The 114,224-nt window shown below is 61.5% G+C and carries 105 protein-coding genes and 3 pseudogenes (2 of these 108 running past the window's edge); 55 read left to right on the forward strand and 53 right to left on the reverse strand.

Annotation, left to right across the window (positions count from 1 at the left end):
* The 3 genes from NKI19_RS01035 to NKI19_RS01045 all read left to right on the forward strand — a co-directional run.
* Nucleotides 1-307, forward strand: partial view of a DeoR/GlpR family DNA-binding transcription regulator gene (locus NKI19_RS01035; RefSeq protein ID WP_352565166.1) — the end only. 455 nt of this gene lie to the left of the window's left edge; only the last 307 of its 762 coding nucleotides appear in the window; its start codon lies off the left edge, out of view; its stop codon occupies nt 305-307.
* A gap of 267 nt (nt 308-574) precedes the next feature.
* Nucleotides 575-1,723, forward strand: a complete 1,149-nt coding sequence (locus NKI19_RS01040; protein WP_352488897.1) for a Gfo/Idh/MocA family protein — start codon at nt 575-577, stop codon at nt 1,721-1,723.
* Between the two features lie 13 nt (nt 1,724-1,736).
* A complete protein-coding gene (locus tag NKI19_RS01045; protein ID WP_473599440.1) occupies nt 1,737-2,726 on the forward strand; it encodes an alpha/beta hydrolase in 990 nt (329 codons plus the stop codon).
* Here the strand turns inward: NKI19_RS01045 and NKI19_RS01050 are convergent.
* Nucleotides 2,714-3,736 (reverse strand): LacI family DNA-binding transcriptional regulator, encoded by a 1,023-nt coding sequence (locus NKI19_RS01050; protein WP_352488899.1) that lies wholly within the window; start codon nt 3,734-3,736, stop codon nt 2,714-2,716. The two genes, NKI19_RS01045 and NKI19_RS01050, sit on opposite strands and share 13 nt — an antisense overlap.
* 263 nt (nt 3,737-3,999) lie before the next feature.
* On the opposite strand from NKI19_RS01050, the gene NKI19_RS01055 reads away from it, so the two are divergent.
* Entirely contained in the window at nt 4,000-4,950 is a 951-nt protein-coding gene (locus NKI19_RS01055) for a sugar kinase (RefSeq protein WP_352488900.1), read from the forward strand.
* Complete coding sequence (locus NKI19_RS01060; RefSeq protein ID WP_352488901.1) at nt 4,947-6,233, forward strand: D-tagatose-bisphosphate aldolase, class II, non-catalytic subunit; 1,287 nt, start codon at nt 4,947-4,949, stop codon at nt 6,231-6,233. Before NKI19_RS01055 ends, NKI19_RS01060 begins: the two co-directional genes overlap by 4 nt.
* Nucleotides 6,234-6,738: 505 nt before the next feature.
* Here the strand turns inward: NKI19_RS01060 and NKI19_RS01065 are convergent.
* Genes NKI19_RS01065 through NKI19_RS01080 form a run of 4 tightly spaced genes read right to left on the reverse strand, consistent with a single transcriptional unit; the run spans nt 6,739 to nt 8,989 of the window.
* Nucleotides 6,739-6,912 carry a hypothetical protein gene (locus tag NKI19_RS01065; RefSeq protein ID WP_352488902.1) on the reverse strand — a complete coding sequence of 58 codons (174 nt, stop codon included), beginning with the start codon at nt 6,910-6,912 and terminating at the stop codon, nt 6,739-6,741.
* A 32-nt stretch (nt 6,913-6,944) separates the two neighbouring features.
* A complete protein-coding gene (locus NKI19_RS01070) occupies nt 6,945-8,072 on the reverse strand; it encodes a WD40 repeat domain-containing protein (RefSeq protein WP_352564970.1) in 1,128 nt (375 codons plus the stop codon).
* Between the two features lie 14 nt (nt 8,073-8,086).
* Nucleotides 8,087-8,398: a hypothetical protein gene (locus NKI19_RS01075; RefSeq protein WP_352488904.1), complete on the reverse strand. Its 312-nt coding sequence runs from the start codon at nt 8,396-8,398 to the stop codon at nt 8,087-8,089.
* A 12-nt stretch (nt 8,399-8,410) separates the two neighbouring features.
* A complete protein-coding gene (locus NKI19_RS01080; protein ID WP_352488905.1) occupies nt 8,411-8,989 on the reverse strand; it encodes a hypothetical protein in 579 nt (192 codons plus the stop codon).
* Nucleotides 8,990-9,453: 464 nt separating this feature from the next.
* Here NKI19_RS01080 and NKI19_RS01085 point away from each other — a divergent pair, with 464 nt between their 5' ends.
* From NKI19_RS01085 to NKI19_RS01125, 9 genes are all read left to right on the forward strand, one after another.
* Nucleotides 9,454-11,127, forward strand: a complete 1,674-nt coding sequence (locus NKI19_RS01085; protein WP_473558750.1) for an aromatic/alkene/methane monooxygenase hydroxylase/oxygenase subunit alpha — start codon at nt 9,454-9,456, stop codon at nt 11,125-11,127.
* 52 nt (nt 11,128-11,179) lie between these two features.
* On the forward strand, nt 11,180-12,241 hold the full coding sequence (locus NKI19_RS01090) for an NADH:ubiquinone reductase (Na(+)-transporting) subunit F (protein ID WP_352488907.1): 1,062 nt from the start codon (nt 11,180-11,182) through the stop codon (nt 12,239-12,241).
* Between the two features lie 50 nt (nt 12,242-12,291).
* The gene (locus NKI19_RS01095; protein WP_352488908.1) at nt 12,292-13,350 is read left to right on the forward strand and encodes an aromatic/alkene monooxygenase hydroxylase subunit beta; all 1,059 of its coding nucleotides are present in this window, start codon (nt 12,292-12,294) and stop codon (nt 13,348-13,350) included.
* Nucleotides 13,351-13,367: 17 nt separating this feature from the next.
* The gene (locus NKI19_RS01100) at nt 13,368-13,739 is read left to right on the forward strand and encodes an MmoB/DmpM family protein (protein WP_236388125.1); all 372 of its coding nucleotides are present in this window, start codon (nt 13,368-13,370) and stop codon (nt 13,737-13,739) included.
* A gap of 73 nt (nt 13,740-13,812) precedes the next feature.
* Entirely contained in the window at nt 13,813-14,835 is a 1,023-nt protein-coding gene (locus NKI19_RS01105) for an amidohydrolase family protein (protein WP_352488909.1), read from the forward strand.
* A 5-nt stretch (nt 14,836-14,840) separates the two neighbouring features.
* Nucleotides 14,841-15,635, forward strand: coding sequence for an iron-sulfur cluster assembly protein (locus tag NKI19_RS01110; protein ID WP_352488910.1), 795 nt, complete (start codon nt 14,841-14,843; stop codon nt 15,633-15,635).
* A 76-nt stretch (nt 15,636-15,711) separates the two neighbouring features.
* Nucleotides 15,712-17,343, forward strand: coding sequence for a molecular chaperone GroEL (locus tag NKI19_RS01115; RefSeq protein WP_352488911.1), 1,632 nt, complete (start codon nt 15,712-15,714; stop codon nt 17,341-17,343).
* A gap of 36 nt (nt 17,344-17,379) precedes the next feature.
* Nucleotides 17,380-18,423 carry an NAD(P)-dependent alcohol dehydrogenase gene (locus tag NKI19_RS01120; RefSeq protein WP_023760304.1) on the forward strand — a complete coding sequence of 348 codons (1,044 nt, stop codon included), beginning with the start codon at nt 17,380-17,382 and terminating at the stop codon, nt 18,421-18,423.
* Between the two features lie 96 nt (nt 18,424-18,519).
* Nucleotides 18,520-19,104, forward strand: coding sequence for a DUF1097 domain-containing protein (locus tag NKI19_RS01125; protein ID WP_352488913.1), 585 nt, complete (start codon nt 18,520-18,522; stop codon nt 19,102-19,104).
* Between the two features lie 102 nt (nt 19,105-19,206).
* On the opposite strand, the gene NKI19_RS01130 is transcribed toward NKI19_RS01125, so the two are convergent.
* The 3 genes from NKI19_RS01130 to NKI19_RS01140 form a co-directional block, all read right to left on the reverse strand.
* Nucleotides 19,207-21,219, reverse strand: a complete 2,013-nt coding sequence (locus tag NKI19_RS01130) for a sigma-54-dependent Fis family transcriptional regulator (RefSeq protein WP_352564972.1) — start codon at nt 21,217-21,219, stop codon at nt 19,207-19,209.
* Between the two features lie 161 nt (nt 21,220-21,380).
* Nucleotides 21,381-21,854, reverse strand: a complete 474-nt coding sequence (locus tag NKI19_RS01135) for a hypothetical protein (RefSeq protein ID WP_352488915.1) — start codon at nt 21,852-21,854, stop codon at nt 21,381-21,383.
* 180 nt (nt 21,855-22,034) lie between these two features.
* On the reverse strand, nt 22,035-22,340 hold the full coding sequence (locus NKI19_RS01140; RefSeq protein WP_352488916.1) for a ribbon-helix-helix domain-containing protein: 306 nt from the start codon (nt 22,338-22,340) through the stop codon (nt 22,035-22,037).
* 220 nt (nt 22,341-22,560) lie between these two features.
* Here NKI19_RS01140 and NKI19_RS01145 point away from each other — a divergent pair, with 220 nt between their 5' ends.
* From NKI19_RS01145 to NKI19_RS01155, 3 genes and pseudogenes are all read left to right on the forward strand, one after another.
* Nucleotides 22,561-22,956 (forward strand): VOC family protein, encoded by a 396-nt coding sequence (locus NKI19_RS01145; RefSeq protein ID WP_352488917.1) that lies wholly within the window; start codon nt 22,561-22,563, stop codon nt 22,954-22,956.
* A 184-nt stretch (nt 22,957-23,140) separates the two neighbouring features.
* A pseudogene (locus NKI19_RS01150) lies at nt 23,141-23,386 on the forward strand (recombinase family protein); the annotation flags it as partial.
* Nucleotides 23,292-23,849 (forward strand): recombinase zinc ribbon domain-containing protein, encoded by a 558-nt coding sequence (locus NKI19_RS01155; RefSeq protein WP_352488919.1) that lies wholly within the window; start codon nt 23,292-23,294, stop codon nt 23,847-23,849. The pseudogene NKI19_RS01150 and the gene NKI19_RS01155, both read left to right, overlap by 95 nt.
* 518 nt (nt 23,850-24,367) lie before the next feature.
* Here NKI19_RS01155 and NKI19_RS01160 read toward each other — a convergent pair.
* A pseudogene (locus tag NKI19_RS01160) lies at nt 24,368-24,469 on the reverse strand (carbohydrate ABC transporter permease); the annotation flags it as partial.
* On the opposite strand from NKI19_RS01160, the gene NKI19_RS01165 reads away from it, so the two are divergent.
* Entirely contained in the window at nt 24,465-24,740 is a 276-nt protein-coding gene (locus tag NKI19_RS01165) for a substrate-binding domain-containing protein (protein WP_352564974.1), read from the forward strand. The pseudogene NKI19_RS01160 and the gene NKI19_RS01165 overlap by 5 nt on opposite strands.
* Before the next feature lie 123 nt (nt 24,741-24,863).
* Here NKI19_RS01165 and NKI19_RS01170 read toward each other — a convergent pair whose 3' ends face one another.
* The 6 genes from NKI19_RS01170 to NKI19_RS01195 form a co-directional block, all read right to left on the reverse strand.
* Nucleotides 24,864-27,005 carry a beta-galactosidase gene (locus NKI19_RS01170; RefSeq protein WP_352564976.1) on the reverse strand — a complete coding sequence of 714 codons (2,142 nt, stop codon included), beginning with the start codon at nt 27,003-27,005 and terminating at the stop codon, nt 24,864-24,866.
* 24 nt (nt 27,006-27,029) lie between these two features.
* Complete coding sequence (locus tag NKI19_RS01175; protein ID WP_352564978.1) at nt 27,030-27,932, reverse strand: carbohydrate ABC transporter permease; 903 nt, start codon at nt 27,930-27,932, stop codon at nt 27,030-27,032.
* Entirely contained in the window at nt 27,932-28,852 is a 921-nt protein-coding gene (locus NKI19_RS01180) for a carbohydrate ABC transporter permease (protein WP_352564980.1), read from the reverse strand. Before NKI19_RS01180 ends, NKI19_RS01175 begins: the two co-directional genes overlap by 1 nt.
* Nucleotides 28,853-28,928: 76 nt before the next feature.
* Nucleotides 28,929-30,206 carry an ABC transporter substrate-binding protein gene (locus NKI19_RS01185; RefSeq protein ID WP_352564982.1) on the reverse strand — a complete coding sequence of 426 codons (1,278 nt, stop codon included), beginning with the start codon at nt 30,204-30,206 and terminating at the stop codon, nt 28,929-28,931.
* Between the two features lie 143 nt (nt 30,207-30,349).
* Nucleotides 30,350-31,534, reverse strand: a complete 1,185-nt coding sequence (locus NKI19_RS01190) for an ROK family transcriptional regulator (RefSeq protein WP_352564984.1) — start codon at nt 31,532-31,534, stop codon at nt 30,350-30,352.
* A gap of 582 nt (nt 31,535-32,116) precedes the next feature.
* Entirely contained in the window at nt 32,117-33,055 is a 939-nt protein-coding gene (locus NKI19_RS01195) for a LysR family transcriptional regulator (RefSeq protein WP_352564986.1), read from the reverse strand.
* 109 nt (nt 33,056-33,164) lie between these two features.
* Between NKI19_RS01195 and hglS the strand changes: the two genes are divergently transcribed.
* From hglS to NKI19_RS01215, 4 genes are read left to right on the forward strand one after another with little or no spacing between them, the layout of a single operon-like run.
* A complete protein-coding gene (hglS, locus tag NKI19_RS01200) occupies nt 33,165-34,565 on the forward strand; it encodes a 2-oxoadipate dioxygenase/decarboxylase HglS (RefSeq protein ID WP_352564987.1) in 1,401 nt (466 codons plus the stop codon).
* An 8-nt stretch (nt 34,566-34,573) separates the two neighbouring features.
* Nucleotides 34,574-35,995: an FAD-binding oxidoreductase gene (locus tag NKI19_RS01205; RefSeq protein WP_352564989.1), complete on the forward strand. Its 1,422-nt coding sequence runs from the start codon at nt 34,574-34,576 to the stop codon at nt 35,993-35,995.
* Nucleotides 35,996-36,016: 21 nt separating this feature from the next.
* Nucleotides 36,017-37,549, forward strand: a complete 1,533-nt coding sequence (amaB, locus tag NKI19_RS01210; RefSeq protein ID WP_352564991.1) for an L-piperidine-6-carboxylate dehydrogenase — start codon at nt 36,017-36,019, stop codon at nt 37,547-37,549.
* Nucleotides 37,550-37,557: 8 nt separating this feature from the next.
* Nucleotides 37,558-38,832, forward strand: a complete 1,275-nt coding sequence (locus NKI19_RS01215) for a pyridoxal phosphate-dependent aminotransferase (protein WP_352564993.1) — start codon at nt 37,558-37,560, stop codon at nt 38,830-38,832.
* A gap of 212 nt (nt 38,833-39,044) precedes the next feature.
* Here the strand turns inward: NKI19_RS01215 and dapB are convergent, their stop codons facing one another.
* Both dapB and NKI19_RS01225 read right to left on the reverse strand, forming a co-directional pair.
* Nucleotides 39,045-39,848 (reverse strand): 4-hydroxy-tetrahydrodipicolinate reductase, encoded by an 804-nt coding sequence (gene dapB, locus NKI19_RS01220; RefSeq protein WP_352564995.1) that lies wholly within the window; start codon nt 39,846-39,848, stop codon nt 39,045-39,047.
* Between the two features lie 27 nt (nt 39,849-39,875).
* A complete protein-coding gene (locus NKI19_RS01225; RefSeq protein ID WP_352564997.1) occupies nt 39,876-40,760 on the reverse strand; it encodes an aspartate/glutamate racemase family protein in 885 nt (294 codons plus the stop codon).
* Between the two features lie 111 nt (nt 40,761-40,871).
* Between NKI19_RS01225 and NKI19_RS01230 the strand changes: the two genes are divergently transcribed.
* Genes NKI19_RS01230 through NKI19_RS01245 form a run of 4 tightly spaced genes read left to right on the forward strand, consistent with a single transcriptional unit; the run spans nt 40,872 to nt 45,176 of the window.
* On the forward strand, nt 40,872-41,966 hold the full coding sequence (locus NKI19_RS01230) for an ABC transporter ATP-binding protein (RefSeq protein ID WP_352564999.1): 1,095 nt from the start codon (nt 40,872-40,874) through the stop codon (nt 41,964-41,966).
* Nucleotides 41,967-42,005: 39 nt separating this feature from the next.
* Nucleotides 42,006-43,088 (forward strand): ABC transporter substrate-binding protein, encoded by a 1,083-nt coding sequence (locus NKI19_RS01235; protein WP_352565000.1) that lies wholly within the window; start codon nt 42,006-42,008, stop codon nt 43,086-43,088.
* 40 nt (nt 43,089-43,128) lie between these two features.
* The gene (locus NKI19_RS01240) at nt 43,129-44,316 is read left to right on the forward strand and encodes an ABC transporter permease (RefSeq protein ID WP_352565001.1); all 1,188 of its coding nucleotides are present in this window, start codon (nt 43,129-43,131) and stop codon (nt 44,314-44,316) included.
* A gap of 8 nt (nt 44,317-44,324) precedes the next feature.
* On the forward strand, nt 44,325-45,176 hold the full coding sequence (locus tag NKI19_RS01245; RefSeq protein WP_352565002.1) for an ABC transporter permease: 852 nt from the start codon (nt 44,325-44,327) through the stop codon (nt 45,174-45,176).
* 68 nt (nt 45,177-45,244) lie between these two features.
* On the opposite strand, the gene NKI19_RS01250 is transcribed toward NKI19_RS01245, so the two are convergent.
* From NKI19_RS01250 to NKI19_RS01270, 5 genes are all read right to left on the reverse strand, one after another.
* Entirely contained in the window at nt 45,245-45,844 is a 600-nt protein-coding gene (locus NKI19_RS01250) for a helix-turn-helix domain-containing protein (RefSeq protein WP_352565003.1), read from the reverse strand.
* Nucleotides 45,845-46,045: 201 nt separating this feature from the next.
* Nucleotides 46,046-47,005 carry a quinone oxidoreductase family protein gene (locus NKI19_RS01255; protein WP_352565005.1) on the reverse strand — a complete coding sequence of 320 codons (960 nt, stop codon included), beginning with the start codon at nt 47,003-47,005 and terminating at the stop codon, nt 46,046-46,048.
* 75 nt (nt 47,006-47,080) lie between these two features.
* Nucleotides 47,081-48,823, reverse strand: coding sequence for a thiamine pyrophosphate-binding protein (locus NKI19_RS01260; protein ID WP_352565007.1), 1,743 nt, complete (start codon nt 48,821-48,823; stop codon nt 47,081-47,083).
* A gap of 84 nt (nt 48,824-48,907) precedes the next feature.
* Nucleotides 48,908-49,645 (reverse strand): aspartate/glutamate racemase family protein, encoded by a 738-nt coding sequence (locus NKI19_RS01265; RefSeq protein WP_352565008.1) that lies wholly within the window; start codon nt 49,643-49,645, stop codon nt 48,908-48,910.
* 24 nt (nt 49,646-49,669) lie between these two features.
* The gene (locus tag NKI19_RS01270) at nt 49,670-51,394 is read right to left on the reverse strand and encodes a GMC family oxidoreductase (RefSeq protein WP_352565010.1); all 1,725 of its coding nucleotides are present in this window, start codon (nt 51,392-51,394) and stop codon (nt 49,670-49,672) included.
* Between the two features lie 418 nt (nt 51,395-51,812).
* On the opposite strand from NKI19_RS01270, the gene NKI19_RS01275 reads away from it, so the two are divergent.
* A complete protein-coding gene (locus tag NKI19_RS01275) occupies nt 51,813-52,721 on the forward strand; it encodes a LysR family transcriptional regulator (protein ID WP_352565012.1) in 909 nt (302 codons plus the stop codon).
* A 60-nt stretch (nt 52,722-52,781) separates the two neighbouring features.
* On the opposite strand, the gene NKI19_RS01280 is transcribed toward NKI19_RS01275, so the two are convergent.
* The 12 genes from NKI19_RS01280 to NKI19_RS01335 all read right to left on the reverse strand — a co-directional run bounded on the left by NKI19_RS01280 (nt 52,782) and on the right by NKI19_RS01335 (nt 62,813).
* Nucleotides 52,782-53,516 (reverse strand): SDR family oxidoreductase, encoded by a 735-nt coding sequence (locus tag NKI19_RS01280; protein WP_352565014.1) that lies wholly within the window; start codon nt 53,514-53,516, stop codon nt 52,782-52,784.
* Nucleotides 53,509-54,942, reverse strand: coding sequence for an NAD-dependent succinate-semialdehyde dehydrogenase (locus tag NKI19_RS01285; protein WP_352565015.1), 1,434 nt, complete (start codon nt 54,940-54,942; stop codon nt 53,509-53,511). Before NKI19_RS01285 ends, NKI19_RS01280 begins: the two co-directional genes overlap by 8 nt.
* A gap of 87 nt (nt 54,943-55,029) precedes the next feature.
* Nucleotides 55,030-55,692 (reverse strand): amino acid ABC transporter permease, encoded by a 663-nt coding sequence (locus tag NKI19_RS01290; RefSeq protein ID WP_352565017.1) that lies wholly within the window; start codon nt 55,690-55,692, stop codon nt 55,030-55,032.
* Nucleotides 55,689-56,363: an amino acid ABC transporter permease gene (locus NKI19_RS01295; RefSeq protein WP_352565019.1), complete on the reverse strand. Its 675-nt coding sequence runs from the start codon at nt 56,361-56,363 to the stop codon at nt 55,689-55,691. The genes NKI19_RS01290 and NKI19_RS01295 overlap by 4 nt, the downstream gene beginning before the upstream one ends.
* Nucleotides 56,364-56,429: 66 nt before the next feature.
* Nucleotides 56,430-57,329 carry a transporter substrate-binding domain-containing protein gene (locus tag NKI19_RS01300; protein ID WP_352565020.1) on the reverse strand — a complete coding sequence of 300 codons (900 nt, stop codon included), beginning with the start codon at nt 57,327-57,329 and terminating at the stop codon, nt 56,430-56,432.
* Between the two features lie 395 nt (nt 57,330-57,724).
* Entirely contained in the window at nt 57,725-58,381 is a 657-nt protein-coding gene (locus NKI19_RS01305; RefSeq protein ID WP_352565022.1) for an SDR family oxidoreductase, read from the reverse strand.
* On the reverse strand, nt 58,368-59,141 hold the full coding sequence (locus tag NKI19_RS01310; protein WP_352565024.1) for an aspartate/glutamate racemase family protein: 774 nt from the start codon (nt 59,139-59,141) through the stop codon (nt 58,368-58,370). The genes NKI19_RS01305 and NKI19_RS01310 overlap by 14 nt, the downstream gene beginning before the upstream one ends.
* Nucleotides 59,142-59,171: 30 nt before the next feature.
* A complete protein-coding gene (locus NKI19_RS01315; protein WP_352565025.1) occupies nt 59,172-59,732 on the reverse strand; it encodes an aldehyde dehydrogenase family protein in 561 nt (186 codons plus the stop codon).
* On the reverse strand, nt 59,669-59,947 hold the full coding sequence (locus NKI19_RS01320; RefSeq protein WP_352565170.1) for an aldehyde dehydrogenase family protein: 279 nt from the start codon (nt 59,945-59,947) through the stop codon (nt 59,669-59,671). Before NKI19_RS01320 ends, NKI19_RS01315 begins: the two co-directional genes overlap by 64 nt.
* A gap of 130 nt (nt 59,948-60,077) precedes the next feature.
* Nucleotides 60,078-61,391 (reverse strand): FAD-dependent oxidoreductase, encoded by a 1,314-nt coding sequence (locus NKI19_RS01325; protein WP_352565027.1) that lies wholly within the window; start codon nt 61,389-61,391, stop codon nt 60,078-60,080.
* Nucleotides 61,384-61,653 carry a 2Fe-2S iron-sulfur cluster-binding protein gene (locus NKI19_RS01330; RefSeq protein WP_352565029.1) on the reverse strand — a complete coding sequence of 90 codons (270 nt, stop codon included), beginning with the start codon at nt 61,651-61,653 and terminating at the stop codon, nt 61,384-61,386. Before NKI19_RS01330 ends, NKI19_RS01325 begins: the two co-directional genes overlap by 8 nt.
* On the reverse strand, nt 61,650-62,813 hold the full coding sequence (locus NKI19_RS01335; RefSeq protein ID WP_352845666.1) for an NAD(P)/FAD-dependent oxidoreductase: 1,164 nt from the start codon (nt 62,811-62,813) through the stop codon (nt 61,650-61,652). Before NKI19_RS01335 ends, NKI19_RS01330 begins: the two co-directional genes overlap by 4 nt.
* A 258-nt stretch (nt 62,814-63,071) precedes the next feature.
* Between NKI19_RS01335 and NKI19_RS01340 the strand changes: the two genes are divergently transcribed.
* The 9 genes and pseudogenes from NKI19_RS01340 (at nt 63,072) to NKI19_RS32800 (ending at nt 73,151) form a co-directional block, all read left to right on the forward strand.
* On the forward strand, nt 63,072-63,842 hold the full coding sequence (locus tag NKI19_RS01340) for an aspartate/glutamate racemase family protein (protein ID WP_352565033.1): 771 nt from the start codon (nt 63,072-63,074) through the stop codon (nt 63,840-63,842).
* A 343-nt stretch (nt 63,843-64,185) separates the two neighbouring features.
* Complete coding sequence (locus tag NKI19_RS01345; RefSeq protein WP_352565035.1) at nt 64,186-65,625, forward strand: NAD(P)-binding domain-containing protein; 1,440 nt, start codon at nt 64,186-64,188, stop codon at nt 65,623-65,625.
* A 22-nt stretch (nt 65,626-65,647) separates the two neighbouring features.
* Nucleotides 65,648-66,823 (forward strand): acyl-CoA dehydrogenase family protein, encoded by a 1,176-nt coding sequence (locus tag NKI19_RS01350; protein ID WP_352565037.1) that lies wholly within the window; start codon nt 65,648-65,650, stop codon nt 66,821-66,823.
* 13 nt (nt 66,824-66,836) lie between these two features.
* The gene (locus NKI19_RS01355) at nt 66,837-68,192 is read left to right on the forward strand and encodes an LLM class flavin-dependent oxidoreductase (protein WP_352565039.1); all 1,356 of its coding nucleotides are present in this window, start codon (nt 66,837-66,839) and stop codon (nt 68,190-68,192) included.
* 7 nt (nt 68,193-68,199) lie between these two features.
* Nucleotides 68,200-68,541 carry a DUF3088 domain-containing protein gene (locus NKI19_RS01360; RefSeq protein ID WP_352565041.1) on the forward strand — a complete coding sequence of 114 codons (342 nt, stop codon included), beginning with the start codon at nt 68,200-68,202 and terminating at the stop codon, nt 68,539-68,541.
* A gap of 4 nt (nt 68,542-68,545) precedes the next feature.
* On the forward strand, nt 68,546-69,727 hold the full coding sequence (locus NKI19_RS01365; protein ID WP_352565043.1) for an acyl-CoA dehydrogenase family protein: 1,182 nt from the start codon (nt 68,546-68,548) through the stop codon (nt 69,725-69,727).
* Nucleotides 69,724-71,079 (forward strand): LLM class flavin-dependent oxidoreductase, encoded by a 1,356-nt coding sequence (locus tag NKI19_RS01370; RefSeq protein WP_352565044.1) that lies wholly within the window; start codon nt 69,724-69,726, stop codon nt 71,077-71,079. The genes NKI19_RS01365 and NKI19_RS01370 overlap by 4 nt, the downstream gene beginning before the upstream one ends.
* A gap of 74 nt (nt 71,080-71,153) precedes the next feature.
* On the forward strand, nt 71,154-72,230 hold the full coding sequence (locus tag NKI19_RS01375) for an LLM class flavin-dependent oxidoreductase (protein ID WP_352565045.1): 1,077 nt from the start codon (nt 71,154-71,156) through the stop codon (nt 72,228-72,230).
* A gap of 62 nt (nt 72,231-72,292) precedes the next feature.
* Nucleotides 72,293-73,151 (forward strand): annotated as a pseudogene (locus tag NKI19_RS32800) (NADPH-dependent oxidoreductase).
* 34 nt (nt 73,152-73,185) lie between these two features.
* On the opposite strand, the gene gcvA reads toward NKI19_RS32800, so the two are convergent.
* Nucleotides 73,186-74,196: a transcriptional regulator GcvA gene (gcvA, locus tag NKI19_RS01390; RefSeq protein WP_352565048.1), complete on the reverse strand. Its 1,011-nt coding sequence runs from the start codon at nt 74,194-74,196 to the stop codon at nt 73,186-73,188.
* A 349-nt stretch (nt 74,197-74,545) separates the two neighbouring features.
* On the opposite strand from gcvA, the gene NKI19_RS01395 reads away from it, so the two are divergent.
* Nucleotides 74,546-76,141 carry an ABC transporter substrate-binding protein gene (locus NKI19_RS01395; protein ID WP_352565050.1) on the forward strand — a complete coding sequence of 532 codons (1,596 nt, stop codon included), beginning with the start codon at nt 74,546-74,548 and terminating at the stop codon, nt 76,139-76,141.
* 95 nt (nt 76,142-76,236) lie between these two features.
* On the forward strand, nt 76,237-77,832 hold the full coding sequence (locus tag NKI19_RS01400; RefSeq protein ID WP_352565051.1) for an ABC transporter substrate-binding protein: 1,596 nt from the start codon (nt 76,237-76,239) through the stop codon (nt 77,830-77,832).
* 80 nt (nt 77,833-77,912) lie between these two features.
* Here NKI19_RS01400 and NKI19_RS01405 read toward each other — a convergent pair whose 3' ends face one another.
* Complete coding sequence (locus tag NKI19_RS01405) at nt 77,913-79,367, reverse strand: FAD/NAD(P)-binding protein (RefSeq protein WP_352565053.1); 1,455 nt, start codon at nt 79,365-79,367, stop codon at nt 77,913-77,915.
* A 175-nt stretch (nt 79,368-79,542) separates the two neighbouring features.
* Here NKI19_RS01405 and NKI19_RS01410 point away from each other — a divergent pair, with 175 nt between their 5' ends.
* Both NKI19_RS01410 and NKI19_RS01415 read left to right on the forward strand, forming a co-directional pair.
* Nucleotides 79,543-80,904: an LLM class flavin-dependent oxidoreductase gene (locus NKI19_RS01410; protein ID WP_352565054.1), complete on the forward strand. Its 1,362-nt coding sequence runs from the start codon at nt 79,543-79,545 to the stop codon at nt 80,902-80,904.
* Entirely contained in the window at nt 80,901-81,992 is a 1,092-nt protein-coding gene (locus NKI19_RS01415; RefSeq protein ID WP_352565056.1) for a rhodanese-like domain-containing protein, read from the forward strand. The genes NKI19_RS01410 and NKI19_RS01415 overlap by 4 nt, the downstream gene beginning before the upstream one ends.
* Nucleotides 81,993-82,026: 34 nt before the next feature.
* On the opposite strand, the gene NKI19_RS01420 is transcribed toward NKI19_RS01415, so the two are convergent.
* From NKI19_RS01420 to NKI19_RS01445, 6 genes are all read right to left on the reverse strand, one after another.
* The gene (locus NKI19_RS01420; RefSeq protein WP_352565058.1) at nt 82,027-82,701 is read right to left on the reverse strand and encodes an FAD-dependent oxidoreductase; all 675 of its coding nucleotides are present in this window, start codon (nt 82,699-82,701) and stop codon (nt 82,027-82,029) included.
* The gene (locus tag NKI19_RS01425) at nt 82,698-83,285 is read right to left on the reverse strand and encodes an FAD-dependent oxidoreductase (protein WP_352565060.1); all 588 of its coding nucleotides are present in this window, start codon (nt 83,283-83,285) and stop codon (nt 82,698-82,700) included. Before NKI19_RS01425 ends, NKI19_RS01420 begins: the two co-directional genes overlap by 4 nt.
* A 5-nt stretch (nt 83,286-83,290) precedes the next feature.
* Entirely contained in the window at nt 83,291-84,511 is a 1,221-nt protein-coding gene (locus NKI19_RS01430; RefSeq protein WP_352565062.1) for an acyl-CoA dehydrogenase family protein, read from the reverse strand.
* Nucleotides 84,512-84,526: 15 nt separating this feature from the next.
* Nucleotides 84,527-85,564 (reverse strand): ABC transporter substrate-binding protein, encoded by a 1,038-nt coding sequence (locus NKI19_RS01435; protein ID WP_352565064.1) that lies wholly within the window; start codon nt 85,562-85,564, stop codon nt 84,527-84,529.
* Nucleotides 85,565-85,572: 8 nt separating this feature from the next.
* Nucleotides 85,573-86,757 (reverse strand): LLM class flavin-dependent oxidoreductase, encoded by a 1,185-nt coding sequence (locus tag NKI19_RS01440; RefSeq protein WP_352565066.1) that lies wholly within the window; start codon nt 86,755-86,757, stop codon nt 85,573-85,575.
* 64 nt (nt 86,758-86,821) lie between these two features.
* Nucleotides 86,822-88,432, reverse strand: coding sequence for an ABC transporter substrate-binding protein (locus NKI19_RS01445; protein WP_352565172.1), 1,611 nt, complete (start codon nt 88,430-88,432; stop codon nt 86,822-86,824).
* Between the two features lie 312 nt (nt 88,433-88,744).
* On the opposite strand from NKI19_RS01445, the gene NKI19_RS01450 reads away from it, so the two are divergent.
* The 6 genes from NKI19_RS01450 to msuE all read left to right on the forward strand — a co-directional run bounded on the left by NKI19_RS01450 (nt 88,745) and on the right by msuE (nt 94,405).
* Nucleotides 88,745-89,731 (forward strand): ABC transporter permease, encoded by a 987-nt coding sequence (locus NKI19_RS01450; RefSeq protein WP_352565068.1) that lies wholly within the window; start codon nt 88,745-88,747, stop codon nt 89,729-89,731.
* On the forward strand, nt 89,731-90,729 hold the full coding sequence (locus NKI19_RS01455) for an ABC transporter permease (RefSeq protein WP_352565069.1): 999 nt from the start codon (nt 89,731-89,733) through the stop codon (nt 90,727-90,729). Before NKI19_RS01450 ends, NKI19_RS01455 begins: the two co-directional genes overlap by 1 nt.
* 2 nt (nt 90,730-90,731) lie before the next feature.
* Complete coding sequence (locus NKI19_RS01460; protein WP_352565071.1) at nt 90,732-91,730, forward strand: ABC transporter ATP-binding protein; 999 nt, start codon at nt 90,732-90,734, stop codon at nt 91,728-91,730.
* Entirely contained in the window at nt 91,708-92,655 is a 948-nt protein-coding gene (locus NKI19_RS01465) for an ABC transporter ATP-binding protein (protein WP_352565072.1), read from the forward strand. Before NKI19_RS01460 ends, NKI19_RS01465 begins: the two co-directional genes overlap by 23 nt.
* Before the next feature lie 19 nt (nt 92,656-92,674).
* Nucleotides 92,675-93,730 carry an aldo/keto reductase gene (locus NKI19_RS01470; RefSeq protein ID WP_352565074.1) on the forward strand — a complete coding sequence of 352 codons (1,056 nt, stop codon included), beginning with the start codon at nt 92,675-92,677 and terminating at the stop codon, nt 93,728-93,730.
* An 84-nt stretch (nt 93,731-93,814) separates the two neighbouring features.
* Nucleotides 93,815-94,405, forward strand: coding sequence for an FMN reductase (msuE, locus tag NKI19_RS01475; RefSeq protein WP_352565076.1), 591 nt, complete (start codon nt 93,815-93,817; stop codon nt 94,403-94,405).
* A gap of 165 nt (nt 94,406-94,570) precedes the next feature.
* Here the strand turns inward: msuE and NKI19_RS01480 are convergent, their stop codons facing one another.
* Nucleotides 94,571-94,861, reverse strand: coding sequence for a DNA-binding protein (locus NKI19_RS01480; RefSeq protein ID WP_352565078.1), 291 nt, complete (start codon nt 94,859-94,861; stop codon nt 94,571-94,573).
* Between the two features lie 232 nt (nt 94,862-95,093).
* Nucleotides 95,094-95,750, reverse strand: a complete 657-nt coding sequence (locus tag NKI19_RS01485; RefSeq protein WP_352565079.1) for a TetR/AcrR family transcriptional regulator — start codon at nt 95,748-95,750, stop codon at nt 95,094-95,096.
* Nucleotides 95,751-95,835: 85 nt separating this feature from the next.
* On the opposite strand from NKI19_RS01485, the gene NKI19_RS01490 reads away from it, so the two are divergent.
* A complete protein-coding gene (locus NKI19_RS01490; protein WP_352565081.1) occupies nt 95,836-96,201 on the forward strand; it encodes a VOC family protein in 366 nt (121 codons plus the stop codon).
* Nucleotides 96,202-96,215: 14 nt separating this feature from the next.
* Nucleotides 96,216-96,707, forward strand: a complete 492-nt coding sequence (locus NKI19_RS32805; protein ID WP_502899222.1) for a GFA family protein — start codon at nt 96,216-96,218, stop codon at nt 96,705-96,707.
* A 72-nt stretch (nt 96,708-96,779) separates the two neighbouring features.
* Here NKI19_RS32805 and NKI19_RS01495 read toward each other — a convergent pair whose 3' ends face one another.
* From NKI19_RS01495 to NKI19_RS01510, 4 genes are read right to left on the reverse strand one after another with little or no spacing between them, the layout of a single operon-like run.
* Nucleotides 96,780-97,517 (reverse strand): SGNH/GDSL hydrolase family protein, encoded by a 738-nt coding sequence (locus tag NKI19_RS01495; RefSeq protein ID WP_352565082.1) that lies wholly within the window; start codon nt 97,515-97,517, stop codon nt 96,780-96,782.
* A gap of 36 nt (nt 97,518-97,553) precedes the next feature.
* Entirely contained in the window at nt 97,554-98,483 is a 930-nt protein-coding gene (locus NKI19_RS01500; protein WP_352565084.1) for a sigma-70 family RNA polymerase sigma factor, read from the reverse strand.
* Nucleotides 98,484-98,508: 25 nt separating this feature from the next.
* Entirely contained in the window at nt 98,509-99,030 is a 522-nt protein-coding gene (locus tag NKI19_RS01505; protein WP_352565086.1) for a dihydrofolate reductase family protein, read from the reverse strand.
* Nucleotides 99,031-99,044: 14 nt separating this feature from the next.
* A complete protein-coding gene (locus tag NKI19_RS01510) occupies nt 99,045-99,977 on the reverse strand; it encodes an alpha/beta hydrolase (RefSeq protein ID WP_352565088.1) in 933 nt (310 codons plus the stop codon).
* 294 nt (nt 99,978-100,271) lie between these two features.
* Between NKI19_RS01510 and NKI19_RS01515 the strand changes: the two genes are divergently transcribed.
* The gene (locus NKI19_RS01515; RefSeq protein ID WP_352565089.1) at nt 100,272-100,895 is read left to right on the forward strand and encodes an NAD(P)H-dependent oxidoreductase; all 624 of its coding nucleotides are present in this window, start codon (nt 100,272-100,274) and stop codon (nt 100,893-100,895) included.
* 310 nt (nt 100,896-101,205) lie between these two features.
* Nucleotides 101,206-101,838, forward strand: coding sequence for a glutathione S-transferase family protein (locus NKI19_RS01520; RefSeq protein WP_352565091.1), 633 nt, complete (start codon nt 101,206-101,208; stop codon nt 101,836-101,838).
* A gap of 617 nt (nt 101,839-102,455) precedes the next feature.
* Here NKI19_RS01520 and NKI19_RS01525 read toward each other — a convergent pair.
* The gene (locus NKI19_RS01525) at nt 102,456-103,250 is read right to left on the reverse strand and encodes a pyrroline-5-carboxylate reductase family protein (protein WP_352565093.1); all 795 of its coding nucleotides are present in this window, start codon (nt 103,248-103,250) and stop codon (nt 102,456-102,458) included.
* 15 nt (nt 103,251-103,265) lie between these two features.
* Complete coding sequence (locus NKI19_RS01530; protein WP_352565094.1) at nt 103,266-103,895, reverse strand: TetR/AcrR family transcriptional regulator; 630 nt, start codon at nt 103,893-103,895, stop codon at nt 103,266-103,268.
* 148 nt (nt 103,896-104,043) lie between these two features.
* On the opposite strand from NKI19_RS01530, the gene NKI19_RS01535 reads away from it, so the two are divergent.
* Both NKI19_RS01535 and NKI19_RS01540 read left to right on the forward strand, forming a co-directional pair.
* Nucleotides 104,044-106,080 carry an oxidoreductase gene (locus tag NKI19_RS01535; RefSeq protein ID WP_352565095.1) on the forward strand — a complete coding sequence of 679 codons (2,037 nt, stop codon included), beginning with the start codon at nt 104,044-104,046 and terminating at the stop codon, nt 106,078-106,080.
* 34 nt (nt 106,081-106,114) lie between these two features.
* Complete coding sequence (locus NKI19_RS01540; RefSeq protein WP_352565174.1) at nt 106,115-106,717, forward strand: dimethylsulfoniopropionate lyase; 603 nt, start codon at nt 106,115-106,117, stop codon at nt 106,715-106,717.
* 272 nt (nt 106,718-106,989) lie between these two features.
* Here NKI19_RS01540 and NKI19_RS01545 read toward each other — a convergent pair whose 3' ends face one another.
* Both NKI19_RS01545 and NKI19_RS01550 read right to left on the reverse strand, forming a co-directional pair.
* A complete protein-coding gene (locus tag NKI19_RS01545) occupies nt 106,990-108,051 on the reverse strand; it encodes an FAD-binding oxidoreductase (protein WP_352565097.1) in 1,062 nt (353 codons plus the stop codon).
* Nucleotides 108,052-108,055: 4 nt separating this feature from the next.
* Nucleotides 108,056-109,294, reverse strand: coding sequence for an aromatic ring-hydroxylating oxygenase subunit alpha (locus tag NKI19_RS01550; protein WP_352565099.1), 1,239 nt, complete (start codon nt 109,292-109,294; stop codon nt 108,056-108,058).
* A 157-nt stretch (nt 109,295-109,451) separates the two neighbouring features.
* Between NKI19_RS01550 and NKI19_RS01555 the strand changes: the two genes are divergently transcribed.
* The gene (locus NKI19_RS01555; protein WP_352565101.1) at nt 109,452-110,330 is read left to right on the forward strand and encodes a LysR family transcriptional regulator; all 879 of its coding nucleotides are present in this window, start codon (nt 109,452-109,454) and stop codon (nt 110,328-110,330) included.
* Nucleotides 110,331-110,500: 170 nt separating this feature from the next.
* Here the strand turns inward: NKI19_RS01555 and NKI19_RS01560 are convergent, their stop codons facing one another.
* Nucleotides 110,501-111,460, reverse strand: coding sequence for a LysR substrate-binding domain-containing protein (locus NKI19_RS01560; RefSeq protein WP_352565103.1), 960 nt, complete (start codon nt 111,458-111,460; stop codon nt 110,501-110,503).
* A 359-nt stretch (nt 111,461-111,819) separates the two neighbouring features.
* Here NKI19_RS01560 and NKI19_RS01565 point away from each other — a divergent pair, with 359 nt between their 5' ends.
* Together NKI19_RS01565 and NKI19_RS01570 are read left to right on the forward strand one after the other, a co-directional pair.
* Nucleotides 111,820-113,370: a trimethylamine methyltransferase family protein gene (locus tag NKI19_RS01565; RefSeq protein WP_352565105.1), complete on the forward strand. Its 1,551-nt coding sequence runs from the start codon at nt 111,820-111,822 to the stop codon at nt 113,368-113,370.
* Nucleotides 113,371-113,378: 8 nt separating this feature from the next.
* Nucleotides 113,379-114,224, forward strand: the 5' portion of a protein-coding gene (locus tag NKI19_RS01570; protein WP_352565107.1) for a mandelate racemase/muconate lactonizing enzyme family protein. 261 nt of this gene lie beyond the right edge of the window; only the first 846 of its 1,107 coding nucleotides appear in the window; it begins with the start codon at nt 113,379-113,381; the stop codon falls past the right edge of the window.

Consider the following 114,224-nt stretch of genomic DNA (forward strand, 5'->3'; position numbering starts at 1 on the left):
ACTGATCACCGATGCCGATACGGCTCTCGGCGGCTTGGTAGCGCATCAGGTCTTTGTTGGAGCGCATGCGATAGACTCGTCACTGGATGTGGTCGACGTGAACGAAGACATGGCGCGAACGAAGCGAAACCTCGTTCGCATGGCGCGGCGCGTTGTCCTCCTTGCCGATTCGAGCAAATGGGGCGTCAGCGGGACCTCCAAGGCATTTTCGCTGTCGGCCGTCGATGTGGTGATCACCGACGATGGCCTGCCCGGTCCAATACGCAGCCAGCTTGATAGGACCAGGGTCAAGGTGATCTATGCCTGAACCCGTCTCGGTCCCTGGCCGCGACGGAAAGATCCAGTGCGCGCATGAGCCACGGGATTCGCATCGGCCGTTGGCCGGTTTTCATGTCAGTCATGTTCTCCTCCTCAAGGCTGGCGGCCTCCAATGCTGCGCCAGCGTTTTCACATGCTCTATAAGAATTTTACGCGCGTCAAGATTTAAAATGTTGTATAGCGGCTTTCGACTATGAACCGTTGCTGACGCAAGGGTGCAGCCAGGCCATGACCGCGTTGGGAGGTACGATCTGAAATGCACGGAAAATCAAAGACAAAGCTCGGCATCGGCGTCATCGGATGCGGCAACATCTCGATGACCTATTTGCGCAATGCGGCTCTGTTCGGCGGGGTAGAGCTCAGCGCCTGCTCCGACATTTCGGCCGATATGGCTGCGCTGCGCGCCAGGGAGTATGGCATCCGCGCACTCGGCGTCGACGCGCTGCTGGCCGACCAGGACATCGACCTTGTTCTCAATTTGACGATACCGGCGGCGCATTTCGACATTTCGCTTTCGGCGCTTTCGGCGGGAAAGCACGTCTTTACCGAAAAGCCTCTGGCGACGTCGGCCGCCGACGGCCGCCGGCTGGTCGAAGAGGCGAGGGCGCGCGGGTTGCAGCTCGGCTCGGCTCCCGACACCTTCCTCGGCGCTGCCGGACGGCAGGCGCGCCGGCTGATGGACGAGGGTGCGATCGGCCGGGCTGTGACCGGCACCGCCTTCATGATGGGGCGCGGCATGGAGCACTGGCATCCCAATCCGCAATTCTACTATCAGCCCGGCGGCGGCCCGGTCTTCGACATGGGCCCTTACTACCTGACGATGCTGGTCAACCTGCTCGGCCCGGTCGAGCGCGTCATGGCGATGGCGACGCGCGGCCAGGAGGAGCGGCTGATATCAGCCGAAGGTCCTTACAAGAACACCAGCTTCAAGGTCGGCACGGCGACCAACATCCTGTCGCTGCTGGAGTTCCGCTCCGGCGCCACCGTCACCTTCGGCGCCTCCTGGGACGTGTTCAAGCACTCCAACCATCCGATCGAACTGCACGGCACCGAAGGCTCGCTGCGATTGCCCGATCCCGACACATTCGGCGGCACAGTCTCGCTCTCGGCGCGCGGCGACGACTGGGCCGATTTCGCCAGCGAGGCCGAACTCTACGGTGTGCGCAACTGGCCCTATGCCGCACCCGACCGCGCCAACTACCGCATGCTAGGCGTCGCCGATCTTGCGCGGGCGCTGGCCGATGGGCGCAAGCCCCGCGCCTCCGGCGATCTGGCGCTGCATGTTCTGGAGATCATGGAGGCGATCCTCGCTTCGGGCGAAAGCCGCGGCTCAATTGCCGTCAATGGGACCGTCGACCAGCCGCCGCTGCTCGAAGAGGACGAGGCGGCAGGTCTGCTTGCCTGACGGAGAGAGATCCATGATGACATCGCCTTCAGCGCCGTCCCTGTCCCCACTCGACCCGGAAGCCCGGCATGTGCTCGAGCTCGGCCGGCAGGCCGACGCCTTGCCATTCGAGACCGGTACACCGCAACAGGCACGCCGTGCCTACGAAGAAGGCCTTCCGGACCAGCAGGGTGAGCGCGAGCCGGTGGCTTCGGTCACTGAGCGCGCCATCATTGGACCCGGCGGTTCGCTGACGCTCAGGATCTATCGCGGGCAGGACGCGCCTGATGCAACTGCCCCGGCGCTGCTTTACCTGCATGGCGGCGGCTGGGTGATCGGCAATCTCGATTCCCATGACGAGATCTGCCGCTGGTTCGCCAATATGGCGGCTTGCGTCGTCGTTTCGCCCGCCTACCGGCTGGCGCCGGAGCACAAATTCCCGGCCGCGGTCGAGGATTGCCGCGCCGTGCTCTCCTTCATGCAAGAGGCGCCTGGCGATCTCGGCATCGACGCTCGGCGCATTGCCGTTGCCGGCGACAGCGCCGGCGGCAATCTCGCCACGGTGCTCAGTCTTCTCGCGCGGGGCGATCCTATTGCGTTGACCGCGCAGCTGCTGTTCTATCCCAACACTGATGCCGCGCAGACGGCGGACAGCTATCGCCGCTTCGCCGAAGGTTTTGGCCTGACCGCCTCGACCATGGCCTGGCTTCGCGATCACTATGTCCGCTATGCCGCCGACATCGACGACTGGCGCGCCTCGCCACTCAGGGCGGAGAGCCTCGCCGGCGCGGCGCCAGCCTTCGTCGCCATCGCCGGTCATGACATCCTCGCAGATGAAGGCGAGGCCTACGCCGGGCGTCTGCAAGATGACGGTGTGCCGGTCGTGCTGCGGCGTTGGCCAGGCCAGATCCATGGTTTTGTTTCCATGGGCCGCCATGGCGCGGCAGCGCGACAGGCCGTTGGCGCTGCGGTCGCCGCATGGCGCGGCTTCGATCCGGCTTTTGGGAAAGATCAGGCCGACTGACGCATCACCAGCGTCGCATCGAGACTGACTTTGGGTGCGACCGCCGTGTCGTCCTCCTCAAGCAGCGCCAGCAGCGTCTCGACGCTGCGCCCGGCCATCGAGGCGAAGTCCTGCGCCATGGTGGTGAGGCCGGGGCAGGTGTAGCGGCTCAGTGGATGATCGTCATGGGCGGCTACCCGCAGGTCGCAATCGCCCTTGCGGCCGATCTTGAGTCCGCGCGCATAGGCGGCGGCCATCACGCCAAAGGCCAAGCGGTCGTTGTTGCACAGGATGGTCTTTCCCGCCAGGCCGCCATTGTCGAGCATCGTTTCCGTCTGCTCGTAGCCGATCCGTTCGAAATCCCAAGTGTAGTCCTCGGTGTTGCCGATGACGACCGGCTCATGCCCGAGCCGCTTCATCGAGGCGACATAGCTCTCCAGCCGTTCCGGCGAGTTGTGGTTGACATGCGGGATGTCGAAATAGACCGGGGCGCCGCCGGACCGGCAAAGATAATCGACGATGGTCGAGACGCTCTGTGCGTTGTTGTTGCCGACGAACGGCGTCCCGCCTTCGAGATAGGTGTCGAAATAGACGACCGGGATCGCCTGCGTCAGCTTCTCCAGCGTGCGGTGGTCCGAGCGCACGCCGAGCGGCGCGATCAGCGCGCCGGAGACTTTCAGCGACAGGATCGTTCGCGTTGCCTCAACTTCGAGTTCGCGCGAGCCGTGCGAGGAGATCACGATCGGCCAGTAGCCCTCGTCGCGCAGCCGGAGTTCTATGCGGCTGACCATCTCCGAATAGAAGGGATCGGCCACCGTCGGCACCATGATGCCGATGCTGCGGGTACGCTTGCGGTTGAGGTTGCGCGCGAACAAATTGGGCTGGTAGTCGGACGAGCGCAGCGCTTCCTCGATGCGCTTTCGCGTCGCCGGCTTGACGCTGGTCGGATCGTCGAAATATTTCGACAAGGTCGGCCTGGAGACGCCACAGGAGCGGGCGAAATCCTCCATCGTCTTGTGCTTCATCGCCACCGATTCCCGCCTTCCGGAAACCTCGTTCCTTGTGCTGCCCGGCACCTACTTGCGGTGCGCCGGCGTGCAACCGCAAGACAAAATTTTACAGAAAACTCCAGCTGTTTCAACGCGTATAATAAAATTATTCCACGCGTAAATTTGTTAATTGGCGCAAAAAGTGCAAGCCGTATTGACTCTGGATGTCGGTTGCCGCCAGGCACAATTGTGCGCGACTGAAGTCCGCAGTCGGACTGGAGCGACACGCCGGGAGGAATTCCGCGATGAAGAAGCTGGTCTCAGCCGGCGAGATCCTCGTCGAGATCATGGCCGAGCGTATCGGCCAGAGCTTTCTCGAGCCGGGCCCGCTGCTGGGGCCTTATCCGTCCGGCGCGCCCGCCATCTTCATCGGCCAGGCCGCAGCGCTCGGCCAACCCGCCGGCCTGATCGGCGCGGTCGGCGAGGACGATTTCGGCCAGTTGAACATCGAGCGGCTGCGGAACCTGGGAGCTGACGTGTCGGCGATCGCGGTTCACAAGGGCCATGCGACGGGCACCGCCTTCGTCACCTACCGGGCGGACGGCAGCCGGCACTTTGTCTTCAACATCCGCAACAGCGCCGCCGGCCTGGTCGGGATCGATGCTGCTGCGACAAGCATGCTGGCCGGCACCGACCATGTCCATCTCATGGGCTCGTCACTATTCTCCGACCGCGCCACCGATGTCGCGTTGTCGGCGATCCAAACGGTGAAGGCCAAGGGCGGGACGGTGTCCTTCGACCCCAACATTCGCCGCGAGATCATGCAGGCCTCCGGCATGCGCGAAGCGCTCGACCAAGTGCTCAAGCAAACCGATGTCTTCCTGCCGAGCGGCAACGAACTGTTCCTGTTTTCGTCGGCCGGCGACGAAAAGGGCGCGGTCGACGAACTCCTGCAGCGCGGCGTTTCCTGCGTCGTCCTCAAGAAGGGCGCCGACGGCGCCGCCTACCACGACCGTCACGGCACGGTGGCCTTGCCGGGCTTTGCCGTTAACGAGGTCGATCCGACCGGTGCCGGCGACTGTTTCGGCGCTGCCTTCGTCTCGTTCTGGCTTCGTGGTGCTGCACCCGCCCAGGCGCTCAGGATCGCCAATGCCTGTGGCGCGCTAGCCGTTACTCGCAAGGGGCCAATGGAAGGTATCTTTCCGCTGGCCGAGGTTGAGGCTTTCGCAACCACCGCCGGAAAGGGCCAGCCATGAGCGCCGCGACGCAGAGATTTGCCAACATCGCGGTGAAGCGCGCCGCGGGTGAGAAAGGCGGCATCGCCTCGATCTGTTCGGCGCATCCGCTGGTGATCGAGGCCGCGCTCCGCCACGGCGCGTCGCGCGGTTCCGATGTGCTGATCGAGGCGACCTGCAACCAGGTCAATCACGAAGGCGGCTACACCGGCATGACGCCCGCCGGCTTCCGCAGCTTCGTCGAGGGCCATGCGAAAAGGGCCGGCTTTCCGCTCGATCGCCTGATCCTCGGCGGCGACCATCTCGGTCCCAATCCGTGGAAGCATCTTCCTTCCGCCGAGGCGATGACGAAGGCGAAGGCGATGATCGACGCCTATGCCGGCGCTGGCTTCACCAAGCTGCATCTCGACACCAGCATGGCTTGCGCCGACGATCCCGCCCAGCTTGCCGACGAGACCATCGCTGCCCGCGCCGCCGCGCTTGCGGCCGTCGCCGAGGCGGCGGTCGAACGCATTGGCGGCGAGAAACCGGTCTACATCATCGGCACCGAAGTTCCGGTGCCGGGCGGCGCGCTCGAAGCGCTCGACCATATGCATGTCACCGAACCCGATGACGCCCTGCGCACCGTCGAGATCCACCGACAGGCATTTTCGCGCGCCGGCCTCGACGCTGCCTTTGCCCGTGCGGTCGGCGTCGTCGTCCAGCCGGGCGTCGAATTCGGCAATGCCGAGATCATCGCGTACGCGCCGCGGAAGGCGACGCAGCTGGTCGCCGTGCTCGGGCGCATGCCGCAATTCGTCTTCGAGGCGCATTCGACCGACTACCAGCCAAACGAGGCGCTTGGGGCTCTGGTGCGCGACGGCTTCGCCATCCTCAAGGTTGGCCCCTGGCTCACCTTCGCGCTGCGCGAGGCGTTGTACGGGCTGAGCCACGTCGCCGACGTGCTTGCGCCAGACCCGTCCCGTGAAAGCCTGCCGGCGGCGATGGAGCGCGTCATGCTGGCCTCGCCGGACAATTGGCAGAAATACTATCCGGGTCCGCCGGACGAGCAGCGCGTGCAGCGGCACTTCTCCTTCAGCGACCGCATCCGTTACTACTGGCCGACGCCCGACGCACAACACGCGACACAGACGCTGCTGGATTTTCTGGGCGACAGGGACATTCCCCGCCCTTTGGTCAGCCAGTATCTGGGGCAACTCGATGCCGACGTTGCGGCAGGTCGGATCGAGCCCGTTGCGCATGACCTGCTGATTGGCAGCATCACCCGTGTCCTCGATTCCTATGGGCGTGCGACGTTACAGTAGCGCGGATCGTCCTACATTCACCGTTGCAGGGTCGAGCCGCGCCCGGAGGACGCGCGCGTGATCTAAGATGTGCGCTCAGCCGACACACGCGGAGGCTATGCCGGACCTTCGAAGGTGGGCTGCTGTTGGACTAATAGAAGCAGGGCATAGCCAATTCGATGGTGAGAGCATCGCGGAACCATACGGAACGGTCCCTTCGCTACGTCCACTTGTTCAACACTGAATTGAGCGTCGACGGACAAGTCAGCAAGTTTTGAAGGAAATGATTTGGGCCTCGTCTCGATTTTCTCCTTCTCAAGGCACCTTTCACACGTAGCTCACGTGCGGCCATGGCTGAAGACGCCAGCATCGAGCGCTGCCTGCAGGGCGGCCACCGCATCGTCATCATTGACCTGGTATTCTGATTGTCCTGGATCGATTTTCAGATCAAGGCGACGCTGGCTACACCGTCGCCTGGATCTCCTTCGGAACTGTGGCCTGCGAGCTCAATTGGTTGGCTGCGAGTCTAGTTGGTCTTCAGCTTGCCAACGCGATTTTCAGCGATCCAGCGGGCGGCAAGTACCAGCGCGCCCATGCTAAAGTCCTTGCCATGCTTGGCCACCATCTCTTCCGACAGCTTGGCCAGCCGTTCGAAAAATTCGTCCTTGCTCTCGTCCTCCACGGTGAGTTCGGTCTGCATTTCATCCTCCTGTTTCATACGGATTGCGTTCGCTATTTGAACATCTGCGCGGGAAAGGTAACGATCGCGGCGGTGCCGTCGACAGCGCCTACCGCCAGATGCCGTCCGTCGCCGGACCATGCGAGCGCGGTGACCGCACTCCCCAAAGGTCTGACAAGGAGTTCGTCTCGCGCGCCGATCCCGGCGATGGTGATCCGTCCGTTGGCATAGCCGGCCGCAATCAGTTTTTTCTCCGGGTGCGCTGCTACCGCCTCAACTAGGACCAGCCCAGCGCGACCTGTCTCAAGCGCGCCCGAGGTTTCGCCGTCAAGCGGCGGGGCGACCATCGACCAGCCGGCGATCCGGAAGGCGCCAGAGGCAAACAGCGCGTTTCCCGGCAGGCTCCAGCACACTGTCCGGACCGGAGATGGAAATCCCGCGACGACATCGGCGCGGCCCTCCATCATCCTGACCAGGGCAAAGCCTCCGGTTTCGAGTCCGCAGGCCAGCCGCGTGCCGTCGTCACTCCAGCGTATGGACACCGGACGCGCCGGAAGGGAAATGTCGCGCATCGGGGTAGCGCGGTCTTCCAACGCCCAGATCGACAGTCGATCATCGAAGCCGCAGGCGAGGTGCCGTCCGTCTGGCGAGAAAGCAATCGCTTCCGTGGACGATGTCGTGCCGTGTCGCAGCCTCCCCGCATCGCTGTGGCCGCGTGACAGGAAGATATCCTGTCCGTTGCTGACGGCAGTCATGGCCGTCCGGGGGCTGTGGTCGATGGCGACGATCGGTCCGTCAACCGTGACCAACGTTTCCATCGTGTTGCCGTCCGCGGTCAGATGCACTGCTTCGCCTGCCGCCGTTCCCACGAGGAAGCTGGACCGAAGGTAGCTGGCGAGCGGGAGATCGCCATCTCCCAATGTGGCGGTGGCGATCAACGGCGCCGGTAACCTTTCCCGAGGCCGGATCGTCGTCTGGCCGAGATCGCCGCTCACTCTGATCCGCGCCTCCGGTGGTTCATTGTCAGCGATTGCGGCGATTGCGACCGTTCCGTCCACGCACGTGAACGCAACAGCCATGCCGTCGGTGCTGAAGCGCAGATCAGCGATCGCCGACAGACGACGCCAGCTTCGCGCCAGCAGGTCGAACAAGGTCAGGTTCTGTATCGCGTGCTGGTTCATGGCTGGTTCCTCCTTCAATTCCCATCCGTCGCCGCGAGGCTGCGATCGACGTCCTCGACCTCGCCTTCCGCAGCGACGATGCGTTCCTCGCACGCCGCGCATGCTTGCATGATGGCAGCGGCTCTCTCCTCGGCTTCATGCAAGTCCTGCACCAGTTGCGCGCTGGCGGCGCTCCTGCCGATTTCGAGCTCCAGGCGCAACACATCCATCTCGATGCCGGCGCGCTTCTGATTGAGCCGCAGCGCCTCGGCGGTGAGCGCGGAGACATTGGCGACAAGGTCGAGCCGGCGAGCGAGCAGCACGTCACGCCTGGCAGGATGACCCATCTTGTCCTCCTGTCATTTTTCGCTCCCAGTCATCGGTCCGGGAGGTTTTTCAAAAGCCGACAGCAATTTGGGCAATGTGCCGGCCTGCGAATGGAACTGCTGTTCGGCCGTTTCGATGTGGCTCTTGAGCTGATCCCAGATGTCGACGCGGATCATCGATGTCGTATCGCCGGTGAGGCGCTCGATCTCGTCGACGCGGAACTGGCGGGACAGCGAAACGCCAGAAAACACGAAGTCTCGTAACAGGGTCGCATGGTTCTCGATGAACAGATGGATCATCGGATGTGTGTCCGTGGTGACGCCGCCGGCGGCAAGCTCAGCCCGGATGAAGTCCTGGAAATGGCTCTGCAGGCGATATTGGCTCTCTCCCAGGAAGCGCATGACAAAGACCAGGTCGCGGGGCATCAGCCTGACAAGATCACCTGTGACGCCGTCGGCCCGGTTGGACATCGGCCCAGGCGGCCGCCTGCTGTCACTGTCGTTTGCCACGTCTTTCTCCAGTGCGGGCCCCGCCCGTGAGCCATCGCCCTTAAATAATAGAGAAAGGAGATAAATTAAATAGATGACGTGCTCTTTTCGTATTTGCTGCACCTGCTAACTAGATATATTGCAATTGCGAATAGATATCCACTATTACATCCGTACGTTACAATTGTAAAAGAACGTTACAGTTGGAAATTCTATCCCTCAACGAAAGCGCGCAGTTTTTGTTTTAATGCCGGACATGGACGTCATTTTTGAATTGGCACGGCACTTGCTTTGTAAATCCCATAAGAAGCCCATCGCGCTTTCAACGCGGTGCCAAAAGAACGAGGGAACGGAGGAAGCAGGGAACCAGTCACGTCCGCTTCGAGACGCCAATCGCACATTCGGTCGGCTCCGGGGATCCCTGCCAGACGCCTCTAAAACCTTTGCCGCGATCCACTTGAATGGCCGGACCATGAGTCGCGCCTGACTGCGCAACCCTTTGCCGTGCCATTCGCACTCTCACTTGCGGTGCTGTGCGCCGCTTCATGCCGGGGTCAAGGACCTGCGGCTCAACCTGGTGGAGGCTTATGACCATGACGTCTCTGACGCTCAACAAGATTACCTCGCAACGCGGAATCTCCGTCGGCGAGGCGACCAAGAAGATTGCCGATCTCGGCTGGAATCCTTCCTACGTGCAGGAGGCGATGACGTTTCCGACGGACTACAAGATCAACAAGACGCCGCGCGACCCGATGAAGCAGGTTCTGCGGTCCTATTTTCCAATGCAGGAAGAGAAGGACAACCGGGTCTACGGCGCGCTTGATGCGGCGCTGCGCGGTGACATGTTCCGCAACGTCGAGCCGCGCTGGGTCGAGTGGATGAAGCTCTTCCTGGCTATCATCCCCTTCCCGGAAATCTCGGCCGCGCGCTCGATGGCGATGGTCGCCCGTATCGCGCCGGGCGAGGAACTCAGGACCGGGTTCACCATGCAGATGATCGACGAGTTCCGCCACTCGACGATCCAGATGAATTTGAAGAAATGGTACATGGAGAACTACATCGATCCGGCCGGCTTCGACATCACCGAGGAAGCCTTCGGAAAATGCTATGCCACGACCATCGGCCGGCAGTTCGCGGAAGGCTTCATCACCGGCGACACGATGACCGCCGCCTGCATGTACCTGACCGTGGTCGCCGAGACCGCCTTCACCAACACGCTGTTCGTCGCCATGCCCTCGGAAGCCGCCCGCAACGGCGACTATGCGCTGCCCACCGTCTTCCTGTCGGTGCAGTCGGACGAGAGCCGGCATATCGGCAATGGCCATTCGCTGCTGATGGCGGCGCTCAAGGAGCCGGAGAACCACCTCTTGCTCGAGCGGGACCTGCGATACGCCTTCTGGCAGAACCACGCGATCGTCGACGCCGCCATCGGCACCTTCATTGAATACGGCACCACCAACCGCGACAAGAACAAGGAATCGTACGCGGAAATGTGGCACCGCTGGATTTATGAGGACTACTACCGCACCTACATGCTGCCGCTCGAGAAGTACGGCATCAAGGTCCATCATGATGACGTCCAGGCAGCCTGGGAGCGCATCACCAAGAAGAACTATGTCCACAAGGTTGGACAGTTCTTCGCGGTCGGCTGGCCGGTCAACTTCTGGCGCATCGAAGCCCAGACCGACAAGGACTTCGAATGGTTCGAGCACAAATATCCGGGCTGGTACGCCGAATTCGGCGACTTCTGGAAATGGTACGCCAAGCTCAGCCACAAGGGCGAGAAGGTGCTGCTGTTCAACAGCGACGTCGGCTACGTCTACCCGCACCGCTGCTGGTCCTGCCTCGTACCCTGCCTGATCCGCGAGGACATGGTTGTCGGCGAGATCGATGGCCAGTTGCACACCTTCGCCCACGAACTCGACAAGTGGACCGCAACGGTCGCCTTCGCTGACGAGTATCAGGGCCGTCCGACGCCCGCGATGGGCCGCTTCAGCGGCAAGCGCGAGTGGGAGACGCTCTATGACGGCTGGGATCTGGCCGATGCGATCAAGGATCTGAACTTCGTTCGTTCCGACGGCAAGACGCTGGTTCCGCAGCCGCATCTGCGCTTCGACGACAAGGAGATGTGGACGCTCGACGATGTGCGCGGAAACACGCTCGGATCGCCGCTCAACGCGCTGCGTGCCATGTCGCCCGCGGACCGCGAGAAGCACCTGGCGGAATATGCCAAGGGCTTCACCATCGCCCCCTGCAACTGATCAGGCCAAGGGGCGGGTTCGTCCCGCCCCTTGCTTTCACTGGAGGTCCCGCATGTCGGAAACCCACACGGTCAGGCTCAGCCCGGTCGGCGTCGAGTTCGATGTCGAGCATGGGGAAACGGTGCTCAACGCCGCGTTCCGCCAGGGCATTGCCCTGCCGCACGGCTGCAAGGAAGGGCAATGCTCGGCCTGCAAAAGCGTGTTGCTCGACGGCGAAGTCGACATGCTGAAATACTCGACCTTCGCGCTGAACGACATGGAGAAGGAGAGCGGGCACGTGCTGTTGTGCCGCTGCATCGCCTTCTCCGACCTGGAAGTCGAGCTTCTCAACTACGACGAGGAGATTCTGGCGAAAGCGATCGCCGTGAAGACGTACAAGGGCCGGATTGCTCGGATCGAGCACCTGACCCACGACATTCGCGGCATCGAGATCGCACTCGGCTCGCCGATGAAGTTCTGGGCGGGGCAATATGTCGACATCACGGTTACCACGCAAAAAGGGGAGACGATTACGCGCTCGTTCTCCATGGCAAATACGCCGGACCAAACCGAAAAACTCTCCTTCATCATCAAAAAATACCCTGAGGGAAAGTTTTCCGGAGAACTCGATTCCGGGGGCATCGAAGCCGGAGCCGAAGTCACCGTCGTCGGACCTTACGGAACCTGTTTCCGCCGCGACGAACGGCAAGGACCCCTGATCCTGGTCGGCGCCGGCTCGGGCATGTCGCCGATCTGGTCGATCCTCAACGACCATCTGAAGAGCGGCGAGAAACGTCCGGTCTATTTCTTCTACGGCGCCCGCACCCGCAACGACCTGTTCTATCTCGACAGGATCGCCGAGCTGGTCGGCCAGCATTCGGAGGTCACGTTCATCCCTGTGCTGTCGCACGCGACTGATGACGCCGAATGGCAAGGCGAGCGCGGTTTCGTGCACCAGAGTGTCGACGCCAAGCTCAAGCAACTGGCGGTCGACGGGCAGGGCGATGTTCATGCCTGTGGCCCGCCGCCGATGATCGATGCGCTTCAGCCGGTTCTGTTCATGAACGGGTTCGAGACCGAGCGGATCTTCTTCGACAAGTTCACCACATCGGCGGGTGCAACGCCGGCTCATTGAGGGGGCCGCCTAGCAACTGCAACCACAACTGCAACAAGGGAGTGAAGACTATGCCAGCTATCTCGAGTTCAGTCGGATCCGGAGCCGCCGGCGCGGCGATCTTTGCCGACTCCGACAGCCGGAAGTACCGGTATTTCGACCCCAAGGGCCAGCGCGCCACGCACTACGAAGATATGACCGTCGACGTGCAGCCCGATCCCGAGCGTTACCTGATCCAGGACTGGATCATCTCCTTCGCTGACGGCAAGGGTGCCTATGTCAAGCAGAACACCGCTGCGCAGAGTTCCAACTGGCATGCCTTCCGCGCCCCCGACCAGGAATGGGAGCGCACACACTACCAGCGCCAGTCGAAGATCGAAACGATGGTGCAGAGCGTCATCAACAATGCCCGCAGGTCCGGCGCGCCCAAGACCTTCGACAAGGCCTGGGTCAAGATCCTGCAGACGCAGCTCGGCGCGTGGAAACATGCCGAATTCGGGCTCGGCACCTCGCTGATGCAGGCGCAGCGCTACGGCTATACCCAGATGATCAACAACGCGACGCTGACTAACTCGTCCTACAAGTTGCGACTGGCGCAGGACATCACGCTCTACCTTGCCGAGATCGGCATGGACTTGCCTGGCTGGGACGACGAGCTTGGCAAGAAGGCCTGGCTCGAGGACGCGAACTGGCAGGGGACGCGGGAGGCGGTCGAGACCATCATGGGCGCGACCGACTATCTCGAGCAGTATTTTGCCATCAACATCATCTTCGAGCCGCTGGTGGGCGAAGTGTTCCGCTCCGGCTTCCTGATGCAGATCGCAGCCGCCAACCATGACTTCATCACGCCGGCGGTGATTTCGGCGGCCGAGGCCGACTATGAGCGCAACCTCGCCAACACGATCGACCTCATGCACCTGCTCGCCAATGACGAGAAGCATGGCGCCGCCAACAAGAAGCTCTTCCAGGGCTGGGTCAAGAAGCACGGCGCGCTCGCCGACAAGGCAGCCACCGGCCTGCAGCCGATCTGGTCGATGCCGCATTCCAAGCCAGTCGCGTTCGCGGACGTCCGCGCCAAATCCGAAGAGCGGATTGGCCAGATCCTCGGCGAACTCGGCCTCAAGCGCTGACACAGGGAGAAACCGTCATGTCAACTGCAGCACGCGACGCATCGCAATCCAACATCTTCAGGTCGATGAAGGATATCACCTTCGAACAAACGATTTCGCATCAGTGCGGCGTCACCATGAACGACTCGGTCGAGGCCAGAGCCATCGCCGAATTCATGGGCCTGAAGCCGAACGTGATCGTAACCTACCAACCGGCGATGATCCGGATCGATGGAACCGGCAAGCTGATCTTCAAGATGGACGAAATCAGCGAGTATCTCGGCCGCGAGATGACGGCGGAAACCTTCGAGGTCAACAGTTCCACCCACTACGGGAGGATGGTGCGCATCGACGACAACACCGTGATCCTGTTCGGCAACATGGACGAGATGTTCGAATACATCGAATAGCCGGCAAAAAATCAGGCGTGCCGCCTGTTTGCGGCACGCCCAACCGATCAACACGCATCTTGCGGAGGAAAGAATGTTTAGGACACCGGAAGGCAAGGACATTTTCGTGGTCGACGGCCACACCCATTTCTGGGACGGCAGCCCGGAGAACCAGAAGAATGTCCACGGCAAGCAGTTCATTGATTGCTTCTACGCCTATCACACGGGGCTGAGCCCCAAAGACCAGCTGTGGGAGAAGAGCAAGTTCGAGAAATACAGTGCCGACGATCTCTATCGCGATCTGTTCATCGATGGTCCCGATGATGTGGCGATCGTCCAGTCGACCTATCTCAAGGACTTCTACAAGAACGGTTTCAACACGATCGAGCGCAACGCCGGGGTGGCCAAGCTCTATCCCGAGCGATTCATCGTCAATGGGGCCTTCGATCCGCGCGATGGTGAAAAGGCGCTTGAGTACATCCACTTCCTCAAGGAGACATACGACGTCAAGGGCGTGAAGATGTACACGGCCGAATGGAACGGCGCCTCCAAGGGCTGGAAGCTCACCGACCCCGATGCCTACAAATGCTTCGAACTCTGCGACAAGCTCGGCATCAGGAATATCCACGTCCACAAGGGCCCGACGATCCTGCCGCTCAGCAAGGATGCCTTCGACGTACATGACGTCGATCACGCGGCGACGGACTTCCAGGGTCTCAACTGGATCATCGAGCATTGCGGCCTGCCGCGCCTCGACGATTTCTGCTGGATCGCGACGCAGGAAACCAACGTCTACGGTGGGCTCGCGGTAGCGCTGCCTTTCATCCATTCCCGCCCGCGCTATTTCGGCGAGGTCATCGCCGAACTGCTCTTCTGGCTCGGGCCGGAGAAGATCCTGTTCGGTTCCGATTACGCGATCTGGACGCCGCGCTGGCTTGTCGAGAAATTTTGGGCCTATCAGATCCCCGACGACATCGCTGCCGAACGCGGAGTTCAACTCACCGACGAGATCAAGGAGAAGATCCTCGGCCTCAACGCCGCGCGTCTTTATGACATCGACATCGATGCCAAGAAGAAGGCACTCGCGGGCTCCCCCTTCAGCATCGCAGCGGAGTAACCACGATGGGCGCCGCCAGAATACCAAGCCGCCAGGCAGAGGTCTGGCGGCGGCTGACCGAGGTCAATGACCCGGAACTCGACGAACCGGTGACCGAGATGGGCTTTGTCGAACGGGCCGAGGTTAGGAGCGATGGCAGCGTGGAGATCGACTTCCGCCTGCCGACCTACTGGTGCTCGCCCAACTTCGCGTTCCTCATGCTGGATGGCGTCCGCAAGGCGCTCGACCAGCTATCGTGGTCGCCCGCCTATAGCGTCAAGCTGCACGATCACATGTTCGCGGAAGAGGTCAATCGTGGCATGGAAGCCGGCAAGACGTTCGGTGATATATTCGCCGAGCTTGCCGCCGATCAGGATCTCGGCGCCTTGCGCGAAACCTTCAGCATGAAGGCATTCAAGCGCCGCCAGGAGGCGGTCTTGCGCGGGCTGCGGCAGCACGGTCTGACAGATCGGGAAATGCTCGATATGGACCTGCCGGCATACGACGTCGCGCGGTTCGAACCGGGCGAAGCGGCCAACCAGAAGCCGAGATACAGGGCGGCTCTTCTTGAACGCTTTCCCGACCGCCGGGTGGATGATCCTGTCTTCGTGACATGGGAAGGGCAACACATATTGCCCACCGCGCTCGGTGCCCATCTCGCCGAACTGCGCGGCGTGCGCGTCAACATGGAGTTCAACGGCGCGCTGTGCCGTGGGCTCAAGCAGACGAGATACAAGGAACTGGATGTGGTCGACGGCGAGCCGACGCTGGTCGACTTCATCATGGATCGCGTGCCGGCACGAACTGCGCCGACCGCCTGAAGCAGAGCTGACACAACGGCCTCCCTTGCACGAGGCCCCGAACCAACAACCCGCCCGTAAGGCGGAAGGAGGAATCATGCCCAAAATAATGCTTCACAACTCGGAAGCCCGCCGTGCTCTCGCCCGCGGCGTCTTTCGCCTGGCCGCCGCCGTCGAGCCGACACTCGGCCCCAAGGGCATGAACGCCATGATCGACCGGCCGATCGGCACGCCGATGGTGACCCGTGACGGTGTCAGCATCGCCTCCGAGATCGAACTGCACGACCGTTTCGAAAACATGGGCGCACAGGTGGTCCGCGAGGTCTCGATGCAGACCAACGAGGTGGCCGGCGACGGTACTACGACTGCCATCGTGCTCGCCAACGCTCTTATCCAGGGTGGCGTGGACGCGAATGAACGCGGGGTGAAATCCGTCGATCTGTGCAAGGGCATCGACCTTGCCGTGGCGGCGGTCGTGGCCGCGCTCAAGGCTTCGGCCAAGCCCGCCAAGGGCAACGGCATTCTCGCTTCGGTCGCCAACATCGCGGCGACCGATGCCAAGCTTGGCGCACTGGTGGCGGAAGCCCATCAGCGCGTGGGAGCCGAAGGTGTCATCACCACGGACTTCAGCGTCACCACAGAGACCACGCTCGATGTGGTCGAGGGCATGTCCTTCGACCGCGGTTATCTCTCTCATCACATGGTGACCGATCAGGAGAAGATGGAGGCGGTTCTCGAACGGCCCTATATCCTGATGACCGATCTCAAGATCAAGGAGCCCGAGCAGCTCGATGCGGTTCGCCGCATTGTCGACCAGAGTGGTCGGCCGTTGCTGGTCGTGTCCGAGGAAATGTCGCCGGAAGTGGTGGTGACGCTGCTCGGCAAGCAGGGACCTGGAAAATACCTCGTTGTCCATCCGCCGGAATATGGCCATTGGCGCAAGGCGATGATGGAGGATTTGGCGATCATCACCGGCGGCAAGGTGATCGCACGCGACCTCGGCGGCCGGCTGGAAGACATCACCGCTGACGATCTCGGGACGGCTGACCGGGTGAAGACCAGTTCGTCCTACACCTCGATCATTCGCGGCGGCGGCAATCATGCGGCGATCGCATCGCGCCGCGCCCAGGTGCAGCGGCAGTATGAAGCCTCGCCGCCGAACATCGATCAGGACAAGCTGCGCGAACGCCTGGCCAAGCTGTCCGGCGGCACCGCGATTCTTTATGCCGGCGGTGTCACGCCAGTGGAGCAGAAGCGAACCATCCAGCTTATCGAGGATTCGCTAAATGCCGTACGCGCCGCATCCGAAGAGGGCGTGGTCGCCGGCGGCGGCTCAGCTCTTGCCCAGATTGCGCCGCTGCTCGACAAGGTGGCGAACGGCGTCGAGGGCGATGTCGCCGAAGGCGTGCGCCTGGTGCGGTCGGTGCTGTCGAGGCCGCTCTGGCGCATCGCCGCCAACGCCGGCGCCGATCCCGAAGCAGTCGTGGCCGAAGTCACGCGCATCAACGGCGGCTACGGCTACAACGCGTCTGCCGGCAGCTACCAGAACATGTTCGAGGCGGGGATCATCGATCCGGTCCGCGTCACCTACACAGCGCTCGCCAACGCGGCTTCGGTGGCGACGCTGATCCTGACCACCGAAACGCTGATTGGCCATCTCGCCGAGGATGAGGACCCGACGGCCGGACCGGCTCGCGGCGGCGGCTCTGAGAAGCTCGGCCGCGCCTGAGCAATCCGAACAATCTCGACGTGAAAGGATAGGACGATGAAAGCTGCCAGACTGTACGAATACGATCCGAAAATGAACGTCCAGCTCAGGATCGAGGAGGTCAAGGCACCGACGATCACCGCCCCCGACGAAGTGATCGTACGGGTCGGTGCCGCCGGCCTTTGCCGCACCGACCTGCACATCATCGAAGGCGTGTGGAAGCCGACCATGGATCCCGAAGGCACGCTGTTGCCTTACATCATGGGCCATGAAAATGCCGGCTGGGTCGAGGAGGTCGGCAGCGGCGTCCGATCGGTCAAGCGCGGCGACGCCGTGATCTGCCATCCGTTCCGCTCTTGCGGCATCTGCTTAAACTGTCGGCACGGCGAGGATATGTACTGCGACAACGGCCAGTTTCCCGGCCTTGGCATGAATGGCGGCTTTGCCGAATATTTCATCACCAGCGAACGCTCGTTGATCAAACTCAACGCCAACATCACGCCGATCGAGGTGGCGCCGCTGGCCGATGCCGGCATCACCGCTTACCGCGCCGCCAAGCGCGCGGCAAAACTCCTTCGCCCGGGGAGTTACTGCGTGCTGCTCGGCATTGGCGGGCTAGGTCACATCGCGCTGCAATCGCTGCACGCGATTTCGGGCTGCCGCATCATCGCCGTCGATCGCGAGCCGGCGGCGCGCGTGCTGGCCAAGGATCTGGGCGCCGACTTCATCCTCGATGGCGGGCCGAACGTCGTCGAGGAGGTTGCCCAGATCACCGGTGGCGGTGCACATGTGGTGATCGATTTCGTTGGCGAACTCGGCGTCGAGAACATCTGCTGGAAGATGGTGCGCAAGGGCGGGCAACTGTTCGTCGTCGGCTATGGCGGCAACATCAACGTCCCGACCGCGCATCTCGTTATCGAGGAGATCAACATTGGCGGCAGCCTGGTCGGAAATTTTACCGAGCTTGTCGAACTGATGGAGCTCAACGCCGACGGCAAGGTGAAGATGCACTATACCGAATACAACCTCGCCAGCATCAACACCGCGCTTGATGATTTCAAGAACCGGCGGTTCACCGGACGTGGCGTCATCGTTCCCTGAAACATTGGGTCGGACACGAGCGAACCGGCGGCTCAGCCGGCCTGATTGCTTGCCTGACCCGGCAAGCTTTTCTTCCTGAGCCGTGTGGCGGATGCCATGGCGATTTGCGTGTCGGGACGTCAGCGAAGCGCGATCCTGAAACGAGTTTGTTTGCTTCGAGCTTTGGAAAAACGGGAGGACAATATGGATCTTATCACAGGGTTGGCTGTCGTCATCGGCATTATGGGCGGCATTGCAACGTGGACGGCCATCACCATCGGCAACCCCTATTTGCTGATCTGGGCGGTATTTGTAGGCTGGGGGAGTTTTTATCACTGTGGCGGCAAGGAAGCCGGTTTCAAGAATTCGGCGGTTGCAAACCTCTGGGGAGCGGTCTGCGCCGCCAGCGCACTGATAGCACTGACGTCCATTGGTGTTACGGCGATCATGTCCGGGCTTTGCGTCGGCATTTCAATCGTCGTCCTGATACTCGCCGCCAAGCTGCCATTGCTGAGCGCCATTCCGTCAGCAGTCTATGGCTATGCAACGACTGCCGCCCTTTTTCTACTTGGTGCCGCCGCTTATGGCGAAGGCATCGGCGGCATCACCAAGGTCGCGGCCGCCGTGGTTATCTCGCTGATCCTCGGCAACATCCTCGGCTACGTCTCGGAGAAAGTGACGGGTGCTGTCGTAAAAGCCTGATCATGCCCGCGACCGCTGCCTGAGGGCAAACTCGGTTGACGAATCTCCCAACCCCGCGGCGCGAATGCAGCGGGTTTTTTGTGCCGGTGAACGGACCTGAGTCTAAATGAAACCGCGCCGGATGCCGTATTGCCCCAGCTTGCGATAGAGCGTCGGCCGCGAAATACCGAGCCTCAGGGCGACCTTGCTGAGATTGCCACTCTCTGCGGCAAGCGCGTTCTTGATCGCCTGGCATTCTGCATCTTCGAATGTGCACACTGGGGCTTCGAGCATGGGTGCGGGATGATCGCTGTGCAGGGTCACATTGTGGCGATTGCCGGCACTGATTTCCCCCGGAAGATCCTGGACGCCGACAGCCCCACCGCGCGCCAAGATGTGCAACCGCGCCATGAGGTTCTTCAGTTCGCGCACATTGCCTGGCCAACGATAGGCGAGCAACGCGTCCAGCGCTTGGTGCGAGAATTCCAGCGGGTCCTCGCCTGATGCGGTGGCGATCTGCCGGTTGAAGTGTTCGATCAGCAGCAGCACATCGTCGCCGCGCTCGCGCAGCGGCGGGACAGTGATCGAAACCGCGCCAATTCGGTAATAGAGATCACGACGGAAGCGGCCTGCCGCAACTTCCTGCTTGAGATCGCGATTGGTCGAGGCGACCAGGCGCACATCCACCGGGCGACCGCGGCTGTCGCCAATGCGGTTGACCACGCGCTCTTCCAGGATGCGCAGCAGAAACGGCTGGATCTCGAGTGGCAATTCGCCGATCTCGTCCAGACTGAGGACGCCGCCATTGGCGAGCTCGAAAACGCCCGGTTTGCCTTCACGCGAGGCGCCGGTAAAGGCGCCTGCGACGTGACCGAACAATTCGCTGCCGAACAGATCCCTGGTGATCGCCCCGCAATTCATCGCAATGAACGGGTCGTTTGCTGTGCGCCGGCTGCCGGCATGGACAAGCCGCGCAAACAATTCTTTCCCGACACCTGTTTCGCCTTCGATCAACAGCGATGCAACGCTGGTCGACCGGGCGACGCGGCAGGTGACGTCGATGGCAGCCTCCAGCGCTTCGCTTTCACCGACGATCATAGCGACAGCATCCTGAAGGTGTTTGTTCACTTCCCGGTGGACCACCGCCACGCTGGAGACTGCTGGCACAGGGGGGAATACCAACGCCGCGCCGCGGAGGTCGCCATCGAGCTTGAGCGGCGTGATGTGGCACGATCGCAGATGCGCCGGTAGCGCCCTGGCGAGGTCCGCGTCGGAACCGGACGACGGGAGGTTCATCAGCCAGCGGCCACGGCCCGGCTCCATCGGGCCGTCCATCATCTCGGTGGTCTCGCCGTCAGGCACGTTGTTGCAGAAGATGGCACGGCCGCGATGATCGACGATGACCAAGCCGTCCTTTCGGCGGTAGCTGGGAGCCGACGAGATGAAGGCTTCGAGCAGGCGCGTGCGCTGTTCCTGCTGCTGTTCGGCCAACGCCTTTTCGATCTGCCGGGCCGTGGCGGCAACGAGCGCGGTGTTGTGCGGCCGGAAGATCGGCGAATAGCCTGACAGGTCGACCACACCGATGATCTTGCCGTCCAGCGGATCGCGAATCGGTGCGCCGGCACAGGTCCAGGATTTGATGCCGGCGCAGAAATGCTCTGCCGCATGGACGAAAGTTGGCTCGCCGGTCCACAGCGCAGTGCCGATGCCGTTGGTGCCGACGGCTTCTTCGTTCCACTTACCGCCGATGGCGAGGTGGATATCCATGCCGTCATGCAGCGTCTTCTTGTCGCCGATGGTGTCGATCAACACGCCGTCGCTGTCGGCCAGAACCAGCATCGCGCCTGTGCCGTCCAGTAGCTGGCCAAGGGAGGCGAACGACCGCCGCGCCGCTGAAAGAAGTTCTGCATTGGCCCGCGTCAGGTATTCTATCTCGTCGCGATCGCTGCTCAGCGGCGCTTCAATTCCTTGAGCATTGATGCCGCCGGTGGCGCTGCGGTACCAGGAATCGTGAATGAGGGAGCGGACGTGGCGTGGGTGGACTGGATCGCGCGCACATGTGGGCTCGTCGGCCAGAAAACTTTCCCAGGCGCGCATGGTGGCACGCTCATCATAGTCGATGTTGCCCAGAATCATCTGCCCAGCAGCCACCGACGCACGCGCTGGAAGAGCATCTATCTTCATCTGATTGGGGCCTGTCACGCGTTTCATTCAGCCATCACGGAACCTTTGGGGCATGCCATTGCGGTAGCTGTCGCGGCCCGGACGTACAGAAGCTTCGTCCAAGTGTCTTCCCGTTAGTAGATCCCGAGTTTCACCCCGATGTCGGCGGCAAGCTGTTCTTCGGTGTAGGTGGCGGCGAGGCGGAATCCGTCTAACTCGGCAAGCGCTGCGGCGACGGTTTCGTTGACCGGCGAGAAGAAGCCATTCTGCTTCGTCGCCAGAACGAAGACCTGGTCTCCGTCCCGGTTACGGATATCGCCGATGTGATGAAGTTGGCGGCCTGTGTTCTGATCTTTGGAGATCACACGGCCGTTCATGGTGACTTGGATGGACGGCTTGGGTTCGGCCACAGGCGCCGCGCTGCCGCCAATATGGATGATCAGACCTTCCGCTTTCGGTTGCTGGCGTGGTTTCCGCGAAGCCGAATAGCCGCCGCCGCTAATCTGGTCGGCAAGGCGAACGATGGTCGAGCGGTTCTGCTCTATCAGTCTTTTGACCTGTACGTCCTCGCGCCGCGGCCCATCCCGCTTGGAGATAATCTCGACCATGAATCCTCCCAGATTCGCTCGGCGTTGCCGTTGACACGGCTCGTTCTTCTTCATGTGAGGCGAATCCTACACCGCCCCCGCCAGATCCGCCATTGATATTAGATAGCGCCAAAATTCGGGTCGCTGGTAGCAGGCGGCTGCTACACGGGATTTCGGGCATTCGAACGCAATGGCCGCGTGTCAGGCTGCCTTGTTCGTGAGTTCCGAGGATTCATTGTCGAGCGGTTGCCTGTCGCGCAGGTAGAGTGCGCACGTGGTGCGCAGCATGGATGCAAAGTTCGGGATATGGCCATTGATCTCCAGCGCTTCGTCGTACAGCGTCGAGAGGAATTTCGGCGCCGTCATCCCCTGTCCCTGGGCGATCTCGTCCAACAGCGTCCAAAAAGCGGCCTCGAGCTGAATGCTTGTCGAATGGCCAGCTATTCGAACTGAGCGATTGATTAGCCGGTACCCTTCCGGATCCTGCCCCGCAAAGACTTTACACACGCGAAAACCTCCCATTTTGGCGAAAGCGCAGTTTCTGCACCCATTCGTGGGGACCACCAGCGCATTTTCCGCTCAATTTGCGGTGACTGCAATCGGACTTTCGTGAGTGAACCGCCCTTACGCCTCAATTTTTCGACGTGCTAACCGGCTGCCACCCTTTTTCCGGCCAATAGGCCACGGTCTACTGTATGCGAAACCGCTCGGCAGACCGGAGGCTCCTTTGGCGAAAGTAATTCATTCGATGATCAGGGTGCTGGAAGAGAACCTGTCGGTCAATTTCTACAGAAGCGCATTCGGACTAGATGTTGCGGACCGGTTGGATTTCGACACGTTCACACTGGTTTACCTGCGCAATGCGGAAGCCGATTTCGAACTCGAACTGACGATCAACAAGGGCAGGGAAGAACCTTACTCGCTGGGCGACGGCTATGGCCACATCGCCCTTTGCGTTGACAACCTAGAGGCAGAACACGAGCGCTTGGCGGCGGCAGGCCTCAATCCGCGAAAAATTGTCGAGTTCAACCACGAAGGCGGGCTGTTTGCGCGGTTCTTTTTCGTGGGCGACCCCGACGGTTACCAGATCGAAGTGCTGCAGCGCCACGGCCGCTACAAATAGAGGGCTGCGGCAAGCGGAATTGGTGTTCTCGCGTATGACTATCGTGGCTTTGGTGAATTTCTCCACGCGCCGCTGCGGTAGAGCCGAACAACAATGACGACGTGGGGTATTGAGCATCAAATTGCCGCTGAGGCGACTCTTCGCGAATTTGCCCCAGGGGGACCCTTGGCTGTTTGGTTACTCCATGGGCGCCTTGCCTCGTGGTCGGGCCTGGAATGCCTCTACCATCAATGGAAACGCGCAGAGAGGGACGGGGCTGCTTCAGAATGAACTCTATGTCGGCCGGTTGATTTGGAACAGGGTCCGAATGGTCAAGGACCCTGACAGCGGGAAGCGTGTCTCGCGCGCGAATCCTAAGAGCGAATGGCGAACAATCGAAGTTCCCGATCTCGCCATTGTTTCGCCCGACCTGTTCGAGGCGGCACAGGAGAGGAAAAAGGCTCGCGCAATCACCCATCCAAGCCATCAGCGCCGACCACGGCATATGTTGTCGGGGGCTCCTCAGGTGCGGCGGTTGTGGAGCCGGAACGTCGTCAAACGGCAAGGACAAGTCCCGGCGTATTCGCATCCGTTGCTCGGCCGCCACGGAAAGCGGAACATGCCCTGATCCTAAAACCTTTTATTTGGATACAGTCGAGACCGCGGTTCTAAATAGGCTTACCGCCGAGTTGCGCCATCCTGAAGTAATTGCCCACTACGTCCAGACGTATCAAAAAGAACGGAGGCGCCTGGCAGCCGAAACCGATGCGCGGCGCACTCGTTTGGAGCCAAGGCTTGGAGAAATATCTCGGGAGATCGAGCGGCTGGTCAACGCCATCGCCCAACGACGCTCAATGAAGAGCGCAAGTGCATTGTGGCTGAGCTGGATCAGGCGCCCGCGGCGACCGGCGTGATCGCGCTGCATCCTGCAGTGCTGGCACGCTACGAGGAACAAGTAAACCAACTTCGAGCAGGGCTTGCCAAGGGCCTTGAGGCAGGCGATCCCGAGTCCGCAGAGGCGATGCGGGAGTTGATCGACACCGTTACTGTGTTTCGAGATCCTTCGAGGATCGGCGGAATCGAAGTCGAAATCGCCGGACGTCTAACGGCACTCTTGGGCGAGGGTGCCTTCCCCCATGGCGTCAAAGGAGTGTGGGGAATGGTGGTAGCGGGAGAGCGCTACCGCCTTTCCCCCCCCTCAGAGACCATGCGATATTGTCTACAGTGTCGGGCGTGATGAGCCTGTCTCGGTGCTGCAAAGACCCGTAGGGAACGGGAGAGTCTGACCCGAAAGCTATCCACAACCCGAACGGCAGCTTTGCGCCTAATGTCGGCTGTTGAGATCAAATTCGCCGTTTCCTCAAAGCAGCCGTTCGGCTTGGACGACATGATGTCCGGTTTGGCCCAAAGCGGACACGGGTCCATAACTTCCTTACCCCTTTACAGCGCCAGCCGTCATGCCCGCGACGATCTGCCGGTTGAAGAACAGGTAGACGATCAGCGGCGGGATGGTGATCAGAAGGATGTTCATGAAACAAGCGCTTCGACTATTTCGACAAACGACACGCCCCGAAGCGGTCTTTTGTTCGACGGATTTCGTCGCTTTCGAGGTTTTGAGCGTTGCCAGGGAGCTGGGTCTGCATGTGCCAGGCGACGTGGCAATAATGGGTCACGACAATACAGCCTTTTGCGATCTCAGTATCGCCTTCATGACAAGTTTCGATCAGTCGGGGCCGAACTTTGCGCAAACGCGGCACGGCTTCTCATCGAAAGGATCGAGGGACGTACGAAAAGCGTGTTCGTGACGGTCGCACCGAAAGTCGTGGCACGTGGCAGCACAAAGATGTTTAGAGTGGAGATTGCTGCCCAATCTAAGATCACTGGGACAGAAGATATTGAGCGTTTCCCAAAGCCTCGCGACAACATCCCTAGTCGAGTTCGATGATGCTGCAGCCATAAGCCGGGAGCGACAGCTTACCGCCGCGTACTTTGCCATCGCCGAGCAAATCCTTGCCCGCGGGGACATTGCCGATGCTTGCCAGCTCGCCCATCGTATTGAGGATGAACAGCAGGCGGCGGTCCTTGCTTTCGCGGATCGTCGCCTCGACGCCGGCCTGCATGTCGGCGATAAGTGGCACGATACCGGCGGGCGCCAGCACTTGATCGGCCAGCACCTCGACCAGAGCATCGCTGAGGTACGTGCCGAGGTAGATCACATTGCCCTTGCCAACTTTGCGCGAAGTCATCGCGGCTTGGCCGTCGGCGAAGCGGCTGGCCCAGCTGCCGATAACCTCCGTGCCGGGCGCGACGTTAAGCAACTCATAAAGATGCGCCGCCGTCACCTGGGCATTCCCGATCTTGAGCTCGTATTGGCGGCTCGCCGACGTCGCCGGCAGCTTCTTGCGCACCGTGTTGGCGCCGAAGCGGCCGCCATGCTCGAACAGGCCGTTCCCGCCGATCGGCGTCAGCAACCCGAACTCCTCGACCGTGATCCCGGCCAGCGCCGAGAGCGTCTTGCCCGGCGAGGTGTCGCGGATGACGTGGTTGTTAACGTCGCGTGATCCGGTGCGGCCGCCCAGGATTACCGTTCCACCCGCCTTGGCGAAGGCCTCGATCCGCGCCGTCCACGCATCGGTCCATTTCAGCCAATGCGGCACGTAGAGCGCCTTGAGCTTGCTGAGATCATCCTCGGGATGGATGAAGCCGCAGGCGATGTTGTGGCGGTAGCAATAGCGGTGCAGCAGCGTCGCATCGTCCTGCGGGCTCGGCATGCCGATGGGGTAGGAGCGGTGCATCTCCTGATTGTCGAAATCTGATCCGGCGATGCCCAAATCCATGCGCACATGCGTGCCGAGGATCTTGTCCTTGAGCGCCGTGACCTCACCCGCAAACTGCTTGGCCTCGTCATAGCGCCGCCGCGGGATGTCATCGTGATCTATGATGCCCATCCAATAGATCTCGGCGCCGAAATGCGCCGGCCGCCAGCGGAAGAACATCACGCCATCGGCGCCGCGCGCCACTGACGTATAGGCCATGCGGCGCATCTCGCCGGGTTCGGGCGTCAGCGTCGAGATGTTCGGCTGCGCACCGAAGCCCGATTGCTGCTCGGGCACGATGAAGTTGCCGGTGAAGCCGCGGCAGATGTCGAGATGCAGCGCCTGCACCTCGCCGACGCCGCCGACCCGCTGCATCTCGTCATAGAGATGCGGGTAGATGTCGAAGCCGAGAAAATCGAGATCGGTCGAGAACTCGCCACGGAAGTCGATGTCGTCGATCCGCCCCAGATTGTGGAAGACGAACCAGTCTGGATTGGTGGCGCGCAGGATCAGCACCTGATCGTGCTGGAACCGCGCCGTGACGAAGGCGAGGAAGCGGTGATAGTCGACCACATGGGTCGGCCCGACCGGGGCAGGGGCATAGTCGAGGGGCAGCACCACTTGATCGAAATCGTCGTAGGCGGTCGCCCAGAAATGCCCGCCCCACGCACCGTTGAGTGCGGCGATGGTCTTGTACTTGTCCTTGAGGAAGGCCTGGAACTCGGCCAGAGTCACCGGACCGTAGGACAGAGATCCAGAGGTATTGAGCTCATTGTCCGTCTGCCAGCCGATGATGTGCGAATTGCCGCGATAATGCTCGGCCATCGCTTTGGTGATGCGCTTCGAATGCTCGCGGAACACTCCGCTCGCAAGATTGGCGTGCTGGCGCGAGCCATGGCTCATGGCGCGGCCATTGGCATCGACGCGCAACACTTCGGGATAACGCGCCGTCAGCCAGCGCGGCGGCGTCGCCGTCGGCGTGCACATGATGGTCTTGATGCCAGCCTTGCCCAGCGCATCTATGGCGCGGTCGAACAAATCGAAGTCGAACGTCCCCTCATGCGGCTCGATAATATGCCAGGCGAATTCCGCAAGTCGCACCGCGTTGAAGCCCGCGGCTGCCATGCGGTCGGCGTCGCGCTGCCAATAGCTCTCATCGACATGCTCCGGGTAATGCGGGGTACCGACGAGGAAAGTGTCGGTTGCGATCGGCCGCCAGACAGAGAGCGGCGCGGATTTCGAGGCAGTCGTCATAGTCGGAAAACTCCAGGCGATAGTCTATTTGATGGAGCCGGCGGTGAGGCCGCCCTGCCAGAACCGCTGCAGCAGCAGGAACACCACGATGACCGGGATGATGCTGACCAGCGCGCCGGTGATGATGATCGAGAACAGCACCTGTCCGCCGCCACCGCCCTGCTGCGCGAGCTGATACCAGGTCGCAAGGCCCACCGTGATCGGCTGATACTCCTGCGAGCGCAGCACGATGAGCGGCAGGAAGTAATTGTTCCAGGTCCCGACGAACGAGAGCAGCGCCACGGTCACCATGCCCGGCGCCACCAGCCGCAGCACGATGGCGCGGAAGATCACGAACTCGCCGGCGCCATCGAGCCGCGCCGCATCGAGCAGTTCGTCGTCGACGCCCTGGTCGATATAGACGCGCATCAGATAGACGCCGATCGGCGAGATCATCGAGGGCAGGATCACGCCCAGCGGATTGTCGCTGAGACCCGAAAGCGCCAGCAGCAGGAAGATCGGCACGACGAGGGCCGTCTGCGGGATCATCACAGCGCCCAAGACCAGCGCAAACAGCAGATTGCGGCCGACGAATTTGAACTTGGCGAACGCATAGCCTGCCGCGGTAGCAAAGATCGCGGCACCGAGCCCGGCGGCGGTCGAATAGAGCACGCTGTTGAACATCCAGCGCGAGAAGATGCCATTGTCGCGGCTGAACAGATCGCTCAGATTCTGCCAGAGGTTGAACTCGGTGCCCAAGCCGAAGCCGAACGTGGTGAACAGGTCGCCATTCGTCTTCGTTGCCGATAGGACCAGATAGACCAGCGGCACGAAGCTGTAGACGAGGAACAGTGACAGCAGCAGCGTGAGGATGATCCGCGAGCGCCGCCGTTCGCCGGGCCGGCGCCTGGTAGCGTCGAAAGTGGCGATGTCGGTGGTCGTAGTCATCATTGCTCCGGCCGACGGCGGTTGGTGATCAGGGTGAAGATGTAGGAGGCACCGGCGATTACGATGCCAAGCACGAACGAGACGGCGGCCGCATAGCCATACTGCTGGTTCTGAGTCGCCAGCGAATAGGCATAGAGGTTCGGCGTGTAGCTCGAATTGATAGTGTTACCGGCGAGCGAGCGCATCAAATACGGCTCATTGAACAGCTGCAGTGTGCCGTTGATCGAAAAGATGATGGTGAGCAGGATCGCCGGCCACAGCAGCGGCAGCTGGATCAGCCGCGCAAATTGCCAGGGCGAGGCGCCATCCATCCGCGCGGCCTCGGCGAGGTCCGACGGGATCGCCTTCAGCGCGGCGTAGTAGATCACCATATTGTAGCCGACATATTCCCACGTCACGATATTGGCCAATGAGAAGATCATCGCGCCCGGCGACAGGAAGTTCGGTGGCGGCAGGTTGAACGCCTTGGCCATCTGCGTGAACGGGCCGAAGGTGGGGCCGTAGAGATAACCCCAGATGATCGTCGCGATCACGCTCGGCACGGCGTAGGGGAGGAAGAAGCCGAGCCGGAAGACGCCCTTGGCATAGACCTGGCCACGATCGAGCACGATGGCGAACAACAGCGCCAGGCTCAGCATGATCGGCACCTGCACGATGCCGAACAGAACGAGGTTCCACACGCCGCCCCAGAATTTGGCGTCGCCCGTGACCTTGATGTAGCTGGCTGCACCCGCGAATTGCCGCCCGCCCACCAGCGTGTCGCGGTAGAGGCTCATGTAGAACGCATAGACCAACGGCGCGACGATGAAGGCGATAAACAGCAGCACGAAGGGCGCCAGGAACAGATAGGGCGCGACCTTTCGTGACGTAAAACCGCCCGATCGCGCTGGGCGCGTCGCGGCGGCTGGCGAATTCGACATTGCCATGGTCCCCGTCCGGCAAGATGAAGAGATCGGGCGCGCCGGTCAAGCGCGCCCGGCCATTGCCCGGGAGAAATCAGTCTACGGTGAAGCCTTGTTCCTTCGCGTAGGCGACCACGGCGTCCTGGATGCGGTCGAACGCATCCGACAGCGTGCCCTTGCCGCCGATCGAGGCGCCGAATTCATCGGCCATCGACTGGTAGAGGAAGTCCTGGAACGGGCTCCACTCAAAGTTGCTGACTGCGGCCGCCGATTTGGCGAACACTTTGTTCACTTCCTGGCCGCCGAAGAACTCCGGCTTGTTGCCCGCCCATTCAGGGCTCGACAGCAACGCGTTGGTACAGGGGAAGAAGTTTTGCTTGGTGGTGTAGAGCTTTGTGGCTTCGGGATTAATGTTCAGCCAGATCGCGGCTTCGGCGGCCTCGGGCAGATGCTGGGTCGTTTTCATCACGGCTAGCGCTGAGCCACCCCAAGCGCCGGTCGCGAACTTGCTCGCGTCCCACTGGGGCAGATCGGCGGCACGCCACTTGCCCACGCTGGTCTTGGCAACCGAGGTCAGGAACAGCGGACCCCAGCCGGCAGCGAGCCACGTGGCATAGCGGCCCGAATCGAGGCCGGTGTACCACTCATTGTTGAAGCCCGGCTTGGTCTCGATGACACCCGCGTCAATAAGGTCCTGCCAATAGGCGGCGAAGTCCTTGGCAATCTTGTCGTTGATGTTGATCGCGAGCTTGTCGCCATCGCGGCTGACCGGCTTCCAGCCCATCGGCCACAACAGACCCAAGGCCCAGTCGGCATTGGCTCCGAACGGCGCGTCGGTGATAAACACATTCGGATCGGCCGCATGGATCTTCTTGCCCGCATCGGCAAACTCGGCCCAGGTGGTGGGCGGCGTGATCCCATGCTTATCGAAGATGTCCTTGTGATAGAGCATCGCCATCGGACCGAAATCCTGCGGCATGCCGTTGACCACATCGCCCTTGGCGACCTGCGCCCATAGGCCTGCGGGGAACTCGCCCTTATGGGCATTGGCGTACTGGCCGATGTCGGCGAAGGCGTCGACCTGGCGGAAGGTCTCGATCAGCTGGTATTCGATCTGGACGACGTCGGGCAGACCGCTGCCCGCCTGCAGACCCGCACGGACCGCCTGATATTCGGGGTTCCCCTGGCCGGCATTCACGAGTTCGACCTTGATGCCCGGATGCGCGGCGTTGAACAGGTCGACCTGAAGCTGGAGATCCGGCACCCACGACCACAGCACCACCTTGACGGGCTCGGCACCGCGAGCTGCCGCCGGCAGGGCTGCAACCGCGACGCTTGCACCCGCGACTTTCAAGAAGTCACGACGCTGCATTGTCCGCCCAAGCGGATTGAAAATCTTCGTCATTGAAGTCCTCCCACGAAAGATACGCTCCCACACGACGCAGGGCGCGGTTTTTCTTTCAGTTAGAAACTTAATGCCGAGATTCAGTCGCTGTCAATCGCGATCGATTGATCTTAGTCGGCCATCACGAGGCTGTCGGCAGGGTTGAGGGTCGTCGCATCGAGCACCAGGCGCACCGCGCCCAGGACGATATCGCGGTGGCCCAGCGCGCCCATCACGAGGCGCGGCGGGTCATACACATTGCCCTTGAGGCGGTGCCGCAGCACATCGAGCACCAGATCACCGCCGCCGACGACCCGGCCCGCCAGTACGATGATTTCGGGGTTCATGAAGGCAGCAACACTGCCCACCGCCATCGTCGCATAGTCGAGCAACTCGGTGACAACCGGCGCGATTTTGTCCGCCTGCCGGTCGGTGACGGCGCCCAGGGTGAGCTTTCCCGCCGCATACTGGGTGTTGGCCTCTTCGAGCATCTTGGTCGCCTGTTCGGGGATGCCGAAAAAGCGCAGCGATTGCTTGTCGCCCAGATGTTCGAACGGCCGCCCGGTGAGGAGGGGGTCATCGAGATACCAGCCGAGCTCGCCTGCCGCATGCGAGTGCCCGCCATAGAGCTTGCCGTCGATCACGACGCCCGCGCCGGCACCGGGCCCGATCGAGAGGCTCACGACGCTGTCGGCGCCACGCCCGGCCCCGAATCCCCATTCGCCCACGGCGGCGAGGTTGCGCCCGTTCTCGACGACGATGGGCATCTGAAAATGTTCGCTGAGCCGCGCCCGCAACGGCATGTCGCGCCAGCCGAGCCCGAGTGTCAGCACCACTTCGCCCTCCGGCTGCCTGACGATCGAGGGCAGGCCAATGCCGATGCCGCGAATGGTCTGGCCGCGCGGGCGGGAGGCCGCCATCAGCCGGCGGATCAGGCCGACCAGCTTCTCGAAATTGCGCTCGCTATCATCGTCGGCGGTCTCGTGCATTTCTGTCTGCACGACGCCTTCGAGATTGGCCACGGCGCCGTAGAACTCGCCCTTGCCGGCCTCGATGCCAATGATCGCATGCGCCGCACCGCGGAACTTGATGCGCGCCCGCGGCCGGCCCCGGACATTGGCCTCGTCAAACCCGTCATACGCCACCAAATCCTCGGCAATCAGATCCTCGATCACCCGCATCACCGTCGGCAGGCTGATGTTCAGCCGCTCGGCGAGGCTCGATGGCGAAATCACTCCTTCGGTGCGGATCAAATCCACCACGGCCGAACGATTGAGTCGGCGTAACAGGCTCGACGTCGTGGGCTGGCGCTTCATTCATGGACCAGTTGCAAAAGGCCGGCGGACCGGCAACGAGCGTCGGCATAGACCAGAACCGTGCCAGAGTCCGCCTTTTTCTGATGACGCCGAACGTCAGTTGTCGCTCCGCAGTGAAAGCTACCGCGGTAGCCCGTTCGATGATTACGGCGATCCGTGGCGGGCGCCCAAGCCCTCCGGAGTCACTGCGCTTACTCGTGCAAATAACTGACTCCGGTTGCTTCAATCGGTTACGAGCTCGTCCGCCTTTGGCGCGGAACCAACATCAATGACCGCTTTTGGCGCAAAGCGGTCCGCACTACGCTGGACGCAACGGTCGGCTTTCTTGCCAGTCATCCTGAAAGCTGCCAGGCCGTTAACGGCCCCAATTTCAGTCGTCGCAATCGCAGGCAGGGGCGTGAAATCGGCGTCGCATTGTGGGGCAGGGAAGGGCGCATTTCCTTCCCCCCATAACGCCCCCGGAGGATGCGGCTCGGTTTACGACAGCCCGGCCGCCGATCGGCGGCGATGGTCACTGCTTCGCTATGACACTTCGGAACGGCTCCTCGGATCAGCGAGCCTGATTTCGGCAGCTAGCTGGTACTAGGAAGACTGCATGGGCTCATCGAACGGCAGTGTCCGGTCAACCTCGGTAACCTGATTTATCAGCCACGAGACGAAATGCTGAGTTGTAGGGGACGGCGTTCTCGCCTCCGGCAGTACGGCATAGTAGCAATTTTCCGTTTCCATAGGCAGATCGAGAACGACCTGAAGTTCGTCGGATTTTAATTCCTGCTCGATTAGGTAACGTGGAAGCAGCGCATAACCCATGCCGGCAACCGCCGCTTCGATGATCATTGAGAATTGATCGAAGCGGTGCCCCCTGTAGGCGGTCTCGCCGGGCAGCCCGGCCCACTCCAGCCATTGCGACCAGAGCCTCGGGCGCGTTGCCAGATGCAGCAAGGGCTCGTTGAGAAGATCGGCCGGCGTCAGCTTGGGTCCCGATGCCAGCAGGGCACCGCCGGCCACCGGCAGGATCGACTCGCTGCAGATATAGGTGCATGTGGCGCGCGCCCAAACCGGCTGTCCGTAGTGGATGGCGAGTTCGAAATTCTCTTCGTCGAAATCAAACGGTGCCGAGCGCGCGCCGACATTGAGGATCACGCCCGGGTTCTGGCGCAGGAATTCAGGCAAGCGCGGACTGAGCCAGCGGCTGCCGAATGTCGGCAAGGTGGCGATGCTCAGGCTCGATCTGGCGTCGGCGGACGACATTGCGCGCAGCATCGTCTCCTCGGCTTGCCGCAGCAGCTTCCGCGCTTCCGGCAGGAAGCGCCGCCCATCCTCGGAAAGCACCACGCGCTGCCGGATGCGTTCGAACAGCAGCGCGCCGAGATAGACTTCCAGATCCTTGACCTGACGGCTGACGGCGCTCTGGGTCAGGTTGAGCTCCCGGCCGGCGCGCGTGAAGCTCGCGTGTCTTGCCGCGCATTCGAACGCCTGAATTGCAACCAAGTCTGGCATCAACTTTCTGCTCAATATCATGCGTATCTCGCATCAACCTAGTCGAAATCGTCGCAATCCACGCGAGATGAAATCCAATATCACTCTTTTCGAGAATGATCTCATATTTTCTCAAAAGCGAGACCGCGCCGTGCAAAACGCTGCTTTCGTTGCATCCGATGACATTCGTTCTGCTTTTTCTGCGGCGATGTCAGCCATGTACCGGGCCGAGGTTCCCGCCTACGGCACGCTGATGGAACTGGTCGCCGAGGTGAATGCCGAAGTGCTGGATGGCACGCCAATGCTGCGCCAGCGGCTCGAGGCGACGGATTCGCTCGACCGCATCTCGCAAGAGCGGCACGGCGCGATCCGCTTGGGAACGCCGGCCGAACTCTCGACGATGCGGCGCGTGTTCGCGGTGATGGGCATGCATCCGGTCGGTTACTATGACCTCAGCACGGCCGGGGTGCCTGTCCATGCGACGGCGTTTCGTCCGGTTGGTGCCGAAGCGCTCAGCCGCAATCCTTTTCGCGTCTTCACCTCGTTGCTCAGGGTCGACCTGATCGGCGACGAGGCTCTGCGGGTCGAGGCGGAGGCCATTCTTGCCGCTCGTCGGATTTTCACGGACCGCGCCGTCGAACTCACCGAAAGGGCCGAGACGCGGGGCGGGCTGGATCTAGCCGATGCGGATCGGTTTGTCGCCGAAATTCTCAAGACCTTCCGCTGGCACGATCAGGCCTGCGTCAGCATCGAGATGTACCACAGGCTGCACCAGCAGCATCGGCTGGTCGCCGACGTGGTCTCCTTCAAGGGACCGCATATCAACCACCTGACGCCGCGCACGCTCGACATCGACGCAGTGCAGACGGGCATGCCGTCGCGCGGCATCGAGCCCAAGGCGATCGTCGAGGGTCCACCCACTCGCCAGTGCCCGATCCTGCTCAGGCAGACATCGTTCAAGGCACTGGACGAACCGGTCTCATTCAAGTCGGGCAGCGGCGGCTGGACGGCTGGCTCGCACACGGCGCGTTTCGGCGAGATCGAGCAGCGCGGCGTGGCGCTGACTCCCGAGGGCAGGGCGCTCTACGACAACCTGCTGGACGCCACGCGCAAAATGATCAGGCCGGCTGCCGACGGGTCAAATGCCGCTGACTATGTCGAGGCGTTGTCGCGGACATTCCAGTCGTTTCCCGACACGTGGGACGGCATCCGCACTGCCGGCCTTGGCTATTTCACCTATTCGCTTACCGAGCGAGGGCGTCGGGTCGGCAGCGTCCATGCAGAAGGTGTCGATCAGCTGGTGGCGGATGGCTTTGTCCGTTTCGACCCGATCGTCTATGAGGATTTCCTGCCCGTCAGCGCGGCCGGCATTTTCCAGTCCAATCTGGGCGATGAAGCGGGTCAGGATTTCGTCGCCAGTCCCAACCAGAAGCGCTTCGAGGCTGCCCTCGGCGCCGGCGTCCTCGATGAATTCGAACACTATGCGACGATCGAGCAGGCTTCGATCGACGAGTGCCGACGCGCTCTGCGCGGCGTTCAGGCAGCGGAGTAAACATCGGCATGATCGACGAGCGGCACAAGACAGCTTTGGTCGAAATCCTCGGCGCGGACGGGCTTGTCCAGGATTCCGCCAGCCTGGCCGCCTATGAGAATAGCGCGCGCTATGACCGGGGCAGCGCCGCATTGGTGCTGCGCCCTCGCGGCACGGCGGAGGTATCCGCTTGCGTCGCCTATTGCGTTCGCGAGCATATCGCGCTCATCCCGCAGTCCGGCAACACCGGCCTGGTCTCGGGCTCGACGCCGGATACCAGTGGAGCGCAGGTCGTGCTCAGCCTCGACCGGATGACGCCGATTTTCGATCTCGATATCGACAACCGCTCGATCCACGTCGACGCTGGAACCAGACTGTCGGACATCAACGGGCGGCTCGAGTCCGGCAGCCTCTTCTTTCCGATCGACCTCGGCGCCGATCCGCGGGTGGGGGGCATGCTGGCAACCAACACCGGCGGCTCGCGGTTTCTGAAATATGGCGACGTCCGCCGCAATACACTGGGCGTGAAGATCGTCCTGGCGGACGAGGCTGGCACCGTTGTCGACCTGCTGTCGGGGCTGCGCAAGAACAATACTGGCGTCGACTGGAAGCAGCTTTTCATCGGAACAGCCGGCGCGTTCGGCATCGTCACCGAATGCGTGCTCAACCTGGAGCGTCTGCCGAGGCAAGTTTCGACAGCCTATCTGGTGCCGCGAACCGGAACTGCCGTCATGTCCCTGCTGCGGGCGATGGAAGAGCGCCTCGGATCGTATCTGTCGGCTTTCGAGGGCATGTCGGGGAATGCGATCGCCGCAACGCTTGCCCATGTTCCGTCGCTGCGCAATCCATTCCAGAATGGCGATGTTCCCAACTATGTCATTCTGGCCGAAGTTTCCCGCAGTTGGCTTCCGCGTGATGATGAGCAGCCGCTCGATGCCGTCCTGGAAACGGTGCTGGCCGAAGTCTGGGAAGCGGAGGGCGCGCCGCTCGCCAATGCCTTTGTCGGTCCCGCTCGTGAGATGTGGACACTGCGTCACGCCCTGTCGGAAGGCGTCAAGCGTGCCGGCCGGCTGGTCGCTTTCGATCTGTCGTTCCGCAGGACCGACGTACTGGCGTTCTGCGACTGGATGAAGCTCGAACTGCCCAGCCATTTTGCCGATGTCGTAATCTTCGACTTCGGCCATATCGGCGACGGCGGCGTGCATTTCAATCTGGTCGTCGACGAGGCGCGGGCTGGTCCAGTCGACATCGCCTTCGAACGGCGATTGCGCGATTGGGTCTATTCGATCGCGGTCGATCGTTTCGGCGGCAGCTTCAGCGCCGAGCACGGCGTCGGCCGCAAGAACCAAGCCTACTACGACCTCTATACGCAGAAAAAGCACAAGGACCTTGCCGCTGGCCTGAAGCAACTGACGTCGCCAGGGCGCCTTGGTTCGGTGTGTTTCGGATAAGTCAAAACAGGAGTTTGCCGGATGAACGTTGCAGTCAAATCGATCGATATAGCGAAGGAAACGACTGAGCTTCTGGCGAAACTGGGTGTTGCCAAGGGCGCGCTTACGGGCGGCGACCTCATCGTGCGCAGCCCGGTGACGGGCGAGCAGATCGCAGCGCTGAAGACAATCTCGCCGGCCGATGCTGCCAGGACCATCGATGCCGCGCACACGGCATTCCAGGCCTGGCGGATGGTGCCGGGTCCCCGGCGCGGGGAACTGGTGCGGCTGCTCGGCGAGGAATTGCGCGCCCACAAGGCCGAGCTTGGCCGGCTGGTATCGATCGAGGTCGGCAAGATCCCGTCCGAAGGTCTCGGCGAAGTCCAGGAAATGATCGACATCTGCGATTTCGCCGTCGGCCTTTCGCGTCAGCTCTACGGCCTGACCATCGCCACCGAACGTCCGGGACATCGCATGATGGAGACGTGGCATCCGCTCGGCGTCGTTGGCGTCATCTCGGCCTTCAACTTCCCGGTCGCGGTGTGGTCGTGGAATGCAGCGCTGGCGCTGGTCTGCGGCGATGCCGTGGTGTGGAAGCCGTCAGAGAAGACACCGCTGACAGCGCTCGCCTGCGAAGCGATTTTTGCGCGTGCGGTCAAGCGCTTCGGCGCTGACGCGCCGGCAGGCCTGGCGCCGGTGCTGATCGGCGACCGCGCCGTCGGTGAGATCCTGGTCGACCATCCGAAGGTGGCACTGGTCTCGGCCACCGGCTCGACCCGCATGGGCCGGGATGTCGGCCCAAGGCTGGCCAAGCGCTTTGCCCGCGCCGTGCTGGAGCTCGGCGGCAACAATGCAGGCATCGTCTGCCCGACCGCCGATCTCGACATGGCGCTGCGCGCCATCGCCTTCGGCGCCATGGGCACCGCGGGACAGCGCTGCACGACGCTGCGGCGGCTGTTTGTGCATGACAGCGTCTATGACGCGCTGCTGCCGCGGCTGAAGAAGGCCTATGAGAGTGTTTCCGTCGGCAACCCGCTGGAGACATCCTCGCTGGTCGGGCCGCTGATCGACAAGGCGGCGTTCGATGCGATGCAGAAGGCGCTGAAGGAAGCCACCGTTCACGGCGGCAAGCTGACCGGCGGAGCGCGGGTCGAGAACGGCCATCCCGACGCCTATTACGTACACCCGGCATTGGTCGAAATGCCGAAGCAGGTTTCTCCGGTGACGGAAGAGACCTTCGCGCCGATCCTCTATGTGATGAAATATTCGGACTTCGACGCCGTGCTCGACGAGCACAATGCGGTCGGCGCCGGCCTGTCGTCGTCGATCTTCACACGCGACCTGCAGGAATCCGAGCGCTTCCTCGGCGTCGACGGGTCTGACTGCGGCATTGCCAATGTCAACATCGGCACCTCGGGCGCGGAGATCGGCGGCGCCTTCGGCGGCGAAAAGGAGACCGGCGGCGGCCGCGAGAGCGGCTCCGATGCTTGGAAGGCCTATATGCGGCGCGCCACTAACACGGTGAACTATCAGGCGCTGCCGCTCGCCCAGGGCGTCTCGTTCGACATCGAGTGAGAAACACCATGACCGATATCCGCAACGCCGCCGACGCAAAATTCGCGCCGGCAGCCCGCATCGCTTCGATAGGCGTCTCGGAAATCCTGAAGATCGGAGCCCGCGCCCAGGCGATGAAACGCGAAGGGCTGCCGATCATCATCCTCGGCGCCGGCGAGCCGGATTTCGATACGCCCGACCATGTCAAACGGGCGGCGACCGCAGCTATGCTGCGCGGCGATACGAAATACACCGCGCTCGACGGCACGCCGGAGCTGAAGTCGGCAATCCGCGAGAAATTCAAGCACGAGAACGCGCTCACCTTCGATCTGGACGAGATCACTGTCGCGGCTGGCGCCAAGCAGATCCTCTTCAACGCAATGATGGCGACGCTGAATCCCGGCGACGAGGTCATCATTCCGACGCCTTACTGGACCACCTATTCCGACATCGTCGCGATCGCGCAAGGCAAGCCGGTTCTGATCGAATGCGATGCCGCCGCCGGCTTTCTCCTGACTGCCGATCAACTCGAGAAGGCGATCACGCCCAAAACCCGCTGGGTGCTTCTGAACTCGCCGTCCAATCCATCGGGCGCTGCCTACAGCGAGCAGCACTATCGGCCACTGCTCGACGTCCTTCTGGGTCATCGGCACGTCTGGCTCATGGTCGACGACATGTATGAACACATTGTCTATGGCGACTTTCGTTTCGTCACGCCGGCGGCGATCGAACCGAGGCTGAAAGACCGCACGCTGACCGTCAACGGCGTGTCCAAGGCTTACGCCATGACCGGCTGGCGCATTGGCTATGCAGGCGGGCCGCGCGACTTGATCAAGGCGATGGCAGTCGTGCAGAGCCAGTCGACATCCTGTCCATCGTCGATCAGCCAGGCAGCCGCGGTGGAAGCGCTCAAGGGGCCGCAGGTGCTACTGAAGGATCGAACAGATAGTTTCAAACGCCGCCGCGATGTCGTCGTGGGAGCGCTCAATGCCATCGACGGCATCGATTGCCGGGTTCCCGAGGGGGCGTTCTACACGTTTGCGTCCTGTGCCGGGCTTATCGGCCGGTCGACGCCTGGCGGCAAGATCATCCGCAGCGACGCGGATTTTTGCGCTTTCCTGCTCGGCGACGCGCACGTCGCCGTCGTGCCAGGATCAGCGTTCGGCCTGTCTCCCTATTTCCGCATCTCATACGCCACAGCCGAAACCGACCTGATTGAAGCCTTGCGAAGGATCAAGGATTTCTGCGGAAAACTGCTGCAATCAGGTGCAACGCTTCGAACGCCAGCAGAAGCACCTCTTTGAGAGCCAACGATCGAACGCGGTTGGTGCACTGGCGCGCCCGGTAGCTCCATTCGATGGCGGATCGACACAATGCGTCGAGTCGGGGAGCCGCAAGCTCGAGACCGCAAATGGACGCAGGGCTCCGAGAACGGATCGGCGATTTCGGCACTATCGGCTGACCGAGCGCAGCAGTGCCGCGACCGTCACTGATTTCTCCGGTCGAATGCGATCGGTCACATGACCGAGTCCAATCCACGCCGAAGGCCTATGATGGAAACAACACGCTGCGCGGCAAGCAAGGTGCCCGCCACATAGGGCATTGCGGAACTGCCCGCATCCTGCCGGATGGAAAGCCGTTCGCCATCAGCGCCAAACATCACTTCCGTCGACGACGTATAGGAAGGCAGACGCACGGAATGAACCTGTACCGGCGCTTGCCTGCCGATCGCTGCGCCCCTCGCTTCGGGTCGCCCGGTATATTCGGGTCGTCCCAAGAGCGCCGCGCCGGTTCGGACTTGTGCAAGATGATCGGCAAGTTCCATCCCGGTGCCTGAAGGTACGTCGTGCTTGCCCGCCGATCCCCACTCGACCACCTCCACCTCGGGCAGAAATCGAGCGGCTTCGAGAGCGAAGCGGCGCAGGAGCGTCGCTGTAACCGAGAAATTGCCCGCGGCCACGACACCACGTCGGGCGGATTGCGCGGCTGAATCGATTTCCGCGTAGTCATCGGTGTTCAGGCCCGAGGTTCCAATCACGACGTGATGACCCGCTGCCAGTGCCGCGAGTGTATGCTTCTTGACGACTTCCGGCCTGGTGTAGTCGATCAGCACCTCCGAGGGTGTGGCCAGGGCTTCTTCGAGCGTCCCAACGATGAACAGATCGCCATCGAATCCGGCAACCACTTCGTTGAGCTTGCGCCCGGAGTCCCGGCGCGCCACGGCGGCAACCAGCGCGAAGTCCGGATGTCTGGATATCTCCAGAGCGAGTTCCTGGCCAACCCAGCCGCTGGCTCCGGCCAGCACGATCCTCAATGCCATTGAAGGTTCCTCAACGTGTGCACACGATCAGTACCGGGGGAAGCGCTGCGGGCGCAGACCGGAATGGAGCCAGTTCACCAGCGTCACCACATCATAGACCGGCACGCCGAGGTGCCGCGCCAGTTCCGCCGAATAGGGCGGCATGTTTCCGCACTCGATGACGATCGCACCGACATCGGGGTGTTGTCCGAGCAGTTTTTTGCCCACATCAAGCGTTTCTTCAAGCAGCACAGCTTCATTGAGCTGTCTCCAGCCGCCGCCAACCGCGCGGCGGAATTCCGAGTTTTCAGGAAGCCCGGCCTTAGGGGTGGCGGGATCCACGCCGATTGCCAGGAAATGTCTGTCGGTCAGGGACTGCGCATCATAGGTCACAATGCCGACGCGCTTCCCGGCGGGCAGCATCGATTGCACAAACGGCACCTGCATGATGCTCGACGTCGCGATCGGAACCGGACAGCGGGCCGCCAGTTCCTTTTGAAAGACCGACAGGAAGCCACAGCTCGTGCCAATGGCATCCACGCCGGACGCGACCAGTTCATCCGCCGCCTCAAGGAAAGGCTCAAGCAGGCCTTCGCCGCCGCCGGCGATTACCTTGTCGGCGCTAGCGCCTCTGACGACCTTGTACTGGACCGGAAAATCGAAAGAAGCGGCGTTGCCGATGTCGCCCGGAATGCGCTCGAACTCAGTGTCGAGCACCATGATGCCGATGCGCGCCCCGTGAACAGGCCGCGGCCGCTGGCCAGCGCGGGTGGCGGGTGTAGTTCGACTGGTTCGATTCACTGGCATCTCTCCCTTTGAGCCTATGCTGCACGCATATTCGCAACGATTGATCATCCGAATGCGATATCTACTATAATAGAATTTGTCAACTTTACGAGAATTCGGTAGTCGGTCGAGAAGCGCCGTTTTCATCCGTTCGTCCGGCGGCGGCCTGCCGCGGCGGCAAAAATTTGAATCCAATAAAGTTGACAGATTCCATTAAAGTAGAATACTGATTGAAAAGGAGACAAGAGGTACGAAAGGGTGACGTCACTGAAAACCGAGCAATCCAAGCCACTGCTGCAGTTTGTCGGCGTCCGAAAGGCGTACGGCAAATTCGATGTAGTGCGCGGCGTGGATCTGTCTGTCTTCGAGGGCGAGTTCCTGACCTTGCTTGGACCCTCTGGATCCGGCAAAACCACGTGCCTGATGATGCTCGCGGGTTTCGAGACGCCTACCGGCGGCGAGATATTCCTCAAGGATCGTCCGATCAGCCGTTTGCCGCCGCATCGGCGCAACATAGGCATGGTTTTTCAAAACTATGCTCTGTTTCCTCATCTCTCGGTCGGCGAAAATCTCGCCTTTCCGCTGAAGATCAGAAAACTGCCGCGCGCCGAAATCGACGAACGCGTCAAGCGTGCCTTGCAGATGGTCCGGCTCGATGGTGTCGCCCAGCGCAATCCGAGTCAGCTTTCGGGAGGCCAGCAGCAACGCGTCGCGGTCGCGCGTGCACTGATATTCGAGCCCGAACTGATCCTGATGGACGAACCGCTGGGCGCGCTCGATCGGACTTTGCGCGAGGAGATGCAGTTCGAACTCAAGCATCTGCATGAGCGGCTTGGTCTGTCAGTGGTCTATGTCACGCACGACCAGGACGAGGCGCTGACCATGTCGACCCGTGTCGCGGTCCTGAGCCAAGGCAAGGTTCAACAAATAGCGCCGCCAAGGCAGATTTACGAGCATCCAGCGAACAGGTTCGTCGCCGGATTTGTGGGCGCCAACAACCTTCTGGCCGCCAGGGTGGTTTCCGTCGATGGCGACACCTGCCGCGTTGCAAGCTGCGGCCAGACCTTGAGGGCACGGCACTACGGCCACGTCGGCGTCGGTCAGGATGTGCAAATTTCCATCCGCCCCGAGCGGATAGAAGTGAACGGCCCGAGCGATGCCGGGAACAACAACTACATCGCGACGGTGAACGAGGTCGTCTATCTGGGAGATCAACTCCTGCTCGAGGCTTCATTTGGAGACGTCACGCTCAAGCTGAAAGTCCAGAACTGCGCTTCCATGGGGAATTTGAAAAAGGGAAAGCAGGCACGGATCAGTTGGTCGGCCGCGGACTGTCACGCTTTGACCGATTGAAAATCAAACCTGAATTTTAAACTCAAAGGGGATGAGAAAATGAAAAGATTGAAGTTGGCCGCATCCGTGGTGCTGGCCTTCGGGTCCGCGACAGGCGCTTTCGCGCAGGACTCGCTCACGGTCGTCTCCTGGGGCGGAGCCTACACAAAAAGCCAGGTCGAGGCCTATCACAAGCCGTTTGAGAAATTGACCGGAATGCGGATCGTTTCAGCGGACTATCTCGGGGGCTTGGCCGAGATCAAGGCCCAGGTCCAGTCCGGCAATATAAGCTGGGACGTCGTCGATCTCGAATTGCCGGACGCCGTGCGGGGGTGCGACGAGGGGCTTTTCGAGAAAGTCGACATCGCGAAACTCCCGGCAGCACCGGACGGCACCGGCGCCGAAGCGGATTTTCTGCCGGGCAGCTTGCAGCCATGCGCGGTCGGCTCGGTGATCTGGAGCAGCATCTACGCTTTCAATGACAACGCATTCCCAGGCGAGAAACCGGCCAGCGTCGCGGATTTCTTCGACGTCAAGAAATTTCCGGGCAAGCGCGGGTTTCGCAAGAGTCCCAGAACCACGCTCGAAATGGCGCTGATGGCCGACGGTGTGCCGTCCAATAAGGTCTATGAGGTGCTGGGTACGGAAGAAGGCGTGGAGCGCGCCTTCGCGAAGCTCTCGACAATCAAGAACGACATTGTGTGGTGGGACGCCAACGCGCAAGCTCCGCAGATGCTGAACGACGGCCAGGTTGTCATGACTGCCGCCTCGAGCGGCCGCATCTTTGACGCCCAGGTAATAGAAAAGCGGCCGTTCACCATCGTTTGGGATGGCCAGATCCTGAGCATGCAGCTCTTCGGTGTCGTGAAGGGAACACCCCGCAAGGAAAAAGCGATGGAATTTGTCGCCTTCGCGACAGGGACGAAAGCGCTTGCCGATCAGGCGTCCTGGATATCATACGGGCCGCTGCGCAAATCATCGATGGCGCTTGTGGGGAAGCATGCGACGACCGGCATCGAAATGGCGCCTAACCTGCCGACGGCGGCGGGGCACCTGGTGAATGCGCTCAATGATGACTTCGAATTCTGGGCCGATCATCAGGACGAACTCAACGAGCGATTCCAGACCTGGCTGGCCAAGTAGTGGAGAGATCGGGACCCGGGGGCTGGACTTGAACATCAACATGAAACGCATGCGCCGCTCGTTGCCACCCGTGCTGCTTGTGGCTCCCCTGGTTCTCTTTCTTCTTGTGATGTTCGTCTTCCCAATTCTCAAGCTGCTGACGCTGAGCGTCGACGATCCGCTTGTTGCCAGAGCCGTTCCAAAGACCATCGCGGCCCTCGCGGACTGGGATCACAAAGCGATCCCCGATGCGGCGGTCTTCGACGTTTTGGCGCGCGAACTCCAGGAGTTGGACAAGGATGGGAAGACAGGGCCGCTCGCAAATCGCCTCAATTACGAGGCCGCGGGCCTGCGCGGTCTGTTCCTCAAAACGGCAAAGAGAAGCGCGTTCTTTTCGCCACCTTATAAGGAGGCGATGATCGCGGATAACCCGAAATGGGGCACGCTGGAACCATGGAGCGTTCTGGAGCGACTTGGTTCAGTGCCCAACGCGGTCCAGCTCATGGCGGCGGCCGACTATCAGTTCGATGCCAAGGGCGAAGCGATTTCCGTGCCCGCCAGCCAGCGCGTCCATCTCGAAATGTTCAAACGCACGCTTGTGCTGGCGGTCCTCGTGACCACCATATCAGCGCTGCTCGCCTATCCCCTGGCATATCTGCTTGCCAGTGCCGCGACCCGCATCAGCAACATGCTGATGATACTGGTGCTGCTGCCGTTCTGGACGTCCATCCTGGTCCGATGTGCGGCCTGGATCGTGCTGCTGCAAACCAATGGCGTCGTGAACTCCGCGCTCATCAATCTGGGGCTCGTCGATCCGGCGCATCGCCCGGACCTGATATTCAATCTTTTCGGAACGGTGATCGTGGCGGTTTACGTACTGCTGCCCTACATGGTGCTTCCGCTTTATTCGACAATGAAATCCATTCCGCCATCGCTCTTGCGGGCCGCCTCGACGCTGGGTGCCTCGCCGGTGCAGGGATTCCTTCGGGTCTATCTGCCGCTGACTTACAGTGGATTGGCAGCTGGCTCATTGCTCGTCTTCATCCTGACTGCCGGCTACTATATCACGCCCGCTCTCGTTGGCGGAGCGAGCGGCACGCTGATTTCCAACCTGATCGCCTATCACATGCAGACCTCGCTCAACTGGGGGTTGGCGGCGGCGCTGTCGCTGTTTCTCCTTGTCGGCGTCACCATCCTCTTTGCCCTTTACAATCGCTTGATTGGCTTGGGCAAACTAGCCATGAATTGAGTTCCAACATGATCGCTCGGCGAACCGATTGGGGCAGGGTTCCAGGCAGGGCCGCTTTCTTCATCGCGTGTGGGCTGGTTCTGTTGTTTCTGATACTGCCGATACTCGTCGTTGTGCCGCTGAGCTTCAACGCCCAACCCTATCTCACTTTCTCGTCGGATATGCTGGCGCTGAGGCCGGAGGGCTTTTCCCTGCGCTGGTACGAGGAACTCCTTTCCAGTCCGCGCTGGGGGCGATCGATCGTCAATTCCGTCGGCATAGGCGTTGCTGCAACGCTGATCTCGACGGTCCTGGGAACGGCCGCTGCATTCGGACTGACGGATCCGAGGATGCCAGCGCGCTCGGCGCTCACTGCCCTCATCGTCTCTCCGCTTGTCGTGCCAATGATCATCACTGCCGCGGGCACGTATTTCTTCTACTCGTCGGTCGGGCTGGTCGATACCTATGGCGGCATCATTTTGGCGCACGTCGTGGTCGGCACGCCCTTCGTGGTGATCACCGTGACAGCGTCGTTGGCCTCGTTCGATCGCACACTCTACAGGGCTGCATTGACGCTTGGCGCGGCGCCCTTGCAGGCTTTCCTCAAAATTGTGCTCCCAATCATCCTGCCCGGGGTTCTGTCCGGCGCGCTGTTTGCGTTCCTGGCTTCATTCGACGAAATTGCCATCGTCCTGTTCATCGCTCCGAACCCGGATCACTATACAATTCCGCGGGAGATGTGGTCGGGCCTGCGCGAACAGATCAGCCCGGCGATCCTGGCGATGGCCACGGTTCTGATTGTTTTTTCAACCCTAGTGCTTGTTGCGACCAACCTGCTGCGCGACTGGAGCGACCGCAACCTGCGCGCGCGCGAAGAATAGGATTGTTGTGCAAGGCTTGTCGCTCAAAAGCGGCCCGCCTTAGACAACGGCATGAATCTTAACACGCCTCAGACGGGCAATGAAATCCACAGCGCCTTGGCCGCCTCGTTTCCCGCCCGCACAAAGGCATGTCCCATGCGGGCGTCGTATTGGATGGAATCGCCTACGCCGAGAATCACGGGTGCGTAAAGCTCGGAGTGAAATTCGACCTGGCCGGCAAGCACATACATGAAGTCCTCGGTGTCGTGGCGTTCCCAGTCGGGGAACTCGGAAAAGTCGGTGGCCTTGAACTCGAGTTCAATCACGTTGAGGTTGCTCTTCTTAAGCTCGCCCGTCAGAAGGCGCAAAAGGTAATGCGTCATGGCATGCATTTTGCCGTCGTTGTGTCGGATGACATGGCGGCTGCCGGTTGGAGCACCGCCGTTACTTTCGCCGATGAGCTGGCCAAGCTTGATCTGAAAGCCGCGCGCCAATTTTTGCAGCGCATCGAAGGTCGGTGACATTTCTTCCCGTTCGATCTTGGAGATCGATGATCGCGACAGCCCTGTCCTCGCGCTAGCCTCCTCGAGGGTCCATCGCTTGGCCAGCCGCAGCGCCTTCACCCGCACCCCGAGATCTCCGACTGCCGGATCGGCGGTACGCGTAGCCGATCCGGTGATGCGGTCCAATTCGCTCTTTTTGGAGGTCATGTCGTTTCTGCTCTGCTGTCGACATACGGGAATCCATCTTAATGGAAGATTCCTTTATAGGAAACCGTGACGGCGGCTGGAGCAATAAGTAAGGTTGAAAGACTCTTCCCGTGTGCTTCAGGTTTCATACCCAACAAGGCGAGCCGGCGGCGAACCATCGCCGCGAGCGCGTGACGAGATCTAGATGTAATAAAGGATCTTTCCGATCACGCCTCGTCCTTCCAGCAGACGGTGCGCCTCCGCCCCATCCGACATCCGGAAGCGATGGATCGGAGGAAGACGCAGTGCACCACTTTCGATGGCGCGGAACAGACCGGCCGCCCGCTCGGCTCGTTCAGCAGAAGAGGTCAGGTAATTCCACAGATCGCCGCCCTTGAGTGTCAGTGAGCGCTCCATCAGTCGTCTTGGGTCAATCGGATCGGGATTGCCGCCTGCCATGCCATAGATCACCACAACGCCCCGCGTCCGGGCGATTGCGAGACTATCGGATAGGGTGGATCCAATGGAATCAAAGATGACATCGACACCGCTTGGAGCGAGTGTTCGAACGTCCCGTTGCCAGTTCTCATGACCGAAGGCGCGATCCGCGCCGTATTCGAGCGCGAGGCAGCGCTTCTCCGCGGAGGAAGCCAGCGCAATAACCGTCGCGCCTCGTGCCTTGGCGAGTTGCGTCAGGGCCAGGCCGACGCCTCCGGCGGCGGCGTGAACCAGTACCGTCTGCCCGTTTGCGACAGGCGCCGTCTCATTCACCAGATACTGGGCGGTCAATCCCTGCAACAGCATCGCCGCCGCGGTTTCGAAGGTGATAGCGTCCGGCAACCGGATCGCGTGCTCCTCGGGCACGTTGACGCGTGTCGCATTCGCGAATGGCACGTCGGCGAACGCGATGCGATCGCCGACATGGAGGGCCTCGACCTGATCGCCGACCGCAACGACTTCGCCGGCCCCCTCGTACCCCAGTATATACGGGGGAGGGCCGTGGAGAACGTAATTGCCTTGGCGGCGATAGATGTCGGCGAAGTTCAATCCCGCGGCGCAGAGTGCGATCTGGACGTCTTTTGGCCCGACAATCGGATCGGGCAGTTCGCGGTAGCTGAGCACGTCGGGCGTGCCGAAAGTCTCGAAGGCGAGAGCGTGCAATATCGAACTCCTCAGATTGGAAGATTGTCGCAGGATCAGTTTCGCCTTGCCGAGAGGCGATCCGCCGATCGTTGGCTAAAAGCTGGCTTGGACGCCGACAATTTCCGGGTTCACGCCGACCTTCGTCAGCCAGGAATAGACCGGTGGAAGTCGGTCGGCGATGGACTCCACCGCGATATCGATGAAGCAGGGTTCGTCCAGCGCAAACGCCTCGTGCAATGCGCTTTCGAGTTCTTCTGCCGTATCCACCCGGAAATTGCGGATGCCGTACACGGCGGCCAGCTTGCTCATGTCATAGCGACCGAATTCCACGCCGAACGTTCCGTCATTGTCTGGGCCATTGTGCATGACGCGTTGAAGCGCCTTTATCCATCCGAAACATCCATTGTTGAAGTGGATGAGCACGGCCGGAATCCGCAGGCGCGCCAGCGTTTCCAGCTCTCCTGCGGACATGCCTAGCGAGCCGTCACCAAAAAGCGCGACGGGACGCATTTCGGGAGCCGCGAAATGGGCGCCGACAACTGCGGGAATGGCATAGCCGAGCCCCCCGAAAAAGCGAGGAATGATCAGCTTCGATCCCGGATTTGTCAGCTTCAGGAAGCGGGTGGAGTAGGGCGTCGGCGTGCCGGCGTCCGATACGACATGGGATTTTGCCGGCAAATGCCGGTTGATCGCGTCCATGATGCGTTCGGGCCGGATCGGCGTCTGATCGTTCTGCAGGTCGATTTGGGCGGTTTGCCAGAACTCGGTCCGGCGAAGGTTGATCTTGTCGACCCATTCACGGGAGCGCGTACCCTGCGACTTCGTCTCGGCGATGAAGCAATCGATCGATGCCGCGGCATCTCCCATCAACGGGAAATCGACGTCGTAGGTGTTGGCGAGGGTTTCGGGATCGAGATCGACCTGGATGATCTTCGCGCCATTGTTGGCCGGTGGCCATTTCCAGTTCATGGTCGCGACGGACCCCATCCGGCAGCCGACATAGACAACGAGATCAGCCTGGCCGAGCGCCCAGATGGCATGAGGATGAAAGCCATTGTCGCCGATGATGCCGACCGCGAGCCGATGGTCGTCGTTAATCACCCCTTGGCCCGTGATCGTCGTCGCGACGGGAATATCCAGATGCTGGGCCAGCCTGACGATGCTTTCTCCCGCACCGGATCGGTTGGCTCCGCCACCAGCTACGATCAGCGGGCGCTTGGCCGACAGCAGCGCTTTGACGGCACCATGGATCTTTTCTTCTTCCGGCCGCACCCGGAACGCGGGCGCTGCACGGCATTGTGGCTCGATTCGCAACATCTGAGGCGTCGCCGGCAGATCTTCGTAAAGCAGGTTTTCAGGCAATGCCAGAACGACCGCGCCCGGGCGGCCACCCGTGGCTATGCGGAAGGCTCGGCGGATGGTTTCCGGCAGTTTCTCGACACGGTTGAGGGTTTCGGCATGTTTCGAGATCGGACGGAACATTGCTTCGATTGGCAACTCCGTCAGCGTACCGCGCCCCACGCCGGCCTGGGGGATGTCGTTGACCAGCAGGATGACAGGCACGGACGATTTGTTGGCTTCGGCGATGCCAGGCAGCCCGTACATCGCGCCTGCTCCGCTAGGAACCTCGGCCACGCCTGGCTTGCCCGACAGGCGGGCATAACAATCCGCCATGAAAACAGCAGAGCGCTCGTCCCGGCACACCACATGCAACGGCGCGTCCTTGGTGTGTTTGAGTGCCTGGTAGAGAGCGACATTGGTGTCGCCGGGCACGCCGAATATGACATCCACGCCATAGTCGTGGAGCATCGTCACCAATGCATCTGCACCGTTCATTTCAGGTAATCCTTCCAGGAATTGAATCGAGGAGGCTCGAATTCACCGACCGAGGCCATCCGCCGAGCGTGGTTGATCGTGTCTTCAGTAAGAGCCAGAGAAGCTTCGTCGAAAGCAGGCTCCGCGCATCTGGTCTATCATCGTGATGAAGTCGAAGACCGGCAGGCCCACTGCCCGCTGAAGCGCCTGGGCATAAGGCGGCAGGTTCGAGCATTCGAGAAGAATCGCGCCGATGGCCGGATTGTCACGCAAGAGATCGCGCCCGACTTCGACGAGTTCCTGCTCCACCGCTTCGCTGTCGATGATGCCGTTCTCTTCCAGAATCCCGCCACGAAAACCCGCTTTGCCCTCCATGCCGGCGACGAACAGCTGTCGGTTCCGGTAAGGGAAAGCCTTCTCCAGCATGTCCTCGGACAGCCGGACAGAGTTGGCGCAGATAATGCCGATGGACTGCTGGCGGCCAAGAGTGGATGCGATGAAGGGCAATTGCAGCAGGCTTGAAAGCATGACCGGTATTTTGACTGCGTCGGCGACGACATCCTGGAAGTGCAGCATGTAACCGCAATCGCTGGTAATGGCCCTGACCCCCTGCCTCTCGAGATGGCGAGCGGCCTCGATGACGTTCGGCGTCAAGGACAGATCGCCTTCATCGAGAAGGCGTTTGATCGTCACATCCGGGACCTCGTGGTAAAGAACCGGATAGTCGTACGTACAGGCGTTTCCGACATCGCCGGGAATGAACGGATTGAAGCAATCGATCATCAGAACTCCGATGTCGTGGCCGTAGCTGACAGCTCCGCGCCGGCCCTTGTATATCGGCATTGGCTTGGCTCTCCATCGGATATTTCAAACGGCCACTTTGTCCGCTGTCAGGGTCTGATGCGCCATCTTCTCGGCGATCATCATCGTGGTCAGATTCGTGGTGGCGCACGGAACCGAAGGCATGACGGATGCGTCGATGACCCGAAGCCCTTGGACACCGTAGACCTTCCCCGACGCGTCGACGACCGCGCCAGCGTCGCGCTCGTTGCCCATCCGGCACGTGCCGCAGGCATGCCAATCGCCCTGCACTCCCGCCCGGAGCCATGCTTCCAGCACGGTTTCGTCGGTGAGCACGCGATCAAGCGGGAAACGCTTGTCCACGGCTTTTCCGAGGATGAAGCTACGCGCAATACCGCCATGGTCGAGGAAAGACGCCGCAAGTCGCGTCTTGGCTCCGTTCACCCAGGTCTTGGCGGCCAGGTTGCGTATGGAGTCGGCGTAGATGCCGGGCCAGAAACTGTGCACCACTGTGCTCACCGGCTGGCTCATCAGGATTTTGCTTAGCCAGATCGCGGTTGCCTTCATCCGCTGCAAATCGCGCTGATCGGATAGATAGTTGAAGGCAATGAACGGATGCTCGTCCGGACTTGCGCTTCGTAACTTCACCATCCCGCGGGAGAAGGCCTTGTTGGGCCCAAAATTCACCATGGCAAGCCGCTTGCCCAGCTCGCTCCAGGCAAAGCGACCGGAAACGGTCAGTTTCATGTCGGTCGGCGGGCAACCGTCATGCCCGGAACTCCACCGCATATGCATCAGCAGATTGCTTTTGACGTAGTCCTGCATCATCCCGGGTGGCTTCAGATGGACCGCAAAACCGATCAGTGGATGGTCCTGCAGATTTTGTCCCACGCCTGGCCTGTTCGCACGCACAGGAATTCCCATCTCGGCCAGATGGTCTGCGGGGCCGATGCCTGATCGCATCAGGATCGCCGGCGAATGAAGCGCACCTGCCGAGATGATGATTTCTTCTGCCTCGAGACTTTCGACCACGTTGGCGGCTCGCCGAACTTGAACGCCGCGCGCGACCTTGCCGTCGAATTCGATCGACTTGACGAAGCAATCGCTCAGGATCGTCAGATTCTTGCGCGCCCTTGTCGCTTCGTCGAGATAGCCCGAGGCCGACGACACCCGATGGTCATAGAGGTTGTTGCGCGTGAATGGAAAGCAGCTGTCGATGGGGTTTTGATGACAATCGTCGACATAGGGTATGCCTTTGGCGCCTACCGCATCGCGCATCGAAAGCGCGAACCTGCTCCAATGCTTGGGAAACGTTCTCCGGATCGGAATGGGGCCAGGACGGGAAGTCGATGCGTCGGGATAGTCGACGTCGTTTTCGAGCTTCTGGAAAAAGGGCAGGCAGTCCGCATACGACCATCCTTGCGCGCCAAGCCGTTCCCATTCGTCGTAATCTGAAGGCAGGCCACGAATGGCAACCTGGCCGTTGACCGTCGAGCCGCCACCCATGACGCGCGCCTGCTCGTAGCGGCGCGGCTTCATCTCCGCTTCGACTTCGCGCGGCGACCGGTTGCCGATCGGGTCGGCATAAGCGATCAGATCGGTCCAATAGCGATTGGGCTTGAAGTAGTCCGGCAGGAAGGAATCGCCATAGATCGACTGAGGCATTTTTTCCGGGGGCGTGTCCGGACCTGCTTCGATCAGGCAAACTGTTTCCTTGCCGGAATGCGACAGGCGGTTGGCCAGGACGCACCCCGCGGAACCGCCGCCGATGATGATGTATCTGTATTTCATTCGATCTTTCGGCGTTGCGTGTCGGAGGCTCAGGGTCGGACCTCATGGTCGACTGTTCGGGAGAACAAAGGAATGGTTCGTCTCACGAACGACCGACGCTTTGCCTCTCTATTGTCGAACGTAGTGGCCAAACACACCCTCAAGAATACAAATTTGACCGCGCGTCCTACTGGGAAGCTTGGAACTTGCCGACGCATGAGCACCGGGCCGGGCACGATTGGCGCAGGCAGCCCGCATTGCTTGGATATGCTGACCTGAACGCGCAATTCCGGCACAAGCATCCAATACCCTTCGGGCGTGGCGGGCTGCTGGACAGCCGGCATGCCGGTGGTTAGGAATCGCTCGCCATGATCTTGGCGCTCTCAACGCGGCCAGTTTTTACGCAAAGGCCAGTTTTTGATGCAAAGGAATGCGCGAAATGCGCGATGTCAGCCTTACCCTTGTTCAGACGTTTCATCTGGTGGCCAAGGAAGGCTCCTATTCGGCCGCCGCCAGAAAGCTGAACATTTCCTATCAGTCCGCCGCCAACCACATTCGCAGGTTGGAACAGCTGCTTGGGGAAAGGCTGGTCATCTCCGAGCAGGGGGCCAAGGCGACGGAGCTGACGGCACGCGGCAAGATTCTTTACCACCTGCTGGCGCCAGAACTCGACTCGATGCTGAGCCGGCTCAATCATCTGATCGATGGCGAGCGGCCGATTGTTCGCTTCGGCATGCCGCAAGCGATTTTCTACTATCTGTTTCCGCAGATCATACGCGAATTCAACGCGGTCTATCCCGATGTCCAGATCATCTGCTATGAGCGCGATGTCGCGCTTGTCGACCTGGTGAAGACCGGGCAGGTGGATACATTCCTGACCGAGCGGCCCTTTGTCGGTGATGAAGTCAAGCAATACGCGCTGGGTGCATACAAGCTTTCTCTCCTCTACCCTTCGTCGTGGCCGTCGCCCCGTGATTCACCAAGCATTTCCGAATGGGCGAGCGGGCGGCCCTATGTGGCATTCGAACCCGGCCACATGCTGCGCAACATGGCGCTCGATCTGTTAAGCCGGGATGGAGAGGAACTTCGCGTCGCCATATCGACGTCGTCCAGCACGAACATCAAGCGCTGTGTCGAGGCGGGACTGGGTTTCGCCATCCTCCCGGTATGGACGGTCGACGGGTCCGAACCTCATGTATCGTCGGTCGTTCTGGAAGAGCTGAAGGAAATACCCGTCTATTTCGGCGAAGCAAAATACCTCGCCAAGAATCAGTATATTTCGCTGCTCAGGACCCTCTGCACACGGAATTTTCCGGTCTTTTTCGATGTCGAGAAGCGCACTTCCTGAGACATGCTCGATGGACACCGTTTGGGACCGATCAATCAGCAAGAACCGCTTCGACCGCCGTCAGCCGGCTGAAGTCAACACGACCTCGTCTATCCGGACGTGCTTCGGCAAGGTTGCGATATAGACGATCAGATCGGCGAGGTCGGACGGTTGCAGGAAACCCTGCATTTCGGCGTCGGTGGGCGGGATCGGCCGTTGCGACAGAAATTGCGTGGCGACATCGGCCGGGCAAATGACACTGGATCTTATGCCGGTACCGTTTTCTTCCAGATTGATACTTCGGCTCATGGCCACAAGGCCGTGCTTTGAGGCTGTATAGGCGGCTCCGCTACGCTCGGCGACATATCTGCCGGCCCACGAGGCCATATGGATGAGCAGGCCGAGCCCGCCTCTGTCGCGCATCACATCCAGCGCTGCCGCGGCGACCTGGAAGCCGATTGTCAAGTTGGTGTGGATCATGAACTCGACCGTGTCCGGTCGGAGTTCTCTCCAGCTTCGCTCCGGGATGTTGACGCCGACATTGTTGACCACGATGTCCAGTCGGCCGAGCGCTGTGATTTCCCCAACGATCCGCCGGACGGTTGGGCCCTCCGCCAGGTCGCCAGGAATGATCCAGGCCTCACCGGCATTTGCCCGAATCTTGTCGGCCACGCGCTCCAGTTCGCCTATGCGACGTCCGGTCAGAACCACTCTGGCGCCTTGCGAAGCCAGTGCGATTGCGGTCTGCTCGCCGATCCCGCTGCCCGCGCCGGTCACCCATGCCAGACGCTGTGCAAGCCGGCCGGAGCTAAGCACCAAGCCCACCGACTTCGGTCACGAACTTTGTGGTCAGGTAGGCATCGACGCCTTCCGTGCCCCCTTCCGAGCCATGGCCGCTCTCCTTGATGCCGCCGAAAGGATGTTCCGGCAGCCCAAGGCCATGATGATTGATCGAGACCATCCCGGCTTCGATACGGTCGCTCAAGGCGATGGCCGTCTTCGACGAAGCCGTGTAGGCATAGGAGGCCAATCCGAATGGCAAACGATTTGCTTCCTCGATCGCGTCGTCGATGTCGTCGAATGCGTTAATCAAGGCGAGTGGGCCGAAAGGCTCGATGTTCATCGGGGACGCGTTGATGGGAACGTTTGTCAGGACGGTGGGTTCGAAGAAGTAGCCGCTGTTTCCAATCCGGCTCCCGCCATGGTGCAGATTGGCACCCTTGGACGTGGCGTCTGCGACGAAGGCTTCCATTGCATCGACGCGACGGCTGTTGGCGAGCGGACCCATCGTCGTTTCGTGGTCCAGGCCGTCGCCTATCCGAATGGCAGCGGTGTGCTCGGCAAAGCGTTCCACGAAGCGTTCATGAACATCGCGATGGACGAGAATGCGCGTCGGCGACCCGCAGACCTGCCCGGCATTGCGATACTTTTTGTTGCTCAGTATTTCCGCGGCGCGCGTCCAGTCCGCGTCGCCGCAGACGATCGCCGGCGCATGCCCGCCGAGTTCCATGGTCATTCGCTTCAAATGCTGTCCGGCAAGCGACGCAAGCCGGCGTCCGACATTGGTCGAGCCGGTGAAGGACAGTTTGCGCACGCGCGGGTCCGCAATCAGGCGCTCGGATATTTGACTGGGAACGCCATAGACGAGGTTGAGCGCACCAGCCGGCAATCCTGCTTCTGCAAAGGTGCTCACCAGGGCTGCGGGCGCGCTGGGGGTTTCTTCGGCGGCCTTCAGGATCACCGTGCATCCCGCGGCCAGCGCCGCGGCGACTTTGAGGGCTGCGGTGTTGACGGGAAAGTTCCACGGGCTGAAGGCCGCAATGATCCCCACCGGCTCGCGCAAAACGAGTTGCCGCACGCCAGGCGACCGCGCCGGAATGATCCGGCCATAGGTGCGGCGGCCTTCTTCGGCGCTCCAGTCGATGACATCGGCGGTTACGGAAACTTCCGCAAGCGCCTCGGCAATTGGCTTGCCCTGTTCCAGCGTGATGAGACGTGCGATCGCCGGCGCGCGTTCGCGCAAAAGCGTCGCCGCCTTGCGCAGGATTGCCGAGCGGTCATATGCGCTGACGCAACGCCAGACCCCGAATGCCGCCTGTGCCGCGGAAATGGCATCGTCGATGTCGCCGGCTTCTGCGCGCGCGACCGTTTCCAGGGGCTCTCCGGTCGCGGGGTTGCCCACCGCGATTTCACCACTCGATTGCCCGTCGCGCCATTGGCCGTTGATGTAAAGTTTTATCATGGCATCCTCCTTTCGAAACGCCGGCCTGACGGGCGGCGCTATTTGTGCACGTTGGTCGTCGGGAACTTCGCTTCAGGGCGGCAATCGCTATCTAGAAAATCGCTTCTCCAGATAGAGGGTCAGGTAGGCCAGCGGGATCAGCAGAATGGAAAACAGGATCGCCAGGGTCGTATAGGCCTCGATGGGCCGGAATTCCTGGTCTGCAATCGTCTTGGTGTGCATAACCAACTCGCCATACGCTATGATCGAAGCGATCGTCGTCAGCTTCACCATCTCCATGACTTGGTTGGAAAACGCCGGGATCATGGGACGAATAGCCTGCGGCAGCACGATCAGCCGCATTTCCTGGAAATATGTCAAAGCCAGCGATTTGGCAGCCTCGCGCTGTCCGCTGCCAACCGACTCGATGCCGCCCTTGAAAATTCCGGCAACGTAACTTGCACTGTAGAGCGAAAAGGCAATGACGGCCGCGGTGAACGGCGACAACTGGAAGCCTACGAGCACGGGAAGCGCGTAGTAAATCCACAGCAGTTGTACCATCGCGGGCGTGCCCCGGAATATCTCGACAAAAACCTGGGCGAAAACACGTGGGGTCCTGCTGCGTGCCGTCAACGCGACGCCAAGGCCCATACCGATCCCGGCACCGAAAAAAAGGCAGATCGCCGCAAGGACAATCGTTCCCAGAAGGCCGGAACCCAGATAGCCGACATTGTTCCAGACGGTGGTGAAGTCCCAATGATAAGCGATCATCGCACCGCCCCGCCGACAGCCATTCGCATCTCGATGCGTCTGAAGACCTGGCTCAACAGGAAGATGAGGGCAAAATAGATGGCTGCAACGATCGTATAGGTTTCCAGCGGCCGGTAGGTCGATGATGCTATTCGCGAAGCCTCGAAGGAAAGCTCCCCATAGGCTATCGCTGCTGCCAAAGCGGTGCCCTTTATGATCTCGGTGAGGACGTTGAAGAGCACCGGCGCGATGCTGCGAAGCGCCTGTGGCGCGATCACCAGACAGAAGACATGGACCCGATGCAGGCCAAGTGCCTTTGCTGCTTCCCATTGGCCTTGTGCGACCGAGGAGATTCCGGCGCGAAATACCTCGGCAAGATAGGCGGCATTCTGAAGGCCAAGCGCCAGGGCTGCGGCTTGGAATGAGTTGACGCGCAGCCCGGTGACGATCGGGAAGGCGAAATAGAACCAGATGATAAGCACGAGCAAGGCCGACGTGCGAAAGAAGTCGACGAAACAGCGCGCGATAAAGCGAGGAGTTCTGTGTCGCGAAAGCAGCACAAGAGACAGGAGGAAACCGAGCGGAGCTGCAATCACGACTGTCATGATGGTCAGGTCGAGCGTGCCGAGAAGCCCGCCAATCAGCATTCCGTTGCTGCGCAGGATGACTGCGAAATCCCACTGGTAATTCATGCCGCCTCGGTCTTTAGGATGCCATGAAAGGCGAAGGGCGTAGAGCCGCCCCTTCGCGTTATCTCCCTAGAGCATTTTCTCGCGCATGAGCGGAATGGTCTTGGCCGGGTCCATTCCACGATAGCGAACGTAATCTTCGTAAGCATTCTGAATATCGCTCGAGTGGTAGAGATAGGTTATCGACGTGGCGAGATAGTCGCGCAGGCGGGTATCCGTGTCATAGCGAACGCCTCCGCCCGAAGGTATTGCGAAGACCGGCTTGGGAATGACGACCTTGCCCGTCTTCAGCTTGTCGCGCAGCAGATCCAGCTCAGGACCGGCGCCGGTGATGCCGTTGACGCGACCGGCCTGGAAGGCAGCGTAAGTTTGCGACGCTTCCTGGAAACGCACGACATTGGCGTTGGGAAGCAGCCTCGAGATGAACTGGTCCATCGATGTCCCCAGCACCACCGCAATGGCGAAATCGGGCTTGTTCATCTCTCCCCATGTGGCCACGTTCGATTCGTCGCTGACCAGCACATTGAAAGGATTCCAGGCCATCTGGGCCGGGATGAAATCGATCGCCAGGGCGCGCAACGGCGTGCCGTCAAGCGCCAGCATGACATCGAACTGGTCTGCCTGCAGGCCGGCCACCGCGGTGCCCCAGGTCGTCTCGATCAATTCAAGCTTCACGCCCATCGCGTCGGCAAGCATCTTGGCAAGCGCAGTGCATACGCCGCGCCAGACGACGCCATTCGATTCAACCCCGCCGGGTTCCGTGCTGCCGCTCACGTCCTTGAAGTACCACGGTTCGGTATTGGCCGCGCCAAAGCGAATGCTTCCTCTCTTGATGATCTTGCCCCACGTACTTTCACCGCCCGCCGGCTGCTCCTGCGCGACAGATCCAGAAACATTCGCCGCGCTGATCATCGCCGCGCCACCAAGGATAGGAAGTAGCGTAAGTAATTCTCGTTTCGATTTATCCATTATATTCTCCCATTGTTACGAGTTATTTGCTCTGTATCGAGGATCATAATTTGGACAATTCCCAATTATTTTATTTTACCTGCATAGTATCGAGCAGGCTGGGTTATTAGACGATACAAAATATAATGGTGGACCTATCTGCCTTCTTGGATTTCCGAATTGGCGGGTTCTTCCAGAATGCGTGACGGTGTCGCCGGTCCATGACGGGCGACGGTCGGACCGATTTCGGCATTTTTTCGGCAAAGCTGGATAAGGATTTGATGTTCAACGACGGGAATGACGGTTTGGCTCTCGTCGGCCGGCCATGGCCGGTCCTGTGCGAGATCGCCGACATGACGGTAAAATCAAATCGCGCCGACGAGGCCGCCGTCGACCAGGATGTTCTGGCCTATGACCTAGGCCGAGGCATCCGAAAGAAGAAATTCGACGACCCCCGTGAGTTCGTCGATGGTTCTGTAGCGGCCTGCCGGAATCCTGGCCAGCCATTCCTCGCTGATGGCACGGTTGTCTATGAAACCGGGCATCACAGGGTTTATGCGATTCCCGAAATGCGCATCTTCGCGCGCCGCCATCCTGTAAAATTCGAGACGGCTGCGCAGCGGTCCGGAGATCGGGAACTTCACGTTGGGCTGCGTCGCGGCGTGGGACGAAATGGTGACGATTGACCCTGAACCAGCCCTGCTGAAGACAGGAACGAGCAATCGGGTCAGGCTGACAAGCGGCAGCAACGCAAGGCAGAGCCCTTCGTGCCAGTCGCGCCGGGTCAGATCGTGGAGACCGCCCTTCGCCGGATTGCCGGTACTGAGGACAAGATCGTCTATCCGGCCGAAAGTATCGATAGCTGTGCCGACCAGCGCAGCAAGATCATCCTCACACGCAATGTCGCCGCGAACCGCCAAGCCGCCGATTTCGCCAGCCATGCTCTCGACCCGTTCCGAACGGGCAAAAAGGACGACATTCCAACCCCTGGCCGCAAGGTCACGGGCTGTGCCTGCTCCGAGACCTGAACTTGCCGCGGTGACGATGACGACCTTCTTTCTATTCTCCGGCATGCCTTCGTCTTCCGGATGGGCCGCTATCGTCTGTCTGGACGAAAGCGGTTGGTCTGAGGCCTTTGGCGAACCATTCGATGAAGCCGACAATGTCAAACACCGGCAATCCGGTGGCACCCGCGATCGCTGACGAATGGGGTGGCAGATTGGTGCATTCGCATACGATTGCGCCGATGTCGGGATGCTTTTCGACGAGCCTCAGAGCCGCTGTCACCGCTTCGGCTTCGAACGTGTCGAAGTCCGCAACCGCAGGCTTATCGCCATAGAACAATCGAAACAGGCTGTCGGCCGGCAGGCCGCCGATCGGCGTGTCCTCGCGCGCGCCGACACTGCGCAAATGACGGGCGCCCAAGGATTCTGCTGAAAAAGTCAGGATGCCTGCGCGCTTGCCTTTGGGCAGCATCGCCTCGATCAGCGGAATCTGCAGGAGGCTGCTGGTTGCGACCGGCACCGGCAAGGCTGCCGCCAGTTGCTGCTGGAATACCGCCAGGAAGCCGCAACTGGTGGTGATGCCGCTGACCCCGAGATCCACGAGTTCCCGCGCGGCGTCGATGAAGGGTTCGAGCAGCCCCTCGGCGCCACCCTCGACGACGTTTTCAGGCCGCGCTTCGCGCACGATCTTGAACTGCACCGGAAAGGACCAGGTCAAGGCGTTGCCGACATCGCCGCGTCGCCGGCGAAAATGCGTGTCCAGCATCAAGACGCCGACTCCCAGATCGGAGACCGTGCCGTACGAGCCAGTCCGTGTTTCATTCGACATGTTCACCACCATTTTTCGGGATCACGGCTCCTAGCCGATCCAGGACGCGGTTTCGCAAGAGAGAGGAGGCAGCGATATCCTCCTGCGCGATGAAACCTGGTTTGAGCGGTCCTTCGCGAACGAGCTCCAACACAGCGGCGGCATGCGATGCTCAACGGCCGTGTCGGCTGCCTTCTCCAGATCGGCTTCCGCCATGACGATCAGCGGATCATTGCCGCCAAGCTCCATCAGACAGCGGATGATGCGCGTGTTGTTCCGGAGCGCCATGCCGGTCTGCGGGCCGCCTGTGAAACTCAACAAATCGATCGGCGAGCGAGCCAGCGCGAGCGCATCTTGCGCGCCGCCGTGCACGATCGTGAATGGATTTCTCGGAAACCCGGCATACCTCGCCGCCTCGACCAGCATGGCGGCCGCGAGCGGCGCCTTGGGCGACGGTTTTGCGACGATGGCGTTGCCGGCAGCGATGCCTGGCCCCAGCTTGTGGCAGAGGAGATTGAGCGGATAGTTGAAGGGCGTGATTGCCCCGACTACGCCGACCGATTGATGGGTGACGTAGGCTGCTTGTCGGGGGCGACGGCGACGATGGCGCATGGTATGATTTCTCCATGCAATGTCACGGCGGCATCGCCGGAGAGCCGCAGCGTGTTTTGCGCACGCCGGACTTCGTTCCTGGCCTCGCGGATCGTCTTGCCCATCTCGTTCGAAATTGTTTCGGCAAAAGCCTCGGCTTCCCCAGCGAGCTGATCGGCCAGTGCATGCAGCAGGCTCTTGCGCTCGAAGGGCGTGGAATGGCGAAACGCCGCCAGGCGACCTTCGCGTTCTCGACCACTTCGACGATCGAGCGCTCATCGCCCGCAACCACCGACCCCACCAGATTTCCCGAATAGGGATTGTGAACAGCGATGGATGCTGTCGACTGTTTGATTGCAGGCGTGTTCATTTCCAAGATGTCGCTTCCGAAATTTCGTCTAGCTGGCTTAGCGCGGCCAATGACACCGGGCGTATGGGCCAACGCGGATAGGTTTCGGGCCGGCTGCTCAGACGTTCCGGCGCGATTCCGACCGCATTGGATACGCTCGCGCCGCAAAACCGGCCTTGGCATGCTCCCATTCCGAACCTGCCAAGCAGTCGGGTTTCGGAAGGCGATCGATCGGCGCCCAGAAAAGCCAGATCCGCTTTCGTGCGACCTTCGCAACGGCAGAAAATCGTTTGTTCAGTAGGCTCGGGGGAGTGTTCCGAGGTGAGGTTCCGCAACAAGGCCTGCAGGTAACGCGCCTTGCCTATCACGCTACTATTTTCGACCGGCATGGGATCTCCGGCCAGCAGCGCGGCGACTTTGCGCGCTGCAAATTCGCCGTCCGCCACCGCGGCATCCGCGCCCAGGACCCCGCGGCAGTCTCCGGCCCTCAGGATCGGACCGGATGCATCTTCCCTGGCTGGCGGAAGGCCGACATCGTTGGCGCGCAGGCCATCACTGACGATCAGATTATCGACCAGGAAGCTGCTGCGTGCACCGCGTTCGTCGATGACCCTGACAGACAGCCCGCCAACCTGTCTTGTCACTTGTTCCACGGCTGAACCGGTGATGTATTCGACCCGGCTCGTCAGGAGCCTCAATCCGTAGGCCAGCATCTCGGACGCAACCCTGGGCATGCACAGCAATCGAAAGCCCACCAGCGGAAATCGCCATGGATCGCCGCGTTCGAGCAGGGCAACAGGCGGCTGACCGATCGACGACAGTTGCGCCGACACCGCGAAAGGGAGCGGGCCGGTGCCTGCAACAAGGGTCCGGCCCTGCATGAAAGATCCCGTTTCCTTCAGGATCATCTGAGCGCCGCCGGCCGAAGTGACGCCGGGAAGATCCCATCCTTCGAAGGGGTGAACAGTTTCGATCGCCCCGACAGCGAGAAGCAGGGCAAGCGGCCTGACGAAAAACACCCGGCCGGCAACGCGATCCTCGAGCAGGACAAGGCCGCTGTCGTCGCTGCCGATGTAGACGGTCGAATGCCGCACTGTGACTTGGTTGGTCACGGCGGCCAGCCTAGCCGTCAGCCTCTTCCAGACACGTTGGTGGTGCCGGCGGTGAAGCGCGTGCCCGATTTCCCGATTGGCCGGCTGGCGGTGAATTGCGCCGCCCAGGCCCGCGCGTTGTTCGACCAGCAACACGCGGTGGCCGCGTTCGCCAAGGGTTACCGCGGCGGACACCCCCGCTGGTCCGCCACCGATCACAACCACCGGCGCATCAGTCATGGCGACCGCCTGTCGAAGCGGCGATGACAGGAAAAAGCACCATGCCGTCGCGGGCAAGGGTGAGGCAGGCCTCGAAAGGGGCCGCCCCCTCACAGGAGACAAGGCAACCCTGGCAGGCGCCTATGCCGCAAAAATAGCGCGCCTGCGTCGTTTCGGAGGCTGGGCCAAGATTGAGGTGCCCGGCCCGCAACAGGGAGGAAGCGACTGTCTCACCGCTGATGTAGGCGATGCGTTCTCCGCGCCACATGAAGGTCTGGGTCATGCCGCGCTCGCTTGGGCAAGCAACCTGCCGGGAGCAAGGGCGGAAATGTCAGTGCCGGCAGGCAGGCCGCGTACAAGATTGGCAATGATCTTTCCGGTCATCGGCCCGAGGCAAATTCCGTCGCCCTCGAATCCGGTGGCGATGAGAAGGTTTTGGATCGCAGGGTGAAAGCCGATGATCGGTAGGCCGTCTCGCGATGCCGTGCGAACGCCCGAAAACGTTCGGATGACGCGCCGTGCGCGAAGGCTTGGATAAAGCGCCACGGCTTCCCTGAGTATGGCCGCGATCGTTGCCGCATCCGTGCCGCGGTCGCGCCTGTTGTCTTCGCGCGTGCCGCCGATCAGGTACTGGCCGGTGACGAGCGGATCGATAACCAGGCCTATGGGTGACGGTGCCGGTTTGGCGGCGCTACGTTTGGCAGCGATGTAGCCGGCCGTCATGAGATGACCGGCAAGTGCCGATTGACCAAGGTCCCCTCGGTCCGTGATGACGAGCTGCCCCTTTCGGGGAAAGAGCGCATTTCCAAGCCTTGCAAGACTGGCTGAACCGAGGCCGGCGGCGACGATCACCACATCCGCCTCGATGTTGCCGGCCGCCGTCGCCACGCCGGTAGCTCTCGAGTCGGAAAGTAGAACGCCCGTGACGGCGAGGTTGCGGTTGGGTTTTGCGCCACTCAATGCCAGAAGCCGTTCGGTGACCTGATAGCCGAGCGCGTGTCCGTCCCTGGACACCATGACACCGCCGAATGCGCCTTCGCCAACACCCGATACCAGGGAGCGCAGACGCGACCTGTCCAGGATTGTGATCTGCTCGCCGACGGATTCCAGATCCCGTGCATGTTCATCCAGAATATCGATCTCTTCAGGCGTCCGCCCGATAAGGAAGGTCGGTCGCGATTTGTACTGCCTGGCCAGGGTTCCTTCGGAGGCCATCTGCTCGTAGAGAGCCCGCGCCTTCTGGGCCAGAGACATCATCAGCCCCGGTTGCTTGCTGGCAACCGAGACAGCGCCATCAGAAGCACCGGTTGCGCCCGCCGACGGACCCTCGGCGTCGATGATCGTCGCGGAAATGCCCTCGCGAGCCAGGAAATAAGCAATGGAAATGCCGACAATACCCGCGCCAATAATGACTATTTTCCGCGATCGGCTGGTGGGCGGCATTTTATGGACCGTATGTCTCTTTCATATTGATGAGTGTTTTTTTAGATTTGGACCGGCAAGTCGATCCAAATAAGGATGCTGCGCTTGTCTGTTTTCTGTTAGGTCCGCGCGGCGCCCGAGGCGCCACCCGTTCTTATAAAAAAGCGGCCAGGATAGGTGCTCAATATTGTATATCCATGCCCGCTCGGGTTGGGACATTGAGCGCCTCTTGCTTCGGGTGCGTCGAGAGGTGGAATCTCAGGATTCGAGGAAACCGACATGATGCTGAAGGGTGGATTCACCAACTACGGCGAGGTGATCGGCGTCCTGATGCTCGACACGCGCTTCCCAAGGCCGGTTGGAGACATCGGCAATGCGGAGTCCTATCCGTTTCCAGTGCGCTTCAAGACAGTGAAGGGAGCCTTGCCGGTAAGGATTATGGGAGATCGCCCGCAGCCCGAACTGATAGAACCATTCATCGAAGCCGCGCGGGAACTCGAGGCCGAAGGCGTCCGGGCGATTACGACAAGTTGTGGGTTCCTTGCACCCTTTCAGAGGGAATTGACCGCCGCCGTTGGCATTCCCGTGTTTACGTCGAGCCTCCTCCAGGTGCCGCTCGTCAGCCGGTTGATCGGGCCATCCAGAAAGGTCGGCATCTTCACCGAAAGGGAGCAGCACATGAACGACCATCACTTCAACGGCGCCGGATGGTCGGCCGCGGAAGTCAATGTCCATGTCCAGGGCATGAAGGCTGACGCGGTTTTTCCGAGCGTCTATATCGGCAACCGGACGGAGTCGGCTTTTGATGTGTTGCGTGCCGAGATGGAGGCGATGACGCATGCGTTTCTGGAGGAGTGCCCGGACGCCGGCACCATCGTCCTCGAATGCACCAATATGTGTCCGTTCAGTTCCTTCATTGCACGAATTTCCGGTTTGCCGGTGTTCGACATCAACACATTGATAAATCTATTTTGTAGCACCTCCACTGCTCGCCCGCAAAACCATCAGAGGCGGTACGGGAAATTTGCGCCGCAGTACGTTTGCTGTTGATCGTGCGGTCCGAGGAGAAGGCCGAGTGGAAATAAAGCCTTTAGCCGCTCGCTGATCACCGAGTTCTGTCGAACCGGGAAGGCAGGACTAAGCGGATGAAGTCAGGTGCGTTTTGGGACGCTCAAGGTCACGTTGTGGCGATCGAACGCGATTCAATAGAGCGCGAGTGCTAATGCAGCTATCCGGTTTCGGGGAGACCATAGGCACCGCCCATTCGGTCGGCTGTGAAAGCGCGTCGCAATGCAAGTGAAAAAAACTACCTGCCAATCAAAGCAGACATTTCTGGACTGTTTGTCGACCGAGGCGGAGTTTGGCACGACGCTCAAACTCAGCCGGGACCGAAATGGCCTTACCGTCCGATCCAGATCACGACGCCCGCGAAACACTTCGACTGATCGGCCCCGATCCGCAAAACTGGGTGCCGGACCGGGAGGGCGTCGACCACAATGTCTTCATCGTTGGCGGTGGGCAGACGGGGGCGACCTTTGCCTTCGCGTTGAGGCGTGCCGGCATCGGCAAGGTTACTGTCGTCGACGCGGCACCGGATGAAAGCAAGGCCGGCATCTGGCTTACTCATGCACGGATGAACCGGCTGCGAACGCCAAAGGGCTTGCCGGGGCCGGAACTCGGCTTGCCGGGCTTGAGCTTTCAGTCCTGGTACGAAGCCCGCCACGGTGCGGAAGCCTATGCCGGTTTCGACCGCATCGTACGGACGGATTGGGCGAACTACCTGAAATGGTATCGCGACTTTCTCGGCATCGGCATTCGTTACGGCACGCGTCTCCTTCGCATCGAGCCGGCTGATGGGCATTTTCGCCTCCACCTCGAAGCCGGCGGCAGGCCATCGGTCGAAACGGCGCGCAAGATCATCCTGGCCAATGGCTTTGGCGGCAGCGGCGGTGCGGTGATACCGGATGTGCTCGCCACCCTGCCTCCTGGCTTCGTTGCGCATAGCTCGGCGGCAATCGACTTCGCCTCCCTCAAGGACAAGGCGATCGCTGTCGTCGGATCGGCGGCTTCGGCATTCGATGCGGCCGGAGCCGCCCTTGAGGCCGGCGCGAAATCGGTGCGTCTCTTCGCCCGCCGCAACAGCATCGCCAGCGTGCCGATCAACCGCGTTCGCGGCTATCCCGGCGCCTATGACAATTATCCGCGCTTGCCGGATGCGGTGCGCTGGCGCCAGGCACTTCGGTTTCGCGATGCCGGTTCCACGCCACCGCCCGATGCCGTGGCACGGGTGGTGCAGCACAAGAATTTCCATCTGCATCTCGGAGCCCCCTGGACAAATGCGGATGTCGAAGGCGGCAAGGTCGTCACCGATATCGCGGGTGAGACATTTTCCTTCGACTTCGTCATCGCTGGCACCGGCTATTTCGCCGACCCAACGCGCAAACCTGAATTTACCGATTTCGCCGCCTTCATCCGGCTGTGGCGCGACCAGTACGTGCCACCGGAAGGCGAGACCGATGAATTTTTCGGCGCCCATCCCTATCTCGGCCTCGGCCACGAATTCCTCGAGAAGGCGCCGGGCGAGGCGCCTTTCCTGAGGAATATCCATGTCTTCAATCCAGGCGGCTTCGTCAGTTTTGGCCTGCCGATCGGCGACGTGCCGTCGATCCGGCGCGATGTGCCGGCCGTTGTCGCGCGCATCAGCCGCGATCTCTTTCTCGCTGATCTCGACAGCCATGAGATCCGCATTACCGGCAGCCATCCGGCCGAATTCGGCGAAGAGGCCTATGCCTCCGCCGTCTGGCGGCCGGCACAGACCATCGCGGCGGAATAGACGCTTTTCATGGGTATTGCAGATGACCTTCAGCCCTGACCTTTCCGACCCGTTCGTCGCCACGGCGGTCGAACTGCGCGATATCTTCGATCGGGATGCGGTGGCGCGCGACAAGGCCGGTGGACGGCCCGTCGAGCAAATCCGCCTGCTGAAGAAAAGTGGCCTGCCGTCGGCGCAGATTCCCAAGCGCTATGGCGGCAAGGGCGCATCGTGGCTGTCTGTGCTTCGCGTCGTGCGCGAATTTGCCCGCACCGACGGCTCGCTCGCCCACCTCTACGGCTATCATCATCTGCCGCTCAACGGCGTTTTGTTTCGCGGTACGGAGGCGCAAAAAGACCAACTGCTGACGCGCTCGGCCCGCGAGAACTGGGTCTGGGGCAATTCCGGCAACGCCATGTCGAAGACGTCTACGGCCAAGCGCACAGGCAAGGGCTGGATCCTCAGCGGCTTCAGGCCGTTCTCCTCCGGTTCTCACATCGCCGACTACATCCAGGTCGCCTGGGAAGACGGCCAGGACCGGCTGGCGGCAGCGATCCCGGCTGATCGTGAAGGCATCGTCATCGAAGATGACTGGGATGGCGTCGGCCAGCGGCAGACCGGCAGCGGCAAGGTCACGTTCAAGGACGTGCATGTCGGCGACGACGAACTGATCGGCACGCCCGCTGTGCCGCTGACACCGTTCCAGACGCTGACGTCACTCTTCCAGCAGGCGGTCCTGCTCAATTTGTTCGTCGGTAGTGCGCAGGGAGCGCTGAGCGAGGGACGCGACTATACGGTCTCGCAATCACGCCCCTGGGTCTATTCCGGCTATGAGAACCATACCGACGATCCGTTCGTGCAGCGCAAATATGGCGATCTCTATATCCGCACGCTTGCCGCGGCCGAACTCGCTGATATCGCGGCGCGAAGCCTCGACGCCGCTTACGGCCAGGGCGAGGCCTTGACCCTGGAGCAGCGCGGGCAGACGGCGATCGATCTCGCGACCGCCAATGTCTACGCCGGGCAAATCGGCCTCGATGCGTCGAGCGAGGTTTTCGAGGTGATGGGCGCTCGCTCGGCCACCAAGGCCAACGGCTACGACAGGTTCTGGCGCAATGTGCGCACGCATACGCTGCACAATCCGGCCGAATACAAGAAGCGCACCATCGGCACCTGGTTGCTTACCGGAGAATTCCCGGTCGGCGGATTGTATCGCTGAGGAGGCGAAAGACATGGCCAGGCGCAAGGACAAGCTGAAGCTCGGAGCGTTTCTTCTCTTCACCGGCCACCATGTGGCGGCCTGGCGCCATCCAGCGGCAGGCGAAGGGACCAGCCTCGGCGACTACGTCGAACTTGCCCGGCTGGCGGAAGCGGCCAAATTCGATGCGATCTTCTTTGCCGACGGCGTGGCGGCGCGGCTGAGCAATCTCGAGGCTGCCAGCCGCAAGGCGCATAGCGGCGTGTATCCGTTCGAGCCGATCACGCTGCTGTCGGCGCTGTCGGCGGTGACCAGGAACATCGGCCTCATCGCCACGGCTTCGACCAGCTATTCCGATCCCTACAATCTGGCCCGCCAGTTCGCTTCGCTCGATCACTTGAGTGGCGGGCGCGCAGGCTGGAATCTGGTCACCTCTTCCGATCCGGACGCGGCATTCAATTTCGGCCACGACACGCATATCCAGCATGGCGACCGCTACGACCGCGCCGAAGAATTCGCCGATGTTGTGCTCGGCCTGTGGGACAGCTGGGAGGATGACGCCTTCCCGCGCGACAGGGCGAGCGGACGCTATTTCGACAAGGACAAGCTTCACGTGCTGAACCACAAGGGCCAGCACTTCAAGGTGCGCGGTCCGCTGAACACGCCGCGAACGCCGCAAGGCCATCCCGTCGTCGTCCAGGCCGGGGCGTCCGGCCCCGGCAAGGAGCTAGCGGCACGCACGGCGGAAGCGATTTTCGCCGCGCAGATCACGCTCGACGAAGCCATAGCGTTCTATGCCGACGTCAAGGGCAGGCTCGGCAAATACGGCCGTTCCGAAGACGATCTGAAAATCCTGCCCGGCATCTTCCCGGTCGTCGGCCGCACCGAAGCCGAGGCGCAGGAGAAGTTCGAACAGCTGCAGGACCTGATCCAGCCGGAAGTCGGCCTCGGCCTGGTGTCGGCGCTGGCTGGCGGCTTCGATCTCAGCTCATACCCGCTCGATGGGCCGGTGCCGGACCTGCCGGAGACGAATGCCGGCAAGAGCCGGCAGGCGCTGGTGATCGACCTGGCGCGGCGCGAGAATCTGACGATCCGGCAGCTCTATCTGCGCATCGCCGGCGCCCGCGGCCACTGGCAGGTGGTCGGCACGCCGCAACAGATCGCCGACACCATGGAAGAGAGGTTCCAGAACTACGGCGCCGACGGCTTCAACATCATGGCGCCGATCATGCCCGGCGGCTTGAAGGATTTCATCGAGCTGGTGGTGCCGGAACTTCGTCGCCGCGGCCTGTTCCGCCAGGAGTATGAGGGCAGCACCTTGCGCGACAATCTCGGCCTGAAGCGGCCGGCAAACCGTTTTTCGCGGCATGCCGCAGCAGCCGCGGAATAGGCCGTCAATGGCGCGCGATACGCTCTTTCTCATTCAGCCGGGTTTCTCCGACGCGAAACATCCACGCCGGACATTCGTCTGTCCCTATTGCAATCAGGTTGAAGGACTGCTCGCTGCTTTTCCCGATCTCGCGGCCAGACTGGACGTCGAGCGCGTCCCGTTCGCGAGGCCGAGGGGCAAGGTGATCGACGCGCTCGGCGAACGGCACCAGTCGCTGCCGGTGCTGATCATCGGCAGCGATCCGCCCGCCGGCCTGCCGACGGCCAAAGGCAAGGTCTTCGCCGACGACACCAGGCGCATTCTTGCGCTGCTTGCCGAGCGCCACGGCTTCCCGCATCTACATGAGTGACACGATGACCTTCGATCCCGATATCTCCAATCCGTGGATCGCCAAGGCGGTCGAGCTGCGCGACATCTTTGCCCGTGACGCGGTCGAGCGCGACCAGCTTGGCGGCAGGCCTACCGAACAGATCCGCCTGCTCAAGGAAAGCGGCCTGCTTACCATCGTCATTCCCAAGGAATTCGGCGGCGCCGGTGAACCCTATTCGACGGCGCTGAAGATCGGTCGCGAGTTCGCCAAGGTCGACGGCTCGATCGGCCATATCTATGGCTACCATTTCAGCGCATTGATCGCCGCTAGGCTCAATGCGGAAGAACCGCGTTCGGCCGACCTTTTGCGGCGCTCGGCGGCCGGCGACTGGTTGTGGGGCAATACGGGCAACAGTTTTTCCAAAACGCTGTTCGGCCGCAAGGATGGCGAGTGGACGATCGTCAACGGCTTCAAGCCGTTCGCCTCCGGCTCGCATGTCGCCGACTATCTCTCGACCTCGTGGGAAGACGAGGTCAGCGGCGAGAGGAAATTCGCGGCCATCCCCGCGGACCGTGAAGGCATCACCATTCTCGATGACTGGGACGGCATCGGCCAGACGCAGACCGGCAGCGGCAAGGTCGCTTACAAGGATGTCAGGATCCACGACAGCGAGCTGGTGCGCGGTTGGGTCGACGCGTCGCTGCCGATCCGCACCATCGGCCCGCTGCAGCAGCAAAGCGTGCTGCTCAATGTCTTCGTCGGTACTGCTCAGGGCGCGCTCCTGGCAGCGCGAGACTACACGCTCAACAGTTCGCGGCCGTGGATGTATTCCGGCGTCGAGCGCCATATCGACGATCCGTGGATAAAGCGGCAGTACGGCGAACTCTGGATCAAGACGCGGGCAGCGACAGTTCTGGCCGATCGCGCGGCGGCGGCGATCGATCAATCGATCGCGCGCGGCAAGGCGCTGACCGAGCAGGAGCGCGGCGAAGCGGCGGTTGCCGTCGCGGCGGCCAATGTGCTGGCGGGCGATGTCGCGCTCGAAGTCACAACCGAGATTTTCGAGGTGATGGGCGCCCGCTCGGCGGTGCGCAAATACGGCTTCGACCGCTTCTGGCGCAACGCACGCATTCACACCTTGCACAACCCAGCCGAATACAAGACCCGAACCGTCGGCACCTGGTATCTGACCGGCGCTTATCCCGAGCCCGGCGTCTTTCGATGAGCGGCCCGCAGCTCCATCTTAACGTCAACATCCTGCATGCCGGCTTCTCACCGGCGGCGTGGCGGATGGACGGCGTCGACCCCTATGCCGCCTTCACCGTCAACCACTATGTTCAGGTGGCGAAGATCGCCGAGCGCGCCAAACTCGACGCCGTATTCCTTGCCGACCAAGCGGCGATATCAGACCGCATCGACTATCGTCCGATCACCTCGCTGGAGCCGACGATTGTGCTGGCGACGGTAGCCGCCGCAACCGAGCGCATCGGCCTGATCGCTACCGCTTCAACCAGCTTCAACGAGCCGCATAACATCGCCAGGCGGTTCGCGACGCTCGACCATGTCAGCGGTGGGCGTATCGGCTGGAATATCGTGACCACGGCCGACCCGGCCTCGGCCCGCAATTTTGGCCTCGCCGGTGCCATCGATCATGGCCGGCGCTACGAGCGCGCGGCGGAATTCACCGACATCGTCAAGGCATTGTGGGACAGCTGGGAGGACGATGCCTTCATAGGCGATGTCGCCAGCGGGCGCTTCGTCGATGCCGCCAAGGTTCACGCCATCGAGCACAAGGGCGCACATTTTTCGGTGCACGGGCCGCACAATGTGCCGCGCTCGCCGCAAGGGCATCCGGTGGTCGTCCAGGCCGGCGGTTCCGATGACGGCAAGGACCTCGCGGCCCGCCACGCCGAAGCGGTATTTTCCGCATCGCAGTCTTTCGAGGAAGCGCTCGGCTATGCGCGGGAACTGAAGGCGCGAGCCGTCGCCTATGGCCGCACCGGCGGCGTGCCGCTCAACCTCGCCGGTCTGGCCACCATCATCGGCAGCACCGAGGCGGAAGCGGGTCGGCGGCAAGAAGAACTGTGGGACCGCATACCGCTCGACTATAGCCTGACGCGGCTGTCCGGCGTGCTTGGTATCGACCGCGAGCGGCTGAAGCTCGATGAGAAGTTGCCTGATGCCATCCCGCTGCCGGCCAATGGCGGCCACACGTTTTTCCGCGCGACGCTGGCGCTTGCCCGCAACAACGATTTCACCGTTCGCCAGCTGATCCGGGCGCTGAACGGCAGCACTGGCCACCGCACCATCGTCGGCACGCCCGAGCAGATCGCTGACGATATCGAAAGATGGTTTGTCGCCGGCGCCGCCGACGGTTTCAACCTGATGCCGGACGTCCTGCCGACCGGACTGGAGGTCTTTGTCGACACGGTGGTGCCGATCCTGCGCCGGCGGGGCCTGTTCCGCAGCGAATATGAAGGGCGCACGCTGCGCGACCACCTCGGCCTTATCAGGCCCGAAAGCCGCTTTGCACCGCAGCCGCGCAAGGCGCCAGGGCTGCTAGGGGCAGCCTTTTGAATGACCATCAAAATGCAGCTGAGCGGAAGGTCCAGCCATTGACCTCCATGCCCGACAAAAATACAGGCCCGACAATGAGCGCTGATACCGAGTTTCTTTGGTACATCCCGAACCAGGTCGATCCCGGTCATCGCGGCGAGCCGGCCGTCGAGGACCACAACAGCCTGGAGACGCTGACCAGCCACGCGAAGGCGCTTGAGGAACACGGTTGGAAGGGCGCGCTGATCGGTACCGGCTGGGGGCGGCCCGACACGTTCACCGTCGCCGCCTCGCTCGCCGCGCGGACCACCTCCTTCGAACCGCTCATCGCGATCCGCCCCGGCTACTGGCAGCCGGCGCACTTCGCATCCGCGGTCGCTACGCTCGACCAGCTGACCGCCGGGCGCGTGCGTATCAACATAGTGTCGGGCAAGGACAACCTCGCTGCGTATGGCGACAGCGAAGGCGAGCAGAACCATCGCTATGCCCGCACCGGAGAGTTCATGCGGCTGGTCCGCAGACTTTGGACCGAAGAGAACGTGACCTTTGCCGGCGAGCACTTCCAGGTCACCGGGTCTACCGTCATGCCCCGCATTCCTGTGCGTGGCGATCGTCGCCATCCCAGGCTCTATTTCGGCGGCGCATCGGAGGCAGCCGAGCTTGTGTCGGCCAGCGAGGCGGATGTCCAGCTCTTTTGGGGAGAGCCGCTCGACGGCGTCCGGGAGCGGATCGAGCGGCTCAAAGCCTTGAGCAGCGAACTCGACCGAGACCTCCCGCCACTGGAATTCGGGTTGCGGGTCACCACGTTGGTCCGCGACACCACTGGCCAGGCCTGGGCGGACGCCGAGGCGAAGGTCGAGGAGATGGCCAAGGGCCAAGGCGCCGGCTGGAACGATCACGGTCGGGCGGTAGCGGTGGGCCAGCAGCGTCTGCTTGATCTGCACGCGCGTGGCGAGGTGCTGGACGACAACCTCTATACTGCGCCGGGCAAATATGGCGGCGGCGGTGCCGGTACCACCTGGCTGGTCGGCTCGGCCGCCGATGTCGCCCGCTCGCTCGGCAGGTACCGGGATCTGGGCATCACGCATTTCGTGCTCTCGGACACGCCGTACCTTTCCGAGATCAAGCGGCAAGGCGATCAGTTGCTTCCGCTATTGCGCAATGGGGCCTAAGCCGCGCTTCTTGAACCGGCAAGGGCCGGCGAGGGAAGCCAGATCGCCAAATAGGGAAGACGATGTCACAGCCGGCCGCCTTTAGCACCCGTCCGTCAGACGCCGACCTGCGTGGTGAAGCGGCGCTACGGCGGCGTTATCGGGCGCCGCAACATGCGCACACCGGAAACTGGAACGAAGCCCTCGAGGCGATCCTTACGCATCGCTCGGTCCGCAACTATCTCGCCAGGCCTCTGCCCGAAGGGACGCTCGAACTGATCATCGCGGCCGCCCAGTCGGCACCGACCTCGTCCAATCTCCAGGCGTGGAGTGTCGTCGCCGTCGAGAATCCGGCGCGCAAGGCGCGGCTTGCCGGACTAGCGGCGATCAATCGCCATATCGAGCAGGCGCCACTGCTGCTGGTCTGGCTGGCCGACCTGTCGCGGCTGCGCCATTGCCGAGGCAAACGGCCGGGAGGGCGAGGGGCTCGATTATCAGGAGAGTTTTCTGCTGGCCGTGATCGACGCCGCACTTGCCGCGCAGAATGCCGTGGTGGCGATCGATGCGCTCGGGCTCGGCTCCTGCTACATCGGCGCCATGCGCAATCATCCGCAGGAGGTGGCACGCGAACTCGGTCTGCCGCCGGAAACCGTGGCGGTGTTCGGCCTGACCGTCGTCTATCCCGATCTCCTGTCTGCGACTGACATCAAGCCCAGACTGCCACAGACTGTGGTGCTTCATCGCGAGCGATATCAGGCAGACCTCGATCCGGGCGATCTTGCTGCCTACAACCAGACGCTTCGTTCATTCCAGCAGGAGCAGGCGATGCCTGTGGTCGACTGGACCGAGCTGATGTCGAACCGCATCGGTAGCACGGCAGCGTTGAAAGGCCGTGATCGCCTGGGCGATGCGCTCAAGGCGCTGGGCTTCAAGCTGAAATAGCCGAGCCCTGTTTGTCTGCGGGACCGAGGCGGGGCTATTCGGCGGCGATGATGGCGATGCGCGCCGGCAGCGCCGCCGGCGGCGTGAAGTCGAGCGCGCCAAGCCTCCGCGCCTCGGCCTTCAGCCAGCCATGGAAGCGCTCGACTGTCGCCAGCTTCGCCTTGTGCGGTGTCGTCGCGAAATAATAGGAAAACTCGACCGGCTGCGGCGAGCCGAACGGACTGACCAGCCGCCCTGCGGCAAGGTCAGGCTCGGCCAGCCGGAATTTGCCGAGACCGATGCCCTTGCCGGCCACAGCCGCGTCGAGCACCAGCGAGGACTGGCTAAGCCGTATGCCGCCTTCGACAAGGCGGCCGGACAGGCCGTTGGACCTCAGCCAGCCCTTCCAGTCCGGGCAGCTTGGATCGCGCTCCGGTCCGTCCTCATGCAGGATCGGCGCTTCACGCAGGCCCTCCGGCCCCCGATAGAGGCCGTGCGCGCGGGCAAATTCCGGACTGCAGACAGGCAGCACCGCTTCCGAAAAAAGCCGTTCGGTGACGAGGCCGCTATAGGCGCCCGAGCCGTAGCGGATGACGCAGTCGACGTCTTCACTGGCAAAATCGGCAAGCCTGATCGATGCATCGACCAGCACTTCGAGCCCGGGTACCGCATCGCGCAGCGCATCGAGACGCGGGATCAACCATTTGCTGGCGAAGGAGGGCGCGACCGACACCTTGATCGGCGCGTCCTCCTCGTCGCCGGAAATGCGTGCGACCGATTCGACAACGACGTCGAAGGCCTCGGTGAGACCGGGCATCAGCGCCTGGCCGGCCGAGGTCAGCAGAAGCTCGCCGCGGTTTCGCTGAAACAGCGGTTGACCGAGATGATCCTCAAGCAGGCGGATCTGCTGGCCGATGGCGGCGGGCGTGACATGGAGTTCTTCGGCCGCCCGCGTAAAGCTTAGGTGGCGGGCGGTTGCGACAAAAGCGCGAAGCGAAGTCAGCGGCGGAAGTCTCGCCAGCGTCGGTCGCAGCTTCCTCGGTTTTGCACGAATGAGATCAACCATGAGGCGCATTCAACACGTTCAGGCGCGGCGCGACGAGGGCGGGCTTTGCGCCAAAGCACGCAGCGGAAAATTTCGTTTGCCGCAGCGTTGCCTCAGCGGGAACGGAAATCTAAGAAATCGCAATGTCTACTATTCTTGTAGAATAAGGTCGGGGATGCTGATTTGGGCGGCGACCAGCCTCGCCGGATCCCAAGCCGGATCCTGGAATGAAACCGTCGTGCGAAGCGGCGCTTTCGGCAGACGATAGAAAATCATTCTTCCGATTTTGCGGCACGGCAGGGATCATTGCGTCGAGGCGCCGGAGTGCGTTCGGCCGCCGGATGCAATCCGTTTTCCGGAGCCCAAGACCATGTCTGTCAATCGTCGTCATTTCAACCAGCTCTTGCTGCTTGGCGGTGCGAGCTTCGCATTGCCCGGTCTTTCCTTTGCCGCCGAAGGCACGCCGGTTCAGGGCGGTACGCTCAACTGGGCCTACTATCCCGATCCGACGTCGCTGATCGCCATCAACACCTCGTCGGGCACCGGCCAGGCCATCGGTCCCAAGGTCAATGAAGGCCTGCTTGATTTCGCCTATGACCTCAGCCCGAAACCGCTGCTGGCGACGGAGTGGTCGATCAGCGATGACGGGCTGCGCTACACTTTCAAGCTGCGCGAGAGTGTCAAGTGGCATGACGGCAAGGATTTCACATCGCAGGACGTTGCCTTCACCATCTTGCGGCTGAAGGAGGCGCATCCGCGCGGCCGCATCACCTACCAGAACGTGACCGCGGTCGAGACGCCAGACCCGCACACCGCCATCATCGTGCTTTCGAAGCCGGCGCCCTATCTGATCACGGCGCTGAGCAGTTCGGAATCGCCGATCGTGCCGAAGCATGTCTACGAAACGTTCAAGCCGGCGGAACAGCCAAAGCTGGAGCAGACGATCGGCACCGGTCCCTTCGTGCTCAAGGAATGGGTGCCCGGCAGCCATCTGATCTTCGATCGCAACCCGGACTATTGGGACGCGCCAAGGCCCTATCTCGACCGTGTCGTCCTGCATGTCATCCTCGATCCGGCTGCGCGCTCGGCGGCTCTTGAAACCGGTGAGATCGACATCGGCGCCAATCCCGTGCCGCTGGCCGATATCGAGCGGCTGAAGGCAAACCCCGCTCTGGTCGTCGACACCAACACCTACGCCTATTCCGGCCCGCAGCAGCAATTGTTCTTCAACTACGAAAACGAAATCTTGACCAAGCGCGACGTGCGCCTGGGCATCGCCCATGCGATCGACCTGCAGAAGCTGGTCGACATTGCGCTCTACGGCTATGCCCAGGTATCGCCAAGCCCAATCAGCACCGCCCTGCCCAAATGGTACGACCCGAGCATCAAGGCGCGTGAGCCCGACCCCAAACTGGCGGAGAAACTGCTCGACGATGCCGGCTACCCGCGGGGCGCCGACGGCAAGCGCTTCAAGCTTCGGCTCGCCTACAACGCGTTCCTGCCGGCGTCCTATTCCGATTTCATCAAGCAGTCGCTGGCAGCGGTCGGCATCGATGCGGAGATCCTGAAGCTCGATCTGTCGACGTTCCTGAAGACCGTCTACACCGACCGCGCCTGGGATCTGGTCGTCGAATCGCTGTCGAATACCTTCGATCCGACGCTCGGCGTCCAGCGCGCCTACTGGTCGAAGAACTTCAAGATCGGCCTCGTCTTCTCCAACGCCAGCCACTATGCAAATCCCGAGGTTGACCAGATCCTCGAAGCCGCCGCGATCGAGCCCGACGAGACCAAGCGGCGCGAGCTCTGGTACAAATTCCAGCACATCATCCATGACGACGTGGTGTCGGTCGATCTGGTCGCTGCCGGCGCCCAGATCGTCGCCAACAAGAAGGTCCGGGATTTTGCGCCTGGCGCGCAAGGCATCAACAACAGCTTCGCGCAGATCTGGCTCGCGCCAACCGCCTAGGTGTTTGGATTCCCTTGGCTGGGATCGGTTGTGAAGACACCGATCCCGACTTCTCTTCCATGAAAAGACAATCGCGCAAACGCGGAGTACCGACCATGACCATCAACCGACGCCTGTTCAATCAGTTCCTGCTGCTGGCCGGCGCGAGTACCGCGCTCCCCGCTGGAGCATTCGCCGAAGACGCAAAGCCGGTGGCCGGCGGCACGCTCAATTTCGTCTACTACCCCGAGCCCAACCAGATCGTTTCCATCAACACCAGCGCCGGCGGGCCGGCCACCATCGGTCCGAAGATTTTCGACGGGCTGCTTGCCTACGATTACGATCTCAATCCGCGGCCGCAACTGGCCACCGAATGGTCGATCAGCGACGACGGGCTCGAATATGTCTTCAAGCTGCGCCAGGGGGTGAAGTTCAGCGATGGCCATGATCTGACGTCCGAGGACGTGGCCTTTTCGATCTCGCGGCTGCGCGAAGCACATCCGCGTGGGCGCATCACCTTCCAGAACGTCACCGACATCGACACGTCGGATCCGCATATCGTGAAGATCAAACTGTCGAAACCGTCCGCCGCGCTGATCTCGGGTCTGGCCGCGACGGAATCGCCTGTCGTGCCCAAACACATCTACGAGAAGCTGAAGCCGGCCGACGATCCGTCCTTCGAGCAGATCATCGGCAGTGGGCCGTTCGTGCTGAAGGAATGGGTAAAGGGCAGCCACATCCTCGTCGAAAAGAATCCGACCTATTGGGATGCACCGAAACCCTATCTCGACCGGATCATCTTCCGCTTCATCACCGATCCCGGCGCGCGCGCCGCGGCGCTCGAAACGGGCGAGGTCGACATCGGGCCGAACCCGGTGGCGTTCGCCGATCTGGAGAGGTTCAAGGCGCTGCCGCAATTCGTCGTCGACAGCACGGTCTTCGCCTATAGCGGCCCGCTGCATCAGCTAATCATCAATCTCGAAAACCCGATCCTGAAGGAGAAGAAGGTCCGACAGGCAATCGCGCATGCGATCGACCTCGACGCGGTGAATGCCATTGTCTTTTATGGCTATGGCCAGGTGTCGCCGACGCCGATCAGCGTCGTCAACAAGAAGTACTTCGATCCCGACGTGAAGGCCGCGACGTTCGATACGGCGCTGTCGGAAAAACTGCTCGACGAGGCCGGTTTCAAGCGGGAAGCGGACGGCATCCGCTTCAAGCTCAGGCTCACCAACAATCCCTATAATCCGTGGGGCTATGCCGACTTCCTCAAGCAGGCATTGGCCAAGATCGGCATCGATGCCGAGATCGAGAAATTCGACTTCGGCACCTATGTCAAAACCATCTACACCGATCGCACCTGGGACCTGTCGACCGAATCCTGCGGCAACATCTTCGACCCCAGCGCCGGCGCGCAGCGGCTCTACTGGTCAAAGAACATCAAGATCGGGCTGCCGTTCTCCAACGGCGCGCATTATGAAAATCCGGAGGTCGACCAGCTGCTGGAAGCCGCTTCCGTTGAGCTCGACGAGGCCAAGCGCAAGCAGCTGTTCTTCAGGTTCCAGGAGATCATCGCCGACGAGTTGCCGATCATCAATCTGATCGCGCCGCCAACCATCATCATCGCCCGCAAAACGGTCAAGAACTATGCGCCGGGTGCTGAAGGCCTGTCGGCCAATTTCGCCGACGCCTATATCGATCCGAACGCCTGAACCCTGCGGACGACCGCGAGGAAAGGGCCGCTTCGAGATGCGGCCCTTTTCCGTTTCTGTCGTTTTGTTGGGCTTCAATCTCAGGCCAGAGCACGCAGCCTCGGACTGGCGCTGACCAGAAGGCCGGCAAGGGCGATGGCCTGCGCCAGCTGTTCGCCGATGGAACTCGATTCCCAGGCGACACCGCGCAGCGGATGGCCGATGGCAAACAGATTGCCATGGGTCCTGCCGTCACGGGAAATCACCCGGCCGTCATGCGTGGCGTCGATGCCGAAACCGGTTGCGTGCGGCCTGACGATGCCGTTTTCGAGCAGGCTGTGAACGAACGGATCGGCGATCCGCCGCCAGTCATGCTCCTGATGGCCGCGGCAGTTGACGACGGCGTCGAAACGCAGGCGTTCGACCGCGCCGGTATCGCGCCAGCGGATCTCGGCGACGATGCCATTTGCCTCCGGATGGAGTGCCAGCACCCGTCCCGCGCCAGCCGTCCAACGGCCTTGCTTCTGCGCCAGTGCCACGCGCTCAAAGCTCGGCGGTGCCGCCCGATGCGCGGTGACGTCCCAGAAGGCGCGCAGATGGCGTGTGAACTTCAAGCGCTCCCTGTCCGTTGCGCCTTGCCACAAGGCCAGGATCCATGGCCGGATCGTCAGCGGCAGCCCTTGCCAGTCCAGCCCTGCGGCCTCGATGGCCCGGCGTTCGGCCTTGACCAGGGCAAGAAGCGCCCTGGTGGTTTTCGGCAACGGCCGCCCGGCGAGGAAGTCGCGCCACGCCTCCGTGTTGCGTCGTGGCTCGACGATCTGCCCCCGGCGCGACACGACGCGATAGCTGCCCTCGAAGCCGCGCGCTTCCATGCTGGCGACGACGTCGACCATGCTGAGATTGGAGCCGATCAGCAGCAATTGCTTGCTGCCGGCTAGCCGGTCGAGTGCCGCCGGATCCCAGGGATTGGCGACGTAGCGGTGATCGCTGATGACGGGTGCTTCTGCCGCCGCTGGCTCGCTCTGAAAAACCCCTGTAGCCAGCACGGCCTCATCCGCCAGCAATTGCTGGCCGTCGCTGGTGCCGACGCAGACTCCGGATGGACCGGTCAGCATATCGACGGCGGATGCCTCGATGTGGCGCAGTGACGAACGCCCGTCAGCTTCTCGGATCGCTCTGGTCAGTTCCGACTGGACATAGCTGCCGAACAGCCAACGCGGCGGGCTGGAGTCAGGCACATCCGCGGGCGGTGTCCAGCCTTGCTCCGGCCCATTCGCCAACAGCCAGCGAACGAGGTGATGGGGGTCGTCCGGATGCAGCGAGAAGATGCGCGCCGCGCCGTTGACGAGGTGTTGCGGATCGGCGGTGCCGTAGGCAACGCCACGACCAAGCTGGGCCCGACGCTCGATGATGGTGATCGCCAGCGGCTCGGTCGAACGGTCGAGTAGCTTGATCGCGGTAAGGGCGCCGGCAAAGCCACCACCGACAATGATGATTGAGCGAAGGATCGAACGCGCAGGGATGATCGAAGGCGGGGAGGAGGGGGTGTGAAGCATCAAGAACCTTTGCGACGCCGGCGGCGTGGCTCTGCCTCGGCGTCGACCATCGTGCTTTGCCGCAAGCCGATGTCAAAAAACAATAATTGCCAGCTGGCGAAAGGCATTCTTTCGCTCAGCGGGTTCGGCAGGCGCTAGATAGGAAAGCCCCTTGCGACGAGGCCGAGAGCCGCTGATGACTGAAGATCGAAAGATACGGCTGGGAGCCTTCGTGCGCGGACCTAGCCATCATGTCGCCGCCTGGCGCCATCCCGACGTGCCGGCCAATCCGGGCCTGAGTTTTCAACACTATGCGGACGCCGCGCGCACCGCCGAGCGCGGTTTCTTCGACATGGTCTTCCTCGCTGACAGTCTCAGCGCGCGCAATGGCGAGCAGCCGATCGAGACTTTCGAACGCACCGGCCATGTCGTGCATTTCGAGCCGCTGACGCTGCTATCGGCGCTGTCGACCATAACGCAGAGGATCGGGCTCGTCGCGACCGCTTCGACCACCTATTGGGAGCCCTTCCATCTGGCGCGGCTGTTCGCCTCGATCGACCATCTGAGCGGCGGCCGGACTGGCTGGGATGTCGTCACCTCGGCCGATGCGCCGGCGGCGGCGAATTTCAGCCGCGACCAGCATCCCGTTCATGCCGACCGCTACGACCGGGCGGAGGAGTTCGTCGCAGTCGCCCAGAAGTTGTGGGATAGCTGGGACGACGACGCCTTCGTCGCCGACAAGACTTCGGGGATCGCCATCGACCGGCACGGCATCCATGCTGCGAACCATGCCGGCCGGCATTTCCGTGTCAAAGGGCCGCTCAACGTCGCTCGCCCGCCGCAGGGCCATCCCGTCATCGTCCAAGCCGGTTCTTCCGATGCCGGCCAGCAACTACTGGCGGCGCGGACGGCGGAGGTGGTTTTCACCGCCCATCCGACCATCGAGTCGGCGCGCGGTTTTTACAACGAGCTGAAAGGCCGGCTGGGGTCCTTTGGTCGCTCTGCCGACTCCTTGAAGATCATGCCCGGCGTCTTCCCGGTCGTCGCGCCGACACGCGCGGAAGCCGAGGACAAGTTCGACGCGATCCAGCGGCTGGTCGATCCGGTGGTCGGCGTCGCGCTGGTCTCCGGACTGCTCGGCGGCGTCGATCTTTCCGGTCATCCACTCGATGGACCGTTGCCAGAACTCGGCAGTTCCGATTCGGTGAAGAGCCGCCTGAAGGTTGTTTCCGAGCTTGCCACGAGCCGGAACCTCACCATCCGGCAATTGTATCTCGCCGTTGCCGGCGCACGCGGCCATTTCCAGATTGTCGGCACGCCAAAGGATGTGGCCGACATGATGGAGGAGTGGTTTGCCGGCGGGGCGGCGGATGGCTTCAACGTCATGCCGCCGATCCTGCCGACAGGCCTCACCGATTTCGTCGACCTCGTCATCCCGGAGCTGCAGCGGCGGCACCTGTTCCGCACCGCCTACGAGGGCAGCACGTTGCGCGAGAATCTCGGCCTTGCGCGTCCGGCCCGTGGCGCCGCCGAACAGCAAGAGAGGAAAGCATCATGAGCGACAGGACGATCGACCAGAAGATTTTTCGCCAATGGCTGGCGGATGGCGAGGAACTGGCGGTGCTGGATATCCGCGACAGCGCGACTGTCGGACACGCATCGCCGCTGTTTGCCACCAATCTGCCCGCGGCTCAGGTCGAGTTGGAGATCGACCGCTTTGTCCCGCGCAAGGCGGTGCGCACCGTGCTGGCGGATGACGGCAGCGGTGCTGCCGAGCAACTTGTCGAACGGCTGGCCGAGCGCGGCCGCAGCCAGTTGTTCGCACTGGCGGGTGGAATTCCGGAATGGACAAAGGACGGTGTGGAAGGCTTGCCGACTTTCGACACGCCGGGCGTCGATTTTTCGCTGGCGATCCGCGACGAGAAGAGAACGCCAGTCATCACCGTTCAAGAACTCGAAGTCCTCAGGGGCAAAGGCGCCGATGTAATCGTGCTCGACAGCCGAACGGTGGCGGAGTTCGACAAGGATCATGTGCCGGGCGCCATCAGCGTGCCGGGCGCCGAGCTGGTGCTGCGCTTCATCGACCTGGTGCCTTCACCTGACACGCAGGTGGTCGTCTCCTGCGCCGGCCTGCCGCGCGCCATCATCGGCGCGCAGACGCTGATCGACGCCGGTGTGCCCAACAAGGTCCCCTATCTGCACGACGGCACCAAGGCATGGCGAGAGGCCGGTCTTGCACTCGAGACCGGCAGGACCGCCGCCTATGGTCCGGCCAGCGAGAATGCGAAGCGTTTCGCCGCGGAACACATCGCAAAGCTTGCCGAAGGCGACGGCTTCCCGCGCATCGATGCAGCGACGGCCGCAGCCTGGGCGAGGGACGAGAGGCGCACGACCTACCTGCTCGATGTGCGCACGCCGGAGGAATTCACCGAAGCGCATATTCCGGGCTCGATCGCGTCGGAGGGCGGGCAGTTGCTCGGTGTCGCCTATCGCACCATTGCCGTGCGTGGCGCCCGCGTCGTGCTGATTGACGATCTGCTCGGCATCCGCGCGGCGACGACGGCGCACTGGCTGCAGCGGCGCGGCTTCGAGATCGCCATCCTCCTGCATGACTTCCAGTCGTCCAGTCTGGTGGAAGCGGCGTAGAGGCAGGAGAACTGTCAGACGACTTAGGGAGCCGCTATTCGGCGGCTTCCTTTTGGCGGCGGCGGCTCGAGAGCACATTCTTCCGCATCGCCGTCAGCGAAGATCGTACCGCATCGGCGCCGTGCTCCAGCATCTTTGCCTCATAGACCGACAGCGCCTTGAGAAGCGGCCTGTCGCCGCGTTTGGTGGCCACCAGTTCCGGCACCAGCAGCCCGGCGTCGTAGATCGCGGTGTTGCCGCCGAGCGCACGAAAATAGGTCATGGCATGGATGGCGTCGCCAAGCAGTGTCACCCGTTTCGTCGGCCATGGCTCGACAGGCTCCGAGCTGTGGACGTTAAGCAGGGCGACCGTCGACGGATCTGTGTAGCGGATGAGATTGAGGATCTCCGGATGCCAGTGGCCGATCTTCGACAGCAGCAGGTCGAGCAACTCTGAGCCGGAGAGCTTTGCCAGCACGTCATCCGTGGCCAGCTCGTCCCTCTCGTATGCGGTGTTCCACCAGACATAGCTGGTGTTGTTGAAATGGAAACCGGAAATATCCTTGTGGGTGTCGTCGTCCAGCCCGATCAGTCCATGCTTCCGAAATGCCTCGACATTGACCCGGTGGCTGGTGACCATCAGCCCATGACCTTCCGTCGGTCTGACGCCGGCATTGTAGTCGAGCAGCAGCGGCGAAATCTGGTGTAGGGCTGCGGCATGCAGCGTCATCTTGCCGGCGAGGCGCCTGACGCGGTGTCGAAGCTTCGCGCATGCGGCACCAGTTGCTGGCGCACGCGCGAACGGGCGCCGTCGGCACCGACCAGCACGTCGGCATGGATTGTCGAGCCATCCTCGAAATGCGCGATCACCGAACCGTCCGGCTGCTCCTCGTAGCGGGAAAAGACCTTGCCGTAGTACACGACGCCGTCGAGGCCGGACAGCAGCACCTGGCGCAGCGTGATGCGGCTCACCGATTTTTCGATATGGGTATCGTCGGGCTCGCCGAGTGCGTTGCCGCCGCCCCAGGCGTCCTCGCCTAACGTCTCGAAATTCTCGTCGAGCAGGATGTTGCGATCAGGCGCGTGGCCGAGCGTGGCGACAAAAGCCTCGTAGGGTTCCGGCGGCAGATTGGCGATCAGCGAATCGATGCCGCGCTGGCGGATGCGCAGGCGGAAACCCTGGACATAATCGGTGCGGGCGCGATCCTTCTCGAAGACCGCGACGCTGATGCCGTTCTTCTTCAGGCCCTGCGCCAGTGTCAGGCCACCGGGACCTCCGCCGATGATGGCGACGTCGACATGTTCCGTTGTCATTGAGCTCAACCGACCGCCGCAAGCCTGGGTTTGCCAGCGGCAACAGCCGGCGGTTCGGCCAGTTGGCCAGCGGCGTGGCGGCTGAGCGCCGCCTTGGCAGCGTTCGTCCGGATCATATGGTTCTGCGGCGCGTGCGAGCGGGCGGCCAGCGCATCGCGGTGGTGACGCTCGAGCTGGAAGTCGCGATTGAGGCCTGGATTGCCGGCAAGCTCCAGCGCCAGCGAGGTGACGGCAACGGCATTGTCGATGACGACATGCCTGACCGTCATGCCGTCGGTTCCGACCGACCGGCCGGCATCGACATCTTCGGCAAGCGAACGCAGCAACCGCGTGCTGGTCGCAAGCCGGACCTCGATATCGCCCAGCCCTGCCTGGATGTGCGGCACGGTCGACAGCGGCGCGCCGAGGCTCGCCGGTGCATGCGTGGTGACGAAGGAGACCAGCCGGTCGCGGGCAGCGCGAGCCGCACCATGGTAGACGGCGCCGATCAGCGAAAAGAAGAACGCCGTCGATCCTTCTTCACGTCTCAGCGGTTCAGACGCTGGCTGCGCCTCGGTTATGTCCTCGGCAGGCACGGTGACATTGTCCAGGATGACGTCGTCGCTGGCGGTGGCTCGCATGCCGGCGGCGTTCCATGTTTTTTCGACACGCAATCCCGGCGCATTGGTTGGCACCAGGAATGAAGCCAGGCGCGGTTGCGGCTCGTCGGTCAGCGCCAGCAAGTTCACCCATTTCAAAATGGGAATGCCGGTCACGTAGTTCTTGTGGCCGGATATCCGCCAGACATTGCCGTCGCGCCGGGCAATGGTTTCGGGCGGCTTGCCGTGGGCGGGCGAGCCGATCCCCGGCTCCGCCTGCGCGGCGTTGATCAAAGCAGGGCCGAGACGGCCGGCCTCGACAATCCGCTGCACCAGATGGCGCGGCCATTTCCCGGATTTCCGCAGCGCATACTGGCTGTTGTAATGCATGGCCAGCACCAGCGCCGTCGACGGCTCGCCGCGGCCGATCTCGGCGATCACCGCCTGGGCTTCCGTCAGCCCGCCGCCAAGGCCGCCATGCTCGCGTGCCGTAACCAGGCCAAGCAGCCCGGCCAGGTGAAGCCGGTCGAAATTGGCGAAGGGGAATTCCCCGGTCGCGTCGTGATGCGCGGCGGTCAGCGCGAAGTCGTCTGCAAGGCTTGCTACCGTGTCGAGGAGTTGCGGAAACTCGGGGATCGTCGAGGTCATGAAGCTGGCGTCCTTTCAGGCGGCGGCGCGAATGTTCACCTGATCGAGCGGCCGGCGATCGACCCAGGCCTCGACATCGAAATCGCTGGCGAGAAAACCCCAGTCGCGCAGAAAATTCTTGTAGTGGGAAACCGCCGCTATGAGCTCAGGCTGCAGTCCGAGGCCGAGATGCTTGTGGACATCCGGGCCGTTGGCGGCCAGCACCTGTTCCTCGGTGGCGCCGGATTCGCGGGCAACGAAGCGCCGCGTCTCGTCGGGATGCGCCTCGGCCCAGGCGCTGGCGCGCAGGATCGTCTCGATCAGCCGAGCGAGCAGATCGGGGCGTTCTTCGGCCAGCAAATCGTCGACGGTCAGCACGCGCGGCGAACCGGAATTGATGCGGATGTTGGGGTCGGGGTGGAAGCCGAATTCGGCGACCTGGATGGCGCCGATCAGATTGGCGACGTTGATACCGGCCGTGCCCTTGACATAGATGGCGTCGACCTCGCCACGGATCAGCGCGGCGGCTTCCTCGCCATAGGCCTGCTTGCGCTTGAGGCCGAACAGCGATGGTCCTTCCTGGCTGTCGAGCACGCTGTCGGCCAGCGCGATGTCGACGATCTCGACATCAGCATGGCTGAGGCCTTCGAGCGAGAGCGCCGAGACCAGGCCCTTCAGCGCCGTCGCCCGCATGAAGTCGACGATGCCTTCGGGATGCCGGGCGATGCCGAAGCGGCGGCCTTTCAGGTTCTTGGTCGTTCTGATGCCGGTGCCCGGCAAGGTGATGATCGCCTGGAACTCATCGGTCCAGGTGATGCCGACGAGACGTGTCTTGCGCCCTTCGGAGCGGGCACGGATCGGCGGCACATTGCCACCGTGGCGGAACGACCAGTCAAGCGTGTGGTTGAAATGGCTCTGGCGGATGTCGCGGTTGGGCGAATCGATGATCGACTTCAGTTCGATCCCTTCCTTGCGGAAGGTTTCGTCCAAAAGCCCAAGCTGTGCGGCGAGCCCGACTGGCGTCGGCACCGGGCAGCGTGTGTACCAGATTTCGGAGATCGCGGTTGTGGTCATGATTGGCCTCAGGCGTTGCGCAGGCCGGCCTGCTTCATCAGCGGCAAAATGTTCTCGCCGAAGAATTCGAGGTCCGGCTTGAAGTCGAAGAAGGACAGCTGCAGGCCGTCAATGCCGGCGTCCTTCAACTTGACGAACTGGTCGACGATCTGTTCGGGGGTGCCGATGAGGTAGATGTTGCCGCCGACCTTGGCGTAAGGGTCGTCGCGGCCTTCGCGACCTTTCCAGGCCTGGGCGTCGCTGTTGAAGGTCTGGAACCCCTTTGGCGTGCGGCTGTCGGCATGGGCGACGATCTGGTCGGCGACCGCCCAGGCTTCCTTCTCGGTCGGCCGGCTGATGACCAGCGGATTGAGCAGCGTGCGCACGGTGCGGCCGACACCGAGGGCCGCGTCCTTCACCTTCTTCGTATGCGCCGGCAGTGCTTCCAGCGCGCTGGCGATGTCGGACCCGGCCGGACTGGTGACGAAGACGATGTCGGAATAGCGGCCGGCAAAGGAAATGCCGGCATCGGAGCCGGTGGCGTTGACCAGGATCGGTCGGCCGTAATTCGGCTTCGGCGTGACAAAGCCGCCATTGAGCTTCCAGCTCGATTCTCCGGAGAAGGAGAAATTCTCGTCGTCCTGCCACAGCCGCTGCAGCACTTCGACGAATTCGGCGGCAAGTTCATAGCGGCGGTCATGCTCGATGCGGTTCCAGCCGAACATCTCATGCTCGACAGCGCGATGGCCGGTGACGACATTGATGCCCCAGCGGCCGCCGGAGATATGGTCGAGCGTGGCGCCGAACTTCGCCAGATGCAGCGGGTGCCACGGGCCGTAGAGAACATGCATGGTCGAAATCAGCATGATCTTCTTGGTGATCGCGGCCATGGCCGCCACGGAGACGAAACTGTCCAGCGCCTGGCCGTTGAAAACGCCGCCATAGCCGCCCTTGGGCAGCCATTGGCTGAGCGCGAAGACGAGGTCGAAGCCAAGCTCCTCGGCCTTGAGCGTCAGGTCGCGGTTGTAATCGAAGCGCCAGTCGGTCGAGCGCGGCAGTGTCGAGTTGGTCCAGCCGCCGGCCTGGATCGGCAGGAACAGACCGAGCAGCACTGGCTGCTGAAGCGCTTTTGAGAGCGGGCTGTCCGGATAGTCGGTCGGCGCCTTGAAGAAGGGCGTGCCAACGATGGAACCAGGCTTGTGGGCGAGCGTCATGTTGGAATCTCTCGGGGAAGGAGAAGAGAATCCATGCGCGAAGGACCGCGCATGGGGCGGCGGATCAGGTGATGATATGGGCCGAAGCGAGGGAGCCGGCATTGCCCTCTGCGCCCACCGTGTGATCGGCGATGCGCCTGTTATAGAGGGTGATTTCCGGCTGACTGACGATGCCGATGTCGGGCAGGTCCTCGACAAGGATCCGCTGGATCGCGGCCCACTGCTCGAAGCGCTTTTCGTGATCGACCTCGACGGCGGCCGCGTCAAGAAGTTCATCGACCTTTGGATTGCTGTATTTCGAACCGTTGGAGAACGGCACGCCCGGCTTGAAATTCTTCGACCAGTAGAGGCGCTGCACACCGACCGTCGGGTCGAACAGATTGCTCATGCCGTTGAAGGTGAAGTCGAAATCGCGGTCGGTGTAGATGCGCTTGGTGTAGGTGGCGAAATCCTGGCTGCGCACGGTGACCCCGACCCCGACCGCGGCCAGCGCCTGCTTGATGTAGTCGGCGCCGCGCTTGTAGGTCTCGCCGCTCGGGACATAGTCGTGAACAAGCTTGAGGCGGGTGCCGTCGGCGCCCCGTGGCAAGCCTGCTTCGTCGAGCAGTTTCTCGGCAGCGGCCGTGTCGACCGGATAGGTCTTCAGGTCGGCGACGAACCATTTCTTCAGGTTTGGATTGATCGGGCCGGGAATGATTTCGCCATAGCCATAGTTGATCGTCTCGCGGATGACGTTGCGATCGATGACATGGGCGAAGGCGCGGCGGACGCGAACATCCTCGAAATAGGGTTTCTCCAGATTGAACTCGACCCGGCTGACACCATTGGAATACTGGTAGCCTTGCTTCTCGAAGCCGATATGCGGCAGCGTTTCGAAGCGCTGCAAATCGCTGTACGGGATCGGTGTTGCCGGCGCCAGATCGATCTCGCCGGTCTCCAGCGCCAAGGCGCGCGCCGAAGCGTCCGGGATGAAACGCACGATCAGCCGGTCGAGATAGGGGCGCGGCGCATCCCAGTAGTCAGGATTGCGTTCATAGACGATGTGGCTGCCGCGGATCCATTCCTTGAACACGAACGGGCCGGTGCCGACCGGCGCGACGTTGGCCGGATTTTCGGCTGCCTTGGTGCCGTCATAGAGGTGCTTGGGCACGATCGGGGTCTCGGCTGCGGCCAGCGCCGTGATCAGGTAAGGCGCCGGCTTCGACAGGACCAGTGTCACGGTCAGCGGATCCGGCGTCTGGATGTCGACAAGGTTGAGGAAGGTGTTGCGGCCGCGCGGATGAACCTCCCTGATCGTGGCGATCGAATAGGCGACGTCGGCGGCGGTAAATGGCTGACCGTCATGCCACTTCACACCTTCACGCAGCTTGAAGGTGTATTGCAGCCCATCGTCACTGACCGACCATTGCCTGGCCAGCGACGGGCGCGGCGTGAGATCGAAATCATAGGTCAGCAGGCCCTCGGTGGTCTTGGCCGAGACGTAGACGGAATTGAACGCCGTGTGGGCGATCGTCGTCAGCACCGGCGGCTCGGCGGACAGCAGCAGCGTCGCCGTCCCACCCTGCTTCGGCTCGGCGGCGTAGGCGTTGCGTGATGCAGGCAACAGGGTCGCTCCGAGCGCGGTTGCCGACAGGCCGAGGAACCTGCGGCGGTTCGGAGTGAGGAAATGAGACATGGCGCCCTGGTCCTTTTTTGCTGCCGGCATCAATCGGCCGGTCGTCGGCAGCGGGTGAAAAATGCAACGTTCCAAGAGCCGGCCCGTTTGTGAAAAGATTTGGCCGCTGCGCTCCCGCACTTAAGATTTCATGCTTCAAACAGCTAATTTCGTAGCATGAAATAAAATTCTATTCTGCAATGCTGCCATTTGCAGAACAAAATTTCTTAAATCAGGTTTGACAATGTCTATAAATCTTGTCAACTAAAAAGCACGGAACTTCCGGGAAACAGCAAACCCGCATCGTCAGCCACAGCCGGGATAGCGAAAACGATGTCGACCCTGACGCGCATTGGCAGAACCTTTCGGCGCACCGCGATCCAGGCGGTGCCGACCGTTCTGGGCATCGTGATCCTGAACTTCTTTCTGCTGCAGCTTGCGCCCGGCGATGCCGCCGACGTCATGGCCGGCGAGGCTGGCTCGGCCACCGTGGAAACCATGGCGGCGCTGCGCGAGCGCTTTGGCCTCGACAATCCGCTGCTCGTCCAGCTGTTCAACTATCTCTACAATCTGGCGCATTTCAGCCTCGGCTTTTCGCCGCGCTACGGCATGCCGGTTGCCGACCTGATCGGCCAGCGGCTGCCGGGCACGCTGTTGCTGATGGCGGTGGCGCTGACCATTGCGATTGCGCTCGGTCTCGTCCTCGGATCGTTGATGGCGGTGTTTTCCGGCCGGCTGCCGGATCGCCTGCTTTCGGTCATTTCGCTGCTGTTTTATTCGATCCCGGGCTTCTGGATCGGGTTGATGCTGATCGTGCTGTTCTCGGTCAAGCTTGGCTGGCTACCGAGCGGCGGTTCGGGAACCATCGGCAGCGACCTGACTGGCCTTGCAGGCCTGTGGGACAAGGTGCGCTACATGATCCTGCCGGCGCTGTCGCTGGCGCTGTTTTACGTGGCGATCTATGCGCGGCTGACCCGGGCGGCGATGCTGGAAGTCCAGTCGCAGGACTATGTGCGCACCGCCGCAGCCAAGGGCCTGTCGCCGACCATCATCACCATCCGCCATGTCCTGCGCAACGCGCTGATCCCCATCACCACCATGGCCGGCATGCATGTCGGCGGCATGCTCGGCGGCGCAGTGGTTGTCGAAACCGTCTATTCCTGGCCCGGCCTCGGGCGGCTCGCCTTCGAGGCGGTCATGGGTCGCGATTTCACGGTGCTGCTCGGCATTCTCTTGCTGTCGTCGCTGCTGGTCATCGTCGCCAACGCGACGGTCGATCTGCTGCACGCCTGGCTCGATCCCCGCATCGGAGTACGCTGATGGCTTCCACCGATTTCGCCGCGGGCGATGCCCGCTCCCGTCGTCTCTATGCCGATGGACGCGAGGCTGCGGTTCCGCCTGAACCCGAGACAAAAAGCTGGAGCAATCTCCACGCGCCCGACGCGCGATCTGCTTCGGCGGCGTCGGTGCCGGTTGCCGCCGGCGGGCGCGCGCTGAGGGTTTTCGTGCGCAATCCCAACGCCATGTTCGGTGTGGTGTTCCTGTCGCTGGTGGTGCTAGCGGCCCTGCTCGCGCCCGTCCTCTATCCGGCCGATCCGCTGTCGATGGTGGCGCGGCCCTTCCTGTGGCCGGGCCAGAATCCAGCCTTTCTGCTGGGCACGGATTCCATGGGCCGCGATGTGCTTTCCGGCATTCTGCATGGCGCGCGGATTTCGCTGTTCGTCGGCCTGGTGGCGACAGCGCTCGGTCTGAGCTTCGGCATCCTTGTCGGCGCCACCGCCGGCTATTTCGGCGGCTGGATCGACGACCTGCTGGTGCGCCTGATCGAGATTTTCCAGACCATACCGAGCTTCGTGCTTCTGGTCGTCATGGTGGCGATCGCGCAGCCGACCGCGCTGGTCGTGACGGTGGCGATCGCCGTCATCACCTGGCCGACCGTGGCGCGGCTGACGCGCGCCGAATTCCGCGCCATCCGCGAGAAGGATTTCGTCATGGCCGCCCGTAGCCTCGGCTATGGCCATGCCCGCATCATCTTCCGCGAAATCCTGCCCAACGCGCTTCCGCCCCTGATCGTGACCTCGTCGGTGATGGTGGCGACTGCGATCCTGATGGAATCGGCGCTGTCCTTCATGGGCCTCGGCGATCCTAATGTCGTCAGCTGGGGCTCGATGATCGGAGCGGGCAGGGAGTTGATCCGCACCGCCTGGTATCTGACCGCACTGCCGGGACTTGCGATCGTCTTCACCGTGCTGGCGCTGAACCTGATCGGCGACGGCCTCAACGACGCGCTCAATCCGCGCTTCTCGCAGGAGCGCTAGAGATGGCCGCTGCCTTGCTCAAGGTTGACAATCTGACGGTTCGTTTTCCGACCACCGAGCCGGTCAGCCGGTTGAGCTTCGAGGTCGACGAAGGCGAGACGCTGGCGATCGTCGGTGAATCGGGCTCCGGCAAGTCGCTGACAGCACTTGCCCTGATGCAGCTTCTGCCGCGCTCGGCGAAAATCCCCAATGGCAGGATCGAATTCGCCGGCAGGGATCTGCTCGGCCTCGACCAGAAGGCGATGCGCAATTTGCGCGGGCGCGAGATCGCCATGATCTTCCAGGAGCCGATGACCTCGCTCAATCCCGTGCTGACCATTGGCCGGCAGATCACTGAGGTGCTGACGCTGCACGAAGGTATACGCGGCAAGGCTGCGCGGAACCGTGCCATCGAGCTTCTCAATCTGGTGCGCATTCCCGATCCGCAGCGGCGCATCGACGACTATTCGCATCAGCTTTCCGGCGGCATGCGCCAGCGCGTCATGATTGCCATCGCCGTTGCCTGCCGGCCGCGCCTGCTCATCGCCGACGAACCGACGACGGCTCTCGACGTGACCATCCAGGCGCAGGTGCTCGACCTGCTGGACACGCTGCGCCGCGAACTGTCGATGGCTGTCGTGCTCATCACCCATGATCTCGGCGTCGTCGCGCAATGGGCCGACAAGGTCGTCGTCATGTATGCCGGGCGCAAGGTCGAACAGGCGCTGCCCGGCGCACTGTTCAGAACACCGCTTCATCCCTACACGCGCGGCCTGCTGGCTGCCTCGCCGCGGTTGAAAACCAATCTCCACTATCGCGACGCCAGGCTGACGGAGATCCCCGGCAGCATCGTCTCGGCCGCCGGCGAGAAGGGCTGCCCCTTCCGGCCGCGCTGCGCGGTGGCACGCGACAGCTGTGCCCATTTCGTGCCTGATCTCGTTGAAGTCAGCGAAGATCGACTCGTCGCCTGCCCTTACAGCTTCATTCGGGAGGTTGCGCATGGCGCTGCTCTCGGTCTTTGACCTCTCCACGCATTTCCAATCCCAAGGCGGTGCACTGCGCGCCGTCGACGGCGTTTCCCTTGAGGTCGGGCGCGGCGAGACGGTTGGCCTCGTCGGCGAGAGCGGCTGCGGAAAATCGACGCTCGGCAAGACCATCATGCGGCTGGTCGATCCGACTAGTGGCAAGATCGAATTCAACGGCACCGACATCACCGTTCTCGACGCGCGCCGGCTGAAGGCGGCGCGGCGCAACATCCAGATGATTTTCCAGGATCCGTTCGCGTCGCTCAACCCGCGCCACATGATCGGCGACATCTTGACGGCGCCGCTGAAAGTCCATGGCATCGGCAACAAGGCCGAGCGGCGCAAGATTGTCGAGGACATCATCGAGCGTGTCGGTTTGCCAAGGGATTCGCTTGGCCGCTACCCGCATGAATTTTCCGGTGGTCAGCGCCAGCGCATCGGCATTGCCCGGGCGCTGATCCTCAATCCGGAACTGGTCGTCTGCGACGAGCCGGTGTCGGCGCTCGACCTTTCGATCCAGGCGCAGATCCTCAATCTGCTGGTCGACATGAAACGGCAGCTCGGCCTGTCCTATCTCTTCATCTCGCACGATCTGTCGGTGGTCCGCTATTTCGCCGACCGGGTGCTGGTCATGTATCTCGGCCGCATCGTCGAAAGCGCCGACAACGCGACGCTGTGGACCTCGCCCAAGCATCCCTACACGCGCGCGCTGATGGACGCCGTGCCCGACCCGGCGCGCCGGCGTCAGGCGGCGCCGATCCATGGCGATCTGCCAAGCCCGCAGAACATCCCGAGTGGTTGCCGCTTTCACACGCGCTGCCCGCTGGCGACTGATCTCTGCCGTTCGCAGGAGCCGGCATTCCGGGCGATCGGGTCGGGACACCAGGTCGCCTGCCACTACGCCGAACCAATCCTCAACTGAAGTTCAACGGAGCAGAACAATGTCCGACTACCGCTATCTTGGCCGCAGCGCGCTGAAGGTTTCGCCGCTCAGCCTCGGCACGATGATGTTCGGCGGGCCGACCGAAGAAAATGTCGCGCACCGCATCATCGACAAGGCGCGTGAGCAAGGCATCAATTTCATCGACACCGCCGACGTCTACCACAACGGCAAGTCCGAGGAAGTCGTCGGCCGCGGCATCAAGGCGACGCGCGATCATTGGGTTGTGGCGACCAAATTCGTCAACTCGCATGACAAAGGTCCCAATCTCGGCGGCCATTCACGCAAATGGGTGATCCAGACGGTCGAGAACAGCCTGCGGCGCCTCGGAACGGATTACATCGACCTCTTCTACTTCCACCGTGCCGTCTTCGATGCGCCGCTTGAGGAGCCGGTGCGGGCAATCGCCGACCTGATCCGCCAGGGCAAATTGCGCTATTTCGGCGTCTCGAACTTCCGTGGCTGGCGCATCGCCGAAGTCGCGCATCTGGCCGATGAACTTGGCATCGACCGGCCGGTGGCCAGCCAGCCGCTCTACAACATCGTCAACCGCACCGCGGAGGCCGAGCAGCTGCCGGCAGCTGCCTACTATGGTCTTGGCGTCGTCTCCTACAGCCCGCTGGCGCGCGGCGTGCTGACCGGCAAATACGAGCCGAACCAGGCGCCTGCCGCCGACACGCGGGCTGGGCGTGGAGACAAGCGCATCGCCGAGACCGAGTGGCGTCCGGAATCGATCGAGATCGCCAGGCAGATCGCGGCGCACGCAAAGTCGCGCGGCGTCGCGGCGGCCGATTTCGCGCTGGCCTGGGTGCTCAACAACCGGTTGATCACAGCGGCGATCGCCGGTCCGCGTACCGAGGAACAGTGGGACAGCTACGCCAAGGCACTGGACTTCAAGCTGAGCGCCGAGGATGAGGCCTTTGTCGACCGTCTCGTAGCCGCCGGCCATGCCTCGACGCATGGGTTCAATGATCCGAGCCATCCGGTCGAAGGCCGTGTGCCGCGTTCGGAGACGGCAGCACCCATCCCGCTGACGCGGCCTCTGCGCGCCGCATGACGGTCAGCCGAGGAACGGCGGGGCTTCGCTGCGGTTGGCCCCGCCCGACGACTTCCCAATCGTTTCGGACAGATGAGAGAGCCCATGAATTTCCATGTCGAACGGCTGCGCCAGAACATCGTCGTGCTTTCGGGCAACACTCACAGGCCGTCGAAGTCGCGGACGCTGGCGCATCATCTCGGCGAGGCGCTGCGCGAAAAATTGTCCGTCACGCTAAATTTCCTCGATCTTGTCGATGCCGGCCGTGGTCTGGGTGCTGCGTTTACGCGAAAGGAATTGACGCCGGAGGCGCTGAATGTGGTAAACGCGGTCGAACAGGCCGACGCGCTGATCGTCACGACGCCGGTCTACAACGGCTCCTATGCTGGCCTGTTCAAGCATCTGTTCGACCTCATCGACCCACTGGCGCTCGTCGACCGGCCGGTCCTGATCGGCGCGACGGGTGGTGGCCAGCGCCACGCGCTGGTGGTCGAACATCAGCTTCGCCCGCTGTTTGGCTTTTACTCCGCCCTGACGGTGCCGAGCGCCGTCTATGGCAGTGACAGCGACTTTGCCGACGGCAAGCTCGTAGATTCGCTGGTTCTGGCGCGGGCCGGGCAGGCCGTGGATCAATTCGTTGCCCTACTTTCAGCGCGCCAGCCGAAGAGCCAACCGGTCCGGGCGGCTTCGGGCTGACGGTGGAAATTGGATCGAGGCGTGAGCAGTCGTGATCCACAATGGTCGTAGGGTGTCGAGCGGGATGTTTATGCATCGAACCACTGTGGCCATATTCATCTTATTTATCAATCGCTTGTAACGTCTTCCGGAAAGGTGGTGCCGTTAACTGGCGCATGTATCGAGTCACCAACCACGGATTCCGAACGCATATTTCTCTAACCAACGGCTCTCGGGCCGAATGAACCGCCTCGGTGCCGTCTTTTCCTGCGGCAGGTCGCGTGTGGGTTTGCAGACGACGAGGATCGATTTTTCCCAGCGATCCAACTCGCCGCTCGGATAGAGGATTGCTTTGCCGATCTTGAGGAAGGATGGCCCGATCCGCAAGCAACGCCAGTTTCGAAAAGTCCCTTCGCTTACCTGTCCGCGATAGCGAGCGATGACTTCTTCAGGAGTGAGGAAGTTCGGGTCAGGCATGGGCGTTACAGATAGCAGAGTTGTGCAACAGATTGTTGCACCCGCGACCCCGTCGATAGAGACCTGGGGAGAAATGCCGGCGGCGTCACCGCAACACGCGCGCTTCAGAGTACGTCCGCTCAGGGCCAGCCGCCGCAACAAGCCGCGACCCGCTGGACCGAAAACGACCGTCAAGCACCCCCGAGCGGTGCGCACGGTTGCGCCCGGCATTCGCCCGCCGGCGTGGCGTGCCTCACTTGCCGTATGACGCAAGGAACACCCGCACGCCGGCTGCGGCGTGCCGTCGAAGCTTCGCCGGTTTCGGAATCGATTCGTCACCCAACAGCATGGCCCTGTTCAATGGCTCGCCCATAATCAACCAATTGAACTGGGAAGCGGCGACGGCCGGATCATCGATCGCAAGCAGGCCGCGATCAGCCAAACGCTCGAACAACACTGCCATCGCCGTCATTGCGCGCCTGGGTCCGCCATCGAAGAGCGCCTTTGCCAGTTCCGGGAAGCGGCCGACCTCACCGATTACCAAACGGCGTAGCTGCATGACGCGCGGCGTGAGCACGGTGGCAAGCTGTCGGTACGCATAGCGCCGAAGATATTCGGCAACATCTTCGCCCTCGGCGAGGTCCGGCATTTCAGTGTGGACCCTATCGCTGGCTCGATTGGTCACGCTGCTTACGATCTCTACGAACAGCGTCTCCTTGCTCGGAAAGTTCTTGTAGACGGTCTGTTTCGACACCGCCGCAAGCGCCGCGATCTCGTCCATATTGGTGGCCAGATAGCCCTTTTGCAGAAACATCTCTGTAGCCGCATTGAGGATGGCCCGCCGCTTTTTCGCCGACCGTCCGTGCGGTTCTAGTTCTTGTGAAGCACCTGCTGAACGCGTCGTGGTCATGCTCCTGGCGTGTCTGCTGCCGATTGACTCATAGTACTGGACCGTCTAGTTTGATTTGGCCCGAGATGCAATGGGGAGATCGACGATGCACGTCCAGTTCGCGGAGCTTCCAGTGTTCGACCAGGAACGCGCCAAGGCGTTCTACATCGATCACCTGAACTGCCGCGTCGTCGCCGATCAGCCAATGGGCAATGATAGGTGGCGATGGATCGAACTCGGATTTCCAGGGGCCGAAACCACCCTCCACTTCCTAAGGCGCAAGGACGAAACACCATCTGAGGGGCCCGTCCTCGTGCTGGTTGACAACGAAATCGAAGTCACCGTTCAGAGACTCAAATCGCGAGGCGCCGAGATCATAGCAGAACCGCGCCCCGCGCCATGGCAACCGGCGCGCACGATCGCGGAGTTTCGGGACAGCGAGGGCAATCGCATGATGATCACGAGCAGATGACGCGCTTACCTATCATGACCGCAACATGCTCTTGCGGTGGCGTCGAACTCAAAGCGTTCGGCAGGCCAATCGTGAGCAGTGTCTGCTACTGCGACGACTGCCAGAAGGGAGCTGACCAGATCGAAGCTTTGCCAGGTGCTGGCGCCGTGCGCGATCCCGATGGCGGCACCGCATACATCCTCTATCGAAAGGACCGCATCGAGTGCTCCAAGGGGGCCGAATTGCTGAGGGGTTATAAGCTTAAGGAAACTTCAGCCACGAACAGGGTCATCGCCATGTGCTGCAATTCAGCGATGTTCATGAATTTCGATAGAGGTCCGCATTGGGTCTCGGCATACAGAGCGCGGTTTCATGGAGAACTCCCGCCACCGCAGCTGCGGATTTGCACGAAGTTCAAGTCGGACAGCGATGTCATTCCTGACGACGTGCCGAGCCACCGGGGTTATCCTCCAGGGTTCGTCGTTAAACTTCTGGCATCGCGCGTGGCGATGTTGCTAGGTCGATAAACCGGCCGCCAGCCTGCGCGATAAGACATTCAGATAGGTGCGCAAATCGGATACAGCCTTGCCGCTCAGGGTTCAGGCCTGAACGAATTTCTGTAGGCGATCCGCCACAATCAGCCCTGCCCGGCTGTTCAAGTGCACGCCGTCGGTGTGAAATAGCCAGCCATTTACGCGGGCGACATCATCCGGACGCTGCCGCAGCACCAGTACGCGAAAAGCATCGCGATAGAATGGAAGAAAGGTTGAACGCCGTGTAGGCCCGGCCAGGCGAGGCGCGAACCGCCTCGGTGAGCGCCTCATGGAGCGGGACATAGCCGCAGCGTTCCTTGTGCGCGATGGCCGCCAGATCGCAGAATATTCCTTGATCCGCCGGTTGAGCTCGCTCTGGACCGGGTCGTCCGAATCCGGCGCTTCTCCTATCGGAGGGAGCGAGCAAAGGCCGATGTCCGCCGCCGTCCCGCGCTTCAGCCTGCGTGCTGTCTCGGCCAGATTCTCGTGGAGCCAATCAGGCGACGGCGTGCGAGAAAGGCGCTTCCATAACGTAAAGAACCGCCGCACTTTGCGGGACACGAGCGCGAGAACGTCGTTCCCGCCGACCCAGACGATGACCTTGCCGGGGCGACAGGCGAGCACGTCCGGCAGCCGCTGCAGCGCGTTATAGGCCAGGTCGCCGCCGACGCCGAAATTCCGGAACTCAAATTGCCCGTAGCCCGGCCGCCGGCGGAGCTCTGCGATCCAATCGAATGCCTGGCCCTTGCCCGCCGTGCTGCTCGATCCGAGGCAGGCCACTATTTTCCGTTGAGGACTCATCATAATAACTCCGCCGAGCCAGAGTGAGGAATCGTCGCCTCATGCTCCTCGCAAGACAACTGGCCCAGGCGTGAGCGTCAAGTCGGACTCCGAGGCGTTTCCAACGACCCACGGGCAGGCATAATAGTCTTCGATGCGGTCGATGAGGCGGCCGGCGACATGGACACGAACCGGCCACCCGACCTGCCACTGGTCGCCTCGCTGGAAGAGCACGAACAGGACAGGTTCTCCGTCGATCGCCCCCGACGTCATGGTCCACGTCTGTGGATTTTGCTCGTATTCGACGAAATAGGGAGAGCTTCTGAGCAGGCCATCGAAGCAGTCGGCGACCCGCAACCGGGCATCGGCACTTGTGAGGCTCCGCACGCCATCCCAGTCATGGCGGTTGAAGAGGTCGACATAGCGCTGCAAGAGCCGCGCGGTGTCGGGATCAAGCGGACGGCTCGGTTCACCGGCAGGTTCAGCGGGCAAGCCGGCGAGCTTCACCCGTCCACGGGAGAGCGCGGATTTGACGCCGCCGACCGTCGAGCCCACGAGTTCTGCGGTCTCTTCCAGCGAGTAGTCGAACACATCCTTCAAGAGCACGCAGGCGCGCTCCTTGGGCGGCAGGTGACCGACCAGCCGTTCGACGGCGCGATGGGCATCAGTGGTCGCTGGCTCTGCAGCGATGACGCCGATGTCGTCCGAATAGGCGCTTTCCGCTCGCTCGCGCGCAAGGCGCCGCCTCACAAAGTCAATGCAGCGATTGTGAGCGATGCGAAACAACCAGGGTTTCAGCCTGCTGACATCGTCGAGGGTCTCGATCTTCGTGTAGGCCTCGAACAGCGTCTCCTGCATGAGATCCTCGCCGTCGAGCCGCGAGCCGGTCATGCGGGTGCAATAGCGATGCAGTTGCGCGCGGACGCCCGACACTGTCTCGAGGAAGGCTCGATACTGCGCGTCGAATAGGCCGATCGGTCGCCCAGGCATGTCCTTCACCTGCCACATATTAGCGTCATTGAGGAACATAGGTGAGAACCATGACCCCATTCTCGAAGCGATGCGTATCGACAAGCTTCAGGCGGACGAGATCGTTGTCAACGTCTTCAAATGCGCGCTTGCCCTCGCCGACCACCTTGGGGATCACCCAAATCTGATACTCATCGACAAGGCCCGCGGCGAGGAGGGTCCGATCGAGGTTGGTGATGCCGTATTTCACGATGTTGCCGCCCGGCTGTTGCTTGATCCTTGCAAGCTCGGCAGCAACGTCGCCCCTTATCAACGAGGCGTTCCACGCCGTCTTCTTGAGCGTTCGGGAGGCGACGAGCTTCTTCATGCCGTTGAGGCGATCTGCGTATTTGTCACCTCTCGTCTCCGGACGCGAGGCGAACATCTCGTAAGCAACACGACCGAGCAGTAGGAACTCGACATCGACCAAAGCTTCGTACGAATATTCCTTCGCCTCTTCATCGAAATACGACCCCGCGATCGTCATCGGGTTCTCGATCACGCCGTCGAGCGAGACGAAGCTCCCCACTTTCAATTTGCGAGTCATGCAACCTCCTGACCTTCAGCGCGTGTTGCCGCGGTTGCGGCCAGACCGAGCTTGGGGCGAACCCATTGTGCCAACCGCGCTATCGCGTCGTCGGCTTCGGGAGCGCGGCCGGCCATCATCTGGAAGGAGTGCAGCATCCCCGGAAATACGTCCAGGCGCACCTCGACGCCGGCGGCTTTTGCGCGGTCGGCAAGCGCCCGGCTGTCGTCGAGCAGGGTTTCGTCTCCACCCACTTGCAGATAGATCGGCGGCAGGCCCTTCAGATCGGCAAAGATCGGGCTGGCGAGTGGATTCCTGGGATCGGTCCCTGCAAGGACTTGCGATGCCAGCATATCCACGGCCGCCTTCTGGAAGAAGGCGTCCTTCTCGCGATTGGCTTCATAAGAGAGCCCGCTCGCCGAAAAATCGAGCCAGCCAGAGATGCTGAGGATAGCTGCGGGCAGCGGACGTCCCGCATCGCGGAGTTTCATCGCGGCCGCAACGATCAGGCCAGCGCCAGCGGAATCGCCTGCAGCTATGGTGTGCTTCGGCGCGATACCTTGCTCGGCGAGCCACTCGAACGCGGTCACGGCCTGCTCGATTTGGCGCGGAAACTTGCTCTGGAAAACGAAGTCGTAGGTGGCGAGCAGAGCGTAACAGCCGATCGCCTTGGCGAGGTGTCCGACCATCTTGCGATGGGTCCAGATCGATCCGCCGACATAGCCACCGCCGTGCAGGTAAAGCATGACCCGATCCTTGGCCGCCGCTTTTGGCTGAACCCAAAGCGCGGTCTTGTCGCCGAGTTTGGTCTCGATGTAATCGACGCCGCCCGGTTCTGCCGTCAAGACAGACCACTCGGAGACTTCCGGCGGCAATTCCCGACCGTTGCGCCAGGCCTCGGCGAGCTTTTCGTAGTGTATCTTGTTCGCTGAACTCTGCTTGCTGTTCATTGTCACGCTCCAATTCGTTGTGGAGGGCGACGTTCAGGATGACCGCGCCCAACAACAGCTAAGACGGACGAACTGAGCGAAAGGATACGTCGCCGGCAGATGCGCGGATCTGCACCGATCCGATCCTGGCGGCAACTGCAGCGCAACCTTTGACCCTTGCCGTCATTGGCCATAAATGAACATTTATCTGTCGTTCTCTCGTGCGGTATCGACAATGTCGGCACGGCAACCAAGGCGAGGTAGCTCGGGTTGCCCGTCCCTCAATTCCTGCGCCTCTCAGCCGAGGAGTAAACGGTGCGCATCTTCTCCATCATAGCCCACCCGCGTGCCAACAGCTTTTGCCACGCAATTTCCGCACGCGTTCGCAACGCGCTGATCGGCGACGGCCACGCAATCGAACATCACGATCTCTATATGGAAGGCTTCGATCCGTGCCTAACCGCGGAAGAGGCCTACACGCTCGGCGACACGCTGGAAAAAGCGCTTTCACGCGCCGAGGATCGCGTTTTGCTCCAGCACCGGACGCAAGTCGCGAATGCGGATGGTCTACTGATCGTCCACCCGAACTGGTGGGGGAAGCCACCTGCGATTCTGGCGGGCTGGCTCGATCGCGTTCTGGTTCCTGGTGTTGCCTATCGCCTGAAAACCGCGGATGGGTTGCCCGAAGGCCTCCTATCGATCAAGAAAGCCATTATCTTCAATACTTCCGATACCGATGCGACGCGAGAGGTGAATGACCTCGGTGATCCGCTCGGACTGATCTGGGGACGATGCGTCCTCCCATATTGCGGGGTTCTGGAACATGAACGACATGTGTTCAGGCCAGTTGTCGGCAGTTCCGAGCAGCAACGGGAGAACTGGCTCGAGGAGGCCACTGCCAAATGCCGGACCACGTTCGGGCAAGTTGAATGTAACTAAATCCGATCCGTCCGCAATTCTGTCATAACCGTGCTCGCCCGAATTTCGGCTCCCGTCCGCCTCGGGCCTATCCAAGCACGCGGCGCAGATCCTGATGCCGGCGACGTATCCTTTCGCTGGATTGGTCCGTCTTAGCTGTTGATGGGCGGTCATCCCAAGGTCGTCCTCCCAAACGTATTGGAACAGGACACACCATGAAATGCTTGTGGAGGCTTGGCGTAGCGGTCGAGCCGCAAAGTTCGGGGGTCAGTATCGTGAAACGCGCCGGTCGTTCGTCCTTGGGATGGAAACAAAGATATCGAGAGAAACGATGACCGCCACCATTACCGCCTTTGAACGGTTGCCCGATGGCGGCAAGGGACTGGCGCGTGACATGCGCGTTCGCTGGGCGCTGGAGGAAGCGGGCCAACCTTACGAGGTTCGCCTCGTTTCGTTCAAGGCGATGAAGGAGCCGGTGCATCTGACGCTTCATCCTTTCGGGCAAATTCCGACCTACGAAGAAGGCAATCTCGGGTTGTTCGAGACCGGGTCGATCGTGTTCCATATCGCGGAACGCCATTCGGGCCTGTTGCCGGACGATGCCAATGCCCGGGCGCGCGCCATCACCTGGATGTTCGCCGCGCTCAATACGTTGGAGCCGCCGATCCTTGAACTTGTAACCGCCAAGTCCCTTGAAGGCGGCAAGTCCTGGGCCGCGCAACGCCTGGCTCTCGTCCAGGATCGCATCCGCAATCGGCTTGTCCAACTGTCCCGACGTCTTGACAAGGCCAACTGGCTCGATGGTGCGTTCAGTGCGGGCGACCTGATGATGGTCTCGGTGCTGCTCAGGTTAAGAGCGTCGGGTATCCTGGACGAATATCCGAACCTCTCCGCCTATGTGACCCGTGGCGAAGCGCGGCCCGCCTACAAGCGGGCCCTCGACGCTCAACTGGCGACCGGCTGATTGAGGATAGCTTAGCCGCGATCGGAAGCCTCCACGTTGGGGTGCGGTGCTCCACCTCGGCTATGGCCAATAGCTGTCGTTCGGCGCCAGCGTGAGAAATGGCAGCTTTGTGGTGTCTGTCCACCAAAGCTGTCAGTCAGCTGTCGGCCCCAAAGGCGACATCAGAACATCTCCTTGGCAAAGACCGCGTCTGGCGCCTTGGCGACGTTCGTTGGCACCACAAGGTAGCAGGCTTGACCCTGAAATCATTGAAGATTTTTTGGACAGGACGCTACCAAAGGTTCATGTTTTTGTTGTGATTTCAATAGCTTATAGGTAGGCTGGTAGCGGGAGAGCGCTACCGCCTTTCCCCCCACTCGGAGAGCATGCGATATTTTCTACAGTGTCGGGCGTGATGGGCGTGTCTCGGTGCTGCACAGACCGGCAGGGAATGGGAGAGTCTGGCCCGAAAAGCTATCACGACGCGAACGGCAGCTTTGCGCCTCATTTCGGTCGTTCTTTCGCCCTTCGCGAGTTCCCGAAACCAGTCCCTCCGCCTAGTCGAAGTCAATGTCCGCCATTGCGTAAAAAGCCGCCCGCCAATGGCTAGCAGCTAAACGGCCGTTTCGCGCCACATGTCAGGTGGCCTGTCCCATCGTCACGGATTTCTGAAACGCTGCGGCAAGCCCGTCTGCCACGGCCGCTTCAAACCCGGCTGCGCGCATGGCCTCGATTGCCGCTGCGGTGGTGCCGCGGTAGTCGAGGAAGGTCTGGACGATGTCTTTGGGGTTGTCTGCGCGAGCCTCGATGAGTTTTCCCGCTCCAATCAGCACCGCGCTGACGCTCCTTCGGGCAATGTCCGGGCTTATTCCTCGACCGACGGCATCGTCCATCATCGCCGCCGCCAAAAGCGCCGGAAACGCCGGGCCGGATCCGGTAAGGCCGGTCATGTAGTCGATATCTGCTTCGGTTTTGACTTCGTCGGCAGCGCCACAGGCTTCCAGGATCCGGCGAATAACATTGCGGTCATCCACGGTGACGCCTTGGGAGCCTATCCAGGGCGCGTAGGAATTGCGCACCTCTGCGGCTGCATTAGGAAGCGTGCGGACGACGCGGTCGGTCTTGAGACGTCGAGCCAATTGGTCGAGAGGAATCCCGGCCATGACCGACATCACGAGTTTGCCGGGCGCAGAAATCTCGATGGCAGGCCAATCCTGGGGTCGGACCGAGACGATGATGACATCAGATCGATCCACCAGTTCCTGATTGTCCCTGGTCCAGATAGCGTTTGGCAGAAAGCCGGGTTGCCCGCTTCTGTAAGAGAGCGCGAGGTGCTCTGCGGCAACTATTTGCGCATCGACAATGGCCTCGGCGAAGGCGCGTCCAAGCCAGCCCCCTCCACCAATTATCCCGATGCTCATGGGTTTGCTCATTGTCGCAACTCTTCCTCAGTCCGCCAAATAGTCATGTCTGGCGAAGAACCGATCCAGCTCGCGCTGCTGCGGGGCCTCGCCTGTAAAAATCTCCACGTAGCCGGGAATGCGCTTCATGCGGGCCGTGAGATCTTCCCGGGTCTGCATTGAGATGTAGCCGATCTGCACGAGGTAGACAGTGCGCGCTCGAACGTCGGCCAAGCTTTCCTTGTAACCGAAGCGGACGAACATCTGGCTCATCGCGTCGAGACGCGTCTGGTCGGCTTTCTGGACCTCCGCCAGAATGTCAGGGGATTGAATCGCCCAGCTTCTGACTGCGAATTCGAACTGGGCATCGAACAAGGACTTGTCGAGCCAGCAGTCGAAAACGTTCAGCATCGCTTCGGCCACCGTCTCGGCATACGCCTCGGCCTGCTTGACGAGGCTGCCGGTGTTCTTGTCGCGCCAACGCGCTACGAGGGCAGCCAACAGTTCTTCTCTATCCCTAAAGAACCAATAGAAGCTGGTGCGTGACAGGCCCAACTTCTTGGCCAGTGGCGAAATTCTCACCGTGTCTACGCCAGATTCCAGAAGCAGGTCGTAGGCGGCCTCAAGCCATCCCTCCGGCGATCCACGCCATCCGCTATCGTTCGAAATCTGCTCCATGAGCGACCAGCCTAACAAAAGGTCAAACTGAAAACCAGCAAAATGTACACCTATGTCAACTCTGTCGACCTTACCGAAGCTAAACTTGACATGTGTGTACATTTCCGGTTAGCGTTCGCGCTTGTCCTCCCAGCCCGGAGCCGGTCAGATGTCGAGCGATCCTCTTCTGCAACCCTACAAACTCAAGCATTTGACCCTGCGCAATCGCATCATCGTGACCTCCCACGAGCCGGCCTATCCGGAGGATGGGATGCCGAAGGAACGCTATCTTGCCTATACGGTGGAACGGGCAAAGGGCGGTGTGGCGATGACGATGACAGCCGGGTCCGCGGCCGTCTCGAAGGACAGTCCCCCGGTCTTCAACAACCTGCTCGCCTACAAGGACGAGATCGTGCCGTGGATCCGGCAAATGACAGATGCGGTGCACGAAGAGGGCGCCGCCATCATGATCCAGCTAACCCATCTTGGACGGCGTACACGCTGGGACAAGGGCGACTGGCTTCCCGTCGTGGCGCCGTCCCATCATCGTGAAGCCTCCCACCGCGCATTTCCCAAGAAGATTGAAGACTGGGATATCGAGCGCATCATCAAGGACTTCGCGGACGCCGCGGAGCGGATGAAGGCGGGCGGGATGGATGGCGTCGAGCTCGAGGCCTACGGTCACCTGCTCGAACAGTTCACGTCGCCTCTCATGAACGACCTTGACGGCCCTTATGGCGGTTCCCTTGAGAACCGCATGCGCTTCTGCATGGACGTCTTGAAGGCGATCCGCTCAAGGGTCGGCGAGGACTTCATTCTGGGCGTGCGCTATACGGCGGATGAATGTCTCCCCGGCGGCACCGGCAAGTCGGAGGGCATTGAAATCTCCAAGCGCCTCAAGGAAAGCGGACTTGTCGATTACCTCAACGTGATCCGCGGCCATATCGACACCGATGCGGGCCTGACGGACGTCATCCCGATCCAGGGAATGGCGAATGCGCCGCATCTTGATTTTGCCGGCGAGATTCGTGCCGCTACCAACTTCCCAACCTTCCATGCAGCGAAAATACCGGATGTAGCGACGGCGCGCCACGCGATTGCATCGGGTAAGGTCGACATGATCGGCATGACGCGCGCTCACATGACCGACCCACACATCGTGCGCAAGATCATCGAGAAGCGTGAAGACGAAATCAGGCCCTGCGTGGGCGCCAACTATTGCCTTGACCGTATCTATCAGGGCGGAGCGGCATACTGCATTCACAACGCCGCAACCGGCCGCGAACTGACCATGCCGCACATCGTCCCCAAGGCCGAAACCCGCAAGAAAATTGTCGTGGTCGGCGCAGGTCCGGCCGGCCTAGAGGCGGCCCGCGTGGCGGGCGAGCGGGGACACGAGGTCGTGGTCTTCGAGGCCGCCAGCGGGCCGGGAGGACAGATCCGCCTGACAGCGCTGAGCCCGCGCCGCAAGGAGATGATGAGCATCATCGACTGGCGCATGGCCCAGTGCGAAAAATACGGGGTGACCATCAAGTTCAATGCCTGGGCAGAAGCCGAAACCATCGAGGCGGAAAATCCTGATGTCGTCATCATCGCGACGGGCGGGGTGGCGCACACCGATGTCCTTTCCAAGGGCAACGAGTTGGTTGTGTCTTCATGGGACATCATCTCCGGAGACGTAAAGCCGGGAAGCAATGTCCTCATCTTCGACGACGCCGGCGACCATGCCGCCCTCCAGGCCGCGGAATTCATCGCGGGTGGGGGAGCGAAGGTCGAGATCATGACGCCGGACCGGTCCTTCTCCCCCGAGGTGATGGCTATGAACCTCGTGCCCTACATGCGGGTCCTGCAAAAGCTCGATGTGACCTTCACAGTTACCTATCGGCTCGAGTCCGTTGAAAAGAATGGCAACCAGCTCATTGCAAATGTCGGCAGCGACTACGGCGGCATATCCAGGCAGCGCGTCGTGGACCAGGTTGTCGTCAACCACGGCACCATTCCGCTCGATGACATCTATTTCGAGCTGAAACCGAAATCGACCAATCACGGCGAGATTTCGCATGATGAGCTCATTGCCGGACAAGCGCAGTCGGTGGTGCGGAACCCGCAAGGCCAATTCCAATTGTTTCGTATCGGCGATGCCGTTTCAGCTCGCAACACCCACGCCGCGATCTACGACGCACTGCGACTGGCGAAAGATATTTGACCCGGCAACGAACGCGCACAACAAGGGCTGCGAGATGAACAGAAGTGACGCCCTGCAATATTTTGTCGACACCGCGTTCGTGGCCTTCGACCAGTTCTCACACGACCTGCGATCGCGCAGATCGATCATCCAGCTCTTCGCCCAATCTGAAGTTCCCGGACTGGAAAGGACCAAGGCCGGGAGCCGCAAGCCGGTCTGTTCTCATCTTGGCTCGGCGTTGGCGGAAGAGACGATCCCGTCCACGCTCCGCAACTTGGTCGAACGCTTCAAGGCGATCGAGCCGCTGCTCGAATGGCGGCCGAAATCAAATCCCGCCCCGTCTGCCAGCCGCAATTTCGCTGACGGTCACGCCAACGCGATGATCCTTGGTCCGGGCGGCATCGAGGACAGAAACGATCTATGGCTCGGCGTCACTTTGATGGCTCCTCACGTCCGGTATCCCGACCACAATCATCCGCCGGAAGAAACCTACCTCGTGCTTTCGGATTCCGAGTTCAGGCAGGCTGACAAGGAGTGGTTTTCGCCGGGCATCGGTGGATCATTCTACAATCCGCCAGGCATCAAACATGCAATGAGATCCCTGGATACGCCGCTGTTCGCTTTCTGGGCGCTGCTGGTGGATCAAACGCATCACTGAGCTGGCCGAAACCCGGTATTGACCGAGGGGCAGCCAAGAAGATTGCCGTTCCGATGAGGCATGCAGATCATCAATAGCTTCATCGCCTCAACGGTCCGGCTTCAAGCGAAGTCGGAGGTGGAGTTCCGCGACTACTAGGATAGATATTCCGCTTGTACTCGACCGCTTTGGGCCTGCTGAGCCTATATGACGAGATCACAAGAGGGCATCGAAATCAAAGTAGAAAACTCTGGCCTCGATCCCCAATTCCATCGACCGATCTCGGCTATCTGCTATGCGTCGACTTTCACGCGTCCGATCGGGTTGGAGCAGCACGCAAGAATATACCCTTCGGCAATCTCCTCTTCGGTGATGCCGCCGTTATGCACCATATGAACCTGACCTTCAATCTTTCGGATCTTGCAGGTTCCGCAAATCCCCATGGAGCAGCCCGATGGAATCACCAGCCCCGCGGCCTTCGCAGCGGACAGGATCGTATGCGTCTCTGTACACTTCGCGACTATGCCGGACAGGGCAAACTGGATTTCGGCCACGCTTTGTTCATTCGGAACCACATCCTCGGGGACATTCTCCGCATCTGGAGGCTCTGCCTGGAAGCTTTCCTGATGATAGCGGCTCATGTCGTAGCCGAGACCCGCAAGGGCCTCGCGCACGGCCCGCATGAAGGGCTCGGGTCCGCAGCAGAACACCTCGCGGTCCAGATAGTCCTGCGCCATCAGGCCCAGCATGATCTGGTTGAACATCCCGCGGTAGCCGGTCCAGGACCGGAAGGGATCTGCCTCTTCGACGACCCATTTGAGATCGATGCCGACGATGCGCGACGCCATGAGTTCCATCCTGTCGCGCAGAATGATGTCGGACGGGCGGCGCGCGCAGTTAATGAAAACGATGTCCGGCTCGCGCCCGGAATCGTAGAGCCAAGTGGTCATCGCCACCATCGGTGTGATGCCGGAACCGGCCGAGATGAAAAGGTATTTCTCGACCGGATGATGGACGATCGAGAATTTCCCAGTCGGCCCTATAGCCTTGATGAGCGCGCCTTTGCGCAAATTGTCGAGCATCCATCTGGTGCCGATGGACCCTTCCTGCGCCTTGACCGTGACGGTCAGGGCAGTCGGACGCGACGGCGAAGACGAGATCGTATATGTGCGATAGACCGGCCCCCCTGGAACGGGCAGTTCCAGTGTAACGAACTGTCCCGGTTCATGATTGAACAGCGCGCCGGACGGACTCTGAAAGCTGAAGGTCACGACATTCGGCGCTTCCGGAGTACGGGTTACGCATTCCAACTCTTCTGCATCGGTCCAGAACGAGAGTTTTCTGAATGCGCTCATCGGGTCATTCCGCTGCAACTTGAAGCGGCGCAAGGGCGCGCTCAAGCCAGGCTGCATACCAATCGACAAATTGCGTCACGCCGCTTTCCTGCCCGGGCGAATAGGGGCCAGGAGTATAGGCCGGCGAGAGTATCCCAAGCTGATTGTTTTCAACGATTTCGCGGTCTTCGTCATTGGTCGCGATCCAGACCTCGGTCAGGCGCTTGAGGTCGTAGTCCACACCTTCGACCGCGTCCTTGTGCACAAGCCAGGTGGTGGTGACTTCGGTTTCAGTGGCGCTGATCGGCAACACCCGGAAGGTGAGGGAGTGGTCCGGCAGGAAGTGGTTCCATGTAGAGGGATAATGGAACATGAGGAGCGAGCCGGCGTCGGGCGGCGCAACCCGGCCAAGGTTCTTGGCGACGGCCGCCTTGCCGTCCATCGTATAGCTCACGGCCTTTTCCTGAAGCGGCATACGCGCCAGGCGGTATTGTCCCTCTCCGGCGAGTTGGAACTGCGCCGGCGCACCGGCGCCAGCGCAGCGGTCGAAATGCGCCTGTAGCTTCGCCGATACCTTCCCATCAGCTTGGACGCCAGCGACTTCGGGATCGAGCGGGAATGAGCGGCACAGCGCCGGATGATTACTGCTGCAATGATAGCATTCGCGGTTGTTCTCCCACACCAGCTTCCAATTGCCTTTTTCGATGATGGTCGACGTGTACGCGACTTTGGAATCCGTAAGGTCGTGGACTTCGAGATATGGCTGAGCCATCTGGGCGAAAGCATCGAAATCAGGTGGAGTGGTGGACAGGCAGACGTGGATCAGGCCATCGAGATTGCGAAGATTGACGGGCTTCAAACCATGTTTTGAGGCATTGAAATCCGGGCCCATGTCATTCGCCCAGATCAGCTTACCATCGAGCTCATAGGTCCACTGGTGATAGGGACAAACGAGCTTGGCCACCTGGCCTTCGCGCGCCTTGCAGATCAGCGACCCGCGATGCCGGCAGGAATTATGAAAGGCGCGGATTTCGCCATCGCGGCCTCGAACGACGATCACCTCGTAGGCACCCACGCGCATCGTTACATAGCTACCAGCTTTGGCAAGCTGGCACGCCGGGGCTGCGTAGAGCCATTCCTGGTAGAAGATGTGCTCGAGGTCGAGCTGGTAAATCGTCGGCGATGTGTAGAACGGCTGTTCGAGCGCATAGCCCGAGACGCGACGTGCTAGCAGCTCTTGGATGGTCGGCGAGGCGGCGTTCATGCGGAAATTCCATGGATAGCAGGCTTATTTGAAATGAAATTTTCTGGCTTGAACGCCTTTTGCGCAACAGCAGTAATTTTCAGCACGAGTTAGTTCAGCTAATGTCTTGCACGCCGCGAGCTCCCATGGGCCAACAAGCGGTTCCGAAGGGGCTGTGATGCCAAGACCGTACGATCTCTCCTCGGTGACCGCTCTCATCTGCTTCGAGGCTGCTGCCCGAAATGCAAGTTTCAAGAATGCCGCTCAGGAATTGAACGTGACACCCGCGGCCATCAGCCACCAAATCAAGGCGCTTGAGGGTGACTTGGGATGCAGCCTGTTCCTGCGCAGGAGCCGTGGTGTCGAATTGACTGAGAAAGGGGCGTTCTTGTTCGTTGCGGTGCAGCGCGGGCTAGAGACGATTTCCGACGCCGTTACTCACATGCGTGATCGCCCCGAAACCGCTGACGTGACCATCCGGACAACGACGGCAGTCAGTTCGCTTTGGCTTACACCGAAGATTTCTACCTTCTGGAAAAGCCATCCCACCATCACTGTCTCGCAGATCGTCAGCGACGTGCCCGGAGCCGCCATCCGTTGCGATCTAAGTATTCAATACGGTGATGCGCAGGAGAATCGCGAAGAGTGCCACAAACTCTTTCACGATCGCATCGTCGCGCTGGGAACGCCAAAATTCGCCGCTGAGCATGGCATTGGCCGGATTGAGGATCTGCTCAAGGCGCCTTTGATTCATACGAATAACGAGGATACCGACTGGGAGAACTGGCCGGACTGGTTTCAAGCGCTTGGACACACCATCCCAAAGGGCCGCAGGTTTTCAGTCAACAACTACATGATTGCCCTCCAGGCCGCTCAGGATGACATTGGGGCGGTCTTGGGATGGGATGGATTGGTCAAAAGTCTGATGGATCAGGGACGGCTGGTCGCACTTGTGCCCGACAATATTCCATCGCCCAGGGCATTTTATCTGAAAATCCATCCCAAGGCAGGTTCGAAAGCCCGACTCTTTGCCAGTTGGCTCGCCAAAAGCTCTTGAGGGCTGCTCTCTTGCTCGCGGACTTCGTAGGAAGTCGGCACCTTGAGGCTCAATCACAGGGAGTGTAACCGCTGACCCGCAGCCTTCAACGCGGATGGACCCTGTCGATGGAAGTTGGCAATAGCATCGCCGTAAAAATCTACACGAGGAGCGCTCCGGACGGACGAACTCTAGCTGTCTCGTTCCTGCATTGCGATTTCTCGGATCCAGCTTCGCAGGATTTCGGCAGCTGGTGAAAGCGTGCGCTTATCGTTCCAGGTGAGATAGTAGCTTCCTGGAGCCGGGAGTTCGAGTTCGGTCAGCCTGACCAGTTTGCCTTCGTCTATCTGTGACTTCACGAGGCGATGCCAGCCTACGGCAAGGCCCTGGTCGGCTTGAGCCGCCTGCATGGCTACAAAGAATTTTCCGAATCGGCGGCCGCGGGTCGGGCCGTGGGGCACGGCCGCACGTCGCAAGACTTCGTCCCAGCCCGCCCAGTTCGGATCAACCCAGTCGACATGCAGCAAGGGAAGATCCGGCAGGGATGCTGCCGTCGCGTCTCGATGTGCTTTGGCAAACTCCACCCCGCAGACCGGATAGATGGTTTCGCCGAAAAGAAGCTCGGCGTTCTCGTCAGGCCAGGAGCCGAACCCATATCGGATGCGCAACTCTACCTCGGCCCTCCGGTAGTCTCGCGGATTGTCAGAGATCAGATGATCGACTGCAATCTCGCCGTAACGTGTCCAGAAATCGGGCATACGCGGTATCAGCCACATCGTAGCAAAGGCGTCAGAACAGGCGAGCGTGACGTTCTTGGAGCGATCGCCGCGCTTGACGTTACGGACAATTTCGGCTGCGCGCGAAAAGCCACTCGCAAGGACGCCATAGAGGTCCTCGCCGGCACTCGTCAGCATCACCCCCGAGCCCAGCCTTACAAACAGCTGAACGCCAAGTTCGTCCTCGACCGCCTTGACCTGCCTGCTTACCGCCCCGGGAGTTACATTCAGCTCTCCCGCCGCCAATTTGAACGACAAGTGCCTGGCGGATGCTTCGAAGACGGCGAGAGCTGTCAGGGAGGGTAGGTCATAATATCGGCGAACCATCCTGGGCTCCAAACGTTCCAAAACCGAGCGGGGCAGAAACTTCGTCAAGACGTGCGCGCGGCGTCGTGATCTCTACCATGCATACACCAGATCGCATCTTGCTAAAGCTGGTGCTGTCGGGACTGCAGGCACTTTCATGCGGAGTATGCTGACCGTAGCAACTCAGCAAAGATGAAGGTTTCTGCTTGGCGCGGGAGGGAATGATTTACGGGCCGGCGTTCAGTGAATGAGCCGCGTTTCCCATGACGATGCTGATTGGGTCAATCGTAAGCGACGAGGCGAAGCCTCCGACGTCCGCGTATAAGTCAACACGCGCGTGAGACTTTTGCAGTAGGTCAAATCGGCGGGTTGCAGCGATAGTCGCGCGCGGTCCGGCTGCGGCTCGCGTGTTCTTTTTGGAGGCCCGCATGACCATTGAAGCGCAAATCTCGCGAAGGGGAGGACGCGACGCCCGCCGAATTATTCGGACCGCGCCCAAGGTGGAGATGCTGCCGACACTCAAGCGCGGGCTACCTGTAATCGAGCCCATGGATGCAGAGCAGGTAGAACGCATTCACGAAGCGTCGCTGGCGATCCTGGAAGAGGTCGGCGTGGTATTCCGCGATCCGATTGCTCTTGAGGACTGGAAGAGAGCAGGCGCCGACGTTCGCGGTGAGCGAGTCTATCTGGATCGCGCGTTGGTGATGGATCTGATCAAAACCATCCCCCCCGACATTGAGTATTTCGCACGCAACCCGGCAAAAAACGTACAGCTGGGCGGCCCGAATTCGATCTTCGTGCCGATGACCGGCGCGCCATACATGCGCGATCTTGACGACGTGCGTCGCGGCCCGACCATTGCGGACCTGGGGACCTTCCATAAGCTGGCGCACATGATGCCGGCGCTGCATTCATCGGCGCACCATATCGTCGAGCCGATGGATATCGTCGTTGCGCACCGACATCTGCACATCACCTACTCGTCGATGAAGCATTCCGACAAGATCTTCATGGGCATGACCACCTCGCCCAAGAATGCCGAGGACGTGCTCGATATGTGCGAGATTCTCTTTGGCAAAGGCTTCATGGAAACGCATGCGGTCACTACCGGAAATTGCAACGGCAATTCTCCGCTCGTGTGGGACCAGGTCATGCTCGGCGCCATGCGGGCGTTCTGCCGGCGCAACCAGCCGGTGCTGTGCTCGCCCTTCGTGCTGGGCGGCGCAAACACGCCTGCGTCGACGGCGGCTGCGGTGGCGCAGCTAAATGCCGAGGCACTCTCCGCACTCGCCTACACCCAAGTGATCCGCAAGGGCTGTCCGGCCATCTACGGGCATTACCTGTCGACGGTCTCCATGCAGTCCGGCGCCCCAATGGCTGGAACGCCCGAGATATCGCTGATGAACTTCATGATCGGTCAGATGGCGCGACGCTACAACGTGCCGTGGCGCACATCGAACCTGCTCGGCGGTGCCAAGATTTTCGATGCTCAGGCCGGCTACGAAAGCGCCATGACAATGATGGCGGTGCTGATGTCCGGCGCCAACTACATCTGGCACTCGGCGGGCTGGAACGAAGCCGGGATGCATTGTTCCATCGCCAAGTTCGTGGTCGATGCCGAGGTTTGTGCCATGGGTTATCGCATGACCCAAGGTATCCAGTGGGAAGATTTCGACGAGGCCTTGGCCGCCATCCGTGACGTCGGACCCGGTGGCCACTATCTCGGCCATCCGCATACCCAGGCCAACTTCGAACGTGCATTTTTCATACCAAAGCTCTTCGATAACAATTCGATCGAGCAATGGAAGGTCGACGGCTCCAAGGACATAAAGCAAAGGGCGCTCGACCATGCGAAGCACCTTTTGGGAGAGTACCAGGAGCCCACGCTGGATCAGGCCAAAGATGAAGAACTGCGCGCCTATATCGATCGACGCTCGCGCGAGATCCCGGCGGTTGACGCGCTCAACGACGATTATTGAGCGTTGTCATGCGCATCAACAGGATCAACGTCTATTCGACCCAGCTTCCAACCAAGGGTGGCGCCTATAAGATGGCGAGCACCGAAGTCCACTCGTTGGACAGCACCCTTGTCGAGGTTGTGACGGATGACGGCATTACAGGATGGGGCGAAACCTGCCCAGTCGGTCCAGTCTATCAACCCCATCACGCGCTGGGAGCTCGGGCGGCGTTAGCTGAAATCGCGCCAGGCCTGATTGGAGAGTCGACCCAGTCGATACGTCATCTCTCCAAGCGGATGGATGAAAGGCTCAACGGGCACAACTACGCCAAGGCGGCGCTCGACATAGCGTTCCTCGACCTCATCGGCCAGCGTCTTGGCGTGCCGGTGTCGATGCTGCTGGGCGGAGCACTTACAGACCGCGTGCCGTCTTACTACTCGCTGATTGTGGGCGCTCCGGACGAATCCGCGCGTATCGCGGCCGACAAGGTCAGAGCGGGCTACCCGCGTATCCAGGTCAAGATTGGTGGTCGCGACCTAGAGAAGGACGCAGCAACGGTGCATAAGGTCTGGGAGACTGTGGGCCTCAAGGCAAGCATCGTTGTGGACGGCAATCGTGGCATGTCCGTAGCATCTGCGCTTCAATTGGATCGCCTTTGCCAAAACATCCCGTGCGTGTTCGAGCAGCCCTGCAACAGCATGGAAGAGAACGCCACTCTCCGGGGCAGGTTTACCCATCCCATTTATCTCGACGAGAACACCGAAGACCTTAATGCAGTATTGCGGGCCATATCGTCGGGCATTGCCGATGGATTTGGTTTCAAAGTTACGCGTCTGGGCGGTTTGACCAAAATGGCGGTCGCCCGCGATATGTGT

The organism is Mesorhizobium sp. M0751 (genome assembly GCF_040320265.1).
In the GTDB taxonomy this organism is placed as follows: Bacteria; Pseudomonadota; Alphaproteobacteria; order Rhizobiales; family Rhizobiaceae; genus Mesorhizobium.

Excerpts from the sequence above, each read along its gene's own strand:
- NKI19_RS01245 (WP_352565002.1), top strand. The coding sequence starts at position 44,325 with ATGATCGCTCGGCGAACCGATTGGGGCAGGGTTCCAGGCAGGGCCGCT.
- NKI19_RS01125 (WP_352488913.1), top strand. The coding sequence starts at position 18,520 with ATGGCGATTTGCGTGTCGGGACGTCAGCGAAGCGCGATCCTGAAACGA.
- NKI19_RS01360 (WP_352565041.1), top strand. The coding sequence starts at position 68,200 with ATGGCGCGCGATACGCTCTTTCTCATTCAGCCGGGTTTCTCCGACGCG.
- NKI19_RS01235 (WP_352565000.1), top strand. The coding sequence starts at position 42,006 with ATGAAAAGATTGAAGTTGGCCGCATCCGTGGTGCTGGCCTTCGGGTCC.
- NKI19_RS01420 (WP_352565058.1), bottom strand. The coding sequence starts at position 82,701 with ATGACGCTGCATGCCGCAGCCCTACACCAGATTTCGCCGCTGCTGCTC.
- NKI19_RS01185 (WP_352564982.1), bottom strand. The coding sequence starts at position 30,206 with ATGCAGCGTCGTGACTTCTTGAAAGTCGCGGGTGCAAGCGTCGCGGTT.
- NKI19_RS01275 (WP_352565012.1), top strand. The coding sequence starts at position 51,813 with ATGCGCGATGTCAGCCTTACCCTTGTTCAGACGTTTCATCTGGTGGCC.
- NKI19_RS01400 (WP_352565051.1), top strand. The coding sequence starts at position 76,237 with ATGACCATCAACCGACGCCTGTTCAATCAGTTCCTGCTGCTGGCCGGC.
- NKI19_RS01195 (WP_352564986.1), bottom strand. The coding sequence starts at position 33,055 with ATGATATTGAGCAGAAAGTTGATGCCAGACTTGGTTGCAATTCAGGCG.
- NKI19_RS01215 (WP_352564993.1), top strand. The coding sequence starts at position 37,558 with ATGACCGATATCCGCAACGCCGCCGACGCAAAATTCGCGCCGGCAGCC.
- NKI19_RS01240 (WP_352565001.1), top strand. The coding sequence starts at position 43,129 with ATGAAACGCATGCGCCGCTCGTTGCCACCCGTGCTGCTTGTGGCTCCC.
- NKI19_RS01495 (WP_352565082.1), bottom strand. The coding sequence starts at position 97,517 with ATGATGAGTCCTCAACGGAAAATAGTGGCCTGCCTCGGATCGAGCAGC.
- NKI19_RS01115 (WP_352488911.1), top strand. The coding sequence starts at position 15,712 with ATGCCCAAAATAATGCTTCACAACTCGGAAGCCCGCCGTGCTCTCGCC.
- dapB (WP_352564995.1), bottom strand. The coding sequence starts at position 39,848 with ATGGCATTGAGGATCGTGCTGGCCGGAGCCAGCGGCTGGGTTGGCCAG.
- NKI19_RS01525 (WP_352565093.1), bottom strand. The coding sequence starts at position 103,250 with ATGAGCAAACCCATGAGCATCGGGATAATTGGTGGAGGGGGCTGGCTT.
- NKI19_RS01440 (WP_352565066.1), bottom strand. The coding sequence starts at position 86,757 with ATGACGCTCGCCCACAAGCCTGGTTCCATCGTTGGCACGCCCTTCTTC.
- NKI19_RS01190 (WP_352564984.1), bottom strand. The coding sequence starts at position 31,534 with ATGAAGCGCCAGCCCACGACGTCGAGCCTGTTACGCCGACTCAATCGT.
- NKI19_RS32805 (WP_502899222.1), top strand. The coding sequence starts at position 96,216 with ATGACCGCAACATGCTCTTGCGGTGGCGTCGAACTCAAAGCGTTCGGC.
- NKI19_RS01290 (WP_352565017.1), bottom strand. The coding sequence starts at position 55,692 with ATGATCGCTTATCATTGGGACTTCACCACCGTCTGGAACAATGTCGGC.
- NKI19_RS01485 (WP_352565079.1), bottom strand. The coding sequence starts at position 95,750 with ATGACCACGACGCGTTCAGCAGGTGCTTCACAAGAACTAGAACCGCAC.
- NKI19_RS01310 (WP_352565024.1), bottom strand. The coding sequence starts at position 59,141 with ATGTCGAATGAAACACGGACTGGCTCGTACGGCACGGTCTCCGATCTG.
- NKI19_RS01370 (WP_352565044.1), top strand. The coding sequence starts at position 69,724 with ATGAGCGGCCCGCAGCTCCATCTTAACGTCAACATCCTGCATGCCGGC.
- NKI19_RS01355 (WP_352565039.1), top strand. The coding sequence starts at position 66,837 with ATGGCCAGGCGCAAGGACAAGCTGAAGCTCGGAGCGTTTCTTCTCTTC.
- NKI19_RS01135 (WP_352488915.1), bottom strand. The coding sequence starts at position 21,854 with ATGGTCGAGATTATCTCCAAGCGGGATGGGCCGCGGCGCGAGGACGTA.
- NKI19_RS01095 (WP_352488908.1), top strand. The coding sequence starts at position 12,292 with ATGCCAGCTATCTCGAGTTCAGTCGGATCCGGAGCCGCCGGCGCGGCG.
- NKI19_RS01530 (WP_352565094.1), bottom strand. The coding sequence starts at position 103,895 with ATGGAGCAGATTTCGAACGATAGCGGATGGCGTGGATCGCCGGAGGGA.
- NKI19_RS01305 (WP_352565022.1), bottom strand. The coding sequence starts at position 58,381 with ATGCCGGAGAATAGAAAGAAGGTCGTCATCGTCACCGCGGCAAGTTCA.
- NKI19_RS01545 (WP_352565097.1), bottom strand. The coding sequence starts at position 108,051 with ATGAGCGCATTCAGAAAACTCTCGTTCTGGACCGATGCAGAAGAGTTG.
- NKI19_RS01450 (WP_352565068.1), top strand. The coding sequence starts at position 88,745 with ATGTCGACCCTGACGCGCATTGGCAGAACCTTTCGGCGCACCGCGATC.
- NKI19_RS01415 (WP_352565056.1), top strand. The coding sequence starts at position 80,901 with ATGAGCGACAGGACGATCGACCAGAAGATTTTTCGCCAATGGCTGGCG.
- NKI19_RS01410 (WP_352565054.1), top strand. The coding sequence starts at position 79,543 with ATGACTGAAGATCGAAAGATACGGCTGGGAGCCTTCGTGCGCGGACCT.
- gcvA (WP_352565048.1), bottom strand. The coding sequence starts at position 74,196 with ATGGTTGATCTCATTCGTGCAAAACCGAGGAAGCTGCGACCGACGCTG.
- NKI19_RS01455 (WP_352565069.1), top strand. The coding sequence starts at position 89,731 with ATGGCTTCCACCGATTTCGCCGCGGGCGATGCCCGCTCCCGTCGTCTC.
- NKI19_RS01460 (WP_352565071.1), top strand. The coding sequence starts at position 90,732 with ATGGCCGCTGCCTTGCTCAAGGTTGACAATCTGACGGTTCGTTTTCCG.
- NKI19_RS01120 (WP_023760304.1), top strand. The coding sequence starts at position 17,380 with ATGAAAGCTGCCAGACTGTACGAATACGATCCGAAAATGAACGTCCAG.
- NKI19_RS01040 (WP_352488897.1), top strand. The coding sequence starts at position 575 with ATGCACGGAAAATCAAAGACAAAGCTCGGCATCGGCGTCATCGGATGC.
- NKI19_RS01375 (WP_352565045.1), top strand. The coding sequence starts at position 71,154 with ATGAGCGCTGATACCGAGTTTCTTTGGTACATCCCGAACCAGGTCGAT.
- NKI19_RS01285 (WP_352565015.1), bottom strand. The coding sequence starts at position 54,942 with ATGATAAAACTTTACATCAACGGCCAATGGCGCGACGGGCAATCGAGT.
- amaB (WP_352564991.1), top strand. The coding sequence starts at position 36,017 with ATGAACGTTGCAGTCAAATCGATCGATATAGCGAAGGAAACGACTGAG.
- NKI19_RS01165 (WP_352564974.1), top strand. The coding sequence starts at position 24,465 with ATGAAACAAGCGCTTCGACTATTTCGACAAACGACACGCCCCGAAGCG.
- NKI19_RS01085 (WP_473558750.1), top strand. The coding sequence starts at position 9,454 with ATGACCATGACGTCTCTGACGCTCAACAAGATTACCTCGCAACGCGGA.
- NKI19_RS01565 (WP_352565105.1), top strand. The coding sequence starts at position 111,820 with ATGACCATTGAAGCGCAAATCTCGCGAAGGGGAGGACGCGACGCCCGC.
- NKI19_RS01045 (WP_473599440.1), top strand. The coding sequence starts at position 1,737 with ATGATGACATCGCCTTCAGCGCCGTCCCTGTCCCCACTCGACCCGGAA.
- NKI19_RS01055 (WP_352488900.1), top strand. The coding sequence starts at position 4,000 with ATGAAGAAGCTGGTCTCAGCCGGCGAGATCCTCGTCGAGATCATGGCC.
- NKI19_RS01465 (WP_352565072.1), top strand. The coding sequence starts at position 91,708 with ATGGCGCTGCTCTCGGTCTTTGACCTCTCCACGCATTTCCAATCCCAA.
- NKI19_RS01335 (WP_352845666.1), bottom strand. The coding sequence starts at position 62,813 with ATGCCGCCCACCAGCCGATCGCGGAAAATAGTCATTATTGGCGCGGGT.
- NKI19_RS01365 (WP_352565043.1), top strand. The coding sequence starts at position 68,546 with ATGACCTTCGATCCCGATATCTCCAATCCGTGGATCGCCAAGGCGGTC.
- NKI19_RS01345 (WP_352565035.1), top strand. The coding sequence starts at position 64,186 with ATGGCCTTACCGTCCGATCCAGATCACGACGCCCGCGAAACACTTCGA.
- NKI19_RS01180 (WP_352564980.1), bottom strand. The coding sequence starts at position 28,852 with ATGTCGAATTCGCCAGCCGCCGCGACGCGCCCAGCGCGATCGGGCGGT.
- NKI19_RS01100 (WP_236388125.1), top strand. The coding sequence starts at position 13,368 with ATGTCAACTGCAGCACGCGACGCATCGCAATCCAACATCTTCAGGTCG.
- NKI19_RS01110 (WP_352488910.1), top strand. The coding sequence starts at position 14,841 with ATGGGCGCCGCCAGAATACCAAGCCGCCAGGCAGAGGTCTGGCGGCGG.
- NKI19_RS01105 (WP_352488909.1), top strand. The coding sequence starts at position 13,813 with ATGTTTAGGACACCGGAAGGCAAGGACATTTTCGTGGTCGACGGCCAC.
- NKI19_RS01315 (WP_352565025.1), bottom strand. The coding sequence starts at position 59,732 with ATGCGCCATCGTCGCCGTCGCCCCCGACAAGCAGCCTACGTCACCCAT.
- NKI19_RS01090 (WP_352488907.1), top strand. The coding sequence starts at position 11,180 with ATGTCGGAAACCCACACGGTCAGGCTCAGCCCGGTCGGCGTCGAGTTC.
- NKI19_RS01435 (WP_352565064.1), bottom strand. The coding sequence starts at position 85,564 with ATGACCACAACCGCGATCTCCGAAATCTGGTACACACGCTGCCCGGTG.
- NKI19_RS01350 (WP_352565037.1), top strand. The coding sequence starts at position 65,648 with ATGACCTTCAGCCCTGACCTTTCCGACCCGTTCGTCGCCACGGCGGTC.
- NKI19_RS01445 (WP_352565172.1), bottom strand. The coding sequence starts at position 88,432 with ATGTCTCATTTCCTCACTCCGAACCGCCGCAGGTTCCTCGGCCTGTCG.
- NKI19_RS01205 (WP_352564989.1), top strand. The coding sequence starts at position 34,574 with ATGATCGACGAGCGGCACAAGACAGCTTTGGTCGAAATCCTCGGCGCG.
- NKI19_RS01540 (WP_352565174.1), top strand. The coding sequence starts at position 106,115 with ATGAACAGAAGTGACGCCCTGCAATATTTTGTCGACACCGCGTTCGTG.
- NKI19_RS01510 (WP_352565088.1), bottom strand. The coding sequence starts at position 99,977 with ATGAACAGCAAGCAGAGTTCAGCGAACAAGATACACTACGAAAAGCTC.
- msuE (WP_352565076.1), top strand. The coding sequence starts at position 93,815 with ATGAATTTCCATGTCGAACGGCTGCGCCAGAACATCGTCGTGCTTTCG.
- NKI19_RS01325 (WP_352565027.1), bottom strand. The coding sequence starts at position 61,391 with ATGACTGATGCGCCGGTGGTTGTGATCGGTGGCGGACCAGCGGGGGTG.
- NKI19_RS01405 (WP_352565053.1), bottom strand. The coding sequence starts at position 79,367 with ATGCTTCACACCCCCTCCTCCCCGCCTTCGATCATCCCTGCGCGTTCG.
- NKI19_RS01555 (WP_352565101.1), top strand. The coding sequence starts at position 109,452 with ATGCCAAGACCGTACGATCTCTCCTCGGTGACCGCTCTCATCTGCTTC.
- NKI19_RS01225 (WP_352564997.1), bottom strand. The coding sequence starts at position 40,760 with ATGAAAACGGCGCTTCTCGACCGACTACCGAATTCTCGTAAAGTTGAC.
- NKI19_RS01065 (WP_352488902.1), bottom strand. The coding sequence starts at position 6,912 with ATGCAGACCGAACTCACCGTGGAGGACGAGAGCAAGGACGAATTTTTC.
- NKI19_RS01295 (WP_352565019.1), bottom strand. The coding sequence starts at position 56,363 with ATGAATTACCAGTGGGATTTCGCAGTCATCCTGCGCAGCAACGGAATG.
- NKI19_RS01175 (WP_352564978.1), bottom strand. The coding sequence starts at position 27,932 with ATGACTACGACCACCGACATCGCCACTTTCGACGCTACCAGGCGCCGG.
- NKI19_RS01170 (WP_352564976.1), bottom strand. The coding sequence starts at position 27,005 with ATGACGACTGCCTCGAAATCCGCGCCGCTCTCTGTCTGGCGGCCGATC.
- NKI19_RS01265 (WP_352565008.1), bottom strand. The coding sequence starts at position 49,645 with ATGCCGATATACAAGGGCCGGCGCGGAGCTGTCAGCTACGGCCACGAC.
- NKI19_RS01425 (WP_352565060.1), bottom strand. The coding sequence starts at position 83,285 with ATGACAACGGAACATGTCGACGTCGCCATCATCGGCGGAGGTCCCGGT.
- NKI19_RS01330 (WP_352565029.1), bottom strand. The coding sequence starts at position 61,653 with ATGACCCAGACCTTCATGTGGCGCGGAGAACGCATCGCCTACATCAGC.
- NKI19_RS01060 (WP_352488901.1), top strand. The coding sequence starts at position 4,947 with ATGAGCGCCGCGACGCAGAGATTTGCCAACATCGCGGTGAAGCGCGCC.
- NKI19_RS01430 (WP_352565062.1), bottom strand. The coding sequence starts at position 84,511 with ATGACCTCGACGATCCCCGAGTTTCCGCAACTCCTCGACACGGTAGCA.
- NKI19_RS01490 (WP_352565081.1), top strand. The coding sequence starts at position 95,836 with ATGCACGTCCAGTTCGCGGAGCTTCCAGTGTTCGACCAGGAACGCGCC.
- NKI19_RS01075 (WP_352488904.1), bottom strand. The coding sequence starts at position 8,398 with ATGGGTCATCCTGCCAGGCGTGACGTGCTGCTCGCTCGCCGGCTCGAC.
- NKI19_RS01500 (WP_352565084.1), bottom strand. The coding sequence starts at position 98,483 with ATGCCTGGGCGACCGATCGGCCTATTCGACGCGCAGTATCGAGCCTTC.
- NKI19_RS01395 (WP_352565050.1), top strand. The coding sequence starts at position 74,546 with ATGTCTGTCAATCGTCGTCATTTCAACCAGCTCTTGCTGCTTGGCGGT.
- NKI19_RS01480 (WP_352565078.1), bottom strand. The coding sequence starts at position 94,861 with ATGCCTGACCCGAACTTCCTCACTCCTGAAGAAGTCATCGCTCGCTAT.
- NKI19_RS01300 (WP_352565020.1), bottom strand. The coding sequence starts at position 57,329 with ATGGATAAATCGAAACGAGAATTACTTACGCTACTTCCTATCCTTGGT.
- NKI19_RS01270 (WP_352565010.1), bottom strand. The coding sequence starts at position 51,394 with ATGAAATACAGATACATCATCATCGGCGGCGGTTCCGCGGGGTGCGTC.
- NKI19_RS01550 (WP_352565099.1), bottom strand. The coding sequence starts at position 109,294 with ATGAACGCCGCCTCGCCGACCATCCAAGAGCTGCTAGCACGTCGCGTC.
- NKI19_RS01130 (WP_352564972.1), bottom strand. The coding sequence starts at position 21,219 with ATGATTCTGGGCAACATCGACTATGATGAGCGTGCCACCATGCGCGCC.
- NKI19_RS01535 (WP_352565095.1), top strand. The coding sequence starts at position 104,044 with ATGTCGAGCGATCCTCTTCTGCAACCCTACAAACTCAAGCATTTGACC.
- NKI19_RS01070 (WP_352564970.1), bottom strand. The coding sequence starts at position 8,072 with ATGAACCAGCACGCGATACAGAACCTGACCTTGTTCGACCTGCTGGCG.
- NKI19_RS01470 (WP_352565074.1), top strand. The coding sequence starts at position 92,675 with ATGTCCGACTACCGCTATCTTGGCCGCAGCGCGCTGAAGGTTTCGCCG.
- NKI19_RS01340 (WP_352565033.1), top strand. The coding sequence starts at position 63,072 with ATGATGCTGAAGGGTGGATTCACCAACTACGGCGAGGTGATCGGCGTC.
- NKI19_RS01520 (WP_352565091.1), top strand. The coding sequence starts at position 101,206 with ATGACCGCCACCATTACCGCCTTTGAACGGTTGCCCGATGGCGGCAAG.
- NKI19_RS01260 (WP_352565007.1), bottom strand. The coding sequence starts at position 48,823 with ATGAACGGTGCAGATGCATTGGTGACGATGCTCCACGACTATGGCGTG.